Here is a 115,343-nt window from a genome sequence, read left to right on the forward strand (position 1 = left end):
TTCATTCCTTTCTCTTTTTTCATATGCAGGAAGAACTGTTACCGCAAATATCATCCGTAGATTTGAACTTTCAAAGTATTATATCACCTGTATGTCATTGATTTTTGCATTATTGCTGATCATTTTAGGAATTCAATATTTTGATTCAAAAGATTCCAGAATGATTCTCTTTTTATTTCCGGTTGTAGGTTTATTCCTTTCACCGCTCTACCCTGTTATCAATTCAAGAATGATTGCGCAGGTAGACAAAGAGAAAGTGAATCTTTTTACTTCACTTATCGTTATTTTTTCTTCACTGGGAAGCTCTGTCAGCTCAATCATTATGGCAATACTTTTCGGAAAACAACTTTTAAACTATTATCCATTATATATTTTATTTTCTGTAAGTCTTCTTTTTGTAATCAGTTTGATGTATTTTAACGTCTCAAAAAGAAAATATAGAAAATAGTTTTATTTTTACAACCATGAAAATCAAAGACACAAAAAGCAAAGAAACACTTCAGGAATTAATCGACACAAAGGATTTCGTTGCCCACATCTCTGTAGACTGTACTATATTCGGCTTTCACAATAATATTCTGAAGGTACTTTTATTAAAGTATCATGATCTGGATCTGTGGTCACTTCCGGGTGGATTTGTTTTCAATGATGAAGATCTTCGAGAAGCCGCGGAAAGAGTTCTTTATGAAAGAACACACCTTAAGGATTTGTTTTTAAAGCAGTTCCACACATTTGGAAGAATAGATCGTACGGAAAATAATGTTCATCAGATCCTGCTTAGAAATAAAGGTATTGAAGTTCCGGAAGATCACTGGATTTTTCAGAGATTCATTACTGTAGGATATTGCAGCCTTATTGATTTCTCGATCGCCAATACTTTTCCGGATGCCTTTAATGAGAGCTGTGAATGGTTTGAAGTAAGCAAATTACCGAAAATGGCATTCGATCACGACAGAATCATCGAAACCGGACTGGAATATCTGAGAATGAATATCAATACCGAAGTTGCAGCAAGTAATCTTCTTCCTGAAAAATTTACGATGAAGGATCTTCAGGCGCTTTATGAAACCATTTTAGGACAAAAATTCAGAAGAAATAACTTCCAGCGAAAAATATTAAGTCTCAACATTCTGGACAGACTGGAAAAACTGTACGACGGCTCAGCCAACAAGGCTCCTTATCTTTATAAATTCAAAACAAAAGTACACAATGCCACCAATCAGTATCCTATATCCAATGATGAGGAGTCTTAAAATGTGAATTTTTTCCCTTACACAGGAAAATCATGCATTATCTGTTTGAAAACCAGTCTTTAGATAAGTTTTCAAAAAAATTTCTCAAACACCACGAAAAATGTTATTTTTAACAAAATCAAAAAATCATGTCATATTATCCTCTTACAAGCATCCCCGATTATTATGGAATTGATGCTTTACTTACTGAAGAACACAAACTGATCCGTCAATCTGTAAGAGATTGGGTTGAAAGTTTTGTAATGCCGCAGATTGATCAGGCAGCACAGAATCATACAGATCTTCCTGGTCTAATGAGAGAATTAGGGAAAATCGGGGCATTAGGTCCGTATATTCCTGTTGAGTATGGCGGTTCCGGATTAGATCAGATTTCTTACGGTCTTATCATGCAGGAGCTGGAAAGAGGAGATTCCGCAGTACGTTCTGCTGCTTCAGTACAAAGCTCTTTGGTAATGTTTCCTATCAATGAATTCGGTTCTGAGGAACAGAAAAAGAAATATCTTCCAAAACTTGCAGCTGGAGAAATGATCGGTTCTTTTGGATTAACTGAACCTAACCACGGTTCTGATCCAGGTTCTATGGAAACTTATTTTAAAGATATGGGAGACCATTACCTTTTAAATGGTGCTAAAATGTGGATTACGAATTCTCCACTTTGCGATATTGCTGTAGTATGGGCAAAGAATGAGGAAGGAAAAGTACAAGGATTAATTGTTGAAAGAGGAATGGAAGGTTTCACTACTCCGGAAACACACAATAAATGGAGCTTAAGAGCTTCTAAAACAGGAGAATTGGTATTCAATGATGTAAAAGTTCCGAAAGAAAACTTACTTCCGGGAGTTACAGGATTGAAAGGACCTTTATCTTGTCTGAACTCTGCTAGATATGGTATTTCGTGGGGAGTAATCGGAGCTGCTATTGATTGTTATTGTACAGCAGTTCAGTATTCTAAAGAGAGAAGACAATTTGGGAAGCCGATCGGTTCTTTCCAGCTTCAGCAGAAAAAATTAGCTGAATTCTTAACGGAAATTACAAAAGCTCAGTTACTATGTCTTCAGTTAGGAAATCTTAAGAATGCTCATAAAGCAACTCCTGCTCAAATTTCAATGGCAAAGCGTAACAACGTGAAAATGGCTATTGATATTGCAAGAGAATCAAGACAGATCCTTGGAGGTATGGGAATCATGGGTGAATTCCCAATGATGAGGCATGCTGCTAACCTGGAATCTGTGATTACTTACGAAGGAACTCACGACGTTCATTTGTTAATTACCGGTTTAGATATTACAGGTATCAACGCTTTTTAATATAAAGCCAAAATATATTGAGAGAGTCTGGTCTTTGGATCAGACTCTTTTATTTTACTCACTTTCCAGAGAATTTATATTCAATGAATAGTTATTAATGCTTCGAAATTTTTGTGAATTTATTAAAGTTATTACCTTAACACTAACAAAAATACATCAATATGAAGAAAATTACGACTATTTTATTTGGTCTTACTGCGTCATTCTACTTTGCCCAGCAGGCAGGTGATCTTGTAAGTGTAGAGCAGAAACTGGATTTAACTCCACAGGGAGTAACTAATTTAATCTCCAATAGCCTTGGCAATCAAAACAGTCCGGACTTTGTAAGCTATCTTAATAATTTTAATCTGGGATTAAAAGGTTACAAAATTACCTATTACACAAAAAATGAAAAAGATGTTCTGGTAAAAGCAACAGGGCTTCTTATGTATCCTAATGTGAACATGAAGCTGTCTACTGTAGTATCTGATCACGGAACTACAGACAGCAGGCACAATGTCCCTTCTAATCTGAAAGGAGTATTGACTATCGGTTTTGCGCTTGAACTTTCCTACGTTCTCAATGGCTATATTCTAATGGCTCCGGACTATGTGGGTATGGGAGACGGTGAAGGCGTTCATCCTTATGTAGATTATGCAACGGAGGCTGGTGCTACCATTGATTTTGTGACTGCTGCTAATAAGGTTCTGGCTCAACAAGGTGTAAAACGCTATGATGAATACTTCCTTACCGGATATTCTCAAGGAGCTCATGCTGCCATGTCTACTTTAAAAAGATTAAGTATTTCCAATCCCGGAAATTTAAAATTTAAATATGCCTACATGGGTGATGGTCCTTATGATATGTCAGAAACTACTTTAAAAAAAGGTGTTTTAGAAAAAGACATTTACCCGTTTAGTTCATTTTTAGCAAATGTTCTTCACAGCTGTAACAATACAGGTTATAAAACTTATACTAATAATATTTCGGAAGTCATTTCTGCAGAATATCTTGAAAAATATGATTATCATGTTGTTCAGGATAACGGAGGTCTTCTGTGGGGTCCATTTCTATGGCGAAAGCTTTTCACAAGCAACTTTATAAATGATGTGACCACCAATTCCAATCATAAATTCAGACAATGCCTGAAACCTAAAGATGTATACGATTGGTATAATAAAACTCCAATGACTTTAGGGCATTCTACCATCGATCTTGCCATTCCGCCGGAAAATACTTCTAAGACCATTGATGTACAACGTGGCTATTATGCATGGTGGGATTTAAATAAATACAAATTAGACTCATTTTATTGGGGACCTCTTGGTCACATAGGGGGTGCTTTACCATTCGTTCTTGCTTCTAATGCTAAGTTTAACACACTGCGAAGCGGAGGATTTTTTAACCAATGGGCTGCATTGGGTTCTGTTTTTGGAAGACAGACTTCAGCCCCATCTTTACAGGAATCTACTCCACTCTTTTCTTCACAAATAAAACCCGATCTTGGCAAGATGCAATTACTTGAAATAACTGATTTCAATCAGGAAAAACCTGCATCCAGATCAGTGAGGGAAAACAATCTGACATCTCTGAAAGACGGCGTATATCTTTTAAAAGTGTCAGAAAACAATGAGAAGAAAATGATTCCGTTCATTAAAAGTACACCGAAAGAAGTTGCTGAAAACGAGATCATACAATCTGAAAACAATGCTGTTTTAAAATTAAAAATAGATCAGGACGAACTTTCCGGTGTAAATATCTTTGATGAAAATAAGAATTTGGTTAAAAGCATTTCTAAAGACCAATACAAAGAAAATAACGGAATAGTTCTACAAGAGCTGAATCCTCAAAAATATACATTTGAGGTAGTAACTTCTTATTATAATTTACAGTTTACCAAATCTATTGGAGGACAAACTTCGGAAAACAGTACAGATATCTTCGCTCAAAACAAACAAATTAAAGCAAGATCCAACAGCGACATTAAGAATATAAGTATTTACAGTATTTCAGGAGCTTTGATTCTACAACAGGAGATCAACAAGCAGCAATTTGAATCAAAAACCCTGGAACCTGGAGTTTATGTAGTACAAATGACTCTTTCGAATGGAAAAACAATTAACAAAAAAGTAAAACTTTAACATCTAATCCTTTTTATAAATATCATTTCAAGTTAATTTTGGCACTTCAGCAATGGAGTGCTTTTTTTATTTACTTCGTTAAATTATTTAGAGACACAAATATTCTCCTTAAAATAACTCTAATAATAAAGTTCAGATTATTTTCTATAAACATGGTAACCAAGACCAACACAAACACCTGAATAACAAAATACTAAACATATAAAAAAAAACCTTAAAGCTCAACATAAGACTCATTTTAGTGAAAATTTTCAAATGATTTTTATCAACTATTTTAAATTATTCTAAATAAAATTAGAAAACTTCTCCTAGCCCCCCTACCTTTGCCGGAAGAAAAATGCCAGATGGTAAGCAACGATCCAAGATTCCCTCTAAAAACACAAATTTTCACATTATTAATTTTCTTTACAGCTTTTTCAACAGCCCGTTCACAGGAAAGGTCTGCAACGATCTCATTTGAAATTAAAAACAATCACGCAGAACCCTTAAAGGACTCAGAAATAAAAATATCATCTCCTGAAAATAAATATTCATTATCTACAAACGATAAAGGAGCTGGTTCAATGTCCGTTACTCCAGGAAACTATCGTATTGAAATCTACAAAAACGGAATTCTTGGATATTCCGGGACAATCACAGTTACGAAACCTGAGACATTTATCTTCTCATTAGCAGATAAGATCAATTCTATTGAAGAAGTAATCATTACAGCAAAGGAAGGTAAAGGGTTAACATCTTCTTCTGTGATCAGTCAGCGTGCCATGCAACATCTACAGCCTTCAAGCTTTACTGACCTTTTAGAACTACTTCCCGGAGGACGTTCGGGTGATCCGGTTCTGAATCAGGTTAATAAAATCGGGCTCCGTGAAACAGGAAATCCTGGTAACGATTATAACACTTCTGCAATGGGAACTACATTCCTTGTAGATGGTACCCCATTAAATTCCGGAGCAAATCTTCAGTATACGTATGATTTTTTGGATAAAAATAATAATGGCTTAAAAAGACGTCTGAATCTTACCAGTGGTGTGGATATGCGAAGTATTTCCACGGATCAGATCGAAAAAGTGGAAATTCTACGTGGAATACCTTCTGTAATCTATGGAAATTTAACTTCCGGAATCGTTAAAATCACCAATAAATCCGGGTATACAAAATGGAAAGCAAGGTTCAAAGCAGATGGTTACAGTAAACTGTTTGCGATAAGCAAAGGTTTTGAAGATAAAGAACATCATCTAAAAATCAATACAGGGATAGATTACCTGAATGCAAAGTCTGATCCCAGAGACAGGCTTGAAAATTATAAAAGAATTACAGCCAATTTTGGCTTAACAAAGGAAAAACAGCTCAATCATGGCTCTTTCAGATGGCAGACACACCTGAGTTATACAGGTTCTCTTGATGGCTCAAAGACTGATCCGGATGTTGATTTATCACAACTCAATTCTTATGAAGTAAACAATCATCTTTTGAGTCTTTCAAATGTGCTTAATTATACCAGAAACGAATCTTTGCTTTATAAGTCTACAGAGGTACAGTTTTCAGTGAATCAACGATTTGATAAAATAAAACAGACTAAATTCATCCAACTGGAAAATGCAACAGCTTTTCCTCTTTCAAGAACTGAGGGTGAATATGATGGTTATTATCCGGTAGCAAAGTATACTTCTGATTACACTGTGGATGGCAAACCTCTTGATATTTTCGTCAAAATGGTCAATAATTTCCAGCTGGATTTTAAAACTATTAAGAATGAAATCAATACAGGATTCGACTGGCAGTTAAGTAAAAACTGGGGGCAAGGACAACTATTTGATGTTTACAGACCTATAGATCCGAAAGCGACCTTCAGACCTCGCGCTTACCGTGATGTTCCGGCTTATTCTACTTCTGCTTTGTTTTTGGAAACGATCAGTACGGCAGATTTAGGAAAGCATAAACTTACTCTTGCATTGGGGCTTAGAGGAAATTCTATGCTGAATCTTCCATATGATTTTAAAATGAACGGAAAGATCTATCTGGATCCAAGAACAAATCTTCAATGGGATCTTCCGGCATTTAATATGCTGAATAAAAAGGCTCAAATAGCATTAACATTAGGTTATGGTAAACAAAGTTTATTCCCTGATCTTAATTTATTATACCCGGAACTGGTGTATAAAGACATCCAACAGCTGAATTACTTCCATGTCAATCCTGATTACAGAAGAGTGAATTATAAGACGATGATTTATAATCCTCAAAATACAGAAATAGAACCTGCAATCAATGAAAAATTTGAGGCAAGAATAGATTTCAGTCTCGGATTTCATCAGCTCTCTGTTACTGTTTTTAAGGAAAAGATGAACAATGCTTTCCGTTCTATGAATGAATATGCGGTGTATCAGTATAAAAAATATGATACTTCATCGCTTGATCATAGTGCGATAACGTCACCACCGGATGTGAATACTCTTCCCTATCAGACTATTACAGAAAATTTTACCTATGCTTCGCAGCGAAACGGAAGTAAAATAGATAAGGAAGGAGTTGAGTTTCAGTATTCTTCCAACAGAATCCCGGTGATTAATACACGATTTACCCTCAGCGGCGCCTGGTTCCGTACAAAATATGGCAACAGTCTCCCAGTGTATAAAAGATCTGATGTATTGATCAATGGCAGACCTTATCCTTATCTCGGGCTGTACAACGGAATGGAGCCGAACTCTGCCAATGAAGTTCTGAATACGAATCTGATGCTGGATACCTATATTCCAAAACTGGATCTTATATTTTCTTCTTCTTTCCAGTTTTCATGGTTTTCAACAAGGAAATTAGATCCTATGAACGGAATTCCGAGCCATTATGTGGATCAGAATGGTAATATTTTCCCATTCAATCCTGATGCAGCTCAGGGAACGGTTCTCGAAAGAATGATTATCGCTCAAAATGCTGACCGTTACAATACATCCAGAAGACCATTGGAAGCGAATCTTAATCTTAAAGTAACGAAAAGCTTCAGGAATAAAACGGTCATTGTTTCGATGTTTGCCAACAGACTTTTCAGTTATTATGCTCCTTACAGTGTTAATGGAATAGCAATCAACAGAAAAGGTGCTCAGGATCCCTACTTTGGGATGGAAATCAATTTCAATTTATAACAATTTCAATCAAATAAATTATGTTTAAACATTTATTAAGAACACTATTATTATTGTGTGCTGTAGTAAGTCTTGCAGCCTGTTCGTCGGATTCTGATGCTCCGGAAGCACAAGCACAGACAACGTTAAACCTTGACCTGAGAGTGGTTCCGGAACACATTCAGGTAAGTGAATATAAATATTTCACGGTAAGCTTTAAAGAACTGAATACCGGTTTTACGGTTATCCAGGAGCTTACAAACACATCCTCCCTGAAAACTGTTCTTCCTACAGGAACTTATAACATTAGTGTAGAAGGAAGTATTATATTCGGGGATAATTCAACGCTGACAGAAGCAAAGGTGAGTGGAATTCAAACCGGGGTCGTTATTAATGGTACTGAACAGACAAAAATCATAGATATCTCACTGAAAGCAGGAAAAAGCAGTGATCTGATCCTTGAAGAAATATTCTTTGCAGGAACTACAACTCCACAGGGTTCTATGTATTTTGGAGATCAGTATTTCAAAATCACGAACAATACAGATAAAACATTGTATGCTGACGGTATGCTGCTCATTCAGTCTGCTTTCATGACAAATGAAAAACAGGATTACAGCCCAAATATCATGGGAAGTACATTCTCCGCCGGAGCTATTATCAGAATTCCTGGTAATGGTACCACTTATCCTGTTCTGCCTGGATCATCCATTATCATTGCGGAAGACGCCATCAATCACAAAGAATTCAACCCTTCATCCATTGATCTTTCTCATGCTGATTTCCAGATTTTCAAGGAAGATTCTGACGATATTAACAACCCTGCCGTTATTAAAATGACCAATGTATTTGAGAAAATGGTGATTCACACCCAAGGATATTATGCTTATGCTTTAGCACGTATGCCTGCGGGAATGACGAATGATGCACTGGTTAATCAGAATTCATATACTTATACTTACAATCTTACTTTTGGAGGAGATGTATATCCTATGGACGGCACAGCGGTTAAAATTCCAAACGAGTGGATTACAGATGCTGTAAATCTTAGTGTACAGGATTCTTTCCAGTGGCTTGTAACGTCTCCGTCTTTAGATATGGGATGGACTTCTGTAACGTCTTTTGATGGTGATAAAAACCGTTTCGGAAAAGCGGTACGCAGAAAAGCTGTCGGAAAGACTGCAGAGGGGAAAAACATCTTAAAAGACACCAATAATTCTACTGTAGACTTTGATCACGGTGTAAAACCTTCATTATTTAACTAAAAATGAAATATCTTCTTTCCATACTTATCCTGCCTGCTCTATCTTTTAACGTAAAACTTCATGCTCAGGAAAATGATACGATCATGAAAAAGATCCGTGAGGAATACAGCTACGAAAGGATACTTAAAAATAGTATCAACAGCAATCCTTCCAATATGTTGGGAGCCAGGAAATACAGTATTACCACATTCAGCCTGTTCACTCAAAACAGTGATACTCCCAATGAAATACAACAGAAAGGTAAAGGGAAAAATCTATGGGGAGTGGAAGCCCGTACCTTACAGATATTAGATCCTAAAACAACGGTCTGGGGTAACGCATCTTATTCGCAGGGAAAGAACAGACAGGTAGTATGGAACGAAAATACCGACTATGACATCATCTACCCTTATGTAGCAGCTGACAGCGTAGGTGGTGATATGAAATTTGAAAACTATGCTTTTTCAGGTGGCTATTCAAAGAAGATAAATTCTTATACCATAGGGATTACCGGAAGTTACAAGGCTAGTTTAAGCTATCGTGACATTGATCCAAGACCCAAAAATACATCGGCTAACTTTTCGTTGGCGCTGGGTGCCAATAAGCTGATGTTTCAGAAATTTAAAATCGGGGCTTATCTCGAAGCTGAAAAATATACTCAGAAACACTATTTGAGCTTTGTGAGCAATCAGGGGTTTCCTATGATCTACAATATGAGCGGAATGGGAAATTACAACGAATTGCTCTCGGGGAAACTGCGTCAGGCTTATTATGAAGGCTGGTCCTACGGAGGTGGTTTGCAGATCTTTGAAGCTGAAAACAGATCGTGGTATCTTACAGCCGGATTAAAAAAATTCACTCTTGACAAGCTTCTTACCGAATATACAGACCTTAATGCATCTGCAATCAATGAGCAGCAGTTTAATTTTTCATTAGGCAAATTCTTCAATACCGGCAGAATTCTCTGGGGAATCTCAGCTGACGGAAGCTATAAAGAAAGAAAAGGAACGGAAAATCTGTTTCTGAATGACAACTCCAGAAATTATATACAGATAGGTTCTGCGGAAAGGTACAATCATCAGTTAGCTCATACGGTTGTTAAGGGACTTTTAGAAATAGAACATAAAAGCGCAAAATCTACTTTTATCCCCTTTTTAGGAATGATTCAGGAAAAAGAAAAGTACAATAATTCACTTTCATCTATTGAATTAAATAAACTGATATACGGCGCAGATTATCAATGGTTAAAATCATTCAGTGAAAAGCTTTCTCTTTCTGTGGCAATGGGACTTTCTGTAACGGAAGTTTATAAGAATAATTCTGTATTTAATCTTTCAGGAAAACCAGCTATTCAACAGATGGTACGAGATAATTACAACTATCAATCTTCAGATTTCTGGCAGGCAAAATTGGATGTCAATGTTCACTTTACTTTTCCGGTCATTAAAAATGCTTATGTAGGAGGTAAAATGATGTACAGCAGTTTTAAGAACGATAACAATATGCTTTTTGCAGCAACCATAGGAGGTATTTTTTAAATAAAAACACATGAAATTTTCAGATATTAAACTCGTACTGTTAATCGGAATAATTGCTTTGTTCTGCATGCAGCATACCCTTAAAACATACAGCACAGATTACGGAGAAGTAGCTGAACAGTACAAAAAGCCAATACAATACTGGCAAAAACCTTCAATAGATGCAGGTATTGACTGGAAGGAATTTGAAGTAATAGAATGGGATTCCAATTATTATGAAACACAGGAACTTCCAGAAGTAATGCTAGGGAAAAAGCTTTTCTTTGATCCTAAACTATCATCATCAAGCCAAGTTTCCTGCAGCAGCTGTCATAATCCCGAATTAGGTTGGGGCGACGGACAGGAGGTTGCTTTGGGTAATGATCATTTACAGGGAAAAAGAAATACACAATCGCTTTATAATATTGCAGACAGAACATCTTATTTCTGGGACGGAAGAGCAAAAACACTGGAAGAACAACTTGTAGGACCTATTTCCGCTCACAATGAAATGAATATGAAACCGGAAAAACTTGCCGGAAAGCTTTCAAAATATAAAGAATACAAACAGCTTTTTAAAGAAGTTTACCACACTGATAAAATTACTTTTGACAAAATTGCCAGTGCAATTGTTACTTTTCAAAAAACGATCAAAAGCCAGCCTAGTAAGCTTGATAAATTCATCAAAGGTGATTATAAAGCAATGAGTGACAAGGAAATTTATGGGATGCATCTGTTCCGAACCAAAGCAAGATGTATGAACTGTCATTACGGGAAATATCTTACGGATGAATCATTCCACAACATAGGTCTCACCTACTACAAACGTGAATATGAAGATCTTGGGCTTTACCATATTACCAAAAAGTCCGGTGATGTGGGTAAATTCAAAACCCCATCGTTGAGAGATCTTACTTATACCGCTCCATGGATGCACAACGGATTGATGGATGATCTTCATGGCGTTGTCAACTTGTACAACAGCGGTATGCAGATGATCAACCCAAGCCCTGAAGAAAAGAAAGCAGATCCTAATTTTCCAGTAACAGATGAAAGGATGAAGCCTTTACAACTCAATAATCAGGAAATAGATGCTATTGTAGCTTTTCTGAAAAGTATGTCAGGAAGCTATTATAAAATGCCGCGTCCTGAAATTCCAAGACAATAGTTATAAGGCTGAAAGCTGGAAGAGGGAGACGGGAATTTACTATAATTCTGATAAGTTTTAAATGTCATTTTAAGGTATTGTTAACCTTAATTTAACACTTAAAGCACCTATGAAATTGAAGCATAGTTACAACCTTAATTTCAATAACTTACCTCTTCCATACTTCAGCTTACTTATTTATCAAAACTTGAAACCTATACTGAAATATATTCTTGAAAAATCAAGCTGATTATTTCTTGAAATATTAAGACTGATAGGACCCAGTAAAGATTCATAACCTAAGTTCACTCCATATCCAAACATATCAAAACTGTCATTAAACGGCGAAAACTCTTCACTTACCTTTCCATAGCTGAAAGATGGTGTCAGATATAACCTTTTCATGATTCTGTATTGAAGAGATACACCCGCCTTTGCCACGGAATTCATTGGAAGTTCTTTTTGGCGAAGCCCGTTGAATTCAGGGTTTAATAAGTCATAATTGTACTCACTTCCCCCAAGATTATACTTTTGGTTCAGGAAAAAATAAGGAACCGAATCTTCTCTCACCGACCCAAAACTTGTTCCCAGAAAAAGATTAGCCTTTGCCGCAAGTCTTCTGGTGATTGGATAAGCAAAATTTTCATTTAAAGTAAAAGATACCAGATTTTTAGGAATAAAATAATAAGAATCTTTCGGATTTAATATAGGATACAACTGAGGCTGAACTGTCTCCAGATCATATAATTCGTACTGATCTCCGTAGTAAAACCTTGTGCTTACCTGCAAATGATTGCCTTTGGTAAAGAAGTATCTTTTATTGAGGCTATTTTGTTCAAACTTTATAAATGTATTGAAATTACTGTGGTTATAAAGCTTTTTACTGTAGTTGTCTATTTTTGCCTGATCCACTTTATCCAGTAAACTGTACATTCTTTCCGCACTGAATTCTGTTCCTACAGAGATAAAAGCATTCGGATTGATATTGTAATTTAAAGCAACTTTTCCTGTTATATTTCTGTACATATGATTGGGAAATCTCGTATTATAATCTCCGTCCTCGTAACTAAATATTCTAAAAGTCAGGTCATTACTTTTAAGATGAACCATTTTTGCTTCAAGATCTACCCACCAGTGATCACCACTTCCTAAAAATCCCTGATAAGCCAGACGTGCCTTAAAACGTTCTGAAATATCGATCGTAGCAAGAAATCTGGATCTGTTGGCAAGAATATTTCTGTAAGTATAATTTACAATGATTCCCACAGACTGTTCTGTATCGTAATGTAATGCCAGTTTGAAAGCTCCCTTCTTTGCTTTTTTAACGAAAATATTCATGGTAAGAGCATCTCCCGTATTCGTATAAGTGTAATATACTTTTTCATATTGGCGCATTCCAAACACCCTGTCTATCGCTTCATTCACTGTTTTTACATCATAATACTTTCCTTCCGTTAACCCTAATTCTCGTTTGATTACAGCAACTTCAACCTCATCTGTAAGCGGTGTTCCATCTTCTTCATTAAAGGTAAATTTTGTGGTCGGCAGCTTCACCTCTTCAATCATTTCATGCTCATACTTAATCCCTAATTTTCTTTGCGCTTCTGCTAAAGCTACAAATTCAGGAAGGTGTTTTCTTGCTTCTGTCTCACCGATTTTTATAATCTTTCTGAACCTTGCAAAATCTTTTGTTGTAATATCCCCCAGAGGATCAACAAAATCTACGAGAATATTGGATAAAGCCTTCTGATGTTTAAAATCCTCTACAGAACGTATGGCATGGGTCTGATAGATCATTTTCATAGGATTCTCGATCTCTTTTTTAGTAAAAAGCCTAAATCCTGTATAACCTCCAATAACAAAATCTGCTCCCATCTGACGAACCTCATTCGCAGGATAATTACGATCCAAACCTCCGTCTACCAATAGTTTCCCATCAATATAAACCGGAGCAAAAGCCGCAGGAATAGCAAGTGTAGAACGAATAGCCAATGGTAAAGAACCTTTTTTCTGCATAACCAGCCCTCCATTTTCAATATCCGAAGAAGTAAGCTCTACCGGAATTCTTAATTGGCTGAAATCATTAATATGTTTGGCATTAAAAGTGAGCGTATTTAAAACTTCACCCATGTACTGTCCTTCAATATAAGAGCTTGGAAGCGTTGGAACTCCCTTTACTACAGGAAACTCAAGGATATATTTATCATACTCATCCTTTTCACTGATGTTGACTTTACTGTAAGGAATTTTATTGCTTAGAATCCTGTTCCAGTCTACTTTATAGATGGTTTTCTTGAGCTGGTCAGCGTTATATCCCATGGCATATAAACCACCCAAAATACCCCCCATACTCGTTCCGGTAATATAATCCACCTTGATTCCCAGAGAATCGATCATTTTCAAAATACCAATATGAGCAAAGCCTTTCGCACCTCCTCCACTTAAAGCTAAACCAAACTTAGTATCCTTTGAAACATTCTGAAGTCTGATCTGGAGAGAGTCATTTACTTGCTGAGATTTGAGAAAAAAAGAGGAAATAATGGTTACAAATATCAGAAGCTTTTTCATGGGACAACCAGTTTAAGAGTGTGGAATTTTACAGTAAATATACAATTATACCACAAAAGCTGACAAAAAATCTCATCTATTTGTCTATTTAAGAAGAACTTAAAAATACAATTCCATACAAATTTAAAATCTGCGAAATCAGAAAGATCTAAGGGAAAAATCTATGAAAATTTAATAAGACTTTACGCTTTCCACGAAGTTAACATCCGGGTTCAGGATTTCAAGAATAAGGTTTTTTACAGCCTTCATCGCATCATCAATATTTCCTTTGTCAAACTGAAGAGAAACCATTCCCTTTTTAGCATCAGCAAAGCTCCAGATTCCCGTTTCGATAGGATATCCCCAGAACTCAGGAAGATGTTGCACCACATAATGATAAATACAGAGCTGTAAAGCCTGTTTTCTGTCACTGTTATGGAAATATTCTGCAACATTGTCCTCATCAATTTTCACTGTCAGATTTTTAATTTTGGCAGTTTTATAATCGATGATTCGTAAAGTTCCATTTAGCTTATCAATTCTGTCGATGAATCCCATGAATGAAATTTTATCATTTCCTTCAAGGTAAAATTCTATGTTTTCGAACCTTCTTTCAATATCAACAATCTCTAAAGTATTTCCTTGTTTTATCAGTTCAAGATCATGATTAAGGACATTTTCAATTACCTTTTTCGCAATGGCTTTATGGATGTAATTCATCCCCTTCTCGTAGAATTCCGGTTGATGTTTAAGCTTTTCAATCGCTATATTTATATATTCATCTATCGCTTTAATTGATTTTACTAAATCGCTTTCTTTTAAAACCTTACCTTTAAGCATCTCATAAACTTCTTGAAGTGAATAATGCACCAGGTTCCCATAGTTTTTCACCGATAACTCTTCTTCAATTTCGTCCGTTTCCGAAGTGTTCAGAATCTTTGATAAGTAAAAATCTATCGGATTATAAAGGTAGCTTGTAAGATGCGAAGCCGAGACTTTTCCTTTCCATTTCTGAAGACGCTCCTTTACAATTTCCGTCTTGGAAATTTCTATAGGTTTAGTCATAATAGGTTCCGAAGAATTCTCAATGATCAGATGCTCAATCTCATGGGAACTCTCCATTTCAATCTGAGTAATGAAACGGCTTTTTTCTCCCGTATTCACCCCGGAACTTAATGCATTGTACAGCAAATGAACATTCTGCGCATCCTGAATCAGCCGGTAAAAGTGATAGGCATAAATACTATCATTTTCCAGGAAAGTATGAAGATCAAAAAACCTCCTGATATCAAAAGGAATATAAGTATTCTGTGAATTTCCCAACGGCAGCTTCCCTTCGTTCACGGAAAGCAGAATAACGTTTTCAAAGTTCAGCAAACGCGTTTCCAGCAACCCCATGATCTGCAATCCTCGCAGTGGCTCTCCCTGAAAATCTATACTCTCGGAATTGATATGCTGATTGATAAGAATTTCCAGCGTCTCCATTTTGATCTCAATATTGTAAGGCGTCAACTGGTTTTTAATGATTCTGAAAGCATTTTCAAAGTGGGAAACATTTTCATACTGAATATCGTCTATTTCCAGCCATTTTACCTGATGACAGAAAGAAATCAGTATATCCAGATAAGCATTTGTGCTTACAGCCTTCTGCAAAAGTCCGAAATAAGACAGCTCACTCAGCAGTTCATTCAGAAGCTTTTTAGAAATATAAACAATATTCCTCTCCTCTATTTTCGCTTTAAAATCATTGATGATCAGTTCATCTTTAGCAGACTTCGGAAGCTCTTCCAGAATCGGGAATATATCTCTGTAGTAATAGGATGTTTTATTCTTTTCAAGTTGTTTCTGCAAATAAAACAGTCGTTTTACCGCATTGGAAAAAGACAGATTTTTAAGCGGAAAACCCATCGTGATATTCAGGTTTTCTACGCCGTGCATCACATCAAGACTTGCGGGCAGAAGATTTTCATCCAACAGAACAACAGCAGTATTGGAAAAAGTTTTGTTATTAATTTCCTTAAAAATTTCCGGTAGTACTTTGGTTTGCGTTACATTTCCGGAAACTTCATAGACTTTAATCTTTTTGGGTTGGTTAAAATCATCCTCAATCCATTCAAAAACCCTGTTATCATCAAATTCCTTCCATGTTTTATGATTTCTGAGAAACTTTCCTGCTTCCTGTCTTTCATCATTAAAATAATAACGATCCGCCTGAAAGAAACATTGTGCTTTATTCCACTGTAAAAGATTTCTTACGAGTTTTTCTTCCACCGGCGTAAAGGCATTAAATCCGCAGAAAACAAATTGTTCCGGGGTACTCCTTGCAAAATCCGAGATCCCGGCTTTAGCAGCCTCGTGAATCATTCCTGACGTAGCCCAATTCTTTTCCTGCAATCTGCTTTTCAGTTCAGGAAGAAAAACGTTCATGTTTTGCCAGAAATTAAGAAACTTCTTTCTCGGAACATCATCATCTTCGCCAAGATCCTGAGCCCATTCTTTAATCCTTTCCTCATCAAACATATACTGTAAAACCGCAACATCACTATCGGAGAATTTAAGAATATCATCCCAATCCTTTTGTAATGTTGGAAACCATTTCAAAAAATCCGAAAAATCATCTCTGGGAATTAAATTCAAACTTCGGTATACATCAAATGAAAAAAGCCACAACGGAATACCCTGAATTACCTGTTTATCAGCAATTTTATTAATCAACTCCTCGATCGTAAAGAAATTCGGCAATAGCCCCGAATAATTGTTTTCCTCCAGAATCTGTCTGATAAATACAATCGGACGTTTTCCCGGCAGGATAATATTAAACGCAGAAAGATCCGGGTTTTGCGCTAAAAGTTCGTGAATGATCTTATTGAGGAATTTCAAAGGGCTTGGTAGCTTTTAAGGTTTTCTAGTTCTGTGGAAATAGCAGCGTTGTATTCTGCCTGTTTTTCTTTGTCCATCCCATGACGGGTGTCTTTGTCATAGGACATCTGGAAGTTTTTATATTGATTGGAAATATCGTTATAAATTGATTTAAATAACCTGTCGTAATCTCCGGAAGTTCTTACTTTTTCATCAATAGCTTTTCTGAATTTCCTTACAAAAAGCTCTGCAATGTCAAAGTGCTTCTGTTCATGCAAAAGAATATAATCGTTGATTTTTTTTACATCCTTCCATGATTTTTCTTCGTGAAAAACGGTTTTAATTTCAATTTTCACAGGAGACTTTGGGTTCGAAGATTTTACTACGGAATATTCCCAACCGCAATTCGTGTAAGCGGCAACATCAGGATTATTCCTTCTGTTCACAGAGCTTTTAAAATTACTCCAATCCAGTTTTTGCCCTTCCTGCCAGAAAATTTTCTGTCCGAACATAATATTGGCAGTCAGTAAACACAATACAGTAATCAGTTTCATTATTTTACTACAATGGTTTTTGTGATCCAGTTATTTCCTCCATTCCAGAATTTAAAAGTATATTTTCCTTTCTGTCTTGGGCTGAAATTAATCTGATTCGCTCCAGTATAGCTGTTTTGTGCACAAGGACCGTTGGTAATGTATTTGTAGGCAGTAACAGTTCTCTCAAGATTGTTGTTATAAATATAATCATATCCATAAAAACCCTGACATTGAGATGGATATGTGGAATACGTTTTTATACTCTGAAGTGCAAAAACATCCATGGTATCATTTACAATTTTCACACTGTCTATTTTGATCTTATCAATGGATTCAATGGTCTCGTAATCATCGTCGTTACAAGAAACCATTACTAAGCCAAACAATACTGTTGCAAATCCAATATTTAAAAGTTTTTTCATAACCTACAATTTTGTGATTATTAATAAACAATTAGCAAAAATTATTCCCTAATCAGTGTAAATTAGGAATTAAAATTACCTTTTGATACATAGACTACTTTCTTAGTATCAAAAAATTCTCCATCAAAATAGTGTTTTAGGTTAAAAATTTCACATTTAAGTCCGGCAAGCTCTTCTGCAAGATCTCCACCTTTTAAATATAAAATTCCGTTATGTTTAGGATTAAACTGTTCTTTTTCAAATTTTCCTTTCAGCCATCTTAGGAATTCCGGCATCTGAGTAACGGCTCTGCTGACGATAAAGTGGAACTTTTCTTTCAGTTTTTCTGCTCTTCCATGAATCGCAGTTACATTTTTCAATCCAACCCCTTCTGATACAGCCTGTACTACGCTGATTTTCTTTCCAATGGAATCAATCAGGGTAAACTGTGTTTCAGGGAAAAGGATCGCTAAAGGAATTCCAGGAAAACCTCCTCCCGTTCCGATATCCAATACTTTTGTTCCCGGAGCAAATTCCATCACTTTTGCAATTCCCAAAGAGTGAAGAATATGTTTTTCATACAATGATTCCATATCTTTTCTGGAAATCACGTTGATCTTTTCATTCCATTCATTGTACAGTGTTTCCAGTTTTGCAAACTGTTCTATCTGTGTTTCTGTAAGATCCGGAAAGTATTTTAATAGTAACGATGTAGACATGTGAATTATTATAATCTGCAAAAATAAGTTTTTATTAGCTTTATTCAAACTTTCAGGAAGAGTATATCAAAAAATAGTACGGTATCTTTTTAATGGGTACTTTCTCTTTCTATAGGATTATTCCCTTTTTTAAGCATTCTGGCTATTTCTGCATCATTATTTCCTTTTCCTGCTTTTTTTATTTGGTCTAGATCCAACTGAGCAATATAGCCGTCTTTCAGCTGTATTCCCATCTTTCCTGCTTTTGAATCTACGTTCATACTTTCAATATCTTCAGGACTAAAAACATCATTTTTCAAAAGTTTTTTATACTCCTGCTCAGTTATTTTTTTGCTGTTTTTAGGAACTAAAGAGAACATTTCATTTACTTTTTTCACCTGAATCAAATTAAAAATATGATCATCTTCTGAATCTCTTACTCTCACAATCAAACCCGGAAGTCCATTGAATTTATAAGGTCCATCATTCACCGGATAGTCTTTAGAAAACCATGCTTCCCATTCTCTTCCTTTGTATTTAGCAGTAGCTTTTTGGCAATTTATATCATTAATTTTAAGAAATTCTTTGTGAATGACCCATTTTGGCGACTCATGATCTGTAAGGACAAGGTTTGCCGTTTTAAATTTATCGTATAAGTTTGTTTCTTTCTTTGCGTAATCTTTTTCAAGGATATAATTGAGATTCCTGTCATAGTTTTTACTTTTAAAAAGGGCTGCAAGATCTTTATTCACCTGATAAGCAGAATCTCTCTCATATTTTACAGCATTATAAAAATAGGACTTTTTACCGTCTGTATCCAGATTCATATAATCTGTGACTTCAGCATATTTATTCTCAATGTCAGGCTTCATTTTGTATTCGTACACAAAGCGGTAATTCTGAGCAGAAACAGTAGCTGCGAATGCCAGAAATAAAATTTGAAACTTTTTTTTCATAGGATTAGTTTTATAATCAATACGATTTCAGCAATAATGGCGGAGCTAAAACAATATTAAATCCAAATATAGTGAATCCTTTGAAACCTGATAAAAATCTTTAAACTAGCCCCGTTTTTATTTCATCTGCAAGACGTTTTTATTATATATTTGTTAAAATTCAAAAAAAAATACATGGATAAACTTTCGGACAGAGTAAAAAGATTAGGATACTCACAGACTTTTGTAATGTCTAATAAAGCCAGAGAAATGAAAGCCAGCGGAATAGACGTGATCAGCTTAACTCTTGGTGAACCGGATTTCGATGTACCGGATAATATCAAACAGGCAGCTTTCGATGCCATTAATGAAAACTACAGCCACTACTCTCCTGTTCCGGGATTCCTTGAACTGCGCGAGGCGATTGCTTATAAATTAAAAAGAGACAACAATCTTGAATATAAACCAACACAAATTTGTGTTTCCAATGGTGCTAAACAGGCTATTTTAAATGTTCTGGCAGCGATTATCAATGATGGCGACGAGGTTTTATTACCTGCTCCTTATTGGGTAAGCTATGATGAAATGGTAAAAATGATGGGCGGAAATTCTGTAATGCTTCCTACTTCGTATGTTACTGATTTCAAAGTTACAGCGGAACAACTTGAAGAAGCTATTACAGATAAGACAAAAGCAATCCTTTTCAGTTCTCCATGTAATCCTTCCGGGGGATATTATACTTATGACGAATTGAAATCTATTGCAAAAGTAGTGGCAAAATACCCTCATGTAACAATCATTTCAGATGAGATCTATGAATTCATCAATTATGAGACGAAAACAACTTCCATCGCTCAGTTTCCTGAGGTTTACGAACAGACTGCCGTAATCAACGGGATGTCAAAAGCCTTTGCCATGACAGGATGGAGAATCGGATACTCCGCATGTCCTGAGTGGCTGGCAAAAGCTTGTGAAAAAGTACAGGGACAGATGACAAGCGGTGCCAACACCGTAGCTCAGAGAGCTTCTATCACTGCATTAAAGACAGATCCTTCAGAATACAGATATATGATTGATGCTTTCAAGAAAAGAAGAGATCTTGTGTATGAATTAATCCAGGAAATTCCAGGGTTCAAAGTACTGCTTCCAAAAGCTGCATTTTATTTCTTCCCGGACATCTCACATTACATTGGAAAAACATTGAACGGAACAGAAATTAAAAATTCTGATGACTTCGCAATGTTCTTGTTAGAAAATGCTCACGTAGGATGTGTAGGTGGTTTTTCATTCGGTAGCCCGGAATGTATCAGATTCTCTTATGCTGCTTCTGAAGAAGATTTAAGAAAGGCTATGAAACGAATCAAGGATTTATTAGACCAATTTAATTAAGAATTAAAAAACGGTAAATAAAACACAACCATTACAATGAATTTGTTAAAAAAACTAACAATCGCTACAAGTATTGCCGCAGCAAGTTTTGCAGGTCATGCTTTCGGACAGGATTTCCAATGGAAAGAGGCTACTGCCAATGGATATAAGTACAAATACGTGACTAACGATCCTACTTCTGCAAGATACTACACGTTGAAAAACGGATTAACGGTTATTTTAAGCCCAACCAGCAAAGAACCGAGAATTCAGACCTATATTGCAACAAAAGCAGGAAGTAAAACAGATCCGGCAGACCATACAGGTCTTGCTCACTATTTAGAGCATATGCTTTTCAAAGGAACTACACAGTTTGGTTCTAAAGACTGGGCAAAAGAAAAACCACTTTTAGATCAGATTGATGCTCTTTATGAAAAATACAATCAGACAAAAGACGAGGCTAAAAGAAAGGAAATCTATAAAGAAATCGACAGGGTTTCCGGAGAAGCTGCCAAATTTGCAATCGCCAACGAATATGATAAGATGATGGCTGGAATGGGAGCTGACGGATCAAATGCCTTCACTTCTTTCGAGCAGACTGTTTATACGGAAGATATTCCTTCTAACGTGGTAGACAAGTTCCTTGCTTTACAGTCAGAAAGATTCAGAGAGCCGATCCTTAGACTTTTCCACACTGAGCTTGAAGCTGTATATGAAGAAAAGAACAGAACACTGGATGATGACGGAGACAAAGTTTTTGATATGATGTTTGCTAATCTTTTTCCTAATAACAATTATGGAAAACAAACTACAATCGGAACAATTGAACACCTGAAAAACCCTTCTCTACACGCAATCAGAGAATATTATAACAATTATTATGTTCCCAACAACATGGGAATCATTATGTCCGGAGACTTCAATCCGGATGAAGTAATTGCCAAAATCGATAAGGCTTTTTCTTATATGAAGTCAAAACCTGTTCCTGAATACAAAGTAGGACAGGAAAACCCTATTGCTTCACCCGTAATTAAAGAAGTTGTAGGACCAGATGCCGAAAGTGTAATGCTTGGCTTCAGATTCCCGGGAGCATCAACAAAAGATGCAAGACTGCTTAACTTTGTAGGAAGCATGCTTACCAACGGACAAGCTGGATTAATCGATCTAGATCTGGTAAAAAGACAAAAACTACTTGGTGCTTTTGCTTTTCCTTATGCTTTAAAAGATTATTCCGTATTACTTTTACAGGGAAAACCTACAGAAGGACAATCTTTGGATGAAGTGAAAAATCTTCTTCTTCAGGAGATCGATAAATTAAGAAAAGGAGAATTTTCCGATGATCTGATTCAATCTATTGTAAATAACGAAAAGAAGAATACCATTCAAAAGGATGAAAAATACTCATCAAGAGCAAGCATCTTAATGGATGAATTCACATCAGAAGTAGATCATAAAGCAAACCTTGAATACATCGAAGAAATTTCCAGTCTTACTAAAAAAGACATTATGGAATTCGCAGCGAAATATCTTCAAAATAACAATTACGTAGCTGTTTATAAGAAAAAAGGCGAAGACAAGAGCATTGTAAAAGTAGATAAGCCTACTATAACACCTGTTTCCGTAAACAGAGAAGACCAATCTTCTTTCCTTAAGAAAATTGACGAAATGCCTGAAAAAGCAATTGCTCCGGTATGGCTAAACTACGACAAGGATATTGCTAAAACTCAACTAGGCGAGGTAAATGTGCTTTCTGTAAAAAATACAGACAACGCACTATTCAGAATGTATTATCATTTTGATTCAGGGAAATGGAACAACAAGATGCTTCCTTTAGCAGCAGAATACCTGCAATATCTTGGAACTAATAATAAGTCGTCTGAAACCATCAGTAGAGAATTCTACAAACTAGCTTCAAGTTTCAATGTAAGCGCAGGAAACGAGGAAACATACGTATCTCTTGAAGGTTTGAATGAAAACTTTGATAAAACAATTGCTCTATTTGAAGATTTGATTAAAAACTGTAAAGCAGATCAAGGAGCATTAGACGCTTACAAAGCCCGATTGAAGAAAGCAAGAGCGAATGCAAAACAGAACAAAGCTACAATTATGGCAGGGTTAAGAAGTTACGCTCAATACGGCGCACAAAACCCATTCAACAATGTATTGAGCGATGCTGAGCTTGACGCATTGAAAGCTGAAGACTTAACTAAAATCCTTCACGACCTGTTTAATTTTAAGCATAAAGTACTTTATTACGGTCCGAAAACAGGTGCTGAAACAGTAGCTTCTTTAAAACCTATTCATAAAATTTCTGCTGCTCTTAAAGATCTCCCACAAACAAAAACATTTGTACAGATCCCAACAGATAAGAACAAAGTATTATTCGCTCATTACGATATGGTACAGGCTGAAATCTTCTGGGCAAGAAACTCTGAACAGTACAACTCAACGATTACGCCTACGGTAAACTTATTCAATAATTATTTCGGTGGCGGAATGGGTTCTATTGTTTTCCAGACCATCAGAGAATCTAAAGCATTGGCATATTCTACTTATTCTTATTTTGCGCTTCCAAGCAAGAAAGCTGACAAGAATACCATTATGGCATATGTAGGTACACAAGCTGACAAATTCAATGAGTCTACAACAGCGATGAATGAGCTTCTGACTACCCTTCCAAAGTCTGAACAGCTATTTGAAACAGCAAAAAGCGGATTGAAAAAAACTATCGCTTCTGAAAGAATTTCTCAGGACGGTATTATTTTCTCTTATCTGAAAGCACAAAGGCTTGGAAACAATACAGATATAAGAAAGAATGTCTATGAACAAGCTCCAAAGCTATCTTTTGCAGACATCAATACTTTCCACGATAATGAAATGAAAAACAAAAATTATACGTATTGTATTGTTGCGTCACAAGACAAAGTAAATGAATCAGATATGCAGAAATTAGGCGAGGTAAAAAAACTCAATTTGACTGAAATATTTGGTTATTAAAATAAAGAAAAGCCCTGGTTTCAGGGCTTTTTTACTTAACAGCATATCAAAAACAATTATAGATTTTATTTATCAATATTCATTTGTTCGATAGATAAAACTTCTCTATATTTGCATCAGAAATTTAAATATAAAAACAAAAAATTATGTCTTTAGTAGGAAAAAAATTCCCGAATTTAACAATCGACGCAATGTCTGAAATGGGTGACGATTTAAGAATCAACATCCTTGAAGAAGCTACAACTAACCAACAAAAAGTTCTTTTGTTCTGGTACCCTAAAGATTTCACTTTCGTATGCCCTACTGAGCTTCACGCTTTCCAGGAGGCTTTAGGTGAGTTCGAAAAAAGAAACACTAAAGTAATCGGAGCATCTTGCGATACAAACGAAGTACACTTCGCATGGTTAAACACTCCAAAAGATAACGGAGGTATCGAAGGAGTAACTTACCCACTTTTAGCTGATACTCACAGACAATTAGCAAACACTTTAGGAATTGTAGATCAGGATTTCGAATACAATGAAGATGGAGAAGAAATTTTCACTGGTTCTAACGTAACTTACAGAGCTACTTACCTTATCGACGAAACTGGAAAAATCTTCCACGAAGCGGTAAACGATATGCCTCTAGGTAGAAACGTAAAAGAATTCTTAAGACTAATCGACGCTTACACTCACGTTCAAAAACACGGTGAAGTATGTCCTGCAAACTGGGAAGAAGGTAAAGACGCAATGAAAGCAGACAGAACTTCTACAGCAGAATACTTAGCTAAGAACTAATATAATGTGTTAATCTGAAAATGAGATAATTTGAAAATTAATCTCTGGATGATCTAAAATTATCTCATTTTCTTTTTACCATTAGCACATTTTCAAATTATCTCATTTTCAAATTATTATTATGTACACAGAATTAACCGAAGATACATTACAAAATATAGTAAACGACAACGAAAAAGTAGTTGTTCAGTATGGTGCAACATGGTGCGGAAACTGCAGAATCATGAAGCCAAAATTCAAAAAATTAGCAGCTGAGAATGATTCTATTCCTTTCTTATATGTAGATGCTGAAAAACTTCCTGAAAGCAGAAAATTAGCAAAAGTGGACAACCTACCAACTTTCGCAATCTTCAAAAACGGTGAATTGGTAAATCAGGTTCAGTCTAACCAGGCAGAAAGTTTAATTAACCTTTTTAACGAGCTAGCATAATGAAATTACCAGTAATCAGACAATTCTATCAGAATCAGACTCCTGAAAACCTAGAAAAAACATTAGAAGTTCTTGAAAGCTTCTGCGAATTCAGAGGAACAAGTGAAGAGGATTTAAATGTTGCAGGAGAGCTTATTACCAACATCTGCGGAGCTTTAGAAGTTCATGCTAATGTGCAAAACGGAATGAGCGAAAAAGATGCCCTAAATTCTTTCGCACAGAAGGTTTTAGGATCCATTGATAAGTAGTTTTTATCATTTAATATTCTATAAAAACACAAAAGATCTGAGGTTTTTCCTCAACACTACACTTCCCTCTTCTTTAGCCAATACTCTACTTTTTATCTGAAATAATTCTTCAATCCTTTTGAAGTGATATTGAGTATTGAATAGTTAAAGAATACCCAATAAAATCCCGATGAAATGTCATCAGGATTTTTTGGATTCACAGCGTAATTAAACACGAATTTCACTAATATTATTGCACGAATAACACAAATACCAACTACAGCAATTGTGTCATTTGTGTTTGAAGCATTTATTACATCCTCATTGTCATCCTGACGAAAGAAGAATCTCAAACTCAGATTAGGTTCTTCATTCCACTTCGTTGCTTTCAGAATGACATTCTACAATACTTCGGGATTATATTTACAATCCTCATTAAACACGAATTTCACTAATTCCTTGCACTAATAGTACAAATATCAACTACAGCAATTGCGTCATCTGTGAAAACATTTGTGGTAAAAAAATCTGCTCTATCCGCAAAATTTGGGAGAGAAATTAAAAACATTCACCAAATTAAATCTGATCCCAAATAAAAAAATCCTGATGAAAAACTCACCAGGACTATTATTTAAATTCAATTGGATAATCAAATTAACTTCTTCTGCTCATCAGAATATTCAGGATATACCAGAATAAAAGCATGATAGAAGCAAAAAGCTGTAATGCAGCACCTACATACTGATTAGTTCCATAAGAATCTTTCAGTTTACTTGTCTGATATAAAATTGTAGCTGAAGCGAGAATAACCATCCCTACAGAGAACCATAGCCCAAGGTTAAAACCGAATGCCATACCACCCACGATCAATCCGATCGAAATAAAACCACCGATTACTATAATATTTCTTAAAAAAGAAAAATCTCTCTTTGAAGTAAAAGCAACTCCGGAAATCCCTGCAAACATGGCAACTGTTAAAGTAGCAGCCTGAAAGATCACATTAGCCCCACCTGCCATATTAGCAGCAATATAAAGCAATGGCATAAAAATGATCGCTTCCAGTAAAATATAGAATCCTAATCCTAAATATTGAGTTGTTTTACTTTGTGAAAGTGACCATTTAGAAGCTAAAATAGACGCCAACCAAAAAACCCCGATGATTAATAACCAAGTAAGTCTCCCTTGAAACATCATTGCAATAATTTCTACAGGCACCGTTTTCAGTAAAATAGTTTCAACTCCAATAAATGCAAGAATCGATAATGCTACATGCAAATACGTTTTCTTGTAAAAATTTGCCTTTTCTACCTCAGTAGAATGAGCAACTAAAACATCTGTCATCATAGTTAATATTTTTTTATTTAATTCGAAATAAAATTATTTTTCTTTCGCAGCAGGCATCACTCCAAGGATTTTACCATCATCATCAAACACCGCACTCGCCACTTCTTCTGAAGAATCACCTGCATATTTATACTTGATATTCGGATGGCTTACTCCGTCCATTGTAACATAATATCCTACTTTCAAAACCTCAAGTTTTTTGGTAGAATCAATTCCGTTCTTCACTTTTGCGAGAACGTCATCCGTAGCAATCTTTCTTATTTTATCGGAAAGAAGAGCATCTGCCGTTTTACGGTCTGAAGATTGTAAAGCTTTGATAAATTTCTGGAAGTTAATGTCATAGAAATTTACCTTATCCTTACTTATAGTAGCCGGAAGTTCTTTCTTTTGATTATTCTGAACCTCCACTCCCACTACTTTTTGGGCAAAGATCAACTGCCCGCCAATAATCGCCAGCCCTAAAAATAATTTTTTCATACTATTCATTTTGTTATTTGGTGAAATAGGTCATGGAAGATACGAAAATCAGACCACTTCCAAAAACTTCATCGTATCCACATTATCTGCATAGGTATCAAGCCCCGGATTCTGAGCCTCACCGAATGCAATTGAATTCAATCCCAGCTCATCTTTAGCCACCACACACTGAATATTTTCCTCGTTTTCAGCAATAAAGCTTTTCACATCTTCCAAAGATTCATATCGACTGAAATTAATTACAGAAAGGGGGCTGAATAGTTTATCATCTTCTTTCAGCATCACAAAATTATTATCCCAGAATTTTTCCTGATTCAGAAGATAAACAGCTCTGTTATAATCATAATTATTAGCATATTTATTATGATTGATAATATCCTGGAACCCTAGGAAGCTTTCAAACAATCTATCGATTACAAAATCCTGAGGAATAAAGATCCTTGTCACGTTTCTGCATCCCAAACCGAAGTACTGGAAAATATCTTTTGCTAAAAGCTGGAGCTCAGCCTCAGTTTCATCACCTTTTAAAACCGCAACAGAAGTTCTGTTTTTACGGATAATGCTTAAGTGATTTTTAAAATAATATTCAAGATATCTTGCGGTATTATTACTTCCTGTCGCAATAACCGCATCAAAGTTTTCTAATTTTTCTACAAATTCAAACGGCACTTGATCATCAGAAAACTCTTTCCACTTCTTTAATAAAAACGGAATCAGATATTTATCTTTTGAAGAAAGCTTAATCACTGGAATATGATTACTTAAAATCACAGAAATAGCATCATGAAATCCTACTAAAGGAATATTTCCGGCTAAAATTAACCCTACTCTTTTTGAAATTTTAGAAATAGAATAATTTCCAAGCCAGTTTTTGATGTTTTCTTCGGTAAGCAGATCTGCCCATTGCTGCAAAGCAATTTTCTGATTATCAACTGTAAACCATGGATTCTCTATTTCTGATCTTTTTAATAATAATTCAATATTAGCATCATCTTCATTGTAATCCTCTGATTTCTTCGCTAAAAACGCTTTTATATAATCACTTAATTTAATAAGTCCTAAAACTTGATTTTCGGTATTCATAATTACTTTAAAATTGGGGAATATTTTGTAATTTTGTGCAAATTTAAAAAAAATTAGCGATGGCTATTAAAATAACTGATGAATGCATTAACTGTGGGGCTTGCGAACCGGAATGTCCAAACAATGCAATATATGAAGGAGCTGTAGATTGGAAGGCTTCTGACGGAACTTCCCTTCAAGGGACTATTACAATGCCTTCAGGACTTACTGTAGATGCAGATTCAGCACAGGAACCTGTAAGTGATGATGTTTATTTCATTGTAACTGATAAATGTACAGAATGTAAAGGTTTCCATGAGGAACCGCAGTGTGCAGCTGTATGCCCGGTAGATTGCTGTGTTCCTGATGAGGATCATGTGGAATCTGAAGAGGCTCTGCTTAGCAAAAAAGCATTCCTACACGGCGAATAAAAAATTCCGTCTCATCATCTGTGAGGCGGCTTTTTTTAACCAAAAATCAAATAAAACTAAAAATTAAGCTAAGGAATACAATTCCAACGCAACCAAAAAATATAAAATATGAACAAAAAGCACAACTTCAGCGCAGGACCATGTATCTTACCTCAAGAGGTATTCGAAAAATCAGCACAGGCGATTTTAGATTTTAACGGTATCGGATTATCTCTTCTTGAAATTTCTCACAGAAGCAAGGATTTTGTTGCCGTAATGGACGAAGCGCGTGCTATTGTAAAAAGGTTGATGAACCTTGGTGATGACTATGAGGTTCTTTATTTAGGAAGCGGTGCGAGCATGCAGTTTGCAATGGTTCCTTACAATCTGATGAAAGTAGGCGGAAAAGCAGCTTACCTGGATACCGGAACATGGGCAGCAGGAGCTATTAAAGAAGCTAAAAAACTAGGAACAGTAGATGTGGTAGGTTCTTCAAAAGATGAAAACTACTCTTTCATTCCTAAAGGCTATACCGTAGGTTCAGAATACGATTATTTCCACTGTACTTCCAACAATACCATCTATGGGACTCAAATGAAATCATTTCCGGAAGTAGATACTTTAATGGTATGTGATATGAGTTCAGATATTTTTTCAAGACAGCTTGATTTTTCAAAATTTGATTTAATCTATGCCGGAGCGCAGAAAAATATGGGACCGGCAGGAGTAACTTTAGTAGTAATCAAAAAAGAAATCCTTGGAAAAACCGGAAGAGAAAACATGCTATCTATGCTGGATTACTCTCAACACATTTCTAAAGAATCTATGTATAATACTCCACCTGTATTTCCTATCTACGCTTCCCTATTGACCCTTCAGTATCTTGAAAACAATGGTGGAATAGCGGCTGCAGAACAAAGAAACGAAGCAAAAGCAAAACTTTTATACGATGAAATTGATAGCAACCCGCTATTCGAAACATTCTGTGTAAAAGAAGACCGTTCATTGATGAATGTTTCTTTCAAAATTACCGATGAAAGCAAGAAGGAGGAATTTGACTATGCATGGAAAGCAGCTGGTATCAGTGGATTAAACGGACACAGAAGCCTTGGCGGATACAGAGCAAGCTTGTACAACGCTTTACCTATTGAAAGCGTACAGGTATTGGTAGATGTAATGAAATCTATCAAATAATTTAAGCATTAAAAAATTCAAAGATTGAAAGATTTAAAAGCAGTTAATTTAAATTTATTAATTTGCGCCCCAGTTTTAAAATTTTGAAATATTTAAACCTTTCAATCTTTAAATCCAATAACACATGAAAGTTTTAGCAAACGATGGAATCTCAAAAGCAGGAGAACGGGTACTAAAAGAAGCCGGAATTGAAATTCTGGACAATAGAGTTGCCCAAGATCACGTTATTAATTTTATAAACGATAATAATGTAGACGTTCTTCTTGTAAGAAGTGCAACAAAAGTAAGACAGGAATTGATAGATGCATGTCCGGGACTTAAAATCATAGGTCGTGGCGGTATCGGGATGGACAACATTGATGTAGAATATGCAAAAAGCAAAGGGATAAAAGTAATCAATACCCCTACTGCATCTTCAAAATCTGTGGCAGAATTAGTTTTCGGACATTTCTTTTCATTAGCAAGATTCCTGCACGAATCGAACAGACTGATGCCTTTGGAAGGAGAAACCCATTTCAATGCCATGAAAAAATCATTCAGTAATGCGTATGAACTTTCAGGAAAAACATTAGGAGTAATCGGATTTGGAAGCATTGGACAGGAAGTTGTAAAAATAGGAATTGCTTTAGGAATGAAAGTACAGGTTCTGACAAGAAGTCCAAAAACAGAAGTTCTTACCTTGAATTTCTTTAACGGACAGTCTTTAGACTTTGAAATCACTTCGACCAATGACATGGACGCATTCCTTAAAGAAGCAGACTTCATCAGTATCAATACTCCGAAAACGAATGAATATATTATAGATACACCACAATTTGAAAAAATGAAAGATGGGGTCTATATTGTGAATACTGCAAGAGGCGGTGTAATCAATGAAGTAACATTGATTGACTTTATTGAATCCGGAAAAGTAGCAGGAGCCGCATTGGACGTTTTTGAAAATGAACCTACTCCGGAACTTCCGTTACTTATGAATCCTGCATTATCACTTTCTCCACATGTAGGAGGAAATACAGTAGATGCGCAAGAGAAAATCGGTATCGAACTTGCAGAACAAATTATTAAGCTACAAAAAGAAACTATAAGATAAACATGCCTATTTTTAAACCTTTCCGTGGAATAAGACCTCACAGAGATTTTGAGGATACTTTCCCTACCCATCCACTGGATAATTTTACCCAGGAAGAAATAGCAGAAAAAGCTCAAGTTGAAAATACTTACATCAACATGATAAAACCATATGTTGTAAGTAAATCCAAAGATGTAGATCGAAACCTGAGGAAAATCCGTTCCACATTTGAAGAACTTATGGAGGAGAAGAAATTGGTTCAGGATAATTCTGCGTATTATCTGTATGAGCAGATATACCCCAATAAACAAATATTCAGAGGGCTTCTAGGTCTTGCCAGTATTGAAGATTTCTGGAGTGGAAAAATCAAAAGACACGAAAGTACTATTCCGCAGAAAAAAGAAAAGCTGGCTCACTATCTTGAGAAAGTAAGCCTTCAGGCAGAACCTGTTTTACTTACTTATCCTGCCAACTCAAAAATTGAGTTGCTGATGAACCATGAGGAAAAAAACGTTCCTATCTTTAACCATGTAGACAATTTAGGAATCAGACATAAGATCTGGAGAATAGATAATCGTTTAAAACTACAGCAGTTTAAAGAAGTAATCGATCAGATTGACTCATTCTACATCGCTGACGGGCACCACAGGATTGGTTCAACAGCATTAAACGCAAAAAAACTTAAGGAGAAAAATAAAAGACACAACGGTACTGAGCTTTACAACTTTGTATATAGCTTTATCGTTTCCAACCAATCTATTAAAATCCACGACTATAACAGAATCTTACACGATCTGAACGGTCTATCCAGCGAACAATTCCTGAAGGAGCTAGAACAGTATTTCCTGATTCACGAAAAAGGAGAAACACCCTACTTCCCTTCTCAGAAATTCCATATTTCAATGTATCTGGATGGTAAATTCTATTCACTCCATGTGAAGCACGATCTTCGTTCCAGAGAAATGTCTTTAGATAATCTGGATCACCATTTATTAGATAAATATATTTTTAAAGGTATTTTAAAAATCGAAGATCCGGATAGCTCTGACTTAATTTCTTATGTAAAAGGCACTTCCAACATCAACGGAATCAATATTATAAAAGAAAAAATTGACAGTGGAGAAGGAAAAGCAGGCTTTGGAATTTATCCTGTAAGTTTTAATGATATGATTAAAATTTCAGATTTAAAATTAAGCATGCCTCCAAAATGTACATTTATTGAGCCAAAATTGATTACAGCACTGTTAATGTACGACATGAAACCTTAATAAATTCCTAATTTTTCCCTATTTTTAACAGCGGAAAAAGAAAGGTAAATAAAAAATGAAAAAAATATTCATTATACTTCCACTCTTTTTGAGTGGATTTTTATTTTCTCAAAAAAAAGTCCAGAAGAAACCTGCCGGCAGAACAGCAATTCCTGTAAAATTAAACTATCACGATGAATTCAAAAAGATCTCAGACGAGATTATGGCTAATGGCAGAGCTTATGATAATCTTGGAGAACTCACAAAGGGAATCGGACCTCGTTTCAGTGCAACACCTGGCTATGCAAGAGCAGTAGAATGGGCTGAAAAAAAGTTCAAAGAAATCGGCATTAATATGATCTGGAGACAAGAAGCTAAAGCTCCGGTCTGGATCAGAGGCAAAGAATCTTTACAGATAAAAGCAGAAAATGGAGACTGGAAAAATATAAGAATGCTTTCTTTCGGCAACTCTGAAGGAACAGGCGGAAAGGATCTGACAGGTGAAATTGTTTTAATCAACTCTACTTCAGAGCTTAATTCAATGTCAATAGGACAATTAAAAGACAAGATAGTTTTCGTGAATGTTCCTATGGATCCGAAAATCATTAATACAAGTGATTCCTATTTACAAACAGCAAAATCTAAATTAATTTCCGCTTCTGTTATCGCTAAAACTGGCGCAAAAGCTTTAATTATAAGATCACTTACAACAGCTAGTGATGATACCCCTCATGCCAAAATGATTTACTACGAACCTGATGATAAAGTCAAAATTCCGGCATTATCAATAGGTGTAAAATCAGCAGATGAGTTGGAAAAAACATTAAAAAAGCAGAAAGTAACTGCTAAAATAAACATGACCGCCGAATCAAAAGGCAGCACTACAAACCCTAATATCATCGCAGAAATTCAGGGTAAAAAAGATTCTAAGGTCATTGTTTTAGGTGCTCAGCTGGATTCCTGGGATGTTGGTGAAGGAGCAATAGATGACGGAACAGGCGTTGCCCAATGTATCGAAGTGTTGAGAACCTTAAAAGCACTTGGTTATGAAAACAACCACACCATCCGCGTAGTTTTGTATGCCAATAGTGAAAACGGAGGACAAGGTCGTGAAATGTATGCTGCTTATGTGAAAAAAAGAGAGGAAAAACACATTTTTGCCTTAGGAACAGATGCCGGAGGGTATTCTCCACGAGGATTTTCTCTGGATATGTCACCGCAAAGAAGAAGACTAGTCTCTCCATGGAAAGAATATTTTCTTCCTTATGGCGTTTATGATTTTGATCAGACAGACGCAATTCAGGACATTTCACCTCTGAAAAAGCTGGATATTCCTTTAGCAGAACTTGTGGTAGACACACAGAGATATTTTGATTATCATCATTCCGAACAGGATACTTTCGATAAAGTGAACAAAAGAGAACTTCTTCTCGGAGCCGTTGCAATAACGCAGATGATTTTTATGGTTGATAAAAACTGGTAATATGAAAAAGACAATCAGCTTATCGTTATTAGCTTTAGGAACAACCTTTTTATTAGGACAAACTAAGGAAGACTCCATTCAGTTTAACAAAATCTCCACCGAAATTCTAAATAACGGAAAAGGATATGATGAACTTCGGGAGCTTACTAAAAACATTGGCAATCGTTTAAGCGGTTCCGAAGCTTATGAAAAATCCGTACAATGGGCAGCTCAAAAACTTCGCGATGCCGGCGCTGATAAAGTATGGCTTCAGGAAGTCATGATTCCCGTCTGGGTAAGAGGAAAAGAATCCTTACACATCAAAACGTCTGATGGAAACTGGAAAAACCTTAAAATGCTTTCCCTTGGAAATTCTGAAGGTACAGCCGGAAAAGATGTTTCAGGAGAAATCATTATGGTAAAATCCTTAGAAGAATATGATCAACTCTCTCCTGAAAAGGTGAAAAATAAAATAGTTTTCTTTAATTACCCTTTCAATCAGGGACATGTGCAGACTTTTATTTCCTATAGAGAAGCTGGTGCTTACCGACGAACTGCCGCTACATTAACGGCAAAAAAAGGTGGAAAATTTGCTATTATCCGATCTCTTTCTTCATCATTCGATGATGTTCCTCATACCGGAAATATGCGATATGAAGAGAACATAGTAAAAGTACCTGCTCTAACCATTGGAAGCACTACAGCCGATGAGCTGGAAGCCTTATTAAAAAGTCAAAAAGTCACAGCAAAACTTAATTCCAACTGCGGCATGAAAGGAGAAAAACTCTCCCACTCCGTCATTGGTGAGATCACAGGTAAAAAAGATCAAAGCGTAATCGTAGTTGGCGGACACCTCGATTCGTGGGATGTAGGTGAAGGTGCCCATGATGATGGTGCTGGAATTGTGCAGAGTATTGAAGTGCTGAGAACTTTCAAAAAACTTGGAATACAAAATAATCATACCATCAGAGCGGTCTGCTTTGCTAATGAAGAAAATGGAACAAAAGGCGGGAAACAATACGGAAAAACAGTAAAAGACAATAATGAAAAACATCTTTTTGCCATAGAATCCGATGCAGGGGGCTTTTCTCCCAGAGGAATTTCATTGGAAATGGATGATACAAAAAGAAATCAGATCAAAAGCTGGGTAAATCTGTTTTTACCTTATGGGGTCTATAACTTTGAAGGAAAATACTCAGGTTCAGATATTGCCCCACTCCATGAGATGGGAGTTCCGACTGCTGAACTTGTTCCTGAGCCACAACGTTATTTTGATATTCACCATACGGCGGAAGATACTTTTGAAAAAGTCAACCGCAGAGAATTACTTCTCGGATCAACGGTGATGACACAACTTATTTATATGATAGATAAAAATTGGTAAAACCATGAAAAAGATATTAGGAACTACATTACTACTTTTAGGAATGACTGTTTTCGGTCAGTCTAAAGAAGATTCTATACAATTCAGTAAAATTTCTCTTGAAGTTTTAAACAATGGAAAAGGCTACAATGAACTGCGTGAACTTACAAAGAATATCGGTCATCGCTTAAGTGGCTCAGAAGCTTATGAGAAATCCGTAAAATGGGCAGAACAGAAACTTCGCGATGCAGGTGCTGATAAAGTATGGCTTCAGGAAGTGATGATTCCGGTTTGGGTAAGAGGAAAAGAATCCTTGCACATCAAAACCTCAAACGGAAGCTGGAAAAATTTAAAAATGCTATCCCTTGGTAATTCAGAAGGTACAAACGGAAAAGATGTTTCCGGTGAAATTATCATGGTAAAATCTATGGATGAATATAATAAGCTTACTGCTGAACAGGTAAAGGATAAAATTCTGTTCTTTAATTATGCTTTTAAACAATCATTTATAGAAACATTTAAAGGATATGGTGATGCTGCAAAATATAGAACAACCGCAGCTTCTTTAACCGCTAAAAAAGGAGGAAAATTTGCCATTATACGATCACTTTCATCTGCTTTTGACGATGTTCCACACACCGGAGCAATGCGTTATGAAGAAAATACATCCAAAATACCTGCTGTAGCTATCGGAAGTACTACTGCTGATGAGCTGGAAGCCTTATTAAAGAATCAAAAAATCACAGCAAAACTTAATTCCAACTGCGGAATGAAAGGAGAAAAACTCTCCCACTCTGTCATTGGTGAGATCACAGGTAAAAAGGATCAAAGCGTAATCGTAGTTGGCGGACACCTTGATTCTTGGGACGTAGGTGAAGGTGCTCACGATGACGGCGCCGGAATCGTTCAAAGTATTGAAGTTTTAAGAACATTCAAAAAATTAGGAATACAGAACAACCACACCATTAGAGTAGTGTGCTTTGCCAATGAAGAAAATGGTGTAAAAGGCGGAATCCAATATGGAAAATTTGTTAAAGACAATAATGAAAAACATCTTTTTGCTATAGAATCAGATGCGGGAGGCTTCGCTCCAAGAGGAATCGCTTTGGATATGGATCAGACCAAAAGAAAGCAGATCCAAAGTTGGTCTAAACTATTCCTGCCCTACGGAGTTTACAACTTTGAAGAGCAGTTTTCCGGAACAGACCTTTACCCACTTCATGATATGGGAATACCTGCTGCTGAGCTAATGCCGGATTCTCAACGTTATTTTGATATTCATCACACAGAAGAAGATACTTTTGAAAAAGTAAATCGCAGAGAGCTCTTACTGGGAGCAATTACAATGACACAGATTATTTATATGATTGATAAAAACTGGTAGTAGAATATTTTTTATATAATACAAGAGTCCGTTGAAGCATTTATGGTTTTAACGGGCTTTTTTTTAAACACAAATAGCACGAATGATTTCACAAATGACACAAAATGATGGAATAGAATAAATCTTACAAACATCATTAAGTTTAATAACTTCTTTGACATTTTGTCGTTGAAATTTCTTTCAAAATGATAGGATTTAGTATCTCCACATTCAAAAATTCAATAGAAATGGGCTTTAGCCCATTCATCTAAATAAAAAATTTATTTGGCTTTAGCCAAAACTTAAAAATCATTATTAAGATTTTAGCTCAGATAAAGTTAAACGAGAATAAATTTTCTTTAAAAATAAAAAATGCTCTGTGTTTCACATTTTTCGAATTTCACATCAAAAAAACATTTTTCTTCGTTTAAGGAAATAACTCATTAAAAATACTGAAAAACAACAAATTAAACAATATTAACTCAAACTGTTAATAGTAGAGTTATGACTTTGGCACGATATTCGCATGTTATTTCTCGAGAAAAAATTATAAAAAAGCACTAAGGATGAGAAAAAAGGTTTTCTGTGGATTTTCAGTTTTCCACTGATTCAAAGTTCATATTGATGTATATGAATCCTTTTTTTTCTACGATGCCGTAAAAGATACGGGTTCGTGAAAAGTTACCCTCGGTTAATTTTTCACAGCAGTTTTGCGTCCCGTATCTGACTGGTATCATTATAAATTTCCCTGAATCTATATTGATTCTAAACCACTATTATAATGCCGGACTTTATGCCCGGTATAACGATATAAATAAACGGCAAAGTTATCACGAACCTTAGCCCAGTAAAGAAATATGCCTTTCTTTTTACCGTGATAATGACGTTGCTTTATTTCTAATTAAATTAATTGTATAACCCTTAAAATGTTAGTAATGATGAGAGCCTTTTTTGAAATGATTTTTAAGAGAAATGAAGATGCTGCGAAAATGCATATCTGGAGCTTGCTTTTGGTATTGAGTTTTGCTGCCTTTTCTGTATTGGTATACAGCTTGAAACCAAGTTTAAACAGCTTAATAATATATCTGACCGCTTTTGCCGCTTATATCGGCTTTGGACTTCTGTTCATCAGTTCTCTTTCTGGAACAGGTATGAAGAAAAGAATCGGCAGAGACATATAACTTTTAATTCTTTCTTTTACTGAAAAACCACCCTTTTTTGAGGGTGGTTTTTTTATAATTGCTTTTTTACAATTTACTCTTTAAAAATATCCTTCATCATCTTCTCAAGGAACTGAGTAGTCTCCTCCTCTACCATTTTTTCAGATTTAGCTACCAATTCAGCATGAAAAGGCTGGCAGCAAGCCTTTATCCCGAATCCGTCATCTGTCTTTACAAACTCAGGATGCAAGTTATGTTCTTTGCACACTTCAGCCTCTATCGTCTGCTTTATTAAGTCATAATTAAGATCAAACATATTTCTATTTTTATTTCATTGGTTGAAGGTTAAAGATAGGAATAATTTGTTCTTACACAATATCCGTATTTTTACGGGACCCTTATTACCTCAAACCAAGAAATATAATTTATTTTTGCTGTATCTGTAAATCAATTAATTCATTTATGAGCTTCACTCTATAATTTTGAATTTCAGTAGAATCTTGTTTATTCATTTTTTCCAAAAGCTTTTGATACTTTTCCATTAATGGATTAATCTCTTTGTTGACTTTATTTGTTGAAAGCTTTTTCGTAACTCCTTTTTTCATCCAGTGTTGTACTTCATCTAAAACAACAACAGCTTCCTTTTTTCTCATTTTACTTGAATCAACTTTCACAGGTATTTCAGTTTTCGCTCCGTTAGCTTTATCATTACATGCCACTGCTACTAAACTACTAATTATTAAAATAATTATACTTTTTCCCATAATCTTTAATTTAATCTTGTTTTCAAATCTAATCATAGAATACATTCCTCCCTTACGGAAATCCATAATAAAACAAAAAAACCACCCTTTTCAGGATGGTTTTCATATCTTAAAGATTCAATTATTTTACTTTTACAAGCTCAACATCGAAAATTAACCAAGAGTTTGGCGGAATAACTCCTCCTGCTCCTCTTTCTCCATAACCCATTGCTGGCGGGATCAATAATGTAGCAGTTTCACCTTCTTTCAATAATAGGATACCTTCATCCCATCCTTTGATTACTCTTCCCATTCCGATTGGAATCTCGATAGGCTCATTTCTTTTGAATGAAGAATCAAATTCAGTTCCGTCTACTAATTTTCCTGCATAGTGTACAGAAACGTTATCACCTGCTTTTGGAGCTTTACCGTCAGCAGTCTTAGTGATTTTGTAGTAAAGACCAGATTCAGTTTTTTGCATTCCTGCTTTTAAACCTTCAACTAATTTTTCCTGATTTGCTTTGAATTCTTCTTCTCTTTTCTTCTTTTCAGCTTCTTCTTTAGCGATGAAAGCTTTATTGTTTTCTGCGATTTTAGCTTTTCCCTCGTTGAAAGTTTTAGCAGCATCGTAGTTTTTGTACTCATCACCTTTACCGAAAATAGAAACTTTTTCTAAAACGATATCTGTTTTAGGCTTATCCTGAGCTCCTTTTTCTACATTAGCAATTGTATCAATAACGTCAATACCTTTTACTACTTTCCCGAAGATCGTGTGTCTTCCGTCTAACCAAGGAGTTGCTACTTCAGTGATGAAAAACTGAGAACCGTTTGTATTTGGTCCAGAGTTCGCCATAGAAAGAATACCTTTTCCTGTGTGTTTAAGGTCGTTTCTTTCATCTTCAAATTTATATCCAGGATCTCCCATTCCTGTTCCCTGAGGATCACCTCCCTGGATCATGAAATCCTTGATTACTCTGTGGAAAATAGTTCCGTCATAGTAAGGAACTCCTTTAGCCTTAGCTTTATTGTCGATTTTCCCTTCAGCAAGACCGATAAAGTTGGCTACAGTTACTGGTGCTTTCTTGTCCTCAAACTTAACAATCATGTTACCTTTTGTGGTTTGAAGATTTGCATAAAGTCCGTCATTAAGACCTTCGTAAGTTTCTTTGTCTACGTTCATTTTTTTATAAATTGGGGTACAACTCATCAGCGAAATACTTGCCGCTGCCAGAATTATATTCTTGTTAAACAATTTCATGTATTATAAAGCTTTTAATTTTATGATTAATGGAATATCATTGTCTATTTTCTTTTCGTCTCCAAAAGTTCCGTAAGCCAAAGAAGACGGTACCAAAAGCGTCACTTCCTCTCCATCATGTATAAAACGCAAAGCATTCTCCACCGCTTTCAGTTCATCAAAATGCCCAAATTTGGCATCTCTTCTTTCAAAAGGCTGATCATAGATCTTAGTTTGATCAAAGTCATACAACTCATAAGAATAGGAAATCATCGTATTATCTGCCCTCCTTTCTCTGTGATCAAAACCATCCACCGTCACCCAGTAATTAAGCTGCGTAGGATAAAACTTTACGTTTTGTCCATTAATCCAATCCTGAATCTGACCTCTCTCGATAGTGTTCAGGTTTTTCATTCTGTTTTTAGAAACGTCCAGATCTTTCTGGCTTAAAACACCGCCTACAGGAGGATGTGCCGTCTGTGCATTTCTATTGCAGCTCAACAGACTTATAGCTGATATGAAGAGTAATTTTTTCATAAACTTTTGCGAAAATACACATTTCGTGAATCAATTACAAAACTTGATAAAGAAATATAGTAATGTATTAATACGGCAATATAACAATAATACCTAGAATAACTTTTAAACTATTAAGTAGAATTTAAGTTTTAAAGAAAATTAAATATATGACTTACGTTTATTCAATAAAAAAATGCTTCTTATTTTAATTACTCATCAAAAACAATAAAGCCGGGATATTCCCGGCTTTATACTATATAATGTATTAAAAATACTATTAAACTGTTTCAAGTGCGTGATCTACAACTACTCTCCATCCAAATGGATCTTCAGAAAGGTTATTTTGAAGATCTACTAAGTCTTTCTTAAGGATAGCTGCATAGCTTTCTTCATCAGATAATCTTGGTAACTCTAATTTCTCTCCCTGATATCCTAAAGCCTGGAATTGAGTTGTTACAACTGCAGTACCTACTCCCCAAACTTCTTTTAATTCTCCACCTTTCAAAGCTTCGATAACTGTTTTTACAGGAATTGGCTCTACTTTTACTTCGATACCTCTCTTCTTAGCTAATTGAATGAAACTGTCTCTTGTAACACCGTCAAGAATCTTCTCAGAAGTTGGAGGTGTATAAATTGTATCGTTAATTCTTACAAATACGTTCATTGTACCACTCTCTTCGAAATATTCGTGAGTAGCATCATCTGTCCAGATAATTTGCTCATATCCTTCTTCGATAGCCAATTGAGTTGGGTAGAAAGAAGCAGCATAGTTACCAGCTGCTTTAGCAGAACCTACTCCACCGTTTGCCGCTCTTGAATAGTGATCAGAGATTTTTACAGAAACCGGCTCTGAATAATAGCTCTTCGCTGGTGTTGCAACGATAGCAAACATATATTTATTAGAAACTCTTGCTTTCAAAGCTTCCTCTGTAGCAAAAATTAATGGTCTGATATATAAAGACATTCCTTCTCCTTGAGGAATCCATTCTCTATCGATATCTACTAATGCTTTTAATCCGTCTAAAAACATTTCCTCAGTCACCTCTGGCATTGCAAGACGCTTCGCTGACTTGTTGATACGTTCAAAATTCTTTTCAGGCCTGAAAAGGAAAACCTGCCCGTCTTTGTCTTTATAGGCTTTCATACCTTCAAAACAAGCTTGCCCATAGTTTACTCCCATCATAGCAGGTGTAAATGGAATCGGACCGTAAGGAACTAATTTTACATCACCCCATTTTCCATCTTCGTACTCACATATGATCATATGATCTATGAATGTACCACCAAATGAAAAATTGTTTGGGTCAAATGTAGAAATTCTGGAGTTTTCAGTTTTTTGAATTATCATTTTTTAAAATTTTTACGATGTTCTACAAATTTAACATAATTTTCTAAATATAAAAATTTTAGAGTAAATTTGACAAAAAAATAGCTTGAAAAGAGAGATTAAGACCACAAACGACGGAAGCAAAACATTGTTTATCAATGATTTAAATGAAAACTACCATTCTCATCACGGAGCTCTTCAGGAAGCAGAACACGTGTTTATCAAAAATGGACTAAATTTAATAAATGATTACGAAATTAATATTTTAGAACTAGGTTTTGGAACAGGTTTGAATGTTTTGGTGACAATTAATGAATATTTAAAAACTGACAAAAATCATGTCATCAATTATTTTTCGCTCGAAAAATACCCCATAAATGAATCCGAAGTTAAGGATTTAGCTTACTTTGAACTTTTTGATAACCCAGAGTTTAAAAATATTTATCAGAAAATTCATCTAGCAGATTGGGAAAAGTCAGTTGAAATCATTAGTGGATTCAACTTAAAAAAGATAGAATGTGACTTTTTCGACCTAAAGAACATAGATCTACCGAAAATCAACCTTGTTTACTTTGACTGTTTCGGAGCAAGAGTACAGCCTGATCTTTGGGAAAAACCGTTATTCGAACTGGTTTCTGACAAAATGGCGCTTAACGGATTATTAACGACCTACTCTTCCAAGGGAAGTGTAAGAAGAATTCTTCAGGAATTAAATTTCCAAGTGAAAAAAAAACAAGGTCCTCCAGGAAAGAGAGAGATGATTAATGCCATTAAACTATAAATAGTAAAGCGGAATTTTTTAAAAAGCAGAATCATTTCAGGACTAATTTACAAATTCACTTTTTCGCTATTTTAGCCTTATATGCCTCAGAAAAATTCATTACCTTTAACTATATAAAATATTATACATTATATATATGATAGATAAGATCAACATTAGAGTGTATGGCTGTGCAGTAAAAGATAAAAAAGTTCTTACCTTATTTGAGGAATATGCAGGTGAACCTTTAGTGAAATTTCCGGGTGGCGGATTGGAATATGGCGAGGGAACACTTGAGTGTTTACATCGTGAATTTGATGAAGAGTTGAATGTAAAAATAGAGATTGTAGAACATTTCTATACTCAGGAAAATTTTCTGGTTTCCCGTTTCAGAGAAAATGAGCAACTTCTTACCATATATTATATAGTAAACATTGTGGATGAAAACGAATTTCTGATTCTTGATCCCTGCATAGAAAAAACAGAATGGATGGATATTGACAGACCAGACAATCCCTTCCCGCTTCCCATTGACAAAATTGTATTCGATAAATTAAAAGAAAAATTCCTGTAAGAAGTACTTACAGGAATTTTTTATCTTAACTATTATTTTTTCACTTTAAAATCGCTGGCTCCCGGATAAGGCTTTAAATACCCTGAATTCCAATTTGATTGAAGTAATGATTCTACAAATTCATCAGTTCTGTTTTTGTGTGGATCATAACGGTCTTTTAAATCAATATCAGCCATTTTCCCTTTTAAGTTCCACCAAAAGGCACTGAATCCACCTCTAAGTTCTTTAATGATTTCATATACATTTTTACCTGTAGCCCTATTCATTAGTTTGGCAAAAACCTGTCCTTCTGTTGTAGTAAGATCTCTCAGCTGTTTTTCATACTGATCCGCAAGCATATTTTGTCTTTCCCTTACAAACTTTCGTTTAGCTTTACTATCCATATCATTCATATCTACCTGAATGTCTCTGTATTGCTGTAAAGCTGTTACAAATAAAGGATATACTCTATAAAGCTTTTTGTTTAGGAAATAATAGTAATTTTTATCGAGTTGATTGTTAAATCTCGGTTTATTAACTAAAACCAATTCATCCAATACTACCACAGGCTCTCCGTTTACTTCATAAATTTTCACTTTCTGCTGCTCGTCGTAATAATATTTATTGCCAAATTCATCCACTTTGAGGGACTCAGGTGGGTATTGATTGAGAGGTTTTGCAACCACAGTATCCTTTTGACCAAAAACACTGACTCCAAAAAAGAAAACAAAAAGGCAAATAATCTTATTAAATTTCATTATTTTTACACTTATAAGAACAAAAATTAAACGCAAAAATCATTCCTTTTTATGAAATTTGAAAAGAAATCTTTGAAATTTTTAGAGAAATATTTAAATACTTCATCTCCAACGGGTTATGAACAAGAGGGTCAAAAAGTATGGATGGATTACATCAAACCTTATGTTGACAAAATTGAAGTAGACCATTATGGTACGTGCTATGGTATCATTAATCCTGAAGCAGAGTTTAAAGTAGTGATTGAAGCGCATGCTGATGAAATTTCATGGTACGTAAATTATATTACTGATGACGGGCTCATTTATGTAATCAGAAACGGAGGTTCCGACCAGACCATTGCGCCTTCAAAAGTAGTACATATTCACGGAGAAAACGGTATTGTAAAAGGGGTATTCGGATGGCCTGCAATTCACACAAGAAGCAACCAAGACGAACCTACTCCTAAAATTGAAAACATCTTCATAGATTGTGGTGCCACAACTAAAGAAGAAGTGGAAAAAATGGGGATCTTTGTAGGCTGTATGATTACCTATCCTGATGAATTCTTTGAAATGAATGACAGATATTTTGTCTGCAGAGCTTTAGATAACAGAATTGGAGGATTTATGATTGCTGAAGTGGCAAGACTTTTAAAAGAGAATAAAAAATCTATTCCATTCGGGCTTTATATTACCAATTCCGTACAGGAAGAAGTTGGTTTGTATGGAGCTGATATGATTGCTGACACGATCAAACCCAACATAGCAATTGTAACAGACGTTACCCACGATACCACGACACCTATGATAGAAAAGAAGAAAGAAGGTGATCAGAAATGTGGTGCCGGACCGGTTGTATTCTTCGCGCCGAGTGTTCACCATACTATCAGGGAACTTATCATTGATACTGCAAAAACTAAAAAAATTCCTTATCAGAGAGCTGCGGCGAGCAGAGCCACAGGAACAGACACAGATGCTTTTGCTCATTCGAATGGCGGAGTACCAAGTGCATTAATTTCCTTACCTTTGCGCTACATGCATACAACAGTGGAAATGGTATCCAAAGAAGACGTAGCAAATGTTATTACACTGATCTACGAAACCGTTCTAAGAATCAAACCGGAAATGAAACTGAAGTATCATTAAGAGACACTAGATAACAGATATCAGGCACTAGACTATAATACCAGCACTCTATGTCTGACATCTGGTGTCTAAGATCTTAAATCTAATATTAAGTAAAAAGTAAAAATGAAAACGAAGCTTATTGCTCCATCCCTTTTATCCGCAGACTTTGGGAATCTGCAAAGAGACATTGAAATGTTAAACAGATCCCAGGCAGACTGGTTCCACATCGACGTTATGGACGGGAGATTTGTACCTAATATTTCATTTGGTTTCCCTGTGATGAAAACCGTTCAGCAGCATGCTAAAAAATTCGTAGACGTTCACTTAATGATCGTTGAGCCTGAAAAATATGTTGACGAGTTTATCAATCATGGTGCAGACCTTATTTCAGTACATTACGAAGCGTGTACTCACCTTCACAGAACTATTCACCATATTCAGAGCAAAGGGGCAAAAGCTGGGGTTGTATTAAATCCTTCTACTCCTGTTTTAATGCTTGAAGATATTATTGCAGATGTAGATTTAGTACTGTTAATGAGTGTAAACCCTGGGTTTGGAGGTCAGAAATTCATTGAAAATACTTACAAAAAAATTGCAGAAACTAAAGATTTAATTTTAAGTAATAACTCTACTGCACTTATTCAGGTAGATGGAGGTGTAAACCTTGACAATGCTTCAAAACTTTTCGAAGCTGGAGCGGATGTTTTAGTTGCTGGTAATGCGGTATTTTCGGCAGAAAGCCCTGAAAGAACAATCGAGCTTTTAAAAATTTAGAAAATATTTCTTTATATAACAAAAGGCAGTCCCTTGGGGCTGCCTTTTCTCATTGGGACTTGAGTTGCCGTGGTTATTAATGTTTCTTACAAAATTCTTTAAATGTATAAATCCTTCTTACTAACTACACAAATTTCTGAATAAAGTACCACAAAAACATCCGTAGAAATACGGAATTTATGATTAAGTATTTCTACCTACTACCCTTCCTTATTCCATATACAGGCGCAGACAACCAGCGTAATGCTGATTACTGAAAAAACAGTTCTGATATTATTTAAAAAATTCCATCGGTTCTCAAAGTTTTCACGCATCTGCTTAATAGCATTCATTGTTGAATTTGAAATATCAAATTTATCAAGTGCATCATTCATTGGCACATTTCCGGCTATAGTAACTCCAAAAACCCCAATCAAATAGGCTAATGTCGCCAGTAAAATAAAAATAAAAGCAGGTTGTTGACCTCTCATAAGAAATGTGGATATAGGAAGCAATACAGCCGTTCCCATAAAGCTCATAAAAAATACAGGATTAAGTATTTCTCTGTTAATATTCTGCATAGCTTTCAAATATTCTGAGTCATTCAACTTTCCTAAACCAAGAACGACAGAACATGAATAAGCATAAAAAAGCCCAGCAATAAGTGCCGTAAGCACCGCGGTAATAATGAGTACTACTGTTGTCATTTTCATATATTTTGATTTGTGGTGATAAATTTCTCATTAATAAGGATTCCATTTCTTGAGAATATTTTGGGCAGTCATTATCATTTCTTCGCACCAGGTTTCTGTATTAAAGTATTGGAAATCCTGTTTTTTAACCAGTACCGGATCAATGCTATCAAAAAGAAGTTTTGTTAATCTGGTTTGCTCTTCATACAAAATGACATCCTCAAGAGGTTTTTTTGAAATATTTACTTCTTTTTTACTCCAAAAACGGTTCTCTCTTCCAGACCAATCTAAAACATTAATTATCGTCTGAGCTTTTACAAAGTCACTTAAAAAATTCTGCTTATCTCTTTCTGTTTTAATGCTATGTCCCAATCTTTCAATGATGACATACTGTACATTTTTACACTGTAATAAAACAGAAGGCAGCACAGCCCATATTTCATCAGGAATGTCATCATCATGAGTATCTCTTCTAATGGATTTCTTCCCATAAACACTCTCCTGCCAACTTCCCCCAGAAAGATGAATCTCTTTCACTTTATCTAATGGATATGATTGAATAATTTCCAGCATATCCACATCAAAATTACAGGCTTGACAATAGATATTATGAAGATCAAGAATAAGGAATCCATCAATCTCTTCAATTAATTTATCCAAAAATAAACCCTGCTCCTTTACATCATCCACAGAAAAAGAAAACGCCAGATTTTCAATTCCCACGGGGATCTCCACAGCATCCTGAAGTCTGTGAAGTCTGTCTTTTCCGATCTGTAATGTTTGAGAATGTAAAGAAACAGGCAACGGAACTCCCTGGTGAAAATTTTCAGTATTCATAAAACCAAAATGCTCCGTAAGATGATTATACTGTCTTTTATGAACTTCCTGTTTTAATCTTTCAAGCCAAACTTCCTGCCTATCACTCCATTTAGCATCAAATAATGAATAATAAACCCCATGCCCTATCAAACGGTTATTTTCAGAATAAAAATTCAGAAGATCACTCAGCCAAACAGGTTCTTTAGCATTATAAAAAGTATCAAATGACCACTCAAGCACTTCTACTGAACTACTTTGTAATAAAGGTAAAATAGCAGAAACAAATTCTGATTCTGCCATCATTGATATTCCTAAGAGTGGTTTTTTCATATTTTATCCTAATCCACAAGCCGGACAATAACCCGGATTATGTTTAATTGTATCTTTTCTAATAGGGATTTTGGGAATCCTTGGTTTTTCAACAGTATCAGATTTTGCTATTTTTTTTACTTTTTTGACCGGCTTTTTTGTTTTGGTAACAGGTTTTGTACTTTGTGCAGCAACACCTACTGTCAATAAGCTAGCCATTAATAATGCTGGAATTTTCATAATTGCTTTTTTAAATAATTTACAATAAGCGTTCCATTTATTTCCCTTCTAAAATACAACAATTTATGTTTGAATACTTTATATTTTAAAATCTATAGAGTAAACTCGTTTAATAAGGAAAAACAGATCAATTTTAATATCATACGAAAGATGAAGATTTATCGATTCCAGAAAATACATATTGTTTATTTATATTTAACCTTAAAAATTAATAAATGAGAAATAAGCTATTCAAAGCTCTTTTCCTTGGAGTCATATTATCCGTATCAAGTACTACAAAAGCACAATCTGCTGATCATAAGAAAATGGAATGGTTTAAGAATGCCAAACTGGGTATTTTTATTCATTGGGGAATCTACTCTGTAAATGGAATATCGGAATCCTGGTCTTTTTTCAACAATTATGTCAATCATGAGAGTTACATGAAGCAGCTTGATCATTTTTCAGCTTCAAACTATCAGCCGGAACAATGGGTAAATCTCATCAAAGAATCCGGGGCAAAATATGCCGTAATTACGACAAAACATCATGACGGAGTGTCACTCTGGAACTCACAATCTGAAAATGCTATTACAGTTCCGAAAAAAGCTTTAGCAAAAAAAGATGTTTTAACTCCTTTTCTATATCAACTGAAAAATTCAGGATTAAAAACAGGACTGTACTTTTCTCTTCCCGATTGGAGCCACCCATTTTATGATATCAATACAAGAACTAAAAAGCGTTATGATATTAAAAAAGCCCCACAGCGCTGGCAAAGTTTTGTAAATTACTACCAATCACAATTGAATGAACTTTCCATTCAATACAAACCTGATCTTTTATGGTTTGATGGCGACTGGGAACATACTTCAGAAGAATGGAAAGCTTCACAAACGTTAGACCTTTTAAAGAGCTACAATTCCAATATTATCATCAATTCAAGATTAAATAATCATGGGGATTACGATACTCCTGAACAAGGTATTCCTGTTATAGCACCTCAGGCTTCCTATTGGGAACTTTGTTACACTATGAATGATTCCTGGGGATACCAGCCATATGATGATAACTATAAAACGTCTAACATGATTATTCGTACCCTTGCCGACGTAATCAGTATGGGAGGCAATTTATTATTGGATATCGGACCAAAATCAGACGGAACCATTCCTGAAAAGCAGGCACAAATATTAAAGGATCTTGGACAATGGACATCAAAGCATACCACAGCTATTTATGACACAAACCGAGGAATTCCTTTTGAAAATTACAAAGGGAAATCAGCCTTATCTACATCTGGAAAATCTTTGTTTCTTTATTTGGAAGAAGCGAAAAGTTTCACTAAGATCTACGGACTCGGAGCGAAACCTATTTCTGCAAAAATTATCGGTGACTCCAAAGCTGCTATAAAAATGGATTATAGCCAAGAAAAGACACTAACATTGAATTTTCAGAATACAAAATTTGATAAAGATGTAACTGTTGTTGAAATCAGTTTTGAAACCCTACCTCAGTTTTTGGCAGACTTTAAACAAGAAAAAGCATCTCTACCTGATTTACTGAAGAATCAAAACACACAATCCGCAGTGTATGACATGACAAATGCGCTTCATAGTGGAAATAATGTCACAAATAATTCAGGGCTGACACATGACGGACTTGATATGTCATTAAAAAAGACATCGCAAACAAACCCTGAAACAATCAATTGGATGAGTAAACATGCTGAGGCACTTTTTGAAACTGAGAAAGGATTACCTGACGGACATTACCCAGGGATGAGTGCACTTTCAAAGGATAAGCAAACCTTATATCTTTTTGTTGAAGGAACTCCCACAGGTCCTATCGCATTAAAAGGAATAAAAAATGATATTGCCAGAATAAGAATTGTAGGTGATGGAACGTTGCTGTCCCATAAAATCTACAACAAGCTTTACTGGAGTGACAGACCGGGAATTATTTATATTGATATACCTAAAGAAAGATTGGATAAAAACATGACAGTCATTGCAGTCTTGCTTAATAAACCTCTTGAGCTTTACAGAGAAAAAGTAGGCGCAATTGAGAATAATCTTTAAGACTATTAATTGTCATAAAAAAACAAAATCCGGAGAATGTCTCCGGATTTTTATCTTGTAAGAAAATTTTCTTAGAAAATCTCTCTTCCTGAAAAATGGAACTGAGCTTCGATTAAAGCATTCTCGTCAGAATCTGAACCGTGAACTGCATTTTCTCCGATGCTTCTAGCGAACATTTTTCTGATAGTACCTTCTGCAGCTTCTGCAGGGTTAGTAGCTCCGATTAATGTTCTGAAGTCTTCAACTGCGTTGTCTTTTTCTAAAACTGCAGCTACGATAGGACCAGAGCTCATGAATTCTACTAGCTCACCATAAAATGGTCTTTCAGCGTGTACTTCATAGAATTTTTTAGCGTCAGCAACTGTAAGCTGAGTTAATTTTAAAGCTTTGATTTTGAAACCTCCTTCAGCAATCTTACCTAATATAGCACCGATATGTCCGTCAGCAACAGCATCAGGCTTAATCATAGTGAATGTAATGTTAGACATAAATGTATATTTTTTTAATGGTGCAAAATTACAAAAAATATCTTTGATTTTTATTTTAATTTTTTTTTAACATAAAAATAACTTTTATTAAGAAATCATGAACCAAACTTTGGCACAGTAATTGTTTATTCTATTGCGATTCTCATGTTTAATTTGAGTTTTCATGGTTATTAGTTTTTACCCAGCTTCGGCTGGGTTTTTTATTTTTAAAAAACGAAGCTTTTTTTTAAGAATTTGATAAAATTAAATCCCTTATAAAAACATATCAATATGTTATTATTTACATTTCAATGGATAAAATAATGACCTATTTTTCAAAATATTTTTTCCGGATAAATTCTAAATATGGCAAAAGTGGAGTTATATGTAAAAAATTTCATGACAAAAAGTAGAGTTATTAAAAAATAGATTTTTTTTCAAGTCAAAAAAAACGAAAATTGAAACTTTTTTAAACGCTAAAATTACTTTTCAAAAAGATTTCATTCTATATAAAAAAACAAACCGATCAATATAAACTGACCGGTTATTATATAAATAAGATATATTCTATTATTTTTGAGAAGCTTCTTCCGCCTCTTCCATCAATTTGATATAGGTAGAATAACGCGAGTGTTGAATTTCCCCTGTTTCCAAAGCATCAATAACAGCGCATTTTGGTTCATTGATGTGAAGACAGTTATGGAATTTACATTCTTCTCTCTTTTTGAAAATCTCAGGAAAATAGTGTTGCACTTCTTCTTTTTCAATGTCAATCATTGCAAATTCACGTACTCCCGGTGTATCGATTACGTTTCCTCCAAAATCCCAGAAATGCATCTGTGCAAAGGTTGTTGTATGTTTTCCTTTTAAATGGGTATCTGAAATTTCAGAAGTTTTTAAATTAAGCCCTGGCTGCAAAGCATTCACTAAAGTTGATTTTCCACAACCGGAATGTCCGAAAAATACAGATGTTCTGTCTTTAAGTAATTCCTGAAGCTGATCAAGATTTAATCTGGAATAAGAAGAAATTTCCAACGTATCATATCCTATTTCCTGATAAAGAAACTCGATATCTTTTACAATCTCAATTTCTTCTTCATGTAAAACATCAATCTTATTGAATAAAATTAATGGTTTAATATTATACGCTTCACAACAGGCAAGAAATCGATCCAGGAATCCTAATGAAGTCTCCGGATGTTTCAGTGTGAAAATAAAACAGGCAAGGTCTATATTAGAAGCAATAATGTGTGCTTCTTTTGAAAGGTTTACAGATTTTCTGATGAGATAATTAGTACGTGGATCAATTTTGGTAATCCATGCAATATCATCCTGTTCAAGCTTAAATTCAACGAAATCTCCTACAGCAAGCGGATTGGTAAGTCGTGTTTTAATGAGCTTAAACTTTCCTCTGATTCTGGCTTCGAAAATTTTATTGGTTTCCAATTCCAAAACCTGATACCAACTGCCCGTAGATTTAATGATTTTTCCTTTCATAGATAATGTTAGTGCAAATATAAGGAATTAGGGCTTAGGATTCGGGAAATAGGTTTAAAAACAAATGTTTCACTTTTCCTAAGTCTCAAAATCTAAGCCCTAATTTTTATTATATTCAGAGTTTAGTCTCTGGTGTTTGGGAAATTTTTCCCTTACTCCAAATTTTTTCCCTTGATAAATAATTGACAGATTAATCTCTGTCAATCATAATATTGTTCTGTACTTCAATAGATTCTTCATGAATTGCTTTGAATACTTTTTCAATAAACTCCTGAGACATTCCTGTTTCTTTAGCTTTTTGGTTTGCGTATTCTGTAATTACTTTCCAACGTTCAGGCTGGAAGATTGCAATGTCATTTTCTTTTTTAAGTTTACCGATTTTCTCAGAAATTTTCATTCTTTGAGAAAGAAGTTCAATTAATTGGAAGTCTAGATCAGAAATTAAAGTTCTGTGTCTTCCCATTTCTCCTTCAAAACCTGCTAAATTAGAGCTTCTTACTTTCAGGTTACCGATTAAATCCGCCAATACTTCAGGAGTAATCTGTTGTGATGCATCACTCCAAGCTTCGTCTGGATTACAGTGAGATTCGATGATAGCACCTTGGTATCCTACGTTAAGAGCTTCCTGTGTAATGTCTGCAAGACCTGTTCTGTTTCCACAAATGTGAGAAGGGTCAATCAACATTGGAATATCCGGGAATTGGCTTTTGAAGTCAAGAGCAATCTGCCAGTTCGGGTTATTTCTGTATTTTGTTTTTTGGTATGTAGAGAATCCTCTGTGAATAACTCCTAAGTTTTTAATATCCTGTCCTAAAAGTCTTTCCAGAGCCCCGATCCATAATGCAAGATCCGGATTTACAGGGTTTTTAACGAATACAGGCTTATTAGTTCCCCTTAAAGCCATTGCAATTTCCTGTACTGTAAAAGGGTTTACCGTAGAGCGGGCTCCGATCCAAAGAACATCTACATCAGCTTCCAAAGCAGCAAAAACGTGGTGTGCATTAGCAACTTCTGTAGCCGTTTTAAATCCGTATTCTTCTTTTACTTTTTTTAGCCAGTTCAAACCGATCACTCCTACTCCTTCGAAACCATTGGGTTTAGTACGAGGTTTCCAGATTCCAGCACGGAAAACAGATACATTAGCGTTGGATTCTTTAATTCTCCTCGCTGTTTCAAGCATTTGAGCTTCACTTTCTGCGCTACATGGTCCTGCAATCATTAATGGTTGTGTAAGCTCATTGATCCACTCGTTTTTTAAATCTTTTAAATTCATTATTCTAAATTTTATTGTTTTATATTTTAAATTAGTTCACAGCAATAGCCCTTTGATTATAAAATTTAATTTATAATTCTTTTCAAAAAATGCCGTTCAAAGTTGTTTAAAGGAATCAGGATAATAAAAGGGCTCTACTTTTCCTGTATTTTTTGGAAAGAAATTCAGTTAGCAATACCAATAAAATCGGTAATAGGTTCTGAAATTTCTAAAATAAGAAGCAGAAAAGCTAAAATAACCGCTAAAAAAGTAATTAGCGGGTGCAAAAAAAGACAGATATGTGTTAGTCAGTTTTTCCATTTTTCTTCTGGAAATGTCTTTGTTTTAGCGTTTCTGGTTGTAATTTGTTTTTGTCAAAAACTTAATTTTCACAAAAATCTGTGACAAATATATAAAAATTATGTCAAATCAAACTTCATTAAATCATCTAAATCTTTCAAGAGTGGATTTTTTTCGATGAATTTTTCAAATATTTTTCTTTTGGTAACGACTTCAATCTTCAGATTTTCAACGTCTCTCACGTATTCTATCTCAATCGTATAGTTCTGAACTTTTCTTCTGAAATGATTGAAAAATTCTCCACTCACCTTATCAAATTCTACCTTAGCAGAGTCAGATGGGAACAAAACTTTAATTTTATTCTCTTCTTTCTTCTCCAGTTTAAAGGTTTTTACTGCATTAAAGACGAAAGTATTTTTCATCTGTAACTGTTTCAGCATGATTTTCCATTCCATCTGCAGATCAGTATCTGTAAAATGGTTTTGGGGAAGATTTTCAGTTTTTACAGCAATATTTTCAGTTGTTTCTACTTTTTCTTCTTTATTCAAAAAAGAATTAATGCTGAATCCTGAAGAAATTCCTGTTGGTTTTGATAAAGGCTTATTTGTTGTTTTCTTTATTTCAGCTTCCTGAGTATTGATAGGCTGCACTGATGGCTGTTCCACCTTTATTTCTTTTTTCTCGGGAGCTACTTCAGGAATTTTCACTTCCTGTTTCTCACTGAGAAACGGAGCTAGTATTAGGAATTTTTTTTTTTAGTTACGTCTGAATTAGCAGTCAGCGAAGCCAATTGCATTAAAGCAATTTCAACCGTAAGTCTAGGGTTTTTGGAGTTTTTATAATTAATATCCGCGTGGTTACAGATTTCAATTCCGTCAATTAATTGTTGAGCGGTCCATTTCTGTCCCTGTTCTACAAATTTAGATTTGGTCTTCTCTCCTACTTCAATCAAATCTATCGTTGAAGTATTTTGTGCCATCATTAAATCTCTGAAATGATTTCCTAATCCGGCAACAAAAATATGAGGATCAAAACCTTTTTTAACAATATCATTAAATGCAGAAAGCACTTCCGGAATTTTGTTTTCCTTGGCAAAATCTACAATTTTTAAATATTGATCATAATCCAGAATATTCAAAACTTCGGCAGCTTTTGCCAGCGTAATGTTCTTTTGAGAGAATGTAGAAAGTCTGTCGAAGATAGAAAGTGCATCTCTTAATGCGCCGTCTGCTTTTTGTGCAATCAGATACAGAGCATCATCTTCGTATTGGATATTTTCTTTTTGGGCAATATTTCTTAAATGCCCCTGAATGTCTTCAATGGTAATCCTTTTGAAGTCATAGATCTGGCAACGGGATAAAATTGTAGGAATAATTTTATGCTTTTCTGTAGTTGCCAGGATAAATATGGCATGAGCGGGTGGCTCCTCCAATGTTTTAAGGAATGCGTTGAAAGCGGCAGAAGACAGCATATGAACCTCATCAATGATATATACTTTGTATTTACCAACCTGAGGTGCAAAGCGCACTTGGTCTATCAGTTCCCTGATATCATCTACAGAGTTATTGGATGCTGCATCCAATTCATAGATATTGTAAGCAAAGCCATCTTCTGAAACCGAGCCATCTTTCTCATTGATCTTTCTTGCAAGAATCCTGGCACAAGTAGTTTTACCTACACCACGGGGTCCGCAAAAAAGCAATGCCTGAGCAAGCTGACTTTCTTCAATTGCATGTTCTAAAGTATCCGTAATATGGGATTGCCCTACAACTGTATCAAACTCTTGAGGACGATATTTTCTTGCAGATACTATAAAATTTTCCATTGGTCAAAAATAAGAAATATAGTTTTAATTTGAAAATTAAAAGTTTTCAAATTATCAACAAAAACTTATTTGTACTCAAATTGGAAAACTTTTAATCATTATTTCTTTTTACTGTATGCAAAATCAATCAATTCAACGATAGCCTGTTCAATCTCTTTTCTCCCGTCTTCTGTTTTCAGGTCGATACCACAGAACACGCTTGCATTGTATCCCGTGTAAAGATTAAGGTAATAAGCTCCTGAAACAATAAGAGCCATAATTGCTCTGTGTCTTTTTGCCATACCTTCTCCAAAATAAGGATCTGAGATATTACCGAATAAAACTTCCCCTACTTCTTCACGCTGTTCTACCAGCTTTTTAAGGATTGGTTTGTTTTCAGAAAGCTCCCAAAGAATGATCTTCTGAAGTTCTTTGTTTTTCTTCAGGTTTTCAAACTGGTTAAGTACTACCATTTTGGTAAGTTCATGTCCACCATCGGAATAGTCTACTTCTACGTCCTTATTCACTTGGCTCCAGTAATCCTGAGATTTGATATATTCATCGATCAGTTTATCTGTACTTCCAAAGTACTCATAGATCAATTTTTTATCAAAACCGGCTACAGCGGCAATTTTACTTACTTTTAAACCTGAGTATCCTTTTACTCTTAAAATTTTACCAACTGCAGCAAGCAGTTTCTGCTTTGTTTTTTCTTTATCCCTTATGGGACCCTGCACTACTTTTCTGGGCATAATTTATTATTTTTTCGCAATATGCAATTTTTTATTAATATCATCAAACGCGTTAAGTGTTTTATCAAGATGTTCTTTTTCATGTCTTGCTGTTACACTCATTCTGATACGCGCATCTTTTCTTGGTACCGCCGGATAGAGAATCGGGTTGGTATAGATTCCTTTTTCTATTAGAATCCTACCTACATCTCCTGTCAGATATGGATCTCCAATTTTTACAGGAACAATAGCTGAACATGTAATACCTGTATCCAATCCCAGAGAATCCAGCCCATTTTTGAAATAATTAATATTATCCCAAAGCTTTTGTCTCCATATAGGTTCTTCGTCTATCAGATCAATTGCTTTTACAATTCCTGCTGAAGATGGTGGAGCTGTTGCTGAAAAGATTTGTTGACGAGATTGGAATCTGACGAATGCGGCTATTTTTTTATCCGTAATCACATATCCTCCAAGGTTTCCGAATGTTTTACTGAAGGTACCTGTGATAATATCTACTTTATCAAGCAGATCAGCCTGTTCCAGAGTTCCTCTTCCTGTTTCACCAAGAATACCTACTCCATGTACATCATCCACCATAAGAAAGGCGTTGTATTTTTTCACCAGATCGTAGATCTCATTGATATGTGAAGTGTCTCCATCCTGAGAGTATACTCCATCTACAATAACAAGTTTAGTACGGTACAGATTCTCAGATGTCTTCAAAATGTGTTCCAAAGCATCCAAATTATTGTGAGGAAATGTTTTTTTATTTGTAAAAGCACATCCTTCATATACACTGGCATGTACTGCCATATCTAAAATAGCGAGATCTTCTTTCTGCATCAGGCATTGTAAAGTAGCACTATTTGCCGTATATCCTGTAGTAAAAACTACTGCTTCATCTTCTGTTCTATGAAAGAAACTTGAGATTCTTTTCTCTAAAGCATTATGGTAATCAAAGTAACCACCAATAAGCGGTGTTGCTCCTGTACCTGTTCCATATTTTTCAATTCCTTCAATAGCTGCCTGCTTTACTTTTGGATGTTGTGTAAACCCTAAGTAATCACTAGAAACAAAGCTAACGAATTCTCTGTTTTGGTTTGCAATATTTACATTCAATATTGCGTTTGTTCCTGAAGTATTCTTCAGCCTGTAGTTCATGTGTCCGTTAGACTCTACAAAATCTAAATATTCATAAAATATTTCAGCTCTCTGAGCCATATTACATTCCGGGATATTCTCGAAATCTTTAATAGTTGCTGTTGTAAAATTGATGCTCATCCTTAAATTTGGTTTGTGTGGTTCTAAAAACAAATATATAACTATTTAAAGGGGTTCCGGCGTATAAATAAAATTAAATATTATTAACGACACAATAATTTTATCCATATTATATGAAAACCAAAAGTTTTTACATACCCGAGCTTTTCACCCTATATTTATTAAGTTAAATTAGTTTTTTGTAATGGAAAATTAGTAAAAAAAGTGAACAATAAAGAAATATCAATGAAGAAATAATAAAAAAATGTTAATATTTTTTACAACCATCTCATTTATAAAAGATTATTTTTTATCATTTTCTCATGATGGTCTTATAAAAATGCACTAAAAGGTGAATTTTAAACAAATTTAAATCCCATAAAAGAGAACAGAAAGTTAAAAAAACACCAATATCAAAGGGATCAGAAACTTTTAACTATAATTACTTTTATATTTCCTTGGAAATTTTAAACTTTCCAGGAGTCATACCTGTCATCTTTTTAAAGAATTTCGAAAAGTTGGAAGGATCGTAGGTAAAGGTTCGGGCTATTTCTGCCACAGATTTATCGGAATTTTCAAGCATTTTCTGAGCTTCATGAATGATTTTCTCATCATAAAAGTAACATGGATGTTGCCCTGTTTCTTTTTTAATGGTATCGGTAAGATGTGTATGAGAAACGGCTAACTTGCCTGCGATTTCATTAACTTCCATAAACTCAGAAACTTCCCCTGAAATCACATCCTGGATATGTTTTTCTAAAAAGTCAAAATATTGAGAGGTAATCTCTTTGCTCCTTTTCATTGCGTTTACTTTAAAGTCAGTTGAAATGATAAAATTAAAAATAAGAATTAAAATTGATATGGTGAACTTTTCGGAAAACATCTTATTAATAAAAAAGACCTCTATAAAGAGATCTTTTTCTTAGTGTTTAAATCGTTTGTGTTTTCAGAATCTTTATTTTAATGATAAAGGTTTTCCTCGTTGTAATAATCGTTTGCAAAAGTATGGAAGCTATTTAAGGCGATCAAAAAAAAGATGTAGAAATAACACAGTTTCTTTGTAAAATTTTTACTACAAACATAAAATAAGTGAAAATTACAAACAAACACTTATAAACCTCTATTTTGTGTAACTCAACCTTTTAAGAAGCAATTATCTCTTCTCGAAAGTCTGGCAAAGAAGTATTAAATTTCACTAAATGTAGAAATAATTCTACAAAAACACAGACTAATATCTGCTTCATTATCAATAAACATGGACAAAACTCATAAGAAAACAAATTAAAACATACTGGTTTATCTGTATAATTTCATTATTTTTACAGCATAAAAACAAAACTATTTAACACTTAAAACACAAACGGCAAAAAGAATTAATGATAAAAATTTATTTTCAATCGTTCCTACCCTTAAAAAAAACTTCGACTTGTACAAAAACTATTATTAACCGTTTTTTGCATTAATGCAGAAAACATAGATCAGTTTTGCACATATGAGAATCTGGGCATTGTTTTTTGCTTGCTTATATTTCAACACGTACGGACAACACTATACTTCTACATGGTATAATATTGACAATGGGCTACCACAAAGTAGTGTAAAGGCTATTGTAAAGGATAAGTACGGGTTTATCTGGATTTCCACGGAGAATGGGCTGGTTCGGTATGATGGCAGCTCCTTTATTACTTTTAATAATTTTAAAGTAAACAATCTGCATTTTGGAGAATTTATGGGCGATCCAGCAATGGATAGTATTACGGTTCTCAATAATTTCCAGGAAAACAAAGTTATTATCAAGAATAGATTTCCTAAGCTAACACAGCTTCACAGCAGTGATAAAATAGCATTTACAAAAGGGAATGAATTTATACACAGAGTTGCCAATAATATTCTAGCATGTAATTTTTATAATGACATTCATTATTTTATAAGGCTTAAAAATTCAACATACAGCTTTGGTAAGAAGAATCTTATCATTTATAAGGATGAAAAAGGAGTTGAAACAAGAATAACAATTCCTTTTTCATATAAGGATCTGAATAGTGCCTTTGTCTTTAATGAGGTGCTTTATATTAATGATTTAAAAAACAGGAAAACATATTCTATTGATAGAGGAAAGGTTACCATTGATCATCATCAGAGTCTTTTCAACGATCCGAATACTAAAGTTTACTGGCAACAGATCACTAATCAGACTTTTATTATTAATAACAGTAATATTTATCTGGTAGAGGGAAAAGGGAAAGAGCTAATGTTGAAATTCCTTGTAAAATACAATGAAATAGGAAGCCATTCTTACTGTTCCATGTATTATGGTAAAGAGTTTAACAGACTTTATCTTGGAACCCTGAACAATGGGCTTAATGTTCTGAGACTTTCTAATTTTTATGTTGCCAAAAAGGAAGCTGATTTTTCAAATAATGTTTATTACGCTTCTCTTCCATTCAGCAAAAGCACGATTATAGCTGAAGATGGTACTGAGTTTGGAAAAAACGGTATTGTGAAAAGATTTCCATTTGGGGAAAATGACAATTACCTGATGATGTATGATAAGGAAGAAAATATTCTGATCAGAAAGAGAAACAGTGTAATCAGATTTTATAAAAATTCAGGATATACAAAGAAAGATTCTACCTTTATCAGACAAGGTTTCGAATCATTTTTGAAAAGTGATAATCTTTACGGAGCTTCATTTTCAAATTTCTCGGAAAGTGAGTTATATATCTATAGAAATACTATTTCTTCAAAGCCGGATTTTGTTTTTAATTTTAAAAGTTTTGTAAACACATTTTTGCAGTACAGCGAAAACGAAATTTTAGTAGGAAATAGTGACGGGCTATATTCTGCTGTATTGGGAAGCAAAAAGATCAAACCGGTATTAAAGAACATCCATGTCAAAAGTATTATCAGAACAAAAGACAATCTGATATGGGTAATGACTAATAAGAGTGGTTTTTATCTCTTCAAAGATGGGCAACTGATCAAAATGCCGAATGACAGGAATAATTATCTTCAATCTGCACATTATATTCTTGAAGACCGAAAAGGTTTTTATTGGATCTCTTCTAATAACGGATTGTTTAAAGTTCCTAAAAAACAACTTTTAGACTATATTGAGAATAAGAAGAGTCCCGTATTTTACTACCGTTTTACTAAAAAAGATGGTTTTTTAACTAATGAATTCAATGGAAGTTCTCAACCAAATGCTTATGCTCTGGAAAATGGAGATTTTGTATTTCCTTCCATGGATGGCTTTGTATTCTTTAATCCGGACCATGTAAAAACCTATTATCCGCACAAGTGTAAAATTTATATTGAGAGGGTAAGAATCAACAATAATGAACCTCAGTATTTTCATAATATTCTGGATTTAAAAAACACTTACAAAACGGCTGATATATTTATCGATATTCCTTACTTTTCTAATCTTGAGAACCTTTATCTGGAAGCTAAAATATCTGGAAAAGAAAATTCAGAATGGGAACCTGTACCTACTGGGAAAGAACTTAAATATACAGTCAGCAACCTTGATCCGGGAGACTATACACTGAGTGTAAGAATGGTAGTTTCTCCTGACGGAAAATATGAAGAAAAGTCTATCAAATTTACAATTGAGCCTTTCTTCTATCAAACACTTTTGTTCAGGGTTTCAGCTTCTGTTATTATTCTGATCATTATTACTATAATCGTACAGCTGACCACCAATTTTTTAAGAATAAGAAACAAAGCTCTCAAACAGATTGTACATAATAAAAATTCGGAGCTTAAAGAAACATCCCTGAATCTCGAAGTGGTAAAGAGTGACCTTCGAAAGGAAACGGAATATCAGAAGAAGCTGGTAGAAACAATAAGTCATGATATCACCACTCCTATCCGATTTATTGCAATGCTCTCACAAAAGCTTTATGAGTCCGATGATCTGGAACTACAGAAAAAGTATTTTGACAGTATTTACAAGTCTTCTGAACAGCTTTATCAGTTTACCCTTAATTTAAAGGAGTATACTGAACTTTATAAAGCTGAGAATATTTTTGAAGAAGAAGAGTATTGTGTGAACAGAATTCTGGAGATCAAGAGAAAATTATTCTGTGAAATCGCCAAGGAAAGAGGAACAACAATCATTAATGCTGCTGAAGATGAGGTTTACTCTTCTGTGAATGAGAGTATTTTAACTGCAATTATTCACAATATACTCGATAATGCTGTAAAAAACACTTTTGATGGAAGAATAGTTCTTGATATTAAAGAAAATGAGCGAAAATCTATCATAACAATTACTGATTCCGGAGCAGGAATGTCTGAGGAACATATTGCCGTTTATATGAATTTATTTAAAAACCCTAAATTAGAAACTCCAAGCTTTAAAGGGAAAGGGTTAGGATTACACATGGTGATCCACCTGGTGAAAAAAATTCATGCTGAGATCAGCTTCAGAAAGAATGAACCTAAGGGAACAATTGTAGAGATAACGCTCAACAAAACTAATTTATTATGAATGAAAGAATTTTAATTGCAGATGATCATTATGTAGTTCGGGCGGGAACTGCATTAGTTCTGGAAACTGCTTACCCAAATCTGAACATTGATTTTGCAGAGAACTATGAACAAGTAAAAAAAACACTTACCAACCAGCATTATACACTTCTTATCTTAGATATTGATATGCCTGGAACTCAGTATAAAAAAATGATTCCTGAGCTGAAAGACATACAAAATGATCTAAAAATCCTTGTGTTTTCAGGATATGATAAAGACGTGGCAATACAATACATTCGTGAAGGTGCCGAAGGCTACCTGAGCAAACAAAGCAGTGAAGAGGAAATTAAAAATGCAGTGAAAACCGTTATTGAAAAAGGATATTTTTATCCTTCGGAGCTTATTGGGTTGATCATTCAGAATAAAAGAAATAATCCTGCAGAAAAGCTTTCATCCCGTGAATATGAAATTTTCAAATTATTGGCTGATGGTAACGGAAACCTGGAAATCGCCAATAAACTGAATATTCAGATGTCCACTGTAAGCACCTATAAAAAGAGAATTTTTCAGAAACTTGATGTCAATAATATTGCTGAGCTGATCAAAGTCTATGAGATGATGCATTAATTTTTGATTTTTTAGGATAAGCTCTAAAGTAAACTCCTCTATACTATCATCACCTATCGTAATGATTTAAATAATGATTTTTAGAATTAAAAAATAATCAGGAAATTTACAGAACCTTATTTTCTATGAAATCACGGCATAATAACTGCAAAAAATCATGAATCCACTTGAAAAAGCAGACCAGGGAAGCCAGCGTTTCCGATATATAAAACTTTGTATTTTCTTTTCGGGACTTTCCGTATTTGCACAGCTGTATCTTTTTCAGCCTATGCTGCCAATGGCTGCAGAACACTTCAACGTATCTGTAGGTGACACTTCCCTGCTCGTATCTTCATCTACCATTGGTATGGCATTAGGATTACTTTTTTTTGCATTTAAAGCAGACAGTTATTCCAGAAAGAGTCTGATGACCTTTTCCCTGACCGCATCAGCACTCCTCACAATTATTTCAACATGGGTACCCAGCCTCACGCTTCTGATTGCTATTGGAATTTTAAAGGGATTTGTGGTTTCGGGAGTTTCTGCTGTTGCCCTCGCTTATCTTACGGAAGAGGTAAATGCTACTGTAATAGGAACTGCTATCAGTATGTATTTAAGCGGAAATACAATCGGCGGAATGAGTGGAAGAATATTGGCTACTCTCTTGGCTGGAGAATTCGGGTGGCGGAATGCTGTTCTTGTGATAGGAATAGAAAGTCTACTTCTCGGAATCATATTCTGGAAATTATTTCCGGATTCAAAATTTTTCAATCCTCAGAAAACAGATTATCATCTTAAGGTAAAGCAGATGAAGTTTTTTCTGACGAATCCTTACATGCTTCGTTTGTATGTCATTGCTGCTTTGGTAATGGGTGTTTTTGTAAGTGTTTACAATTATCTGACTTTCAGATTAGAAGCAAAACCATTTTCTTTAAGTCATTTCATCATTGCTTTTATCTTCCTAATGTATATTTTCGGGGTATTTGGAACTATGATTGTAGGCAGACTTTCTAAAAGATTTCCTTCCAATACCATTTTGAAAACCTCTATCCTATCGATGCTCGTAGGAGCGCTATTATTGTTATCGGAAAACCTTTATATTCTTATTTTTGGACTGGCAATGTTTACACTTTCTTTTTTTGCAGCACATACCATGGCAAGCCAGATGACAGCTCTTTATGCTAAACGTGGGAAATCTTCTGCAACTTCTATTTATTGGCTGTTTTACTATTTTGGTTCGAGTATTTTGGGAAGTGGAACTGGATATCTTCTCCATGCGTACTCATGGAATGTTTTTATTGCCTTCCTCACGATTGCTATAGTGATTGCTCTTCTTTTAGCAACAGCCAATACATCTTCAAAAGAAAAGAAAATTCATTGATACCACATACATACCACATCACATAAACGCAGAAAACGCCTCCCTGATTCTATTTTAACACATTATTAATTATTTATACTGAAAGTTTAACCTAAACTTCATTAAAACACTGCACAACAATACAATGCGAGGCATAGTATTTGATGAATATATAATTCCATATCATCATTAAAAATCAAAATATTATGAACGTAGCAGATCTTAAAATCAAAAACTTAGTCGAGTACGAAAATCAGATTTATACGATCACTGAAATTTTTCAGAGTACAGAGCAGGCATATTTTGTTCAAATTGAAAATGATATTCAAAGTATTTCAGTTCCGGCAGATTCTATAAAGCCTATTAAAATAACTGAAGAATGGCTTGAGAAGTTAGGTTTTTTGAAAACGTATACTTCAGATCAGAGAATACGATATGAAAGACCGGAAAACTTTATAAAGTATGATATTGATTTAAGCTCCCGAAAGATTCTGGAAGGGCTGAAAATCTATGGTAATGCCATAAAATGTAAGTATATTCATGAATTCCAGAATATTTTTTCATGTTTATTCGGGAAAGAAGCGGCTTTACATTATGGTTACCTTAAAACAGAATCGTAGTTAAATTAGTTCTTAGTTGTAGAAAGCCACAGTTTATCATGTAAACTGTGGCTTTCTTTAAAGTATTATTATAGCATATTCTTAGCTTTTGAAAACAACTTTATTAGCTAATTTTAATACATAGCTTTTTTTCACTTTTGTTAAAGTATACTGCCCTTTTTTGTAAATAACGGCTTTTTTAGTAGCTTCTTTCTCCAATAAAAGGCTTCCGTGAGCTGCAGGTAAAAATAATTCAGCCTGATTTTCATCCTGACTAAAAATTACTGTAGCATTTGATCTGTATGATTTTTTAGTATCCGTATCTTTTAATTGTATTTTTTCTTCAAAAAGTCTTACACAATCATTTTTTAACACAGAGAAACTATATCCTGTAGAACTTTTACAACCGTGCTCGTCTTTATCGGAACCGGCACCTTTAGGAGTAAGCTGTGCAAAAGCACTTGTAGAGAACATTACAACAGTCATAGCTGTAAGGAGGAACTTTGCGTTTTTCATAGTATTTATTATTTAAAGTTGATCTTTAATATCAGAAGGATAAATAGTTGTGTTTTTAAATTTTCTGTACAATCCCGTTACCATTAACAACTAATAATTTTTCTTCATTTTAACAAAAATAGTATTTATATGTTAAAGTAAGCCAATAACTTCAATATTTATTCATAATATCGAGAAATATCTATAATCTTTGGTTAGTCAAAAGGAATACAAATGTAAATTTCGGCTCTTTGATTTCTCAATGAGACCTAATTATTTTACCATAATATTTACGTAAATTTGAACGTTATATCCTACCAATAGGGGCGCTACAACAATATTACACAACTTTACGATGGACACAGATCTCATTATTTCACAGCTTACAAAACATTTCCAGGAAATAGTTCCTTTGAAAGAGAAAGAAATTGCCCTTGTTGTACAGAAACTGGAATTCATTCAGCTTAAAAAGAAAGAATATCTGCTTCGTGAAGGACAGGTTTCAAGACATATGCGTTTCATTGCTCAAGGAAGTCTTTATGCTTATCATATAGATGAAAAAGGTAAGGAAAATATTACTCAGCTTGGTATTGAAAACTGGTGGGTAAATGATTTGTACAGTTATTTGAGTGAACTTCCTTCAAGGATGTTTATTCAAGCTAATGAAGATACTATTATTGTACAGATCAGTAAAGCGAATCTAGAGCTTTTGTATAAAGAAGTTCCTGCCATTTCTGAATTCTGGCGTCTGAAAATGCAATCTGCATACGTTACTTTACAGGAAAGAACCTTTGAGCATTCAAGAGTGGATGCATACACTAAATACAGAAACTTTGTGACTGCCTACCGCAATATAGAACAACGTTTTCCTCAATATATGATTGCTTCTTATCTGGGAATCACCGTAGAATATCTTAGTTATTTGAGAAAAAAACACCTGTCTGACGTTTCTTAAGATATCTTAAGTTTATTCCCCTCCAGCCTGAATAATTTTGCTCACACAATTTTAATGAGTGAAATATGAAGGCAAAAATCATCGCAATAACAGCTCTTGTATCAGCATCTTTAAGTCTGAATGCACAGAAGCTTACCTATACTCCGGATCTTGTTTTAGGACACCGTTCCTATACCTATATGCATAATATCAATTATTATTTCAATGATCGGATAAAGCTCAACAATCTCACCCTATTTGATACAGAATATACCAAAGATAAAGAAAACATATTTTTCATAAGAAATACTCTTGCTTACAATCTTACTAAAAAATTTAGTGTAAATGTAGCATTTGGTATGAAAAACCCAGGAGCATTCTTCAGCGCTTATGTACAATACCGCATTGCAAAACCTACCTACTCTCTCTCCTATTCTATCGGAACTACGTATCAGAAAGGGTTCTCTCTTGAGCAATCTGTCTCATTGGAATACATGCCTTATCTGAAAGAAAACATACAGGGATATTTCAGTGTATTAGCGATAGGAAATCTGGATAACAGCGGATATCCAAGAGGATTACAGTTTGTAAGACTGGGTATAAAACAAGACAAAATGATGTACGGAATCGCTTCCAATTTTGATCAGTTTAATAACGGAAAAAAGACCCTTGAAAACATCGGGGCATTTGTAAAATATAATTTTTAAATACGATAAGAAATGAAAAAGAACATTGATTTAGGGATGTTGATCAGCAGAATCGCCATTGGATTTCCAATGTCAGTTTATGGAGTAAACAAATTGATCCACGGAGTTGGATTTATTGAAGATATGCTGAAAATGTATGGATTACCTTCATTCTTCGCCTATGGAGTATTTGCTGGTGAAATTATTGCGCCCATTATGCTGATGATAGGTTTCAGGACACGTCTTGCCGGGTTGATCTTTGCTGCAAATTGTTTTACAGCAACTATTATGGCTCAGACGGCTAATATTTTTAAGCTTAATGAATTTGGAGGCTGGGCATTAGAATTGCTTGTTATCTACATGTTAGTTGGGATTAGTTTTTTCTTTACCGGAGCAGGAAAATATGCAGTTTCTACCAGCAATAAATGGGATTAAAACTTTGTATTTAAAAAACGTAAAGACACTATTTTTTTTCAACTGTTTTTAAGGTGTTAGGATTTTATCTGTGATAAAATTTTAATACTGTTATTTTTCTCTCGCAGGGCAAGATTATGCAGATGTTTATGCTGAGTATCTGCGAGAGAATTATAATTAACACGAATAAAATAAGTAAGAAGCCTCTAAAACCATATAAAATTTACGTGATTTAAAATAACAATACAGAAATAGAGATTATATTGTTATAAAAAACCTTCAGTTTACCTATCTTTACTAGGAATTTAATAAATTATGATGAAGGAAGTAATCGTCTATCAAGTTGATTCTTTTACAAAGGAAAAATTCAAAGGCAATCCTGCCGGGGTTGTACTGAATGCTGAAAATCTTACTACTGAGGAAATGCAGCTTATTGCAAGAGAGCTCAATAATTCCGAAACAGCATTCGTTTTCAGTCCCAAAGAGAATAATGAGTTTGATTATCATATACGATATTTTACTCCTACAACAGAGGTTCCTATCTGTGGACATGCAACAATTGGTGCACTTTATGCCAAAGCTATAGAAGATCAGCTGGATTCATGTACCATTAGAATAAACACACAAGTTGGTGTTTTACCTATTGATATTATCCGAAATGATAATGACTATCAGATCACCATGACGCAGGGAAATTTCAGTGTGAGCCCTGTTTTTGAACAATCTATAACTCAGAATATAGTTCAGGCTTTGGGATTACAAATTGAAGATCTTGATGAGAGATGTCCTGTACAAATTGCATCCACCGGTCATTCTAAAGTAATGATTGGAATTAAAAGCAGAACCGTTTTAAATCAACTGACACCCAATTTCGATCATTTAACCCATATCAGTACGGAAATCGGTTGTAATGGCTATTTTGTTTTCACCTTTGATTCTGATGATCACAATGTTTTAACCTATGGAAGAATGTTTGCTCCTGCGATTGGTATTTTAGAAGATCCTGTTACCGGAAACGCCAATGGTCCTTTAGGCGGATACCTTATTCAAAATAAAATCATAGAAGTTTCCAATGGAAATTTTGAGTTTATCGGAAGACAAGGAGAAACCATTAACAGAATTGGACAAATGAAAGTTGAGGTAAGTGTCATCAATGAAATTCCGGAAACCATCAGAATTACAGGAAATGCTGTATGCGTATTCCGCACGATAATGCACGTCTGAAATGATGCTTAATATTAATTACTATGAAGAGATCTCATTTGAATGTTCAAGTTTCTTTCTGTAGTTTTTAGGTGTCTCTCCAGTTTTGGTTCTGAAAAGATAGGAAAAGTGAGAAAAATTCTGGAATCCAAGCTCAAAGGCAATCTCTTTAATGGATTTATCCGAACTGTGAAGTAGATTTTTCGCTTCAAGAATGATTCTTTCTTTGATGAACTCCAATGGGGAAATTTTATATTGTTTTCTACAGATCACCCCCAGATAATTTGGGGTAATGCATAGTTCATTAGCATAAAAAGAAACATTTTTCTGGTTTTTATAATTCTTGTCTACCAGCATATGAAAACGGAAAGCTAGGTTATCCGGCGTACTCAGTGCTTTATCTCCGTAAGCATGCTCTACCCATAAATTGATGATCAGAGCAAGAAGGCGCACCCTCGCATTAATAAGTTCCGGGAATACCACATCAGCAGCTATTTCCTTTCGAATAGCATTAAATTCCAGGCTGAATCTGTGATACGTTTCATCATCAGGCTGTATCATCTCATATTTGCTGTAAGACGAAAAAGTAAACTTCAGTGTAGGTGAAAAGGTTTTTAAAATAGCATCGTTGATAATAAGTCTTCTTCCAACTGTATTGGGTGCAAGGTCCCATTTGTATTCTCTTTTGGGAAGATGTATGAATAATTGCTGAGCTTTCAGATGATACTGATCAAGTCCGGTGATGCATTTGCCGCCATCACATTCGTCCAGTAAAATAATGGTAAAACAGTTATCCGGAAAGAAATTTAATGATGCTGCGCTCACCTGATCCTGGAAAACGACATCTATTCCTCTGTTGAATACCTCTTCTACTGAGTTTTTATTAATCAATTCTTTATCTATAATCATACAAATCTTTTTTCAATACAAGCTTATACTAATTTATAAAAATACCTGAAATACGATCGCTTTTTAAAGCATGCAAAGATACGTTCTTCTTCCCCATTCGTAAATATCAAAAACCGTGACAGGAATATCATCTTTTCACACAATATTCCATAGAAAGCACTCTTAAAAAACTGCGCAAATAATCCATCAACCTTCTTTATTACTGAGTTTTAAAGCATATTATGTGATTTTTAAAAACTTGAGTTTCCATATTGAGTTTTTTGGCATATCGATAAAACAATAAGTATATTTGTGTAAGGATCTTTTTCCTTTTTGAAGCATGTTAACAGACAAATTCGGAAGACATATCAATTATTTAAGGCTGGCTGTTGTAGACCGATGCAACCTCCGATGTACCTATTGTATGCCGGAGAACGGACTTCCGTGGATCAAACAGAATGATCTGATGACGGATGACGAAATGCTGAAAATATGCTCCGTATTTACAGACCTTGGAGTTGATAAGATCAGAATAACAGGCGGTGAACCTTTTGTAAGAAAAAACTGCATCAGCCTTATTGAAAATATATCAAAACTTGATGGGCTTACTGATATCAGCTTAACCACAAACGGTCTTCTGACAGAACAATACATCCCACAGCTTAAAGAATTCGGAGTAAAATCTGTAAACCTCAGCCTTGATACATTGAATGAAGAACGTTTTTTTAAAATAACCCGCAGAAAAAGCTTTGATAAAGTAATGAAAACACTGGAAAGCTTACTGAAGCATCAGATCAAAGTGAAAGTTAACACCGTGGTAATGGAAAATCAGAATACGGAAGATATTATTCCCTTGGTTCAGCTTACCAAAGAACTTCCGATAGACGTACGGTTTATCGAAGAAATGCCCTTCAATGGAAACAATAATTCTGAAATAGTTCCTAAATGGAATTTCCCGCAGATTTATAATCATATCAAAGATCATTTCCCTGATATAGAAAAACTTAAAGACCCTAAAAGTTCTACATCATATAATTATAAAATACCTGATTTCACTGGAAATCTAGGAATCATTGCTGCTTATACCCGTTCATTCTGCGGAGATTGCAACAGAATACGAATTACCCCTTCAGGTATATTAAGAACCTGTCTGTATGAAGGTGGCGGCATCAATTTAAAAGAGAAAATCCGGTCCGGAGCAACAGACGAAGAACTTAAAAATATAATCATCAACAGTATACATCACAAACCCAAAGACGGATGGGAAGCTGAAAAACAAACCATGACCGCTTCAGAAATTCATCAGTCTATGGCAACAATTGGAGGATAATTATGGAAATGATCACCGTACAACAAGCAGAAGAGATTATACTTTCCCAAGCTCAGGATTTCGGAAAAGAGGAAATCTCATATAATCATGCATTAGGAAGAGTTTTAGCAGAGAATCTTACTGCAGACCGGGACCTTCCTCCTTTTGACCGACCAACAGTAGACGGAATAGCAATCCGTTATGATGCTTATGAAAAAGGAATCCGTTCTTTTACAGTGAAAGCAATACAGTCTGCTGGTGAGTCCTCTATTTCTATTGATTCCGAAGAAGAATGTATTGAAATCATGACCGGAGCTGCTTTAGACCATTCTGTAGATACTGTTATCCGTTATGAAGATATTTCAATAAACGAAGGTATTGCCACGATAAATATTGATATTAAAAAAGGACAGAACATTCACCTGAAAGGAAGGGATAAAAAAGAAGGTGAAGTTCTGGTAAATGCCAATCAAATCATTACTCCTGCTATTATTGGAATAGCTTCATCCATCGGAAAAACTTCAATTTTGGTAAAAAAACTGCCTAAAATTATAATTATTTCCACAGGAGACGAAATGGTAAGCCCTGAATCTTTTCCCAGTCCATATCAGTTAAGACGATCCAACGGAATTACCATACAATCGGTTGTAAAGAAATACAATATCGAAGCCGATACTCTTCACCTTAATGATGATTATGAGGAGATAAAAAAGGAACTTTCCCGCTGTATCAATGAATATGATGTTCTACTTATGAGTGGCGGAGTGTCTATGGGGAAATTTGATTATCTGCCTAAAGTCTGTGAAGAACTGGAGGTCGAAAAACTTTTTCATAAAATAAAACAAAGACCTGGAAAACCTTTCTGGTTTGGTAAAAATAAAGATCAGAAGCTTGTTTTTGCCTTTCCGGGAAATCCTGTTTCTGTATTTATGTGCCTGCACAGATATTTTATTCCCTGGCTGGAAAAATCGCTGGAGATTTCCGGAACTTCACCTATGTTCGCTGTTTTACAGAATGATATTGATTTTCCTTTTGCTCTTCAGTATTTTGCACAAGTAAAACTTGGAGTCAATGAATTGGGGCAGATTACTGCAGAATCAGTGAATACAAATGGCTCAGGAGATTTTTCTCACCTTGCTGATACCAATGCTTTTATAGAGCTTCCTTTGGAACAGAATAGTTTTAAAAAAGGTGAGGTCTATAAAGTATGGAAATATAATGATTGAAGTAAATGCCACGAATGCACGAATAGCTTTACATAGAACCCGAAAAGCCTATGTTTCTATGTGTTTTAATTTTTTACCACATAGGAACATAGAAAGTATTTAAATAAATTCGTGTATTGGTGGCAAAAAAAAAAAATCATATTTGTGTTTAAAAAAATAAAATATGTCAGAATTTACCCATTTAAATAAAAACGGTGAACCCGCCATTGTAGACGTTGGCGGTAAAAAAGTCACTCACAGAAAAGCAGTTGCTCAAGCTGTAATTTCTCTGCCTGAACCTGTATTGAAAGCATTACAACAAGATGATTTTAATACTAAAAAAGGCTCTGTATTTCAGATTGCTATCATTGCCGGAATTATGGGTGCCAAGAAAACAAGTGAATTGATTCCGCTTTGTCACCCTATAGGACTTGATAATTGTAATTTACATATCAAACTGAATGACCATAACGACATTGTGATTGAATGTACGGCAAGCATTGAAGCCAAAACCGGAGTGGAAATGGAAGCTCTTACCGGAGCTTCAGTAGCTGCATTGACTATTTATGATATGTGTAAAGCTTTGAGCCATGATATTGTAATCAAAGAAATTAAATTAATAGAAAAATCAGGTGGAAAAAATGATTTCAGAAGAGCATAATGCAATTCCTGCGATCAACGGGCTGGTGCTGGCGGGCGGGAAAAGTGTAAGAATGGGACAGGCAAAAGATCTTCTTCACTGGCATGGTAAAGAACAACGTTATTTTGCAGCTGATCTTCTCGCTCCTTTTTGCGATGAGGTTTTTATTTCGTGCAGACAGGATCAGCTGGATAATTTTGATCCCCATTATAATGCACTTACCGATACATTCCTGAATATGGGACCCTTTGGAGGAATTCTTTCAGCTTTGCGTTCCCAAAGAGATAAAGCATGGCTGGTAGTAGCATGTGATCTACCGCTTCTGGACCAGAAATCATTGGAATTTTTATTGCAGTCACGAGATCCTGAAAGAGCAGCTACCACTTATGAAAGTCCTTTTGATGGGTTACCTGAGCCTTTGATTACCATTTGGGAACCGAAAAGTTATCCTTTGCTTCTGAATTTTTTAGGAATCGGAAATACATGTCCGCGAAAAGTACTGATCAATAGTGATACACTTATTTTAAAACCTGATAATCCGGAAGCTTTAATGAATGTAAATACTCCGGAGGAAGCGGAAAAAGCACAACAGATTCTGAAACGCTGATGCAAAGAAATGCACGAGTTTTATATTTAATTGTTGGAAATCGTAAAGACGTATTTTTTTATCTTCTAAATGTTTTTTTAATATCAAATATTTTATCTGCAATAAAATTATAATAGCCACGAATTCACGAATAATAAAGATGAAATAATTTAAAAATAAGACCGCTTCAACTTGAGTAATCGGGTGAAAAACTTATCTATTAATAGAGAAAAATAAAAGAAACAGTTATGAATACATCATTTGAACGTTATCAGTGTCAGATCGCTTTACCGGGTTTCGGTATTTCTTCTCAGGAAATGCTTAAAAATGCTAAGGTTCTTTTTGTAGGTATGGGAGGTCTTGGCTGTCCTTCAGCACAATATCTGGCGTCTTCGGGTGTTGGAACCATTGGTCTTGTAGATGATGATATTGTTTCTTTAAGTAATCTTCACCGTCAGATTCTATACAATCCGGAAGATGTAGGAGCTTTTAAAGTAGAAGTTGCAACCAAAAGATTACAACAGCAGAATCCGTCTGTTTCTATTATCCCTTATCAGCAAAGGGTTTCTTCTGCCAATGTCATGGAATTGATCTCAGAATTTGATTTGATCATTGAAGGAACTGATAATTTTGAAACTAAATGCTTACTGAACGACGCTTGTATCCTTGCCGGAAAACCTCTTGTTTATGGAGCTATTTATCAACATGAAGGACAGGTAAGCATCTGGAATGCTTTACAAAAAGATGGTTCTTACTCTCCAAATTATCGTGATGTTTTTCCTAATGCAGAAGAGTCACAGGTTCCAAACTGCCGGGAAGGCGGTGTGATCCCTACTCTTGCAGGAATTGTAGGATGTATGCAGGCTAATGAAGCAATAAAATATCTGACTGGATCAGAAGAAACGTTAGCCGGAAAATTATGGATGATAAACGTAATGAATGGCAAAACCCAAATCATTAAACTCCGAAAAACAGCTGTAAAAATTACTTCACTACCTCAAACTGTACAGCTTATTACTTTTGAAGAACTTACAAAGGATCAAACGATGTTTGAAATCATCGATGTACGTACGGAAGAAGAACATAGAAATTTCAATATCGGTGGAAAAAATATTCCATTGGAGGAGTTACAAGATCATTTTTCTTCTATTTCGTTGACGCCAAACCCTATTGTCATTTACTGTCAATCCGGAAAACGAAGCATAGAAGCTGTAAAAAAGATAAGAAGTACTTTTCCGGAAAAGAAAGTTTTTTCTTTGAAAAATGGTATTGACGGAATTAAATCGTAGGAAGAAAGCTGCTATTGCTTTTTATATCTTGGTGAGTGCTGATTCTTTATGGGCTGCGATATGATCAGATTTATCACTTTTAATTTCATACTGTGGGCTGTCTTCACTGGCATGATGAGTATATCCCTTATAATCAAAATCTTTTGTATGAATCTTGATGATTGTTCCTGAAACTCTGCCCGCTTCTGAATTCCAACTTACTTTATCTCCTTTTTGAAATTTTGGTTTCATATTAACTCTTCTATGAATTGAATGTTTTTATTAAATCACAAAAATTTTTCAATCAAATAAACTTTCATCGGAATAAAATACATGCCCATTTCTTATTCTTGCTGGTGAAGTGTATGGATGTTCTTCCACTTTTCTAATATTCATAATGTGTTCTACCTTCCAGTCTTTTGCTTTAAGATAATCTGAAATCATAGACCTGTGACAACGCCACCATACTGCTTCTGAACACATAAACGCTGTGGTTTTCTGTCTGGCAATCGTTTCAAGTTGTTCAACCGCTCTTGTAAATTCTGCTGTTTGCATATAATCGGCATATCCACGGAAAGATTCGTTTTTCCAACGACTGTTTACAGAATTTGGCTGAACTTTTCTCCTCCCGCCCAATTCCTCCATATGAATATACTCAATGTGGTGTTCCGGCAATACTTTTTCAAAATTTTCTTTACTAAACCACGGATATGTCTTTGAACCCGGAAATCTTCTGACATCTGCAAGCACTTTAATATCAAATGAATTCAGCATTTCAATAAACTCATCCAAGGAATGAACAGAATGTCCAATGGTATAAATAACCGGCTTTTCCATCACATTCTTAATCTATAATATTATGTGTTACTTTTTGAGAAACTTTGATCTTTTCTCCTGCCATCTCATGAATGGTTTCATCAATCATCACACACATGCTGTTCAACGCGAGATCATTAGCTTCAGTTCCAAAAGGTTCTTCAATTTCATCAGCAATCGCTTCAAATGCGACAAATGTATAGGCTACAAACACTACAATAAGCGGGGTAAACCACCTCAATGAATCTACTAATCCAAAAGGCAGCAGAAAACAGTAAATATAAACGGTACGATGTAACAAAACCCTGTAGCTATAAGGAATCGGAGTGGAAATAATTCTTTCGCAACCTCCTACAATATCTGAAAGCTTATCAAAATTTTCATCGAAACGAGCCTGCTGGATAGTGTCTATACTTCCTTCATCTTTTGCCTGTTGTACCCATTCTGCTAATAATTTCATAATGACAGCAGGTTTGTATTTTGATGCTGAAACAATTTTCAGCTGATTTTCATTAAGTCTCTCTTTTAAGTCATCATAAGCATCTGTTCCTCTCAACTGATGTTTTAAAGCAAAAATAAAAGCCGCCAGCAACTGGATAAACTCATGAACGGAGAGACTGCTGTTCTGGACATTTTTTAAGGTTAAAGCCTGACGGGTTAATGATCGTGATGTATTCAGTAAAGCGCCCCATAATTTACGTCCTTCCCAAAATCTTTCATAGCTGGCGTTATTCCTGAATCCTAAAAATAAAGCAAGAACAAACCCGAATAAAGTTAAGGGTGCCGGATTAAGAGGAACTTTAAAAGAAAAGATTATTCCCCGCAGGTATACGACTCCCAATGCTAAAATAAAAAGTATAAAAAGGCGTGGCAACAGTCTCGGCAAAACTGAGCCGTGCCAGACAAAAAGCATCTTGAACCAATGTTCCTTCTTCCTTATAATCATAGTGTTTTTGTAATGCCTTTACTTCAATTTATTTTTTAATCTGTCCTATTATTAAAGATTCTAGTTGATAAGAGCTGCGTGCCGGCTTTTTCTCTCCTTCTGCAACGATTCGGAGTGGTCCTTTTGATTCCGGCAATGGTTTTCCGTCAATAGTATCTGCCACAATTACATTTTTGTCAGCAATAGAAGCATCCAGCTCTGCCAATGAGAATAAAACCTGATATCCGTCTTTGCATTTTACCAACAGATATTTTGTCATATTTTCTCCATGAAGCTCTTTACCTGAAAGTGTTCCCGCCTTTGCAAGAATATCCTGAACTGAAACACCCGAGTAAACATGCATACTTCCGTCTTTATCTTTTAATGAGGCTTCTTTCCTTGGCATTTTTGATAGATCAGTCAAACTTAATTCTAATGGTTTTGGAATATCACCGCTTACTTTAAGTTTAAAATCTGATTGACAAAAAGCCCAGCCAGACATTAATAACAGTGCTAAAGGCAGTATTTTTTTCATATACAAAATTAAGAATAATTATGGTCTTTGAATAGCTCCCTGATAAAGCATTTCGTCTACTTTTTTATACACTTCAGGGTCATGCTTTTTAATTTTGATTTTAACATACTTAGAAGCAGGCATATTGCTTTCTTTTACTACATTATTTACAGATACCAAAACATTGGTTTCCGGGAAATAGGTAACTGTATTTTTTTCCGGGATCTGATAGGAAACAATGATAAATAACGGTGCTACTCTTTCGATTCCATCATCATAATTGTAAAGGTCTACTCTATCTCCTGCTTTAAATCCTGCTTTATCAATATCTTTCTGGTTCATGAATATCACACGACGCTCATTTTTAATTCCACGATAACGATCATCCAACCCGTAAATAGTGGTATTAAACTGATCATGGGTACGTGTGGTTGCCATCATATATTCATCGGAAGCAAGGGTATTATCAGGTATTTCTGTTAATGTAAATGGTGCACGCCCGCCTAATTCTTTGGAAAAGCTTTGTTCATCTCTTGCTGCATTGGGAAGATAGAACCCTCCTTTTTGTCTGACACGAACATTATAATCTGTAAATCCTGGAATACACTGCTCGATGTCATCTCTTACAGCATCATAACTATCGTGATAACGTTGCCAGTTTACGACAGAACGTTCTCCCAACGTTGCCATAGCCATACGACAAACAATTTGAGTCTCATTGATTAGATTATCCGATACAGCATCCAGCATTCCTTTTGAACTCTGAACAACTCCCATTGAATTTTCGGTGGTGACGATCTGTATTTCTCCGTTTACAATATCTTTATCACTTCTGCCATACGTTGGAAGAATTAATGCTTCTTTACCATGTACAAGGTGTCCCCTGTTTAGCTTTGTGGAAACGCATACCAACAGTTTGAGCTTTCTGAGTGCATTTGCCGTATAGGTAGTGTCCGGTGTTGCAGAAAGGAAATTTCCTCCCATGCAGAACATCATTTTTATTTTTTCTTCATGGATAGCTTTTATAGCACGTACTACATCATATCCATGTTTGCGGGGTACTTTGAAACCATAGAAATTTTCAAGACGGTCAAGTTGTTCGTCTGTAGGTTTTTCGTCAATCAGCATTGTTCTGTTTCCCTGCACGTTACTGTGACCACGTACGGGGCAGACTCCTGCTCCTGGTTTTCCGATACTTCCTTTTAATAAAAGAATATTAAGGATTTCACGAATCATATCTACTCCGTTCGGTTGTTGGGTAAGCCCCATTCCCCAACTGATGATGATACGTTTTTTAAAGGCAATCATTTCCGCCGCTTGTTGCAATGCTTCTTTAGAAACTCCGGAAAGATCAGCCAGTTCCTCCAGTTTGTAGTCATCAAACTGCTTCATGAAGTCTTCATATCCTACTGTTTTGTTTTGAATAAATTCTTCATCAAAAACTTTACCCGGATTTTTCTTTTCAAATTCAATCAACAGAAGTTCCAAAGCTTTAAGTAAAGCCATATCTCCATTGATTTTTACAGGTAAATAAAGGTCTGCCAATTGTACACCTCCTGTAATTACTTCTCTTACACTCTGCGGATTAATAAAGCCCATCAATCCTGCTTCGGGCAAGGGATTAATGGCAATAATTTTAGCACCGTTCTTCTTTCCTTTTGCCAAAGCGCTCATCATTCTTGGGGCATTGGTTCCAGGGTTTTGACCGATAATTATAATCACTTCAGCGTCATAAAAGTCTTCTAATGTTACTGTACCTTTACCAATTCCAATGGTTGGACGTAAGGCAGATCCTGAAGTTTCATGACACATATTGGAACAGTCAGGCATATTATTCGTTCCGAATTCTTTAGCAAATAATTGATACACAAAGGATGCTTCATTACTTGTTCGTCCCGAAGTATAAAAAGCAGCTTCATCAGGAGATTCTAAGGCATTGAAATGTTCAGCTATTTTTTTGAAAGCATTATCCCAGCTGATCGGTTCATAGTGGGTCGCACCCGGAGCCAGATACATGGGATCTGTAAGTCTTCCCATTTTCCCGATCTGATAATCATCTAATTTAGCAAGATCATATACCGAATTCTGTCTGAAAAATTCAGGGGTTACACGTTTTGTTGTTGCTTCTTCAGCTAGAGCTTTTGCTCCGTTTTCACAATATTCTCCAAGAACAGAACGCTCGTCATCAGGATCAGGCCAGGCACAACTCGGGCAGTCGAAACCTCCCATCTGATTCATTTTGAACAAGGCTCTCATACCTCTGACAGGCGCTTTTTCTTCAAATAAATCACTAAAGGCAGCCATTACAGCAGGAACTCCCGCAGCTGCTTTTTCAACGTGTGTCAGCTTAAGATCAAGTAACGTAAAAGGATTTTCCGCATTGGGTTCTTTGTGGATTTTTTCTTCTACTTTCTTTTTGTTATTTTCTTCCATAGCCTTTAATTTTGTAAAGTGATCAACATTTAAGATTGGGATTCGGGTAGTTATCGCTTTGGTCTTCCATTGTATTATCTATACATACAAAGTCTTTTTCTACTAAAAGCTTTACAAGCCCAGCCTGCCCGTCAAACCCGACAATATCTGTAGATACAAGCTCCTCAACCATTGCAGCAGGCATTTTCATTACAATTTTATTTTCAATAAAAGCAGCCGATAATGCACGGTCATCTGTTCTTTCTATAGCATAGATGAATGGTCTGTCTACAAATTCTGTGAAACTGGAAACAATTCCCTTTTCCCCCAATTCTGAAACTTCTGATTGAGTTAAACGAAACCTTATTGAGTTGTCTTTTATTCTAATTTTCATATCCTTTATTTCTGTTTGCACCACTGACATACCTCTTTATTAGTGCATTAGTGGCTATTTTATTTTTTTGCCACGGATGCACGAATGATTTTTGTGGCGTGGTAGTTATTTTTCGATTATTTTATGGAAACTGCTTTGATTATAAATATTAAACCTGTTATCTCTGAGAAACCCCAGCAAAGTCATATTAAACTCTTTAGCGAGATCAACTGCAAGACTGGACGGTGCTCCTATTGCCGCCACAATAGAAATTCCTGCCATAGCTGCTTTCTGAATCAGTTCAAAGCTGGCTCTTCCACTAAGTACCAAAATATGATCTTTCAATGGAAGTTGTCCGGTAAACAAAGTGTGTCCTATCAGTTTATCCAATGCATTATGCCTTCCGACATCTTCTCGTAAAGCCAGCAGATTCCCATTAAAATCAAAAATACCGGATGCATGAATACCGCCTGTTGCACTGAAATTATTCTGGAAAGACTGTAAGTTTTCGGATAACTGATATATCTTTTGCAATGTTATAGCCTGTTGTTCCTGTTCAATATTCTGGAAAGTACTTACTGTTTTTATGGATTCGATAGAGCCTTTTCCGCAGACTCCACAACTGGAAGTGGTATAAAAATTTCTATCTGCATTTTTAAGCTGGGGAACAAAATCATCTGCCATTTCCACTTCGATGACGTTTTCTCTATTTATGGAACATTCGGCACTGGGATGATCTATATTTTTGATCTGGTTATATCCTGAAATAATTCCTTCTGTGAACAGAAAACCGGCAGCAAGTTCGGCATCATTACCGGGAGTCCGCATGGTGACAGATATATTTTTAGTTTCCCTTTGATCTTTTCCATAAGATATACGGATTTCCAAAGGTTCTTCTACCGAAATATCATCTGTATAAGGAAAACTGTTGTTTCCTTTTACTTTGACAATATCGATCTGCCTTACAGATTTATTTTCTAATATATTGGTTTTCATATCTTAATAATCTGGTATAGTAAATATACGAAATTTCGTCCTTCCAACTACGGATGTGCAGAAACCCATTCTTCACCATCTTCAAAAATTTCTTTTTTCCATATAGGAACGGTTTGCTTTATGGTATCAATCACATAACGGCAAGCTTCAAAAACCGCATCTCGGTGTCCGTCACTTACCACAATTACTACCGCAGCATCACCAGGAAACAAAATTCCGGTACGATGATGTACAACGATATTACGTACAGAAAAACGGGATATAGCCTGATCCACAATCTTCCTGATTTCTTTTACAGCCATAGCTTGATAGCATTCATATTCCAGCCGAACCACCTTTTTATTTTTTGTGACGTTCCGAACTGTTCCTATAAATGTTGCAATGCCACCACTACTCAGATCTTCAGCCAAGGTGAGACATTCGGTTATGCTTAAAATATTATCTGTGATTTTGATATCGACCATTTATTTCTTTTTTTCCTTTGATTCTAAATCTGATTTTGTTGTTTAATGACAGGAAACCGCCACGAATCCACGATTGTTTGGTTCAAATGATTATAAATTATCCTCCGCTTACAGGTGGAATAAGTGCTATTTCATCTGTGTTTACAATAGTTTGATCATCTTCTGCATATTCTTCATTTACAGCAATGAAATAGGATTTCAGTTTTACCAATTGAGGAAAATCTTCTTCCAGTATTCTTTTTAACTGACCAACGTTCAGATCATCCTGTGTTTCCAGTTCTTTTTCTGCAGCTCCCAAAATATCTTTCGTTATTCCAAAAGCTAGTATTTTAAGTTTCATTCTATTTTTTAAAATAAATTTTACCAATATTTTATCAAAACATTTATACCTGCAACCAATACAAGTATAGCCGTCATTCTTTTTATAATCAATGGGTTCCATTTCAGAGACATTCTTGAACCGATCTGTCCACCGATCAAAACAGCCAGACATAAACTCAGAATCCTGAAATAATCCATATCTACTGATAATTTTGACAACTGTCCTACAATTCCGGACAAAGAATTTGCCAGTATAAAAACACTGGAAGTAGCTGCAATTTTTCTCGGAGTATCCCATTTCATGAGATTAAGCAATGGAGAAAGGAAAATTCCGCCTCCAATACCAACTAAACCGGACAAAAAGCCAATTCCACCCCCTAGAAAACTGTTCCCTAATAAGGATGTTCTGGAATTCTGTAAGGTCTTTTCATCTACTTTAGTATCTGTTTTTACCCATAATAAGATTGCTGCAATGATCAGCGTAATCCCCAGAATCAGGAAGAATGTTTCCTGACTGATTTTCAGAATAGCTCCCAGATACGCCATGGGAACACTGACGAGTGTAATGGGGATTACTTTTTTCCAATCTACCTGTTTATTTTTAATATAAATATATGCACCTCCTACTACCACAATGACATTACAGATCAATGCTGTTAACCTTATTTCCTGGTAAGGAAGGGCATACATCGCCAAAACAGCAAGGTAACTGGAGCCACCTCCAAATCCTACCGATGAATACACAAAGGCTATTATCAAAAAGAACAGAAAAATCTCCCAATGTCCCATACTATTTTATTGAAGATTAATTTTATTACAATAATACTCATTTTAAGCCTTGTTTTATGAGAGAAAATATAAAAGTCTATACTGTAATTTGTGAAAAAAATGTCATAAATTGTGTATCTAAGGAATACTGTAATGTAATCTCTTTATCATTTATTAAATTTGATTGATCAGAAATAATTTAAAATGTCAATAAACGAAACACCAAACAAGATGAATTCCCAAAACGTCACCGATTATCCTAACAACAATACCTATTTTCTGGTTTGGAACTTTAAACAGGATGCCGATTCTTCCAAAATTAAAGCTGTATTTCAGAGAATGTGCGCTTTGATTATCAACCTTAATAATTCTGCTCTCGACCGTTTCCCAGATTCAAAGGCAAGCGTTGTAATGGGTATTGGATATGAGGCATGGCTACAACTGGAACTTCCTACTCCGCTTCCTAAAGAGTTTAAAAAATTTGAGGAAATAAAAGGCAGCAAACACACTGCTGTAAGTACGAGAGGTGATCTTCATTTTCATATTCGTGCAGACGAGAAAAGCTTTGCCTATGATATGGCTTCTACGATCTCAGATTTTATGAAAGACATTGCAGATTGTGTGGTAGAAGTTCAGGGATTCCGTTATTGGGATAGCAGATCTATCTTAGGTTTTGTGGATGGTACAGAGAATCCGCATGGTAAAGACCGTGATTATTTTGCCATTATTGGAGAAACAGATCCCGAGTATCAAGGGGGAAGCTATCTTTTCACACAAAAATACATCCATAATATGAATGCCTGGAAATCTCTTTCTGTGGAAGATCAGGAAAAAGTAATCGGAAGATCAAAGGAACAGGATATTGAGATGGATGATGATGTAAAGCCTAAAAACTCTCATATTGCATTAGCGAATGTTGGTGATGATTTTAAAGTGGTGAGAGATAATATGCCTTTCGGAAATGTTTCCACGAATGAAATGGGGACTTATTTTATTTGTTACGCAAGTACTTTCAGCACGGTAGAAAAAATGCTTACCAATATGTTTATTGGTGATCCTCCAGGAAATTATGACCGCATCCTGGATTTCAGTACAGCGCAGACAGGAACCTTATTTTTTGTTCCATCAGCAGATATGTTGGATGATTTTTCCTCTTAGGTTTATTGAAGATTTACTATATAAGATAAATGGACCGCTTCTTCTGAAACGGTCCATTTTTTATTCTGAGATTATTAATTCCGAATGTATGTTTTCGCTTTGTAAAATCCTTTTTAATTTTTCTTTCACAACCTGAATAATTTCTCCGTTTTTTATTTTATTTTTCTTTTGTAATGGTTTTCCCTGAACAAAAATTCCATTAATTTCTATTAATTGATTCAGTTTGCCTGATGAAAGGTGTAAACATCTTCTGACAACGGTTGATATTCGAAGGTTAAAATCAAAAGGGCTATGAACTTTAAAGGAGAATATCTCATCTTCAGAACTTTTCATTTGCTCTTCTAAAATTTCCTCATACAGAATCTCATATTCTACACTTTCAAGATCTGCTTCAACATTATTTTTTCGTCTTGTCTCCTGTGAAAATGCATATTCCCAAGCCAAATCGGTATCATTTTCTGAAAATCTATTAAAGATATCTTTACTGATAGATTCTGTTCTGATTCTGGAGAATATAGTCATATTGTAGCGGTTATTACATTTTACACATCTGTAAATTAACCATATATCAATGTTTTTTTTCTGGGCATTTAATCTGAATTTATCACTGCAATGAAATCTGTCGCTGTCACAATGATTGCATTTCTTTTTTAAGGTGGGAGTATTTTTCGCTTTGATCTCCCATATATACTGTATACTCATTCTTATCGTGCTTAATATTCTTTGTAAGATTTTTACATATTATTCACGCATTACCAATCGTAAGATCTTATACAGTAGAAAAATAAATGCACAAAAGCTTCGCATCTATTCTCTATTCAAATTTGACTGATAAATATGTCAAAAAGGAATACAAAATGCAGCTGCTCTCTCAGCAATACGGTAAATAATATGATAAACAAGAACCTGTTCGGGTAGATTTACCCAAACGAAAGAATCATTAACCTGTGGTTGTGAAGGCTAATATTAAGCGATAATAGGTTTACGAGCTGTTCTCAAAACGAATTGTTTACTTGATTGATATAAAAGTAGTGATTTTTTTGTTTTGAAACATAAAGCGTATAGGTTTTTTCAAAAGATGAGAAAAATTAATCATTGTAAGTGTGTGTGTGTTGTTGGAAAGCGCAAAGACGCTAATTATTTATTTTAGTTATGCATTAAGGCGCGAGGATTTTATCTGCGATAAAATTGAATATGGCTTTGTTTTAATTGCCACGAATGCATGAATTATTTTATTTACTCATAAGTCTATGTACCTATGAGGTTAAAAAAAATCTAATTAAATATACACACCTATTAAAAAATTCTGCGCACTATGTATAATCTATGAGAAAGTTTTAAAATAAAAAAGGGTCCTCATCATGTGAAGACCCTTGAGCGGGAAATAGGGAGAACCACCACCCTTCAAGCATAACCTCGATATTTCAAAACTTCATGAGCTTAAAGTTTAAAATTTCCCCACACTATTTCTATTAGATTAATAACCGCTGTTCTGGGTTAAATTTGGATTTGCAGTAATATCAGCAGATGGAATAGGAAATATATTAAATTTAGTATCTACAGCTTTCCCATCTTTTGTATTTCCTTTCCAGCTCCAAACATAATCTCCAGGGGTAAATTTGTTGAAACGGATAAGGTCTGTTCTTCTGGTAAGCTCCCATGAAAGCTCTCTTGATCTTTCGTCCAAAATGAAATTAAGATTCAGCTCTGCATTGGAAATTGCACCATTTCCGTTGTTATAAGCTCTGTTTCTTACCACATTAATATAAGTAAGTGCAGAAGACGAGTTTCCTGTTCTGAAATATGCTTCCGCAGCAGTAAGATATGCTTCTGAAAGACGGAACATCGGGAAATCTGTATCCACATACGCTGCATCTGAACCTGGATTGCCGTTTTTATCCACATTTCTCCATTTTGTAAAGGCATATCCATCCTGGAAAGTTCCCGGAAGTGCTGCAATTTCTTTTTTGTGACCAACATTAAAAATCAATGCTCTGCTATCATTTTTGGTAAAAGCATTAGGATCTGTTGTTTTGAAATTCTGATCAGCAGATTGGAATTTATTAACAAATTCAGGGCGCAGACGGATATTTCCCCAGCCGCCGGCAATTCCCATATTCAGGTAGTTGAGCATCGTTCCCCCAGTTTGTGCCAGTACAAAGAATGTAGTTCCGCCATATGTTTTTGATCTGATACCGTCCATATTCAGGGACCAGATAATTTCAGGTGAAGTATTGTTGTCTGCCAGGAAATTGTATAGGTATTTCGGAGATAGGCTGTAATGGCTTAGAATCACTTTTTCAGCATATTCTGCTGCTTTATTCCATTGTGGAGATTTTGTATAAACCTCTGCGTTCAGATATAGTCTTGATAACAGGAAATTAGCAGCCGTTTTATCTACTCTTCCATATTCATTGGTTGCCGGAAGAATCGTCTCAATATCTTTTAATTCTTTTTCTACATAAGCATATAAATCATTAGGCATGATTTGTTTAGGTAAAAACTGAGGATCAAGCTTATCAGCATCCGTCACAAAAGGTACTTTTCCAAAGGTATCCAATAGCACCCAATAAGAATAGGCTCTCAGAAAACGTACTTCTGCTCTGAAATATGCAACTTCTTTCTTAAAATCAGGGTTTGTGTGACCTCTCTCCTGCATTTTCTCATCTGTAGTCTGTCTTAAAAACTCATTGGTATAGCCGATGATCTGATATAATCTTGCATAATAACCATTCAGAATTGCAGTATTGGAATCCCAGCTGTTGGTTGCCATCTGTCTCAAACCATTCGATTGTGAGCCCATGATCGCTTCATCGGTTGTAAGCACCTGAACATAGAATGCCAGACGGATAAATGAGCTGTATCCCTCATCAAAATTACCCATATCAGGATCTCCGGTAGGACCTTGCTGTCCGCTCAAACATAATGCTGCATAACATTTGGCAAGAACTCCTTTGTAATTTTCAGGTTTGGAATAGATTTGCTCAGTTGTCACAATATTCGGATCAATAGGCTCTGTATCAAGGTCTCCGACACACGAGATTACCGAGAAAAGCAAAAGGATAAAAGGTATTATATATAAACGTTTCATAGTTTAATTATTTAAAGTTAACATTTAATCCAAAAAGGAATGAACGTGGTCTGGCGTACATATTGTTATCGATTCCCAGATATACTTCAGGATCTAAGCCACTGTATTTAGTAATCACAAAAGCATTCTGAACTGAGAAGCTCACTCCCAGATCAAATTTGTCGCTGATCTTTTTAAAAGTACGCCCCAACGTCATATTATCCATTCTGAAAAACGATGCATTTTCCAGGAAGAAATCTGAATAAAGCTGTAGGTTTTCAAACCCCTGTTCTGCCGTGTAACTTAATATATTGGAGTAAGTACCGTTTTCAGGGTATATCTTTGATCTGTAATCTTTTGATTTAACATTATTGTATACGTAATTTCCAAAATTTGCATGCCCATTAAATCCAAAATACCAATCTTTGTAACTCACCTTTGAGGAGATTCCCAGATAAGATTTTGGCATTGGGCTTTTATCCTTTACCAATCCACCTTTATATTTTCCTTCAATGGGTCTGTTATTGTCATCATATTCCTGTTGATACAGATAGAAAGTATACGGTGAATATCCTACAGAGTGAATCTGAATAGTTCCTGCTGTTGAACCGGAAACGTTTCCTATATTCACGCCATAATTTGAACTGTCTACAAGAGTCAGTTTGGTGATCTTTGAATTGTTGAAAGTAAAATTCACATCCATATTCCATTGCCAGTCTCCGCTTTTCACAGGAATGGTGTTCAAGCTAAGTTCTACCCCCTTATTTTCCATAGAACCAATATTGGTAAAGATCATATTGGTAAGATTGGAACCTGCTGCTACGGAGATTTTATTCAAAAGATCATCGGTTGTTCTTTTATATACTTCAACAGATCCGGAGATTCTGTTTTTTAAAATTCCGAAATCCAATCCTAAGTTATAGGTAGATGTTGTTTCCCATTTAAGGTTTGGGTCGTAACCATTGGGACGAATGGTTTGGTAGAACTGGTTTCCCAATTGATATAAAGCATTGGACTGACTGTAGGTATATGTCTGCATCCATTCATAATCTCCGCCAATGTCCTGTTGTCCTGTTTTACCATAACTTAATCTTAATTTCAGATCGGAAAGGAAATTACTGTCTTTTAGGAATTCTTCTTCTTTAAGTTTCCATGCAAAAGCTGCAGATGGAAAGAGTCCCCAATGATTATTTTTGGCGAAACGAGATGAACCGTCATTTCTAAGGGTTGCCGTGAAAAGATAACGGTCTTTAAAGCTGTAATTCAAACGTCCGTAAAATGAAACAAGATAATATTCGGATTTTGAAACAATATCTCTGTAAATTTTACTTCCTGTAAGATTGCTCTGATTATCATTATAGCTTTTCCAGAATCGCTGCCAGGAATATCCTCCCATCACATCAAATTTATGATTACCCAGCGTTTTGGAATAATTGGCATAAGCATCCAGCTGTAAATTACTTTTCTTTTGAGTGTATTTCTCTACAAGCCCCTGTCCGTCATTTCCAATAGAAGTCCAGGCAATAGGTGCATTATCCGGAACAAAAACATCACCATCACTTTTCAGGATATCAAAACCTGTGTTAAGGTTTAATTTTAAATCTTCAAAACCATGAATTTTATAATCCAGCTGTATGTTTCCAATATGTCTGAAAACTTTCGACTGGTCATTTCTCAGATCAAGAACAGATACGGGATTTGTTCCAGCCTGAGGAACTGGTTTTCCTGTTGCATTTAACCAGATAAAATATCCGAGTCCATAAGGTGAAGAATTATCAAAAACAGGACGTGTAGGATCAAATGTTACGGCTCCGTTCGCCGGATTGGAAATAAAGTCGTTGTTTTCTATACTTGGTTTATAGTTAAGATTTACATTTAAATGTTTATCAAAAAAAGAAGGATTCAGAGCTAAGCTCAGGTTCATTCTTTCATAAGCGTTCTTCTTGATGATTCCTTCCTGATTGGTATATCCCAAAGACAAACGATACGGAATATCCTTCACAGCACCTGTCATACTGAAGTTCTGATCATTACTTACAGATGTACGGTATATTTCTTTTTGCCAATTGGTATCATAAGTTCCCAATCCGTTGATCACCGCTGCATTATCTGCATAACGGCTCTTCATATAAGTTCTGTATTCATCCCCCGTCAGGACATCCATCATTTTTGGATTGTAGCTCACTTTGGTATTGGATGAATATTGGTAACGGGTCTTTTTGCTTCCTTTTTTAGTGGTAATAATAATCACCCCGTTAGATGCTCTTGAACCATAAATTGCTGTAGAAGATGCGTCTTTCAAAACGGTATAACTTTCAATATCATTGGGATTGATCATTCCCAGTATATTACTTGATCCTGATGTAGATGAATTATCAATAGCAATTCCGTCAATAATAATCAGCGGATCATTACTTGCAGATAAAGAAGACCCTCCCCTGATCCTGATGGTAGAACCGGCTCCTGGTGCTCCTCCCGGGGAAGTAATATTAACACCAGCGGCTTTTCCCGTTAATGCGTCCTGTGCAGAAACCGGATTGCCATTATTTTCACTATCCATTTTTACCGTGGTCAGAGATCCTGTAGCATCAGATTTTTTTACTTTTCCATATCCGATCACTACAACTTCCTCAATCTTGTTTTCTTTTACCGAAACCGTATCTTTTGCCATAGAAATAGCTCTGGCAGGTACAATTGCTTTTGCGGAAGTCTTGCGAAGCATTACTGTATTGTTTCTTATCTCATATTCCACGGGATAATTGTTCCTGAGATACTTTAGGGAAGCATCCAGCGATGAATAATTGATACCGTTTTCATCCACAAGAACATCCTTAAAGTCTGTACTGGAATAGAAAAACGGCACTTTGGAAGATTTGCTCAGCTTATCAAAAACCTTAGTAATAGATACCCGTTTTTGCTTTGCCTGCGTGGTTGAAGGCTGTTGTCCGGATTGACCGTAAGCCACTGGAAGTCCCATCGCGACCAGAAGTATCACGGAAATTATTGTTTTTTTCATAAATTTGGGATTAACTTTATTAGACTTTAGCGAGTTAAATAGTTAATTGGCATCAATAACCCCCATTATTGGTGCTTTTTTATTTGAGTTGTATTTCCTTTTCGGATTTTTTTTCTGTTTTAAGGTTGAATGGATAACAAATAGCTGTTAAGACTTCGTTCAGATTTCCTGAGAAAGTTCCTTTTATTCTCTTTTCGCCGTACTCTTTCGGATATTCTATTTTAATATTATATACCTGCTCCAGTTCTGAAACAATATTTTTCAGTGTTTCATCTTCAAATGAGAAGTCTCTTCTGGCATCAGCTGCATAATAGAATTGAGCTGGTTTTTCAACATTCTTACTCCAAGACTGATTGGGTAACAGGTAGGTAATCTTTCCTTTATGATCGACTTTCACTTTTCCCTCAAAAAGTTCAACCTTTTCTTTTCCACTGGTTTGATCTAAGAAAAATTTCGTCCCTAAAACCTGTACTGTAAAATCCTTTGCATTAATTCTGAAAGGTCTGGATTTATCTTTTGCAATATCAAAAGTAGCTTTACCCGTGAAAGTAATTTTTCTGTCAGCTTTCCCAAAATCTGAAGACAAGACCAACGTACTGTGTGGCTCCAGAACAATACGACTTCCATCCGGAAGATCAATACTCTCTGTAAAATCTGCACTCGTATAACTTTGAATTTTAGCTTGTTCTACAACGGAAGAAGATGCAGACGGATTATAGAGAAATACTCCAATTCCTATCACAGCAGCCACAGAAGCAGCCCAATAGACTCTTCTCAGGGTTCTTCCTGTTTTGATTCTACTCTGAATTCCGGCTTTGATCCTGGTATCCGTGAGAGAATCTATCTGCTGGTTTTCTTTGAAGGTTTCTTCCCAGTTCTTTTTAAAATCTTCGTCTTCCATTGTATTCATATTGAGTATTACGCAGAAAAAATAAATCGTCAACCTATTTCTTAGAAAAAAATTAAATAATCTGTCTAAATGTTTATTACAACCCCGAAGTCACATATCAAGAATTAAAAACTTTTGAGGCTTTTTTCATTTAAACATGATCTAGTGAGAACCTACTATACTTTCTAAATACGTTTTCACGTCAGCCCATTTGTAATATGGGAAAGTGTCAGTCTGTATAGGAATATGCACTTCATTTTCGTTATGGAGAAATTTAACCAAAATGTCTTTCTTTTTATTTTTATAAAAAATCAACTGTAGATTTGCTGCCATAGGTGCTGCCTGAAAAGTATTCCAGACTTTATAAACTTCTCTGGGATTGGTTTCTTCTTTATTCATTCCTTCAATATTCAGAAGGGCAAGTAAAGGAGTAATATTTCCGTCATGTCCAAACCTTAGGGAAGCTCCGTTTTTATTGTTCTGAATATAATCTTCTGCTTCATCCAGCATATTTTTTACCAACGGAATAGAATTGTTCTTTACTAAACCTTTACTTAGCGGAGACGGTCCGTCATTTACGTAGGTCTGGTAATTTACCGACTGATAGATATTAAATAATTCATCTTTTGTAAATAAGTCATAGAAAGAAATATCTGTTTCCAAATTCTGCATATCACTGGCAATCCAATAGAATGCTTCAATTACTTTTTCCGGATTTACATTTTTATAGATGTAGTCATCATTATTGAACAGGTTTTTGATAAATCTTTCAGATTTCATATTCTCTGCTCTGAACTTTCTTTTCTCTTCCTGCCAGAAGTTATCTGCCGAACGGAAATCAATAGATTCTTTGGTATGATGATTCAGATATTTCATGTATTTGTCCGAAGATTCCATATTAATCTGAAGTTTTGGATTATTGGCAACCAATTCATTAGCAAAATTAGCCATACTTATGATACACCTCGGTACCACAGTTGATTTTGCCGTCACTACAGCATTTTTTTCAAAAACTTTAGGGTTGTTTTTAAACATTCTTTGGGAAATCTGCCTGTGTTGTAATGCACCAAGCTCTGTAAGGTCACCATTATGTCCCTCTGCCTGAATCCATATTTTTTTCAATCTTTCTAAAGCGGATTGTCCTTGGGGTGTCAAAGCATTATGATCAGCTGCTTTCTCCAAAATATGCATTACGCCTGAAAAGTCTTTTTCATTGATGAGCCATCTTGAACCGTGTCTTCCGTAATGACTGATATAAAATGATTCATAACCAGATGGAGCCGGAGTCTGTTTCCCGGAAGGTGTAGGATAAGCATAATAAACTCCGCCTGTTGTTTTGATGTCAGAAAAAATTTCTTCTTTCGTGGTCTGCGCATGGGTAGAGAAAAATGCTCCTACAAATAAAAGCAGTAGTGTTGTCTTTTTCATTATAAACTCTTTTTATTCGATTGAATGACAGTTGTACCACTCAAAAAGGGGAACAACTGAAATGTTATACATTGTTCTGAAAAGGAAAAACATTCACAGTGATTACTTTTCTAAACTTTTTCTATCTACTATTACGCAGAGCTATTGAAATCGTCAACCCTGAAAAAAACTTTTTATGAAAATTAATAATGAAAAGAAAAGATTGATATGAGTTTTCAGAAGGTTTAGAACTTTATTCACATGCTTTGCAACAGCATTTTTAGAAATACTGTTTTCTTTGGCGATCTGAGAATAACTCTGTCCTTCGATTTTATGTTTAAGAAAAAAAGCCTTACTTTTTTCCGGCATTTGATGGAGTAATTTTTCTAATTTATCAGAATGTTGCGAATATTCGTCTTCATCCTCTTCTTCTTTTACTACTTTCAGATGAATCTCTTCCTGTAGATCAGAAAAGGAAAGTTTATTTTTTCGGTAAAAATTCGCGATTTCCTGTTTTGCTGTTTTGAAAATAATTGCCTCTTTGTTTTTCTCCAAAACCTGCCTGTGCTTCCATAAATGAACAAAAATATCCTGTACTACATCTTCAATATCTTCTCTTCCATGAATGTATTTTTTCACGAAAAAAAAGACCTGATGCTTGTATTCATCATATATTTTTTCAAATAAAGGCTCCACAACAATTTAAAATACGGTAACTCTTCAAATATATAAAAAAATAAATTCCAAAAAATCTACGTTTTTCAGATATGAATAAAGATTCTTTAAAAAGTTATTTTAAATAAAAAGAAAAATGCGGAATATAAATATCCCGCATTTAGATTCATCGTACTGTGTTCTTGTGTGTGTTTTTTGGGCTTTAATAAGCGATGATAAAACTCTATTTTACAAAGTTTATCATGTTTGGATTTTTTTTAGAATTTAACCAATCACTGAAAAATTTCTATTTCAAATTCCTGAGACAAATATCCGTCAATCATCAACTGAATCTACAATTTCAACCATAACAATTCCTATACACTTAAAGGTAATACCCCTATACAATCTATATACAAAAAACCATAAAACAATACAAATCAATATTTTAAAAATATTGATCAAAAAACTAAACGTATTATCTGATTTATTAAAACAAAATCACGACCATTTCCAATCCAGCTCTGTGTGATAAGGAATTTTTATTTCTTTAAAGTAATTACGGAGCCATTCGATGTCTGGAACCTGCTGTTTTGGAAATATCAGATAGCTTCCGGAATTTAGTTTAATGAAAAAATTTTCTTTTGTTTCCGAAAGCCATTCAAAATGATCTGTATGATGCTTAGCTTCAAGTTGCGTATTTTTCATCAGGATATATTCCTTATTGAATTCTACATCATAAGTATTGTTATCACTACTTTTAAACTGTTCGCCCTGAGCAACTGTAGTATAGAATTTTTTATAATAATATCCTGCATATTTTGGATAGATCAGGAAAAACAATCCACCAACGAGAAATATCGATCCGCCCAATACCAGATTAAAGATCATTAAAAATAACCCTATCACCGCTATCATTCCTGCGAATATCAGACGACTTGTCTTTTTAGATTGTTGTATTTCCTCAGATTTAGAAGCTTCATACAGTAAGCTATCTAACATTATTTTTTCATTAAAGCTCAGCTTCATTGTATTCATGGTAACTTGTATTAGTTTGATTTTGTGGTTGATTTATCTAAGAAACACTAAAATAGAAGTTATCTCTTAAACATACAATTAAATCCTTCTTTTTTTAAACATTAAAAGCCTGATTATTAAAATAACTTGATTCTTTTTTCAGATTTAGGTTGTTGAAAAGTTATCCCATGTTATTTTTTCGATCTTGATTTTTATATATTTAAACGATTTTAAACATAGCTTAAGAGATAAGGCAGGTTCTCTCATGAATATTTGATAGAGGAAAACTTATTTATTTTAATTGTAAAGAAAAAGAAATGGAACTCTTCCCCATTATAGACATTCAGGATTTCAGAGCGAAACAACTCTCGGGAAATGAGAATTTTTCGTATTCTGAAATAAAGGGAATTCATCACATTGAACGTCCTCACAGACATCATTTCTTTTTACTGGCACTTTTTGAAAAAGCCGGAGGTATTCATACCATTGACTTCAATGAATATAAAATCGGCAACAGGCAGATTCACATATTGTTTCCGAAGCAGGTACATACATGGAATCTTGAAGAGCATACGATTGGATATCAGCTTATGGTTGACCGTGAACATTTTGAAAAGTTTTCATCCAATTTTCCTTTCTCCTTTGCTTATTATCATAGAAATCCTGTTATTTCCCTGTCTGAATCAGTATTTAACACCCTGCTTTATGAGTTTAAAGCGATTCAGAATGAACTTAGTGATCAGGATTTTCTTCCGGAAGTGATTCATGCAAGAACTGCGGTGATCATTTCTATGGTAAGTAAGGAGATCAAAAGGCTATTTTCCGAACGTGAAAGTAACCAATACAGCACAAGAGTGGTAAAATTCCATGAACTTGTTGAGGAGTTTTTCAGAGAAGAAAAATCGATCTCGTTTTATGCAGAAAAGCTGAATATTTCAACAAGTTATCTGACTAAAATATGCCGGGCTCAATTACAGACTTCCCCAACTCAGCTTATTTTACAGCGTACTCTTCTGGAAGCCAAGCGACTTTTAAAATCCACAGATCTGTCTATCAAAGAAATAGCTTTTGACCTAGGGTTTATTGATGCTCCTTATTTTTCCAATTTCTTTAAGCAGCATATAGGTATTACTCCCAAACAATTCAGAGACAACTGACGGATTCTTCAACTCATGGATCGAATTCCACATCTTCCTGAGCTCGCATGTACCTAATTTTGCAACCAGTAATTTTAGATAAGATGATCCAAACAAATAACAATACTATTGACCCTAAGGCTATTGAACAGCCAACGGTAGAGCCTCTGCAAAACAAACCCACACTTACCAAATCACTTCTTTGGTTGATCACCATTACCACAGGGATTGTGGTAGGAAATAATTATTATAACCAACCTCTTTTGGGACTGATGGCAAAGGATTTTCAGGTTACTGAAACGGCAATCAGTATTATTGCAATGCTTACTCAGGTTGGTTTTGCGATGGGGCTTCTGTTTATTGTTCCTCTGGGAGATATGGTACAGCGAAAAAAATTAATACTTTCTATCTTTCTGCTGATCATAGCCTCCCTCGTGGGAATGGTTTTAGCACCTAATCTTCCTTTACTTTATATTGCCAGTTTTATGGTAGGGTTTAGCTCGGTGGTTCCTCAGATGCTTGTTCCTTTAACGGCTGAACTTTCTACTCCAGAAAAACGCAGCTCTTCAATAGGAATGGTGATGAGCGGCTTGCTTCTGGGAATTCTTTTATCGCGTGTAGCAGCAGGCTTTATCGGGGATATCTGGGGATGGAAGGCTATTTATTATATTGCGATTGGCTGTATGATTTTTCTGATGGTATTACTTAGTGCTAAACTTCCGGATGTACATCCCACATTTAAAGGAAATTACAGACAATTGATGCACTCGCTGATACATCTTGCGAAAACACAGCCTGTTCTGCGTCTTTCGGCATTCAGAGGGGCGCTGGGCTTTGCCGGGTTCAGTGCTTTCTGGATTACGTTGGTATTTCATTTAGAGGAAGCTCCTTTTCATGCGGGTTCTGCGGTGGCGGGTTCTTTCGGACTTATTGGAGCGGTAGGAGCTCTTGCGGCTTCTGCGGTAGGTAAAATAGCAACAAAAGTTTCTACTTATAACATAATATTAGTATCTATATTCATGTTACTTGCCAGCTGGATTATCTTTTATTTCAGCGGGTATACTTATATGGGACTGATTGTGGGAGTAATTCTTATTGACCTTGGGCTACAATCGATGCACATCAGTAATCAATCTTCTTTCTTTGCATTAAATATAGGAGCTACAAACAGATTAAATACGGTTTATATGTTCAGTTATTTTGCCGGAGGTTCTCTGGGCAGTTATCTTGCGTCCCAAGCCTGGAAATACTACCAATGGGACGGTGTTGTATATACAGGATTATCCTGTACGCTTCTGGTGCTTATTGCGCATCTTTGGTTTGGAAAAAAGACGATAGCGAAATAAATTTAATTTATAGAAAATCATCATAAAATCCTCAATATTTAGTGTATTGGGGATTTTCACATTATCTATGTTTTAGTTTGAAATTTTAAACTCACGAACGGATAAGATTATGTATTTCATCTTGATACTGTCTATTTTTCTTTTTCATTTTCAGAGTAATATAAAGTAAGGTACTCATTATCAATAATCCAATTACCACTACAACTCCGATAAGAATATTATAATGATCTGTAATTTCCTTCGTTTTTTTTAGCATTTCCTTATTATGAACATCAATTGCGTGGTTGATAGAGCTTAACTCATTTTGTTCTCTGTTAAAACTTGCTTCAAAAAATTTTCCGTTGTAAGCCTGATAAAGATGCTGGTTTCCCATAGCAAGATAATTCTCTGCCATTTCTCTATAGATGCCTTCATTCAGGGTAAGGTCACCAATTTTTTTGGAAAGTTCTTGCGCTTCGACCAATAGATTAATTGCTGTTTGGTTTTCCTTTTTACTTTTATACACTTCCGAAAGTCCTTTCAATGCAAATGCTTCTAAACTATTGGCATTAATTACGCGGGCAAACTCCAAAGATTTCACAAAGGCTTCTTCCGCTTTATTTAATTGATTTAAAAGTAGATAGCAGTATCCAATATTGTAATATACAATACTTTGGTTAAAATGAGTTTCCTTTTCTTTTACTTTTTCAAAATTCCGGGCTGCGATGAGAAATTCCTGGAGGGCAATTTCCGGATTAAGCTGGCTTTTATGAATCATTCCTCGTAAAGCATAGCTTCTTGCTGTTTCAAAGTACTTATCCGGATCGTTATCAGGAAGCTGTATAAGATATTCTCCCGCTTCATCTAATGTTTCAAGGCTTTTGCTGTAAAAATCCATCTGCTGATACTGCATTGCAATAGCAATCAACACACTGGTTTTGATATTCAGACTATTGGTTTTCTGAACAAGTTCTCTTGCTACAAGAAGATTTTTCAAAGATTCATCAAAGTCCCTTTTAGCGATACTTGCGGTGGAAAGAATTAAATAGACCTTAACTAATTTATTAACATCTTTCTGTTTCTGAAGTAATTTTTTAGCAATCTTTACAGCATTGTCAGGGTTATTGTAGATTTCCTGGTTTGCCTTTCTAATCAGGGAATCATCCGAAATATTTTGTCCGAAAAGACCAATCTGGCAACCTAAAAGTACAATAGAGACAATTTTAGTAAACAGTTTCATGATTTCTTATTCTTAATAATTTCCTGAATGTAATGATTGGGAGACATTCCTGTAATCGATTTAAAAACATTGGTAAAGGCACCATGTGAAGAGAATCCTGTATATTCTGCAAGGTAGCTTACTTTATAATTGAGATAGGCAGGATCTGTTCTCAAAAGGTAGGCAATATGATTGATTCTTAATTCATTGATGTATCCATTAAAATTTTTTCCTTTATTATTATTAATTACTTCTGATAAGTATTTTGTATTGATTCCCGTTTCAGCAGAAAGAATGGAAATCGACATGTTTTTATTTAAATAATTATCGGTAAGTTCCCACTCTTTCAGTTTCTCAAGAATTTCAGTTTCTTTTTCTTTAGATACTTTTGCCTGGTCTTTTTCTGAAGTTTTATTTACTTTTATCAATGATTCTTCATGAGCAATCGAAGCAGAGATATCCCTTTCCCTTTGCCCTTTAAAAAAGGTGAATTGTTTTCTCAAATCCTTTCCTTTTGTCTGTTCGTAATAAAAGCAGACCATAGTTCCTAAAATAAGGAATAAAGTAATGCTAACAATAATCTTTACCTGAATTGATTTGTTTTGTTTTTGGTATTCAATATTCTTTTTATGATAGATTTCCAGTAGCTTAACGATATATTGTATACCTTCTTTCCTACTAGAGTCTAGTTTATTCTTTAAATCAGAATATAGATTATTGTAATGGGAGTATTTTTCACCGTTATTCAGGGCAAGATAGTTTTCGGTAAATAATTCGTAAAAAATAAGCTTTAAATCGTTGTAAGGTAAGTTTTCAATCTTGGCAAACCCTTTTTCCAGATAATGTATTGCAGTATGATAGTCTTCTTTTGAAAAGTAATATCGTGACAATGCCTCGTAAGCAAAAGCAGCAAGAAAAGCATAATCTCCCTGATTTTCAATCTCATGAATCACCTCATCAAGCAGCTTTTTAGATTCTTCTCGCCTATTGGCTCTCATCAGATACAATGCCCGAAAAATAGTATTTTCCTGTCTTGTAATCTTATTTTCCTCATTATCGTAGTCCAAATACTGATCACTAATATCGAAATTTTTCAGGGCTTCCTCATACTTTTTAGAAACACCGTCATTGATTGCCTGAAGCTGATATAGTTTTGACAGTGTCATTCTTTCTTTTAAATTTTTACTGTTCAGGAGATCCTGATCTGCTAAAATTCCGGCAATTATATTTCTGGACTGTTCAAACAATCCTAAATTCTGGTATTGGTCCGCAAGATTAAAGTTACCAAACATTGTTACAAAACGGGATTGTTTCCCTTCCTGATTTTCATCTTCTTTCTGATTGGAAGTATTCACTGCTTCTACGTAATTTCCTTGCATCGCATATGCCCAAGAGATAATTTTTCGCAGAATGGTTTTATGCTCAATATTTTTTTCACTGATCAAAAGGCTCTGAGAATATCTTATACAGTCTTCTGGATTTTGATATAACTTTTGAAAAGCCCTATCCGTCAAAATATTAAAGTCGGGACCTGATTGGCTGTTCATAAAGACAGGGCACAACATTATTAAAAATAATATCAACCCATTATTTTTTCCTGTTATTTTCCAAAAAAAACTTGTTTTTCTACTACTTTCTCCCAATATCTTACCTATCATCACCATTGTAAATAAAAAATTACAAATGGTTAATTTTCAAATAATTACATTTTTAATTCTTGTAAATTCAATGAAATATGCAAGCTTATTTCTTTACAAAGCGCAAATATAACGTTAATATTGTCCCAAGCATTAAACAGATTCAAAATATTAGACTTATTTACAATTTTATTGAAAATATTCATATAGATAATAAACAATAATTAAATAATCCCGAATCTGATCTTACATTTTAACCTGTAAATAGAGATTCAGACCTCATTTGTTCATCTCTCCGGCAAATCATACAATATCCTTAGAATTTTCACTAAAAAAATATTGAACAATGATAAATTCTTTTAACATATAAACAATAAAAATGAGAAAGCAATACCTATTATGGATGGCATTACTTATTCCATCCTGGCAATTGAGTGCCCAAACCTATTGTACTCCTACCGCCGGAGCATCAAGTCAGAATAATTATCTGAAAAATGCTGTTTTTTCTGATCAAGGGGCCATATATTATGATGCGGCATCTTATCAGGCTTATGTAGATAATTCTGGTCAAATGGTAACATCTTACCCTGGAGGCACAGTAAATGTACATCTGGAACATAGCGGAAGTACTAAATCTTATGTTTGGGTAGACTGGAATGCGGATGGAGATTTTGATGATTTCTATGAAGGTCCTATAGAGCCTTCTCCTTTTAATACGGTTGATGATCAGTTCTTTGTTCCTCCCACTCAAGAACCGGGAGTTTATAGAATAAGAGTACAGTCAGGAAGTACATTTCCCAATCCTGTAAACCCATGTGGTCCTAATAACTATGGTGGGTTTGTTGATTTCAGCCTAAAAATTAATCCTACACCTACTTGTCTTGCTCCTTCAGCACTTACAGCGTCCAATATTACCAATTCAACAGCTTTAATCTCTTGGGAAGCTTCTACCACCTCTCCCGGAAGTGGATATGAATATTATTACACAAGCACAAATACTCCACCAACGGCAACTACGACTCCTTCCGGAACGAGTATGACAACATCTGCCAACATCAGCGGACTATACTCATTTACAACATATTACATCTATGCAAGATCCATTTGCAGTGCTTCTGATAAAAGTAGCTGGTCGTTAAGGGGAACATTTAAAACAAAATGTGATCCTATGGCTTCTATGTTTGAAAACTTTGAAGCAGTTACCGGAGCTAATGCCAACTGTTGGGATAAGTTAGGTCCTGGTTATATGACGATAGGTACCGGATCTGGTGTAAATAATTCTAAAGGTATAACCCAAAGCGCATTAAGTGCAGCTAATTTTTCCCTGGCTGTGCTTCCTCTGTTCAGTAATGTAAATGCCGGAACTCACTGGCTGAGATTTAAAGCTAAAGTAAGCAGTGATCCCGGCGTATTGGATATTGGATATGTTACCAATGACTCGGATGCTTCAACATTTAATATTGTTCAGTCTGTGAATATCAGTAACAAAAACTATGATGGGTATGAATACAGAGTTATTATTCCTAATACGGTACCATCCAACGCAAGACTTGCTATCAGACATAGTGGTGTTCCTGCTGTGAATATATATTGGGATGAAGTATATTGGGAACCTAAACCAAACTGTCTTCCGGTCAGCAATGTTACAGTTTCTAATATTACAAGTTCATCAGTTGACTTAGCATGGAATGCTTCAAGCTCGTCACCTTCAGGATATGATATTTATTACAGCCTGAATAATACGCCACCAACAGCTTCTACAGTTCCTAATATAACTAATGTATCCGGAAATACATACACTATTTCTAACCTTGAAAGCGCAAAGAACTATTATATATGGGTAAGACCAAGATGCAGCAGTACAGATCAGGGACCATGGGGAAATATAACGTCTATATTAACAGCTTGTGCTCCTGTTCCGAATTTATCTGAAAACTTTGATTCTTATAATACAGGACTTATTACCAATGCACCTTGTTGGGGAAAAATAACTGTCGGAATCATCGCATCTTGTACTATTAACGGAAGTACACCGGCAGCTTCAGGGACCAAACATATAAGCCTACGATCTACTTCAAGTGGTGATATTGCAATTGCTGTTTTACCTGAGTTCAGTAATGTAAATGCAGGAACCCATCGTTTAAGGTTCAAGGCATATAGCAGCCAGAGCACAGGAAAGCTGAAGGTAGGCTATGTAGCAGATCCAACCAATGCAGAATCTTTTGTTTTGATTCAACAATTGGATGTAACAAACACTTCATATAATGCCAATTATTATACCGTAAATGTACCTGCTACAGTACCCGCAAATACAAGACTTGCCATCCGCAGTGATTATGCAACCAGTACAAACGTATCATACTACATTGATGATGTCAATTGGGAAAACGGATCTCTGGGTACAAGTGAGGTTTCGGCAAAAGCTGAGTTGACAGTATATCCCAATCCATTTACGGATACAATCAATATCTCTTCTGAACAAAAGGTATCTTCAATGGCTGTCTATGATCTTTCAGGAAAGATCGTAAAGGAAATTACCAGTCCTTCAACATCAGTTTCATTAAAGGAGTTACCATCAGGAGCTTATCTGATCAAAGTAATCCTTAAGAACGGAACAGCTAAAACAATAAAGGCTGTAAAAAAATAATATGTTGTCACTGTCATATGAAAGCGGCAGGTGTACTGTCTGCCGCTTTTGTGACAGTTTTCAATCATTTTCTTTCATCAATATCCATTAAATTTCTTTTGAATGAAAAACTTCTACTCATCTCTGATATGAACATTACAGAACATACAATATTGTTCTTCCACTCATTTATCACTTGTTTGAATGTTCCATCATTCACTTTTTCATTGAATCCGAAAAAATGACAAAAACAGCTATGCTGTGCTATTAAAATATAAACCACCCAATGACTACCAACAACATTCACGATCAGGAAAAATATAGGTCTGCAGTATTAAAGAGACTTTTGTTTGGTTTTATACTTATTATTCTCATGAGCAGCACCCTTTCTGCACAAAGAGATACGGAACATTGGTTTGCTCCTATGATGTCCAGACTTAATGATTCCAACAAACAGGCTTTATTTTTATCTACAGATTCTACAATACCGTTTGCTGTAAGCATTTATAATAACAATCTACTGATAGGAACGGTAACTATCAGCAAAGGGAATCCTCAGTCTTTTGACATTCCTACGGATCAGATGATTACCGGATCTCAGGCTGAACTTTTCAGAGCAACTGGACGCGGACTTTATGTAAAGGGAGAGAAACCTTTTTTCTGTACTTTCAGATTTTCTACCAAAAATCATGGGGAGATTCTGACTTCTAAGGGCAAAGCAGGAATCGGTAACAAGTTTTATGTTTCATATGCTCCGTTAGCTACTTTAGCATCCAATACTAATTTCACGTGTGGTATTTTAGCCACAGAAGATAATACTACTGTAAAAATTTCCAATTACAATTCTTCGGTAAAGTTTTCCAATGGCACTACAGGAGCTACGAATCCTACCATGACTTTCACCTTGAATAAAGGACAATCCTATATTGTAGAAGGGAAAGGAAATGAAGCATCTAACCAAACCGGTTTTATGGGAGCTAAAATTGAAGCTGACAAACCCATTTCTGTTACCAATGGAAGTTTTAACGGACAAATTATCAATTCTAATAACGGTGGAGATATCCTTATGGATCAATCGATCCCTGTGGAGCGCTTGGGAGAAGAATTTGTACTGGTAAAAGGTATGGCTCCTATTGCAAGCAATGTGGAAGGTGCTGTAGTAACCGCAACAGAGAATAATACGCAGGTTTATGTAAATGATGAAACAACACCTATTGCTACATTAAATGAAGGACAGTTTTATCACATTCAGTCTGCTTCTTACGTGAATCAAAATAGTACAGGACATTATAATATGCGTATCCGTACTACTAAAAAAGCTTATGTATATCAACTGATGGCTGGAACATCAACTTCTTTTGTTGAAATTACCATTGGAGCCAATTATATTCCTCCTCTCAGCTGTTTTCTTCCGAAAAAAATAGACGAGATCGGAAAGATTGACGTCTTACCTTATTATACAGCCATCACGCCTATTGTCAAATTAAATATTATAACCGAAGCGGGAGCAACAGTATTTGTTAATAGCAATCCTATGTTACCTTCTCAAGGACCTTTTCCCGTATCCGGAAATACAAACTGGGTTTCTTATTCCGTATCTAATGTGACAGGAAATATCACTGTGGAATCTACAAAAGCTGTCACAGCCGGAATTGCTGCGGGAGAAGGCAATGTAGGATATGGAGGATATTTTGCAGGATTCTCTTCTGTTCCTGTAATTGCCAAAAAAAGTGGAACCTGTATTCCTGATATAGTGCTGGAAGTAGATGACAGCTATGTTACTTATCAATGGAATTTCAATGGAAACCCTATTTCTGGGGCAACAAGCAATACTTACACTCCCACGCAATCCGGAAATTATACCGTAACGGTTTCTGTGGGCGGAACATGCCCATCTGCAACAACACCGATTTATAAAGTGTTCAGCTGTACAGCACATACTACAAAAGCTTTAACGGTATGTTCTACCAATACACCTGTTACTATTACACCAACATTTACAAGTTCCACACAAATCCCTTCGCCAGGCAGTGTACAAATTATCACTCCATCTGCCAACGGAACATTGACAATCAATCCGGCAACAGGTATTTTAACTTATACAGCCAATGCTGGAGCAACTGCAGATACTTTCACCTATAAATTCTGCGGCAACATCCCGGAATTCTCAGATTGTGAAGAGGTAAAAACAAATGTGATAATACAGTCTGTTACAGCAAATAATGCAACCATTCAGGCATGCAATAATAATGGTACAGGAATTTTCGATCTTACTTCTGCCAATGTAGGAGGACCTGCTGGAAGCATTAAGAAATATTATCCTACTCAGGCAGATCTTCTTGCCGGAACAAATGAAATCATGTCTTCCAATACTTATAACTCCCCAGCTCCAAAAGATGTATATGTAAAAGTAGCTACTGCTGAAGGGTGTTTTGCACAGGCAAAAATCAGTTTAACCTTTACACCGGCACCAGTTATACAAAATGTATCTCTTAGTTCATGCCCTATTGATACGGAACCGGATAAAGGAAGTTTTGATCTTACCAAAGCAACGGTTACTGACGAAGGAGGAATCACCAAAGAATATTACAAAACCATACAGGATGCGGTTTCAGGAATCAATACTATTGTCAATCCGGCAACGTATATTTCTTCTAATACCACTGTATATATAAAAGTGATCAATGCTTCGGGATGTTCGTCCATAGCTTCAGTTACTCTTGTTGTAACGCCATCACGACCATCTTCTTTGCTTAAAAATCAGTTTATATGTATTGATGCAACTACAATTCTTGATGCTGGTCCGGGGTATCAGTCTTATCAATGGAGTACGGGAGCTACCACTTCGTCTATCACAGTAAAGCCTGGACTCTATTCGGTTATTCTGGAACATGACAATTGCTTTACGAAGCAGGATGTAGCTGTAAATGTAGCCCCAAATCCAGTAATCAAGAACATTGATATTGATAACAATAAGGCTACTCTTACGGTAATCGGAGGTAATCCTCCTTATTTATATTCTATTGATAATGTGCACTGGCAGGCTTCAAATACATTCACAGGGTTACCTAACGGACAGAATATATTCTATGTGAAGGACAATTACAATTGTGATCCTGTAAAAGTAGAATTAACGGTTATCAATATTATCAACGCTATTACTCCAAATGGTGATAATATTAACGACACAGTGTCCTACATAGACCTTGCTTATAAAAAAGACCTTTCCTTCACGGTATATGACCGATACGGAAACAATGTATTCACAGGAAGTCGCTTTAATAATTATACATGGGACGGCAAATCCGGTAATAAGAGTGTCTTTACAGGAACGTATTGGTATGTCATCACCTGGAAAGAACCCAAATTACAAGATGCCATTATCAAATATACCGGCTGGATTCTATTAAAAAATTAAAAATCTTCTGAACTCTACAACTCAATATTATCATCCGCAAGGGCATGAAACTCTTGCGGAGATATTTTTAACTCATTTTTTCCATACTTTATGAAAAAGATTATACTTATTTTACTGTTATCTCTTTTTTCTTCCACCATTCTGGCACAAAGGGATACGGATCATTGGTTTGCCCCGATGATCGCAAGTTCCAGCAACGGATCTCCGAAACAGGCTCTTTATTTGTCTACAGACAGCATGGTTCCTTTTTCCGTTTCCATTTATAATAATAATGCGGTTATAGGAACAGTTACGATCAGTAAAGGAAACCCTCAGACCTTTGATGTTCCTCTTACCCTAATGGTGGGACAAAACACTACCGATGCCATGAGCGTAAAAACCCGTGGACTTTATCTTCATGGAGACCTCCCTTTCTTTGCAACTTATAGATTTTCAGAAGTTAATCATGGTGAAATTTTAACATCGAAAGGTAAAGCAGGACTTGGAAAGCTTTTCTATGCCGTGTATGCTCCATTAATGAATAACCAGAATTCCCAGAACTTCTCTTGCTCCATTCTTGCCACAGAAGACAACACCCAGATTAAGGTTTCAGGATATGCTATGACAACGTGGTTTTACAACAACTATAACGGACTTACCCACCCATCTATTACAATTAATCTAAATAAAGGACAATCTTACACATTTGCAGGCTTTGCAAACAAACCGGGAAATAAAGACGGATTTATCGGGGCTAAAATAGAAGCCACCAAACCTGTATCCGTGACTAACGGAAATTATCACGGGCAATTCGGGATGTCACCACCTTATAACGGAGAAGACATTATCATGGATCAGTCCGTGCCTGTTGAACGTCTTGGAAATGAATTCGTTCTGATCAAAGGAAAAGGTAATCTTATCCCTGAAATAGAAGGTGCTATCATCGTCGCTACTGAAGATAACACAGAGATAAGACTCAACAACAACCCTACTCCTGTTGCTACCATTAATGCGGGTAAATACTATCGTGTCAGCGCAATGAATTATATGCTCAATGGTCCTGCACATCATAATATGTACATTAAAGCTTCAAAAAATGTTTATGTTTACCAGCTTTTATCAGGGATTGAAGATAATGATGCAACGGAAGGTTTTAATTATATTCCTCCTCTTAACTGCTTCCTACCCAATGTCATCGATGAGATCGGAAAAATAGGTGAATTACCTTATTATACGACTTTTAACCCTCCATTATTTGTAAAACTTAATATCCTTACACAAACAGGAGCCACTGTTATGGTCAACGGAACACCTACCAATGCAGCCGAAGGACCATTCCCTGTAACCGGAACTCCGGATTGGGTATCTTATTCTATTCCGAATATTACTGGAAATGTCACTGTAACCTCCACCAAAGCTGTCACTGCAGGAATTGCAGGAGGAAGCGGAAATCTGGGATATGGTGGTTATTTTGCGGGATTTAATTCTATTCCTGTGATCAGTAAATCTGTCGGAGAATGTGTTCCCGGAATTATCTTAGAAGTGGAAGCCGGTTTTGATCATTATCAATGGAACCTGAATGGCAATCCTATTCCGGGTGCCAACTCAAACACCTACACTCCTACAGGATCAGGAAATTATACAGTTTCCATCACCAAAGGAACCTGCGCACCTCTTACTACTTATCCGTATAAAGTACAAAACTGCCTCGTGAATACTGTAAAACCAATGAATATCTGTAGTACAAGAACGCCTACAGCCATTACACCTGCTTTTACCAATTCTACGCAGACTCCGGTTCCGGGAACAGTACAGATTGTTACTCCGCCTGCCAACGGTACTTTAACTTTAGATTCAACAACAGGTATTCTGACCTATATTGCCAATGTAGGAACAACCGTGGATACTTTTACGTATAAATTCTGTGGAAATGATCCTGAATTTACAGATTGTGAGCAGGTAAAAGTGAATATAACCGTACAACCTCTGGTATTGACAAATGCTACTGTAAAAGCGTGTGATCTCAATGGTTCAGGTATTTTTGATTTAACAGCAGCGAATGTTGGAGGTCCGGCTACTGCCGTAAAAAGATATTACAGAACCTTAGCAGATCTTAGCGCAGGTATCAATGAAATTATTCCAGCCAATGCTTTTCAATCCGTTGCTCCGGCTGAAGTTTATGTAAAAGCAACAACCATAGAAGGCTGTACTGCCAATGCAAAGATCAGTCTTGAGTTTCATCCAAAGCCTGTGATCATGGACGTTGATCTTAGCGGATGTTTTGTTCAGAATAATACAAACACCGGAACTTTTGACCTGACGACAGCCCTTGTGACGACTACAAACCCTGTAACGAAAAGATATTACCCAACTCTTACTGATGCCGTAAACGGAACTAATGAAATTACTACTCCCACAAACTTCGTATCTCCCAATACAACAATATATGTAAAAGTAATCACCGCAAACGGATGTTTTGACTTTGCGAAAATAACATTGAAGGTAACACGCCCCAATCCCTCACCTCTTTTGGTAGATCAATACATCTGCCCCGACGCAAGAACCACATTAGATGCTGGTCCAGGTTATACTTCATACCAATGGAGCACCGGTGCCAACACACAGTCTATTATTGCTTCTGTAGGAACTTATTGGGTAATATTAACGTCCAATGGCTGCCAGACCAAGCAAACTGTAAATGTAATGCCCGTTCCAAGTCCTAAAATTAAAAAAGTAGATGTGAACAATAATACGGTAACCCTTACTGTAGAAGGCGGAACACCTCCTTATCAATATTCAAAAGATGAAATGATCTGGCAGGATTCCAATGTATTTACCAATCTTGTGCGTGGGAAAAATACATTCTATGTGAAAGATTCTTACAACTGTAAGCCAGTTCAGGTGGAAGTATTGGTTCCCAATCTTGTTAACGCTATTACACCCAACAGCGATGGAATCAATGATACGTTAGATTATTCCGAACTTTCTTATTTAAAGGATTTAAAGTTTTCAATATTCAACAGATATGGGCAGCTTATCTATTCTTCGGATAAAAACAACAGCTACAAATGGGACGGAACCATTAGCGGAATACCTGTAAGCAGCGGAACCTACTGGTATGAAATAAGCTGGACAGAACCAGACTCTACCAAGCTCACTTCTTATACCGGATGGATCATGGTAAAAAATAGAAATTAAAGATTGGTACCCATCTGCTTATATACTTTTTGTTTAAAGAGACTGCCTCAATATTTTTTGAGGCAGTTTTATTTTACAAGCTATTTACTTCAGGTTTCTGGATTCCAACTCTCTGTTTATTGACTGATCGTTTTTCTTCCATTGAGTGGTTAAAATCAGTACAAATATTAAAGGAAATATTGTGAAGAATCCAATACCGTGTTTCACAGAACTGTATACTGCAATTCCGATTAAAAAACCAATCAAAACCGCATTGATTATTTTACCTGATTTTAATTTTTGTTTTTTATCCAGTAGTTCCTGATCCGTCAATTCGCTTAGATCTTTTTCTTTCATCCGTTTAATTTTTATGGTTATTGTCGTTTGTTTTTTAGTTGGCTGCCGGATCAATCAGTTCTTTTGTGATTCCTACAGACTTAAGTAGATTTTTACCATCAAATAATAAGGTAGCATAGTGCTTTCCTTTTTTGAAGATCAATTTTGAACCCCCTTCAAATTCACTGTCCATGCCTAGTTTTTGATCTTTTGCTCCATATTTTGCAAATTTGGTTTTACTTTCCTGTAAAGTTGTTTTATTCAGGGTAAGTCCGTAAGGTAATCCTGCCACTACTACAGGTTTATCATCCGGAATATCAAAAAAGATTTCATCCACAGAATCGTTTTTCCCCAAAGCGGTATAAAGCTCCAATCCTGATTTGGTAAGCCATCTCGCATATCTTTCTCCATTGGCATTTTCATAATAAGAAGCATCCGTATTCAGTATTGTTGTAATTTTTTCAACTGTTTGAGGTAAAACAAACTCAGATTCTTTGTTCACTAAGGTCTTCAGCTCTACCCTCTTCTGCGAAAAAGCGGTTACACTTATCAATTGAAATACAACGGCTAATATTAATGTTAATGGTTTTATCTGCATGAGATTATTGAATTTAATGATTTGATGGTTAAAGATATTAAAATTTAACAAAGCAAATAAAAGGAGAATGTAAATTACCTAGTCTCAACAGAAAACAGTGTAAATCATTCAAACACAACTGACCAGTTTAAAGTAAAAAAACTCACAAATCACTGACCCCTATTTTTGAAAGGTGCTTATGGACTGTCGAAAGGCTAATATTTCTTTTCTCAGCAATATCAAAAGCTGTATTACCCTCTTCAAATAACTGAAACGTGATAAGATGTGTAGGCTTTTTGCTCACCTTTACCGAAGTATCAAGCTCATTCTCCTTATTAAATAAAGCAATATCCAATAAAGAACAGGCTTTTAGTTTTTCAAGGTATTCATGAAGTTCATAAAGCAGATTTTTTGTTTCTTCATTATATACTTTTAAATCTTTAACCCCGATAGTTTCGGCATAGAAATCCTTTAACGGCAGTAAAATCTGTTCTGCTATATTTTTATAGAAAAAATTCACAGCTCCTTTACATTTATCTTCAATTTCAGTCCATGACAGATTTTCTTCTATAAAATGCTTAATACTTTGCTGGCTTATTCTTTTAAACTTTTCGGAGATTTTAAAAAGCCTATCACTCTCTTTTTCAATAGAATGAGATAATCGCGCTGCTTTTTCCAGGCTGGATAATTCTGTGGTAAACAATGCTGTCATCCATAGTTTCACAGCTTCTTTTAACCAAGTTGAATCTACTGTCATCTGAACTTTATGAAGAACATAATTATATTTTTCCTTTACCAATAGGTCTTCCAAGTAATCATTAACATTGGTAATACGTTGAAAATTTTCAATTCTGTCATCTTTAAATATTGCACTTTCCGGAATTCTGGATTTCAAAACAATTCCTTCCAACGTCCGGCAGCGGCTTAATGCAACATATACCTGTCCACTGGCAAAAGATCTGCCCGCATCTACAATCACCCGGTCAAATGTCAGCCCCTGACTTTTATGAATGGTAACTGCCCACGCAAGACGGATAGGATATTGTTCAAAGCTTCCCAATACTTCTGTGACAATATTTTTTTCAGCATCAAGAAAGTACCTTTTATTTTCCCAGACTTCTTTTGTCAGCGTAATTTCTCTTCCACTTGAATCCAGAATAGCCTTCACCGTGTTGTCATCCAGATAAGAAACCTCAGCCAGTTTACCATTATAAAACTTTTTCTCCGGTGAAGAATCATTTCTGATAAACATAATTCTGGTTCCTAATTTCAGTTCCATCACTTCCTCAACCGGATATTGAGTTTCATAAAACTGCCCTATGACCGAAGCTTGATAAAACCTTGAATCTTCTTCAATTTCAGACAATTTTTTCTGATTGATATGATCTGCAATACGATTGTGAGAACAAAGATGAATATAATGTTCATTTTCGGGTTCAAAATCCGGGTCGTAACGGGAATTCAGAGCATCAAAATCCAATTCGGAAAGATCAGCATGTCTCACTGAGTTCAGGATTTCCAGAAATTTTTCATCCTGCTGCCGATAGACTTTCATCAACTCTACCGTTAATAATGGAATATTCTGTAAAGCTTTAGCCGAAAAGAAAAAAGGTGTTTCATAGAATTTTGATAATATCTTCTCAGAGTCTTCTCTTACTACGGGCGGCAACTGATACAAATCTCCTATCAAAAGCAGCTGCGCTCCGCCAAAAGGTAATTGATTTCTTCTGACTCTCCTCAAAGAATGATCCATCATATCCAACAGATCTGCTCTCAGCATGGAAACTTCATCAATGATTATCAGCTCTATTTCCCGGAACAGGTTTAATTTATCTTTCCGATATTTAAAATGCGGAAACAGTTCATTGATATTCATTGCAAGATTAGGATCTACATATTCTGTAGTGGGGACAAACGTTCTTGAAGGAATTGAAAACAGAGAATGAATCGTTACGCCACCGGCATTCATTGCGGCAATTCCTGTGGGTGCTACAATAATATGTTTTTTACGGGTGTTTTTTACAAATTCATTGAGAAAAGTAGTCTTTCCGGTTCCTGCTTTCCCGGTTAAAAATACATTTCTGTTCGTAAATTCTATTAGCTCTGTCAGTGATTCCAATCTTTCGATAAGCGATTTAATTATTGTCCATTCAAATCTACGGTTTTATCAATATAAATAACGCCGTTGAACGAAGATGTATAATCCATTTTTGCTTCAAAACCCAGATCAAAAAGCCTTGAAGAAAACCATGGGTAACCGCTCGGCTTACCTTGTGCATTCGGTAAAGGAATAAATAAAAGGTCTGTTTTCTTGGTTTTCAGATACCATTCCAAAGAACCTTCTTTTGATTCAGGAACCTTGGCTTTTTTAGTAAAATCAGCATGAAAAAAATCTTTCCCAAAGAAAGCCGGTGAAAAGTTTCCGCTTCCCGAAGTAATCGCCAATGAATACACCTGATCTTTAAATGCTCTGTAAATTTCAGTTCCAAAATAAGTAAAACCTTTATAAGTATCGGTTTCATACCATTGTTTGGCAAATTCAGGATTGAAAGACATATAGGTATTAACATCCAATACATTGTGATTATTATGCGACCAAACCATAATTTTTTTTCCGGGGAAAATATATTTTGAAAGGAAAATAAAGTTCTCCGCCATCATAATATCACGGCTTTTTTCAAGAATAATCAAATCAAAAAGGTTTCTGATATTATTGACTTCAATCAGCCATAAGTTTCTCTGTCTTGGATCTACTGAACTGAATTTCACAGCTTCTTCAATCTTATTGAGCTCAGTATTGAAATTATCCTTATCTACCCCATTCTTTTTGGAAGAAAATTCGTTTTGTAATATATATTCAAGGTCTTTCACGAACTTCCTGTACGCTTCTGAATCAACATTATACTGGGATGATCTCACAATATCGGTAAGGTTTCCGATCAATTTTGTTTTTGAAAAATTCCCTGCATGACGGGAATCTATCCCACCCAAAAGAATAGGATTGTTTCCTTTCAATTCTTTTTTATAATAAGTCCATAAATCCTGACTTACCTTACTTTCAGTCCAGCATGTATAGATATTTTCTTTAGCAGAAACATCTATCGAATTCAAATCTTTAATATCAGAAAGTTCAAACATAATGGCGTAGAGATCAGCTTCAAACATCAGAACATCAAAACCCTTTTTCTCGTGAAGATATTTTACTAATCTTGTCTTCATCTGAATGGCACCACCATCTCCATGGCTAGGCTCTCCCAGCAACACAAAATTTGCTTCACCAATGGATCTTCCTATAGCTTCAAGATCATTAAAATTTGTATCATTCGGGGAAAGAGATCGTATTTTGCTGCCGCTTTTGTAAAGCTCGTCAATATATTGTTTTGAAAAGTCTGTTTTTGACTGTGCATTTGAAAAATGACCTGCCGACAGCAAAAGAGCCATCACCATAAGCTTTCTCATAAATAATTCCTGGTATTTAATTTTTTGCAAAATACATCAAAGATCCATAAAAGACAAACGAAATACATTGAAAAAAATAACTTTATGTAATATAAAAATGGAGAACCTAAGCTGAAATTCTAACGATTAAAAGAGATCTTATTTTAGGGCACAATATCCCGGATTATGATTGATAGCAACCATTTTATTTCTTACGGATCACTATAATTTTTTCTTCATTAATACTTACTTTTACGACTCCAAATCCTATTGAACATTGAATCTTTGGGTTTGAAAATTCTCGGTGGAAATTCCATGCTTTTCAAAATCAGCTGTAATGATCTCTTTCAGCTTTTCAAATCGCTCTATAGGTATTCCATCCAGATCTTTGGCTGCCAAATAAAAAAATGTTCCTTTATAAAGAGAAAGAATAGAACGGATTGATGCGTAGTTCATGTTTTTCAGGACATCTTCCGTCAGACTTCCTTTAATGGGTAATTTTATAGATGTGTTTACATGAATAGGTCTGAATACGGTGTCTTCCACTGCACGAAATTTAGATACAGGAAGTGATTCGTTGGGGTTGTACACCGTTAAATAAATAGGAATATCATCACTATTATTTGATGTAAAAATACCTTTACTCATTACTGAAAAGAAATCAATGGATGAATTCACAACAGTCATATGATAAGCTACACGATCAGGGTTCTTTATATATTTTTCCAGATTTTTATTGTCTTCTTCTCTTCTTAATCCAAAAATATTGATTTTCGGAGTGTAAGGATCACTTTCTATTTCAGGTATAAATTCTATTTTGGCTTTGGGATCATTGGTAAAAAGAGAAACAGGTCCAAATTTTCTGGAATAGTCTGTGGCAATTTTTTGTGCCCTCGCCCTGTTGCTTTCATAATCAATTTCCATCTTAAGTGCCATATTGGTAAGTTCTTTAGCCTCTCTTTTTCTTTTGTTCTGAATGAAATCTTCTCCGCAGGTACGGGCAACCATAAGCAAAGCAACAACAACAGACAATGAAAGTGTAATATATTTATATTTTTGTTTTTTTGAACTTTTCAATTGTTGAACAAGCTTGGCAAATAGGTTTTCAGATTGCTTTTCTTCATTTTTTGAACATTGTTCAGCCTTGTCTTCCAAATTTCTAAGCAGCTCATTTCTGAAAGCAATAAATGTTTCTATGTCACTTTTTGATTTTTGATTTTGAGGATTGAAATTCCAGACTAATTTTTTTCCGTTCTTAAGTTTTATTTTTGTTGAAGGAAAAGGCTGCCCCAGCCCTCCATAAGACGGCATACTTTCAATATCATCATATTGAATCCGACCATAATTTTTAGAACTAAAACCTTCGCTATCTATCGTAATTGTATCTGTGTCTTTTGATATTTTGATATATCTGAACATACAATACACAATGGCACCTACTCCTAAAGGAATAAACAGCCAAAGAGCCCATGAACTGTATTCTACCAGCGCAAAACTTCCCAGAATAACCGCAAGCGGAATAATAAAGAATGACGACAGCACATATAATGCTCCTTTATTATTATGATATTTAAAAGTAAATTGTTTCATGGTTGTTTTTATCTCACGGTGTCCTATCAGTTCTTGATCAGCTTATAGTTGCCTGTTACATCATCTTTCCCTACTGTATAACCGTCCGTAAGCTCAAGAATCCAGCCTTCACCGGAAATCTTCTTAACTTCTGTTTTTACAGGATTTGAAATCGAAATTTTATCCCAATTAGGACTCATCAGCGCTGCTCCTTTATCTACAGTTAAAATTCCCCAGCGATCCGTCACTCTTATGTTGGGATACACAGTTCCTTTATCTTCTACGGGAACAATATTTCTAGGATCAAAAGAGATATTCATTTTTTCAAACTTGATTTCAAAATGAGGTTGAATAATTAATTTCAGCTTATATTCTGCAATCAGTTTTTTAGTTCTTTCTTCTCTTTCAGCTTCCTCTTTCTGTATATTTTTTCCATTATAAGCAACAGAAGCACCCTGAACTGCTTTTTTTAAATCCCTGGGAATGCTAATGTTGAAAGCTTTGATGAAATAATCCGTCAAATCAGTACTTCCTGAGATCGCTTTATTCCAGTTTTTGTCTTTATTATACAGTAAATATCCGTAAACAGGAATGGTATAATAAGCAAATGACCGTACAAACGTAGGGTTTTTAAAAAATTCATTTATTTCATTCTGAAAGAACGCTGAAACGTCTGCCTTATTTCTATTGCTGATAATCACTCCTGTAAATTCCGCCAGCCCTTCATTTAATTCCAGTTGATTTTCAGAGCTATAAGAATTTTCGTACAACTGATGTCTGTACTTTCTGAAGGTAAGTGCGTTCGTAAGATGTTGATATTTTTCCTTTTCCGATCGTGACTGAATTGCTTTCTTTAGAGCTTCCAGTTCCAAACGCAGATATATTCTTCCCTCCTTCTGATCAAGGTGATTATTATCTGAATTCTTAAATGTAAATCCTAACGATGGCTGAATTCTGTGAAATGACTCGTGAGCCAGTAAATTGATCCTGTTATGTTTATTCTGAGAAAGCGGAAGCATGATCATTGCCCATTTTTTTCCATTCCAGTCTATTGCCGTGTTTGCAATATTAATCTTGCCCGGTAAAACACCTGAATAAATATTTCCATTAGGTTGTAAAGATCCTGCGCTATCCTGTTCATTGGCAAAAAACATTCTGCTTTCCGGGTTGATTAAAATGGTTGGTCCATATAAATCTTTACTCCAAAGTTCTGTATTGGCATGTGCAGCTGTTTTAAGCTCATCAAAAAAAACGGAAATACTGTCTTGAGAAACAGATTGCTGCCCTTTTATACTTTGATTGAATACGAAAACGGCTGTTATTAAAATGGTAAGTCTCATTACATTCAGGGTTCATCTAATATGTTGGAAATGGCTTTTGTGATTAAAATTATATGGAAAAACATTCATTTTAAACACATTTATACTGCTAATATAACAAATTACACAATAAACAACTGATTTATAATAGGTAAGCAAGAACAAAGTTTAAGTTTTGGAAGGAAACCATGCGACAGTTTTATCTTTATTTTAAACAAAAAAGCCCCAACCTACTAAAGGTAAGGGCTATATACTTGAAAATATTTATATTATAAACTGATATTGTCTAAAAAGGCTTTTAAATCTGTAATCAAGATCATATTACCAGATGCAATAACAGAAAATCTGTTTCCTTCCAGATATTGAATGCTTGTCATATCATCGCTTTCGTACATACTTGAATCAAAGAAAACCTGCCAGCCTTTATAAGGTTTGATATTCGTTTTATCTCCAGGCTCTTCTGTCGTTTTTATGTCCAGATAACTAAGCAAGTTCGTTTTCACTGTCTCTGCTCCTGCACCAGCGCCATCCGTTACCATCAGATAAACATTCTTATCTCCTTTTTTATAGTTTGCTGTAGCATAAGAACCGGAACCTGTCTCTTTATCTTCAAAAGCAGTCACTTCCGTTAATGTAAAACCAGCCACTTCTTTTTTGAATTTAGCTTTAAAATCAGCCTTAGCAATAGGTTTCATTTTTTTTAATTCCTTTGCCAGATTTTCAATCTTTAATGAATCTGAATCATTTTGTGTGTTCTCGATCAAAACAGTGGGACGTTCATTTGCAAAAACTGAATTTGTACTCACTGCCAATACCATTGCACCAGCTAAAAGTCCTTTTCCCCAATACGTAAATTTCATAATTTCTAATAATAGTTTTTTACTACAACAGTCTTTACAAAAAATAAACCAAGACTTCTTTTATCATGCCATTTTGGAAGAAAATCCCTGATTTCAGCTAGTAATTTTTTGCAGTTTCAGTCATAATCTGAAATATTGTCTATGATTCTATTCACATCAATATTCCTTTATGCTATTCTGAATTATAATTTTCTTATGGGTTTTTCTGTACATTAAATACTGTTCCGGCTGGATCTGTGATCCAATGCATACCTTCCGGAAGCTCTTCAATTTCGTCACAGGTTTCTACTCCACTTGACCGTAAATATTGTGTTGCTTCATCTACATTGGGAACTGTCAACTGAAGCCATGTTTCAGAGTGTGTATAATTGTCTACACAATCAAGCCAGATGATATTATTCCCGAATTTCACTTCATGTGTTCTGGAAACGGTAG

Annotated in this window: 100 protein-coding genes (2 of these 100 cut by a window edge); 45 read left to right on the forward strand and 55 right to left on the reverse strand. The window is 35.3% G+C overall.

All coding sequences use genetic code 11. From position 1 onward, the window contains the following. The 8 genes from BBI01_RS10905 to BBI01_RS10940 all read left to right on the forward strand — a co-directional run. Positions 1-448, forward strand: the end of a protein-coding gene (locus BBI01_RS10905) for an MFS transporter (RefSeq protein ID WP_076552310.1). 746 nt of this gene lie to the left of the window's left edge; the window shows 448 of its 1,194 coding nt (coding positions 747-1,194); the start codon falls outside the window, past its left edge; it ends in the stop codon at positions 446-448. Between the two features lie 16 nt (positions 449-464). Beyond that, positions 465-1,253 carry an NUDIX hydrolase gene (locus tag BBI01_RS10910; RefSeq protein ID WP_065394684.1) on the forward strand — a complete coding sequence of 263 codons (789 nt, stop codon included), beginning with the start codon at positions 465-467 and terminating at the stop codon, positions 1,251-1,253. A 128-nt stretch (positions 1,254-1,381) separates the two neighbouring features. Next, positions 1,382-2,560, forward strand: a complete 1,179-nt coding sequence (locus tag BBI01_RS10915; protein WP_065394685.1) for an acyl-CoA dehydrogenase family protein — start codon at positions 1,382-1,384, stop codon at positions 2,558-2,560. 161 nt (positions 2,561-2,721) lie between these two features. Then, complete coding sequence (locus BBI01_RS10920) at positions 2,722-4,680, forward strand: T9SS type A sorting domain-containing protein (protein ID WP_065394686.1); 1,959 nt, start codon at positions 2,722-2,724, stop codon at positions 4,678-4,680. A 344-nt stretch (positions 4,681-5,024) separates the two neighbouring features. Further along, positions 5,025-7,820 (forward strand): TonB-dependent receptor plug domain-containing protein, encoded by a 2,796-nt coding sequence (locus BBI01_RS10925; protein WP_065394687.1) that lies wholly within the window; start codon positions 5,025-5,027, stop codon positions 7,818-7,820. Positions 7,821-7,840: 20 nt separating this feature from the next. Then, entirely contained in the window at positions 7,841-9,064 is a 1,224-nt protein-coding gene (locus tag BBI01_RS10930; protein WP_065394688.1) for a DUF4876 domain-containing protein, read from the forward strand. A gap of 2 nt (positions 9,065-9,066) precedes the next feature. Next, positions 9,067-10,581: a DUF6850 family outer membrane beta-barrel protein gene (locus BBI01_RS10935; RefSeq protein ID WP_065394689.1), complete on the forward strand. Its 1,515-nt coding sequence runs from the start codon at positions 9,067-9,069 to the stop codon at positions 10,579-10,581. A 10-nt stretch (positions 10,582-10,591) separates the two neighbouring features. Further along, positions 10,592-11,728 carry a cytochrome-c peroxidase gene (locus tag BBI01_RS10940; protein WP_065394690.1) on the forward strand — a complete coding sequence of 379 codons (1,137 nt, stop codon included), beginning with the start codon at positions 10,592-10,594 and terminating at the stop codon, positions 11,726-11,728. Between the two features lie 180 nt (positions 11,729-11,908). Here BBI01_RS10940 and BBI01_RS10945 read toward each other — a convergent pair whose 3' ends face one another. The 6 genes from BBI01_RS10945 to BBI01_RS10970 all read right to left on the reverse strand — a co-directional run bounded on the left by BBI01_RS10945 (position 11,909) and on the right by BBI01_RS10970 (position 19,704). Continuing rightward, positions 11,909-14,275, reverse strand: a complete 2,367-nt coding sequence (locus BBI01_RS10945; RefSeq protein WP_065394691.1) for a patatin-like phospholipase family protein — start codon at positions 14,273-14,275, stop codon at positions 11,909-11,911. Positions 14,276-14,446: 171 nt separating this feature from the next. Next, positions 14,447-17,134, reverse strand: a complete 2,688-nt coding sequence (locus BBI01_RS10950) for a PD-(D/E)XK nuclease family protein (protein ID WP_065394692.1) — start codon at positions 17,132-17,134, stop codon at positions 14,447-14,449. Continuing rightward, positions 17,131-17,667 carry a DUF922 domain-containing protein gene (locus tag BBI01_RS10955; protein WP_065394693.1) on the reverse strand — a complete coding sequence of 179 codons (537 nt, stop codon included), beginning with the start codon at positions 17,665-17,667 and terminating at the stop codon, positions 17,131-17,133. The genes BBI01_RS10950 and BBI01_RS10955 overlap by 4 nt, the downstream gene beginning before the upstream one ends. After that, positions 17,667-18,071: a hypothetical protein gene (locus BBI01_RS10960; protein WP_065394694.1), complete on the reverse strand. Its 405-nt coding sequence runs from the start codon at positions 18,069-18,071 to the stop codon at positions 17,667-17,669. The genes BBI01_RS10955 and BBI01_RS10960 overlap by 1 nt, the downstream gene beginning before the upstream one ends. A 62-nt stretch (positions 18,072-18,133) precedes the next feature. Further along, a complete protein-coding gene (rsmG, locus tag BBI01_RS10965; protein ID WP_065394695.1) occupies positions 18,134-18,769 on the reverse strand; it encodes a 16S rRNA (guanine(527)-N(7))-methyltransferase RsmG in 636 nt (211 codons plus the stop codon). Positions 18,770-18,858: 89 nt separating this feature from the next. Further along, positions 18,859-19,704: a GLPGLI family protein gene (locus tag BBI01_RS10970; RefSeq protein ID WP_065394696.1), complete on the reverse strand. Its 846-nt coding sequence runs from the start codon at positions 19,702-19,704 to the stop codon at positions 18,859-18,861. A gap of 174 nt (positions 19,705-19,878) precedes the next feature. Here BBI01_RS10970 and BBI01_RS10975 point away from each other — a divergent pair, with 174 nt between their 5' ends. The 5 genes from BBI01_RS10975 to BBI01_RS10995 all read left to right on the forward strand — a co-directional run bounded on the left by BBI01_RS10975 (position 19,879) and on the right by BBI01_RS10995 (position 25,505). After that, positions 19,879-21,072, forward strand: coding sequence for a pyridoxal phosphate-dependent aminotransferase (locus BBI01_RS10975; RefSeq protein WP_065394697.1), 1,194 nt, complete (start codon positions 19,879-19,881; stop codon positions 21,070-21,072). 36 nt (positions 21,073-21,108) lie between these two features. After that, positions 21,109-24,048 (forward strand): M16 family metallopeptidase, encoded by a 2,940-nt coding sequence (locus BBI01_RS10980; RefSeq protein ID WP_065394698.1) that lies wholly within the window; start codon positions 21,109-21,111, stop codon positions 24,046-24,048. 146 nt (positions 24,049-24,194) lie between these two features. After that, positions 24,195-24,827 (forward strand): peroxiredoxin, encoded by a 633-nt coding sequence (locus BBI01_RS10985; protein ID WP_065394699.1) that lies wholly within the window; start codon positions 24,195-24,197, stop codon positions 24,825-24,827. Positions 24,828-24,948: 121 nt separating this feature from the next. Beyond that, positions 24,949-25,257 (forward strand): thioredoxin family protein, encoded by a 309-nt coding sequence (locus BBI01_RS10990; protein WP_002980001.1) that lies wholly within the window; start codon positions 24,949-24,951, stop codon positions 25,255-25,257. Further along, positions 25,257-25,505 (forward strand): DUF6952 family protein, encoded by a 249-nt coding sequence (locus tag BBI01_RS10995; RefSeq protein ID WP_002980002.1) that lies wholly within the window; start codon positions 25,257-25,259, stop codon positions 25,503-25,505. Before BBI01_RS10990 ends, BBI01_RS10995 begins: the two co-directional genes overlap by 1 nt. Positions 25,506-26,138: 633 nt before the next feature. Here BBI01_RS10995 and BBI01_RS11000 read toward each other — a convergent pair. From BBI01_RS11000 to BBI01_RS11010, 3 genes are read right to left on the reverse strand one after another with little or no spacing between them, the layout of a single operon-like run. Further along, a complete protein-coding gene (locus tag BBI01_RS11000; protein ID WP_065394700.1) occupies positions 26,139-26,828 on the reverse strand; it encodes a Bax inhibitor-1/YccA family protein in 690 nt (229 codons plus the stop codon). 33 nt (positions 26,829-26,861) lie between these two features. Then, a complete protein-coding gene (locus tag BBI01_RS11005; RefSeq protein ID WP_228393983.1) occupies positions 26,862-27,305 on the reverse strand; it encodes a peptidylprolyl isomerase in 444 nt (147 codons plus the stop codon). A gap of 48 nt (positions 27,306-27,353) precedes the next feature. Continuing rightward, a complete protein-coding gene (locus tag BBI01_RS11010) occupies positions 27,354-28,388 on the reverse strand; it encodes an acyl-CoA reductase (RefSeq protein WP_065394702.1) in 1,035 nt (344 codons plus the stop codon). 59 nt (positions 28,389-28,447) lie between these two features. Here BBI01_RS11010 and BBI01_RS11015 point away from each other — a divergent pair, with 59 nt between their 5' ends. The 8 genes from BBI01_RS11015 to BBI01_RS11050 all read left to right on the forward strand — a co-directional run bounded on the left by BBI01_RS11015 (position 28,448) and on the right by BBI01_RS11050 (position 37,656). Continuing rightward, positions 28,448-28,798: a 4Fe-4S binding protein gene (locus tag BBI01_RS11015; RefSeq protein WP_065394703.1), complete on the forward strand. Its 351-nt coding sequence runs from the start codon at positions 28,448-28,450 to the stop codon at positions 28,796-28,798. 108 nt (positions 28,799-28,906) lie between these two features. Continuing rightward, the gene (gene serC / locus BBI01_RS11020; RefSeq protein ID WP_065394704.1) at positions 28,907-29,971 is read left to right on the forward strand and encodes a 3-phosphoserine/phosphohydroxythreonine transaminase; all 1,065 of its coding nucleotides are present in this window, start codon (positions 28,907-28,909) and stop codon (positions 29,969-29,971) included. Between the two features lie 124 nt (positions 29,972-30,095). Continuing rightward, positions 30,096-31,061: a D-2-hydroxyacid dehydrogenase gene (locus BBI01_RS11025; RefSeq protein ID WP_065394705.1), complete on the forward strand. Its 966-nt coding sequence runs from the start codon at positions 30,096-30,098 to the stop codon at positions 31,059-31,061. A 2-nt stretch (positions 31,062-31,063) separates the two neighbouring features. Beyond that, on the forward strand, positions 31,064-32,308 hold the full coding sequence (locus BBI01_RS11030) for a DUF1015 domain-containing protein (RefSeq protein WP_065394706.1): 1,245 nt from the start codon (positions 31,064-31,066) through the stop codon (positions 32,306-32,308). Between the two features lie 55 nt (positions 32,309-32,363). Beyond that, positions 32,364-33,770 (forward strand): M28 family peptidase, encoded by a 1,407-nt coding sequence (locus tag BBI01_RS11035; protein WP_065394707.1) that lies wholly within the window; start codon positions 32,364-32,366, stop codon positions 33,768-33,770. 1 nt (position 33,771) lies between these two features. Beyond that, the gene (locus BBI01_RS11040; protein ID WP_083190076.1) at positions 33,772-35,133 is read left to right on the forward strand and encodes a M20/M25/M40 family metallo-hydrolase; all 1,362 of its coding nucleotides are present in this window, start codon (positions 33,772-33,774) and stop codon (positions 35,131-35,133) included. Positions 35,134-35,137: 4 nt separating this feature from the next. Next, positions 35,138-36,496, forward strand: a complete 1,359-nt coding sequence (locus tag BBI01_RS11045) for a M20/M25/M40 family metallo-hydrolase (protein ID WP_065394708.1) — start codon at positions 35,138-35,140, stop codon at positions 36,494-36,496. Positions 36,497-37,410: 914 nt separating this feature from the next. After that, positions 37,411-37,656, forward strand: a complete 246-nt coding sequence (locus tag BBI01_RS11050; RefSeq protein ID WP_123862137.1) for a hypothetical protein — start codon at positions 37,411-37,413, stop codon at positions 37,654-37,656. Between the two features lie 73 nt (positions 37,657-37,729). Here BBI01_RS11050 and BBI01_RS11055 read toward each other — a convergent pair whose 3' ends face one another. The 5 genes from BBI01_RS11055 to BBI01_RS11075 all read right to left on the reverse strand — a co-directional run bounded on the left by BBI01_RS11055 (position 37,730) and on the right by BBI01_RS11075 (position 41,482). After that, a complete protein-coding gene (locus tag BBI01_RS11055) occupies positions 37,730-37,951 on the reverse strand; it encodes a hypothetical protein (RefSeq protein WP_065394710.1) in 222 nt (73 codons plus the stop codon). A 109-nt stretch (positions 37,952-38,060) separates the two neighbouring features. After that, positions 38,061-38,399: a hypothetical protein gene (locus BBI01_RS11060; RefSeq protein WP_123862138.1), complete on the reverse strand. Its 339-nt coding sequence runs from the start codon at positions 38,397-38,399 to the stop codon at positions 38,061-38,063. Between the two features lie 121 nt (positions 38,400-38,520). Continuing rightward, a complete protein-coding gene (locus BBI01_RS11065; protein ID WP_228393992.1) occupies positions 38,521-39,558 on the reverse strand; it encodes a peptidylprolyl isomerase in 1,038 nt (345 codons plus the stop codon). An 81-nt stretch (positions 39,559-39,639) separates the two neighbouring features. Beyond that, on the reverse strand, positions 39,640-40,152 hold the full coding sequence (locus BBI01_RS11070) for an FKBP-type peptidyl-prolyl cis-trans isomerase (RefSeq protein ID WP_065394713.1): 513 nt from the start codon (positions 40,150-40,152) through the stop codon (positions 39,640-39,642). A gap of 259 nt (positions 40,153-40,411) precedes the next feature. After that, positions 40,412-41,482, reverse strand: coding sequence for a branched-chain amino acid aminotransferase (locus BBI01_RS11075; RefSeq protein WP_065394714.1), 1,071 nt, complete (start codon positions 41,480-41,482; stop codon positions 40,412-40,414). 85 nt (positions 41,483-41,567) lie between these two features. Between BBI01_RS11075 and mnmC2 the strand changes: the two genes are divergently transcribed. Next, positions 41,568-42,242 (forward strand): tRNA (5-methylaminomethyl-2-thiouridine)(34)-methyltransferase MnmC2, encoded by a 675-nt coding sequence (mnmC2, locus tag BBI01_RS11080; protein ID WP_065394715.1) that lies wholly within the window; start codon positions 41,568-41,570, stop codon positions 42,240-42,242. 136 nt (positions 42,243-42,378) lie between these two features. Beyond that, a complete protein-coding gene (locus tag BBI01_RS11085) occupies positions 42,379-42,795 on the forward strand; it encodes an NUDIX domain-containing protein (RefSeq protein ID WP_065394716.1) in 417 nt (138 codons plus the stop codon). Positions 42,796-42,827: 32 nt separating this feature from the next. Here the strand turns inward: BBI01_RS11085 and BBI01_RS11090 are convergent, their stop codons facing one another. Further along, complete coding sequence (locus tag BBI01_RS11090; protein ID WP_065394717.1) at positions 42,828-43,532, reverse strand: DUF4294 domain-containing protein; 705 nt, start codon at positions 43,530-43,532, stop codon at positions 42,828-42,830. 51 nt (positions 43,533-43,583) lie between these two features. On the opposite strand from BBI01_RS11090, the gene chrP reads away from it, so the two are divergent. Then, the gene (gene chrP, locus BBI01_RS11095; RefSeq protein WP_065394718.1) at positions 43,584-44,657 is read left to right on the forward strand and encodes a chryseobasin maturation metalloprotease ChrP; all 1,074 of its coding nucleotides are present in this window, start codon (positions 43,584-43,586) and stop codon (positions 44,655-44,657) included. A 105-nt stretch (positions 44,658-44,762) separates the two neighbouring features. Then, a complete protein-coding gene (rpe, locus tag BBI01_RS11100; RefSeq protein WP_065394719.1) occupies positions 44,763-45,413 on the forward strand; it encodes a ribulose-phosphate 3-epimerase in 651 nt (216 codons plus the stop codon). Positions 45,414-45,613: 200 nt separating this feature from the next. On the opposite strand, the gene chrI is transcribed toward rpe, so the two are convergent. The 3 genes from chrI to chrA are packed head-to-tail and all read right to left on the reverse strand — an operon-like array spanning position 45,614 to position 47,452. Then, positions 45,614-46,099: a chryseobasin maturation helper ChrI gene (gene chrI, locus BBI01_RS11105; protein WP_228393984.1), complete on the reverse strand. Its 486-nt coding sequence runs from the start codon at positions 46,097-46,099 to the stop codon at positions 45,614-45,616. 36 nt (positions 46,100-46,135) lie between these two features. Further along, positions 46,136-47,233, reverse strand: a complete 1,098-nt coding sequence (gene chrH / locus BBI01_RS11110; protein ID WP_065394721.1) for an MNIO family chryseobactin maturase — start codon at positions 47,231-47,233, stop codon at positions 46,136-46,138. A 3-nt stretch (positions 47,234-47,236) separates the two neighbouring features. Next, positions 47,237-47,452, reverse strand: coding sequence for an MNIO class RiPP chryseobasin precursor ChrA (chrA, locus tag BBI01_RS11115; protein WP_065394722.1), 216 nt, complete (start codon positions 47,450-47,452; stop codon positions 47,237-47,239). Between the two features lie 215 nt (positions 47,453-47,667). On the opposite strand from chrA, the gene BBI01_RS11120 reads away from it, so the two are divergent. Then, positions 47,668-49,509: an alpha-L-fucosidase gene (locus BBI01_RS11120; RefSeq protein ID WP_065394723.1), complete on the forward strand. Its 1,842-nt coding sequence runs from the start codon at positions 47,668-47,670 to the stop codon at positions 49,507-49,509. Between the two features lie 71 nt (positions 49,510-49,580). Here the strand turns inward: BBI01_RS11120 and BBI01_RS11125 are convergent, their stop codons facing one another. The 8 genes from BBI01_RS11125 to BBI01_RS11165 form a co-directional block, all read right to left on the reverse strand. Further along, on the reverse strand, positions 49,581-49,997 hold the full coding sequence (locus BBI01_RS11125) for a nucleoside-diphosphate kinase (RefSeq protein ID WP_034687444.1): 417 nt from the start codon (positions 49,995-49,997) through the stop codon (positions 49,581-49,583). Between the two features lie 549 nt (positions 49,998-50,546). Next, the gene (rsgA, locus tag BBI01_RS11130; RefSeq protein WP_065394724.1) at positions 50,547-51,473 is read right to left on the reverse strand and encodes a ribosome small subunit-dependent GTPase A; all 927 of its coding nucleotides are present in this window, start codon (positions 51,471-51,473) and stop codon (positions 50,547-50,549) included. 190 nt (positions 51,474-51,663) lie between these two features. Then, a complete protein-coding gene (locus BBI01_RS11135) occupies positions 51,664-52,746 on the reverse strand; it encodes a chorismate mutase (protein WP_065394725.1) in 1,083 nt (360 codons plus the stop codon). Positions 52,747-53,144: 398 nt separating this feature from the next. Beyond that, positions 53,145-53,732: a DUF8439 domain-containing protein gene (locus BBI01_RS23075; RefSeq protein ID WP_228393985.1), complete on the reverse strand. Its 588-nt coding sequence runs from the start codon at positions 53,730-53,732 to the stop codon at positions 53,145-53,147. Positions 53,733-53,764: 32 nt separating this feature from the next. After that, positions 53,765-54,850, reverse strand: a complete 1,086-nt coding sequence (dnaX, locus tag BBI01_RS11150) for a DNA polymerase III subunit gamma/tau (RefSeq protein WP_065394727.1) — start codon at positions 54,848-54,850, stop codon at positions 53,765-53,767. A gap of 98 nt (positions 54,851-54,948) precedes the next feature. Continuing rightward, complete coding sequence (locus BBI01_RS11155) at positions 54,949-55,581, reverse strand: TetR/AcrR family transcriptional regulator (RefSeq protein ID WP_065394728.1); 633 nt, start codon at positions 55,579-55,581, stop codon at positions 54,949-54,951. 6 nt (positions 55,582-55,587) lie between these two features. Next, positions 55,588-56,844, reverse strand: a complete 1,257-nt coding sequence (locus BBI01_RS11160; protein WP_065394729.1) for an aminotransferase class I/II-fold pyridoxal phosphate-dependent enzyme — start codon at positions 56,842-56,844, stop codon at positions 55,588-55,590. Positions 56,845-57,271: 427 nt separating this feature from the next. Beyond that, entirely contained in the window at positions 57,272-57,625 is a 354-nt protein-coding gene (locus BBI01_RS11165) for a helix-turn-helix domain-containing protein (RefSeq protein ID WP_065394841.1), read from the reverse strand. Between the two features lie 690 nt (positions 57,626-58,315). Between BBI01_RS11165 and BBI01_RS11170 the strand changes: the two genes are divergently transcribed. From BBI01_RS11170 to BBI01_RS11185, 4 genes are all read left to right on the forward strand, one after another. Continuing rightward, positions 58,316-61,318 carry a sensor histidine kinase gene (locus BBI01_RS11170; RefSeq protein ID WP_065394730.1) on the forward strand — a complete coding sequence of 1,001 codons (3,003 nt, stop codon included), beginning with the start codon at positions 58,316-58,318 and terminating at the stop codon, positions 61,316-61,318. Next, on the forward strand, positions 61,315-61,926 hold the full coding sequence (locus BBI01_RS11175) for a response regulator (RefSeq protein ID WP_065394731.1): 612 nt from the start codon (positions 61,315-61,317) through the stop codon (positions 61,924-61,926). Before BBI01_RS11170 ends, BBI01_RS11175 begins: the two co-directional genes overlap by 4 nt. Before the next feature lie 157 nt (positions 61,927-62,083). Next, on the forward strand, positions 62,084-63,286 hold the full coding sequence (locus tag BBI01_RS11180) for an MFS transporter (RefSeq protein WP_065394732.1): 1,203 nt from the start codon (positions 62,084-62,086) through the stop codon (positions 63,284-63,286). Between the two features lie 185 nt (positions 63,287-63,471). Further along, complete coding sequence (locus BBI01_RS11185; protein ID WP_065394733.1) at positions 63,472-63,885, forward strand: hypothetical protein; 414 nt, start codon at positions 63,472-63,474, stop codon at positions 63,883-63,885. Between the two features lie 81 nt (positions 63,886-63,966). On the opposite strand, the gene BBI01_RS11190 is transcribed toward BBI01_RS11185, so the two are convergent. Then, a complete protein-coding gene (locus tag BBI01_RS11190; RefSeq protein WP_065394734.1) occupies positions 63,967-64,380 on the reverse strand; it encodes a hypothetical protein in 414 nt (137 codons plus the stop codon). A gap of 334 nt (positions 64,381-64,714) precedes the next feature. Here BBI01_RS11190 and BBI01_RS11195 point away from each other — a divergent pair, with 334 nt between their 5' ends. The 4 genes from BBI01_RS11195 to BBI01_RS11210 all read left to right on the forward strand — a co-directional run bounded on the left by BBI01_RS11195 (position 64,715) and on the right by BBI01_RS11210 (position 67,617). Then, positions 64,715-65,314 (forward strand): Crp/Fnr family transcriptional regulator, encoded by a 600-nt coding sequence (locus tag BBI01_RS11195; protein ID WP_065394735.1) that lies wholly within the window; start codon positions 64,715-64,717, stop codon positions 65,312-65,314. Between the two features lie 65 nt (positions 65,315-65,379). Beyond that, on the forward strand, positions 65,380-66,000 hold the full coding sequence (locus BBI01_RS11200) for a hypothetical protein (protein ID WP_065394736.1): 621 nt from the start codon (positions 65,380-65,382) through the stop codon (positions 65,998-66,000). A 12-nt stretch (positions 66,001-66,012) separates the two neighbouring features. Beyond that, on the forward strand, positions 66,013-66,414 hold the full coding sequence (locus BBI01_RS11205; protein WP_065394737.1) for a DoxX family protein: 402 nt from the start codon (positions 66,013-66,015) through the stop codon (positions 66,412-66,414). A 297-nt stretch (positions 66,415-66,711) separates the two neighbouring features. Then, positions 66,712-67,617: a PhzF family isomerase gene (locus tag BBI01_RS11210; RefSeq protein WP_228393986.1), complete on the forward strand. Its 906-nt coding sequence runs from the start codon at positions 66,712-66,714 to the stop codon at positions 67,615-67,617. A gap of 21 nt (positions 67,618-67,638) precedes the next feature. Here the strand turns inward: BBI01_RS11210 and BBI01_RS11215 are convergent, their stop codons facing one another. Then, positions 67,639-68,505 (reverse strand): helix-turn-helix domain-containing protein, encoded by an 867-nt coding sequence (locus BBI01_RS11215; RefSeq protein ID WP_065394739.1) that lies wholly within the window; start codon positions 68,503-68,505, stop codon positions 67,639-67,641. Positions 68,506-68,824: 319 nt separating this feature from the next. On the opposite strand from BBI01_RS11215, the gene moaA reads away from it, so the two are divergent. The 5 genes from moaA to BBI01_RS11240 all read left to right on the forward strand — a co-directional run bounded on the left by moaA (position 68,825) and on the right by BBI01_RS11240 (position 73,513). Continuing rightward, complete coding sequence (gene moaA, locus BBI01_RS11220) at positions 68,825-69,814, forward strand: GTP 3',8-cyclase MoaA (RefSeq protein ID WP_065394740.1); 990 nt, start codon at positions 68,825-68,827, stop codon at positions 69,812-69,814. A gap of 2 nt (positions 69,815-69,816) precedes the next feature. Beyond that, positions 69,817-71,019: a molybdopterin molybdotransferase MoeA gene (locus tag BBI01_RS11225; RefSeq protein WP_083190077.1), complete on the forward strand. Its 1,203-nt coding sequence runs from the start codon at positions 69,817-69,819 to the stop codon at positions 71,017-71,019. A gap of 163 nt (positions 71,020-71,182) precedes the next feature. After that, positions 71,183-71,659 (forward strand): cyclic pyranopterin monophosphate synthase MoaC, encoded by a 477-nt coding sequence (gene moaC, locus BBI01_RS11230; RefSeq protein WP_065394741.1) that lies wholly within the window; start codon positions 71,183-71,185, stop codon positions 71,657-71,659. Then, on the forward strand, positions 71,640-72,245 hold the full coding sequence (locus BBI01_RS11235) for an NTP transferase domain-containing protein (RefSeq protein WP_065394843.1): 606 nt from the start codon (positions 71,640-71,642) through the stop codon (positions 72,243-72,245). The genes moaC and BBI01_RS11235 overlap by 20 nt, the downstream gene beginning before the upstream one ends. A 227-nt stretch (positions 72,246-72,472) precedes the next feature. Then, positions 72,473-73,513, forward strand: a complete 1,041-nt coding sequence (locus tag BBI01_RS11240) for a HesA/MoeB/ThiF family protein (protein WP_065394742.1) — start codon at positions 72,473-72,475, stop codon at positions 73,511-73,513. A 21-nt stretch (positions 73,514-73,534) separates the two neighbouring features. On the opposite strand, the gene BBI01_RS11245 is transcribed toward BBI01_RS11240, so the two are convergent. The 10 genes from BBI01_RS11245 to BBI01_RS11290 form a co-directional block, all read right to left on the reverse strand. Next, entirely contained in the window at positions 73,535-73,744 is a 210-nt protein-coding gene (locus tag BBI01_RS11245; RefSeq protein WP_065394743.1) for a hypervirulence associated TUDOR domain-containing protein, read from the reverse strand. A gap of 48 nt (positions 73,745-73,792) precedes the next feature. Beyond that, a complete protein-coding gene (locus BBI01_RS11250) occupies positions 73,793-74,329 on the reverse strand; it encodes a DUF488 domain-containing protein (RefSeq protein WP_065394744.1) in 537 nt (178 codons plus the stop codon). A gap of 7 nt (positions 74,330-74,336) precedes the next feature. Further along, on the reverse strand, positions 74,337-75,254 hold the full coding sequence (locus BBI01_RS11255) for a bestrophin family protein (protein WP_065394745.1): 918 nt from the start codon (positions 75,252-75,254) through the stop codon (positions 74,337-74,339). Between the two features lie 28 nt (positions 75,255-75,282). Further along, positions 75,283-75,768 carry a molybdopterin-dependent oxidoreductase gene (locus tag BBI01_RS11260; protein ID WP_065394746.1) on the reverse strand — a complete coding sequence of 162 codons (486 nt, stop codon included), beginning with the start codon at positions 75,766-75,768 and terminating at the stop codon, positions 75,283-75,285. A gap of 18 nt (positions 75,769-75,786) precedes the next feature. After that, entirely contained in the window at positions 75,787-78,180 is a 2,394-nt protein-coding gene (locus BBI01_RS11265; RefSeq protein WP_065394747.1) for an FdhF/YdeP family oxidoreductase, read from the reverse strand. 22 nt (positions 78,181-78,202) lie between these two features. Next, complete coding sequence (locus BBI01_RS11270) at positions 78,203-78,553, reverse strand: DUF7009 family protein (protein WP_065394844.1); 351 nt, start codon at positions 78,551-78,553, stop codon at positions 78,203-78,205. Positions 78,554-78,658: 105 nt separating this feature from the next. Beyond that, a complete protein-coding gene (fdhD, locus tag BBI01_RS11275; protein ID WP_065394748.1) occupies positions 78,659-79,528 on the reverse strand; it encodes a formate dehydrogenase accessory sulfurtransferase FdhD in 870 nt (289 codons plus the stop codon). A 47-nt stretch (positions 79,529-79,575) separates the two neighbouring features. After that, positions 79,576-79,992, reverse strand: coding sequence for a molybdenum cofactor biosynthesis protein MoaE (locus BBI01_RS11280; RefSeq protein WP_065394749.1), 417 nt, complete (start codon positions 79,990-79,992; stop codon positions 79,576-79,578). A 97-nt stretch (positions 79,993-80,089) separates the two neighbouring features. Further along, entirely contained in the window at positions 80,090-80,332 is a 243-nt protein-coding gene (locus BBI01_RS11285) for a MoaD/ThiS family protein (RefSeq protein WP_065394750.1), read from the reverse strand. Positions 80,333-80,352: 20 nt separating this feature from the next. Beyond that, a complete protein-coding gene (locus BBI01_RS11290; protein WP_065394751.1) occupies positions 80,353-81,102 on the reverse strand; it encodes a sulfite exporter TauE/SafE family protein in 750 nt (249 codons plus the stop codon). Positions 81,103-81,312: 210 nt separating this feature from the next. Between BBI01_RS11290 and BBI01_RS11295 the strand changes: the two genes are divergently transcribed. Beyond that, positions 81,313-82,239, forward strand: coding sequence for a Dyp-type peroxidase (locus BBI01_RS11295; RefSeq protein ID WP_065394845.1), 927 nt, complete (start codon positions 81,313-81,315; stop codon positions 82,237-82,239). Positions 82,240-82,299: 60 nt separating this feature from the next. On the opposite strand, the gene BBI01_RS11300 is transcribed toward BBI01_RS11295, so the two are convergent. The 7 genes from BBI01_RS11300 to BBI01_RS11330 all read right to left on the reverse strand — a co-directional run bounded on the left by BBI01_RS11300 (position 82,300) and on the right by BBI01_RS11330 (position 92,313). Beyond that, complete coding sequence (locus BBI01_RS11300) at positions 82,300-82,941, reverse strand: DUF1062 domain-containing protein (protein ID WP_065394752.1); 642 nt, start codon at positions 82,939-82,941, stop codon at positions 82,300-82,302. 775 nt (positions 82,942-83,716) lie between these two features. After that, a complete protein-coding gene (locus BBI01_RS11305) occupies positions 83,717-85,330 on the reverse strand; it encodes a RagB/SusD family nutrient uptake outer membrane protein (RefSeq protein ID WP_065394753.1) in 1,614 nt (537 codons plus the stop codon). A gap of 7 nt (positions 85,331-85,337) precedes the next feature. Next, positions 85,338-88,325, reverse strand: a complete 2,988-nt coding sequence (locus BBI01_RS11310; RefSeq protein ID WP_083190078.1) for a SusC/RagA family TonB-linked outer membrane protein — start codon at positions 88,323-88,325, stop codon at positions 85,338-85,340. Between the two features lie 79 nt (positions 88,326-88,404). Then, on the reverse strand, positions 88,405-89,226 hold the full coding sequence (locus tag BBI01_RS11315; RefSeq protein ID WP_165602238.1) for a FecR family protein: 822 nt from the start codon (positions 89,224-89,226) through the stop codon (positions 88,405-88,407). Positions 89,227-89,376: 150 nt separating this feature from the next. Continuing rightward, the gene (locus tag BBI01_RS11320) at positions 89,377-90,642 is read right to left on the reverse strand and encodes a histidine-type phosphatase (RefSeq protein ID WP_065394756.1); all 1,266 of its coding nucleotides are present in this window, start codon (positions 90,640-90,642) and stop codon (positions 89,377-89,379) included. Positions 90,643-90,795: 153 nt separating this feature from the next. Continuing rightward, positions 90,796-91,317 (reverse strand): RNA polymerase sigma factor, encoded by a 522-nt coding sequence (locus BBI01_RS11325; protein WP_065394757.1) that lies wholly within the window; start codon positions 91,315-91,317, stop codon positions 90,796-90,798. 459 nt (positions 91,318-91,776) lie between these two features. Further along, on the reverse strand, positions 91,777-92,313 hold the full coding sequence (locus BBI01_RS11330; RefSeq protein WP_065394758.1) for a YcxB family protein: 537 nt from the start codon (positions 92,311-92,313) through the stop codon (positions 91,777-91,779). A 296-nt stretch (positions 92,314-92,609) separates the two neighbouring features. On the opposite strand from BBI01_RS11330, the gene BBI01_RS11335 reads away from it, so the two are divergent. Both BBI01_RS11335 and BBI01_RS11340 read left to right on the forward strand, forming a co-directional pair. After that, positions 92,610-93,449 (forward strand): helix-turn-helix domain-containing protein, encoded by an 840-nt coding sequence (locus BBI01_RS11335; RefSeq protein WP_065394759.1) that lies wholly within the window; start codon positions 92,610-92,612, stop codon positions 93,447-93,449. Between the two features lie 83 nt (positions 93,450-93,532). Continuing rightward, the gene (locus BBI01_RS11340) at positions 93,533-94,774 is read left to right on the forward strand and encodes an MFS transporter (RefSeq protein ID WP_083190080.1); all 1,242 of its coding nucleotides are present in this window, start codon (positions 93,533-93,535) and stop codon (positions 94,772-94,774) included. Positions 94,775-94,865: 91 nt separating this feature from the next. On the opposite strand, the gene BBI01_RS11345 is transcribed toward BBI01_RS11340, so the two are convergent. Together BBI01_RS11345 and BBI01_RS11350 are read right to left on the reverse strand one after the other, a co-directional pair. Next, positions 94,866-95,993, reverse strand: a complete 1,128-nt coding sequence (locus BBI01_RS11345) for a tetratricopeptide repeat protein (protein WP_065394760.1) — start codon at positions 95,991-95,993, stop codon at positions 94,866-94,868. Beyond that, positions 95,990-97,519: a helix-turn-helix domain-containing protein gene (locus tag BBI01_RS11350; RefSeq protein ID WP_165602239.1), complete on the reverse strand. Its 1,530-nt coding sequence runs from the start codon at positions 97,517-97,519 to the stop codon at positions 95,990-95,992. Before BBI01_RS11350 ends, BBI01_RS11345 begins: the two co-directional genes overlap by 4 nt. Positions 97,520-97,988: 469 nt before the next feature. Between BBI01_RS11350 and BBI01_RS11355 the strand changes: the two genes are divergently transcribed. The 3 genes from BBI01_RS11355 to BBI01_RS11370 all read left to right on the forward strand — a co-directional run bounded on the left by BBI01_RS11355 (position 97,989) and on the right by BBI01_RS11370 (position 106,830). After that, complete coding sequence (locus tag BBI01_RS11355; protein ID WP_065394762.1) at positions 97,989-100,256, forward strand: fibronectin type III domain-containing protein; 2,268 nt, start codon at positions 97,989-97,991, stop codon at positions 100,254-100,256. Positions 100,257-100,521: 265 nt separating this feature from the next. Next, entirely contained in the window at positions 100,522-103,653 is a 3,132-nt protein-coding gene (locus BBI01_RS11365) for an FIDD domain-containing protein (RefSeq protein WP_065394764.1), read from the forward strand. A gap of 90 nt (positions 103,654-103,743) precedes the next feature. Then, positions 103,744-106,830 carry an FIDD domain-containing protein gene (locus tag BBI01_RS11370; protein ID WP_065394765.1) on the forward strand — a complete coding sequence of 1,029 codons (3,087 nt, stop codon included), beginning with the start codon at positions 103,744-103,746 and terminating at the stop codon, positions 106,828-106,830. 84 nt (positions 106,831-106,914) lie between these two features. On the opposite strand, the gene BBI01_RS11375 is transcribed toward BBI01_RS11370, so the two are convergent. From BBI01_RS11375 to BBI01_RS11410, 8 genes are all read right to left on the reverse strand, one after another. Then, positions 106,915-107,166, reverse strand: coding sequence for a hypothetical protein (locus BBI01_RS11375; RefSeq protein ID WP_065394766.1), 252 nt, complete (start codon positions 107,164-107,166; stop codon positions 106,915-106,917). 34 nt (positions 107,167-107,200) lie between these two features. After that, on the reverse strand, positions 107,201-107,743 hold the full coding sequence (locus BBI01_RS11380) for a hypothetical protein (protein WP_065394767.1): 543 nt from the start codon (positions 107,741-107,743) through the stop codon (positions 107,201-107,203). Between the two features lie 142 nt (positions 107,744-107,885). Next, positions 107,886-109,841, reverse strand: a complete 1,956-nt coding sequence (locus BBI01_RS11385; RefSeq protein ID WP_228393987.1) for an AAA family ATPase — start codon at positions 109,839-109,841, stop codon at positions 107,886-107,888. Between the two features lie 20 nt (positions 109,842-109,861). After that, positions 109,862-111,181 carry an erythromycin esterase family protein gene (locus BBI01_RS11390; RefSeq protein ID WP_065394768.1) on the reverse strand — a complete coding sequence of 440 codons (1,320 nt, stop codon included), beginning with the start codon at positions 111,179-111,181 and terminating at the stop codon, positions 109,862-109,864. Between the two features lie 246 nt (positions 111,182-111,427). Then, positions 111,428-112,750, reverse strand: a complete 1,323-nt coding sequence (locus tag BBI01_RS11395; RefSeq protein WP_065394769.1) for a hypothetical protein — start codon at positions 112,748-112,750, stop codon at positions 111,428-111,430. A gap of 26 nt (positions 112,751-112,776) precedes the next feature. Further along, complete coding sequence (locus tag BBI01_RS11400) at positions 112,777-114,069, reverse strand: hypothetical protein (protein ID WP_065394770.1); 1,293 nt, start codon at positions 114,067-114,069, stop codon at positions 112,777-112,779. A gap of 248 nt (positions 114,070-114,317) precedes the next feature. Further along, positions 114,318-114,908, reverse strand: coding sequence for a hypothetical protein (locus BBI01_RS11405; RefSeq protein WP_065394771.1), 591 nt, complete (start codon positions 114,906-114,908; stop codon positions 114,318-114,320). 193 nt (positions 114,909-115,101) lie between these two features. After that, positions 115,102-115,343 carry the 3' portion of a VOC family protein gene (locus BBI01_RS11410; protein ID WP_065394772.1) on the reverse strand. Its footprint extends 127 nt past the window's final position, so only the last 242 of its 369 coding nucleotides appear in the window; its start codon lies off the right edge, out of view; it ends in the stop codon at positions 115,102-115,104.

The sequence above is a fragment of the Chryseobacterium artocarpi genome, assembly GCF_001684975.1.
GTDB classification, from domain to species: domain Bacteria; phylum Bacteroidota; class Bacteroidia; order Flavobacteriales; family Weeksellaceae; genus Chryseobacterium; species Chryseobacterium artocarpi.

Excerpts from the sequence above, each read along its gene's own strand:
- BBI01_RS10910 (WP_065394684.1), top strand. The coding sequence starts at position 465 with ATGAAAATCAAAGACACAAAAAGCAAAGAAACACTTCAGGAATTAATC.
- BBI01_RS10915 (WP_065394685.1), top strand. The coding sequence starts at position 1,382 with ATGTCATATTATCCTCTTACAAGCATCCCCGATTATTATGGAATTGAT.
- BBI01_RS10920 (WP_065394686.1), top strand. The coding sequence starts at position 2,722 with ATGAAGAAAATTACGACTATTTTATTTGGTCTTACTGCGTCATTCTAC.
- BBI01_RS10925 (WP_065394687.1), top strand. The coding sequence starts at position 5,025 with ATGGTAAGCAACGATCCAAGATTCCCTCTAAAAACACAAATTTTCACA.
- BBI01_RS10930 (WP_065394688.1), top strand. The coding sequence starts at position 7,841 with ATGTTTAAACATTTATTAAGAACACTATTATTATTGTGTGCTGTAGTA.
- BBI01_RS10935 (WP_065394689.1), top strand. The coding sequence starts at position 9,067 with ATGAAATATCTTCTTTCCATACTTATCCTGCCTGCTCTATCTTTTAAC.
- BBI01_RS10940 (WP_065394690.1), top strand. The coding sequence starts at position 10,592 with ATGAAATTTTCAGATATTAAACTCGTACTGTTAATCGGAATAATTGCT.
- BBI01_RS10945 (WP_065394691.1), bottom strand. The coding sequence starts at position 14,275 with ATGAAAAAGCTTCTGATATTTGTAACCATTATTTCCTCTTTTTTTCTC.
- BBI01_RS10955 (WP_065394693.1), bottom strand. The coding sequence starts at position 17,667 with ATGAAACTGATTACTGTATTGTGTTTACTGACTGCCAATATTATGTTC.
- BBI01_RS10960 (WP_065394694.1), bottom strand. The coding sequence starts at position 18,071 with ATGAAAAAACTTTTAAATATTGGATTTGCAACAGTATTGTTTGGCTTA.
- rsmG (WP_065394695.1), bottom strand. The coding sequence starts at position 18,769 with ATGTCTACATCGTTACTATTAAAATACTTTCCGGATCTTACAGAAACA.
- BBI01_RS10970 (WP_065394696.1), bottom strand. The coding sequence starts at position 19,704 with ATGAAAAAAAAGTTTCAAATTTTATTTCTGGCATTCGCAGCTACTGTT.
- BBI01_RS10975 (WP_065394697.1), top strand. The coding sequence starts at position 19,879 with ATGGATAAACTTTCGGACAGAGTAAAAAGATTAGGATACTCACAGACT.
- BBI01_RS10980 (WP_065394698.1), top strand. The coding sequence starts at position 21,109 with ATGAATTTGTTAAAAAAACTAACAATCGCTACAAGTATTGCCGCAGCA.
- BBI01_RS10985 (WP_065394699.1), top strand. The coding sequence starts at position 24,195 with ATGTCTTTAGTAGGAAAAAAATTCCCGAATTTAACAATCGACGCAATG.
- BBI01_RS10990 (WP_002980001.1), top strand. The coding sequence starts at position 24,949 with ATGTACACAGAATTAACCGAAGATACATTACAAAATATAGTAAACGAC.
- BBI01_RS10995 (WP_002980002.1), top strand. The coding sequence starts at position 25,257 with ATGAAATTACCAGTAATCAGACAATTCTATCAGAATCAGACTCCTGAA.
- BBI01_RS11000 (WP_065394700.1), bottom strand. The coding sequence starts at position 26,828 with ATGATGACAGATGTTTTAGTTGCTCATTCTACTGAGGTAGAAAAGGCA.
- BBI01_RS11005 (WP_228393983.1), bottom strand. The coding sequence starts at position 27,305 with ATGAAAAAATTATTTTTAGGGCTGGCGATTATTGGCGGGCAGTTGATC.
- BBI01_RS11010 (WP_065394702.1), bottom strand. The coding sequence starts at position 28,388 with ATGAATACCGAAAATCAAGTTTTAGGACTTATTAAATTAAGTGATTAT.
- BBI01_RS11015 (WP_065394703.1), top strand. The coding sequence starts at position 28,448 with ATGGCTATTAAAATAACTGATGAATGCATTAACTGTGGGGCTTGCGAA.
- serC (WP_065394704.1), top strand. The coding sequence starts at position 28,907 with ATGAACAAAAAGCACAACTTCAGCGCAGGACCATGTATCTTACCTCAA.
- BBI01_RS11025 (WP_065394705.1), top strand. The coding sequence starts at position 30,096 with ATGAAAGTTTTAGCAAACGATGGAATCTCAAAAGCAGGAGAACGGGTA.
- BBI01_RS11030 (WP_065394706.1), top strand. The coding sequence starts at position 31,064 with ATGCCTATTTTTAAACCTTTCCGTGGAATAAGACCTCACAGAGATTTT.
- BBI01_RS11035 (WP_065394707.1), top strand. The coding sequence starts at position 32,364 with ATGAAAAAAATATTCATTATACTTCCACTCTTTTTGAGTGGATTTTTA.
- BBI01_RS11040 (WP_083190076.1), top strand. The coding sequence starts at position 33,772 with ATGAAAAAGACAATCAGCTTATCGTTATTAGCTTTAGGAACAACCTTT.
- BBI01_RS11045 (WP_065394708.1), top strand. The coding sequence starts at position 35,138 with ATGAAAAAGATATTAGGAACTACATTACTACTTTTAGGAATGACTGTT.
- BBI01_RS11050 (WP_123862137.1), top strand. The coding sequence starts at position 37,411 with ATGATGAGAGCCTTTTTTGAAATGATTTTTAAGAGAAATGAAGATGCT.
- BBI01_RS11055 (WP_065394710.1), bottom strand. The coding sequence starts at position 37,951 with ATGTTTGATCTTAATTATGACTTAATAAAGCAGACGATAGAGGCTGAA.
- BBI01_RS11060 (WP_123862138.1), bottom strand. The coding sequence starts at position 38,399 with ATGGGAAAAAGTATAATTATTTTAATAATTAGTAGTTTAGTAGCAGTG.
- BBI01_RS11065 (WP_228393992.1), bottom strand. The coding sequence starts at position 39,558 with ATGAACGTAGACAAAGAAACTTACGAAGGTCTTAATGACGGACTTTAT.
- BBI01_RS11070 (WP_065394713.1), bottom strand. The coding sequence starts at position 40,152 with ATGAAAAAATTACTCTTCATATCAGCTATAAGTCTGTTGAGCTGCAAT.
- BBI01_RS11075 (WP_065394714.1), bottom strand. The coding sequence starts at position 41,482 with ATGATAATTCAAAAAACTGAAAACTCCAGAATTTCTACATTTGACCCA.
- BBI01_RS11085 (WP_065394716.1), top strand. The coding sequence starts at position 42,379 with ATGATAGATAAGATCAACATTAGAGTGTATGGCTGTGCAGTAAAAGAT.
- BBI01_RS11090 (WP_065394717.1), bottom strand. The coding sequence starts at position 43,532 with ATGAAATTTAATAAGATTATTTGCCTTTTTGTTTTCTTTTTTGGAGTC.
- chrP (WP_065394718.1), top strand. The coding sequence starts at position 43,584 with ATGAAATTTGAAAAGAAATCTTTGAAATTTTTAGAGAAATATTTAAAT.
- rpe (WP_065394719.1), top strand. The coding sequence starts at position 44,763 with ATGAAAACGAAGCTTATTGCTCCATCCCTTTTATCCGCAGACTTTGGG.
- chrI (WP_228393984.1), bottom strand. The coding sequence starts at position 46,099 with ATGACAACAGTAGTACTCATTATTACCGCGGTGCTTACGGCACTTATT.
- chrH (WP_065394721.1), bottom strand. The coding sequence starts at position 47,233 with ATGAAAAAACCACTCTTAGGAATATCAATGATGGCAGAATCAGAATTT.
- chrA (WP_065394722.1), bottom strand. The coding sequence starts at position 47,452 with ATGAAAATTCCAGCATTATTAATGGCTAGCTTATTGACAGTAGGTGTT.
- BBI01_RS11120 (WP_065394723.1), top strand. The coding sequence starts at position 47,668 with ATGAGAAATAAGCTATTCAAAGCTCTTTTCCTTGGAGTCATATTATCC.
- BBI01_RS11125 (WP_034687444.1), bottom strand. The coding sequence starts at position 49,997 with ATGTCTAACATTACATTCACTATGATTAAGCCTGATGCTGTTGCTGAC.
- rsgA (WP_065394724.1), bottom strand. The coding sequence starts at position 51,473 with ATGAAAGGAAAAATCATTAAATCTACGGGCAGTTGGTATCAGGTTTTG.
- BBI01_RS11135 (WP_065394725.1), bottom strand. The coding sequence starts at position 52,746 with ATGAATTTAAAAGATTTAAAAAACGAGTGGATCAATGAGCTTACACAA.
- dnaX (WP_065394727.1), bottom strand. The coding sequence starts at position 54,850 with ATGGAAAATTTTATAGTATCTGCAAGAAAATATCGTCCTCAAGAGTTT.
- BBI01_RS11155 (WP_065394728.1), bottom strand. The coding sequence starts at position 55,581 with ATGCCCAGAAAAGTAGTGCAGGGTCCCATAAGGGATAAAGAAAAAACA.
- BBI01_RS11160 (WP_065394729.1), bottom strand. The coding sequence starts at position 56,844 with ATGAGCATCAATTTTACAACAGCAACTATTAAAGATTTCGAGAATATC.
- BBI01_RS11165 (WP_065394841.1), bottom strand. The coding sequence starts at position 57,625 with ATGAAAAGGAGCAAAGAGATTACCTCTCAATATTTTGACTTTTTAGAA.
- BBI01_RS11170 (WP_065394730.1), top strand. The coding sequence starts at position 58,316 with ATGAGAATCTGGGCATTGTTTTTTGCTTGCTTATATTTCAACACGTAC.
- BBI01_RS11175 (WP_065394731.1), top strand. The coding sequence starts at position 61,315 with ATGAATGAAAGAATTTTAATTGCAGATGATCATTATGTAGTTCGGGCG.
- BBI01_RS11180 (WP_065394732.1), top strand. The coding sequence starts at position 62,084 with ATGAATCCACTTGAAAAAGCAGACCAGGGAAGCCAGCGTTTCCGATAT.
- BBI01_RS11185 (WP_065394733.1), top strand. The coding sequence starts at position 63,472 with ATGAACGTAGCAGATCTTAAAATCAAAAACTTAGTCGAGTACGAAAAT.
- BBI01_RS11190 (WP_065394734.1), bottom strand. The coding sequence starts at position 64,380 with ATGAAAAACGCAAAGTTCCTCCTTACAGCTATGACTGTTGTAATGTTC.
- BBI01_RS11195 (WP_065394735.1), top strand. The coding sequence starts at position 64,715 with ATGGACACAGATCTCATTATTTCACAGCTTACAAAACATTTCCAGGAA.
- BBI01_RS11200 (WP_065394736.1), top strand. The coding sequence starts at position 65,380 with ATGAAGGCAAAAATCATCGCAATAACAGCTCTTGTATCAGCATCTTTA.
- BBI01_RS11205 (WP_065394737.1), top strand. The coding sequence starts at position 66,013 with ATGAAAAAGAACATTGATTTAGGGATGTTGATCAGCAGAATCGCCATT.
- BBI01_RS11210 (WP_228393986.1), top strand. The coding sequence starts at position 66,712 with ATGAAGGAAGTAATCGTCTATCAAGTTGATTCTTTTACAAAGGAAAAA.
- BBI01_RS11215 (WP_065394739.1), bottom strand. The coding sequence starts at position 68,505 with ATGATTATAGATAAAGAATTGATTAATAAAAACTCAGTAGAAGAGGTA.
- moaA (WP_065394740.1), top strand. The coding sequence starts at position 68,825 with ATGTTAACAGACAAATTCGGAAGACATATCAATTATTTAAGGCTGGCT.
- BBI01_RS11225 (WP_083190077.1), top strand. The coding sequence starts at position 69,817 with ATGGAAATGATCACCGTACAACAAGCAGAAGAGATTATACTTTCCCAA.
- moaC (WP_065394741.1), top strand. The coding sequence starts at position 71,183 with ATGTCAGAATTTACCCATTTAAATAAAAACGGTGAACCCGCCATTGTA.
- BBI01_RS11235 (WP_065394843.1), top strand. The coding sequence starts at position 71,640 with ATGATTTCAGAAGAGCATAATGCAATTCCTGCGATCAACGGGCTGGTG.
- BBI01_RS11240 (WP_065394742.1), top strand. The coding sequence starts at position 72,473 with ATGAATACATCATTTGAACGTTATCAGTGTCAGATCGCTTTACCGGGT.
- BBI01_RS11245 (WP_065394743.1), bottom strand. The coding sequence starts at position 73,744 with ATGAAACCAAAATTTCAAAAAGGAGATAAAGTAAGTTGGAATTCAGAA.
- BBI01_RS11250 (WP_065394744.1), bottom strand. The coding sequence starts at position 74,329 with ATGGAAAAGCCGGTTATTTATACCATTGGACATTCTGTTCATTCCTTG.
- BBI01_RS11255 (WP_065394745.1), bottom strand. The coding sequence starts at position 75,254 with ATGATTATAAGGAAGAAGGAACATTGGTTCAAGATGCTTTTTGTCTGG.
- BBI01_RS11260 (WP_065394746.1), bottom strand. The coding sequence starts at position 75,768 with ATGAAAAAAATACTGCCTTTAGCACTGTTATTAATGTCTGGCTGGGCT.
- BBI01_RS11265 (WP_065394747.1), bottom strand. The coding sequence starts at position 78,180 with ATGGAAGAAAATAACAAAAAGAAAGTAGAAGAAAAAATCCACAAAGAA.
- BBI01_RS11270 (WP_065394844.1), bottom strand. The coding sequence starts at position 78,553 with ATGAAAATTAGAATAAAAGACAACTCAATAAGGTTTCGTTTAACTCAA.
- fdhD (WP_065394748.1), bottom strand. The coding sequence starts at position 79,528 with ATGAAAACCAATATATTAGAAAATAAATCTGTAAGGCAGATCGATATT.
- BBI01_RS11280 (WP_065394749.1), bottom strand. The coding sequence starts at position 79,992 with ATGGTCGATATCAAAATCACAGATAATATTTTAAGCATAACCGAATGT.
- BBI01_RS11285 (WP_065394750.1), bottom strand. The coding sequence starts at position 80,332 with ATGAAACTTAAAATACTAGCTTTTGGAATAACGAAAGATATTTTGGGA.
- BBI01_RS11290 (WP_065394751.1), bottom strand. The coding sequence starts at position 81,102 with ATGGGACATTGGGAGATTTTTCTGTTCTTTTTGATAATAGCCTTTGTG.
- BBI01_RS11295 (WP_065394845.1), top strand. The coding sequence starts at position 81,313 with ATGAATTCCCAAAACGTCACCGATTATCCTAACAACAATACCTATTTT.
- BBI01_RS11300 (WP_065394752.1), bottom strand. The coding sequence starts at position 82,941 with ATGAGTATACAGTATATATGGGAGATCAAAGCGAAAAATACTCCCACC.
- BBI01_RS11305 (WP_065394753.1), bottom strand. The coding sequence starts at position 85,330 with ATGAAACGTTTATATATAATACCTTTTATCCTTTTGCTTTTCTCGGTA.
- BBI01_RS11310 (WP_083190078.1), bottom strand. The coding sequence starts at position 88,325 with ATGAAAAAAACAATAATTTCCGTGATACTTCTGGTCGCGATGGGACTT.
- BBI01_RS11315 (WP_165602238.1), bottom strand. The coding sequence starts at position 89,226 with ATGGAAGACGAAGATTTTAAAAAGAACTGGGAAGAAACCTTCAAAGAA.
- BBI01_RS11320 (WP_065394756.1), bottom strand. The coding sequence starts at position 90,642 with ATGAAAAAGACAACACTACTGCTTTTATTTGTAGGAGCATTTTTCTCT.
- BBI01_RS11330 (WP_065394758.1), bottom strand. The coding sequence starts at position 92,313 with ATGAATACAATGAAGCTGAGCTTTAATGAAAAAATAATGTTAGATAGC.
- BBI01_RS11335 (WP_065394759.1), top strand. The coding sequence starts at position 92,610 with ATGGAACTCTTCCCCATTATAGACATTCAGGATTTCAGAGCGAAACAA.
- BBI01_RS11340 (WP_083190080.1), top strand. The coding sequence starts at position 93,533 with ATGATCCAAACAAATAACAATACTATTGACCCTAAGGCTATTGAACAG.
- BBI01_RS11345 (WP_065394760.1), bottom strand. The coding sequence starts at position 95,993 with ATGAAACTGTTTACTAAAATTGTCTCTATTGTACTTTTAGGTTGCCAG.
- BBI01_RS11350 (WP_165602239.1), bottom strand. The coding sequence starts at position 97,519 with ATGAACAGCCAATCAGGTCCCGACTTTAATATTTTGACGGATAGGGCT.
- BBI01_RS11355 (WP_065394762.1), top strand. The coding sequence starts at position 97,989 with ATGAGAAAGCAATACCTATTATGGATGGCATTACTTATTCCATCCTGG.
- BBI01_RS11365 (WP_065394764.1), top strand. The coding sequence starts at position 100,522 with ATGACTACCAACAACATTCACGATCAGGAAAAATATAGGTCTGCAGTA.
- BBI01_RS11370 (WP_065394765.1), top strand. The coding sequence starts at position 103,744 with ATGAAAAAGATTATACTTATTTTACTGTTATCTCTTTTTTCTTCCACC.
- BBI01_RS11375 (WP_065394766.1), bottom strand. The coding sequence starts at position 107,166 with ATGAAAGAAAAAGATCTAAGCGAATTGACGGATCAGGAACTACTGGAT.
- BBI01_RS11380 (WP_065394767.1), bottom strand. The coding sequence starts at position 107,743 with ATGCAGATAAAACCATTAACATTAATATTAGCCGTTGTATTTCAATTG.
- BBI01_RS11390 (WP_065394768.1), bottom strand. The coding sequence starts at position 111,181 with ATGAGAAAGCTTATGGTGATGGCTCTTTTGCTGTCGGCAGGTCATTTT.
- BBI01_RS11395 (WP_065394769.1), bottom strand. The coding sequence starts at position 112,750 with ATGAAACAATTTACTTTTAAATATCATAATAATAAAGGAGCATTATAT.
- BBI01_RS11400 (WP_065394770.1), bottom strand. The coding sequence starts at position 114,069 with ATGAGACTTACCATTTTAATAACAGCCGTTTTCGTATTCAATCAAAGT.
- BBI01_RS11405 (WP_065394771.1), bottom strand. The coding sequence starts at position 114,908 with ATGAAATTTACGTATTGGGGAAAAGGACTTTTAGCTGGTGCAATGGTA.